We start from the raw sequence: 114,842 nt of genomic DNA, 5'->3' as shown, positions 1-114,842 counted from the left end.
GCGCGAATCGTGGCGCCACCGGTGCAATGAACATTCCAGCCATGATGGTGAACGCGCATTCAAGAAAGTTTCTCGGTGTTCCCTGCAACAGATCGAAGCGGCATTCGTTTTTATTCGGGGTAACAACGAATGGAGAAGAACCATGAGGAAACTCGGGTTGGCCGCTTTGGCGGCTGTCGCCATCGGTGCACCCACGGCCGCAAGCGCAGGCGGATTCGGCGTCTATGTAGGCGGCGATCGGGGCTATTACGGCGACCGTTACTACGGTGGTCCTCGCTTCGGGTTCTATGAGCATGATCGCGGCCTGCATCGCGGGTGGTATCACCGCAACTATTATGGCGACCGAGGCGTCGTCATCCGGCGTCATCACTGGGACGACTAGTGAAGATGCTGGCTAGTGAAAATGGCCCCTTCAAGGGGCCATTTTTTCGTCGATGCGGGCCGAGCGTCTACCCTAATTCGTGATCTTGTACCCTGTCTCTTTGGGGTCGAGCCGACCGGGATCAGTCCGATCGCGAGCAGCTTCTCCTTGACCTCGGGCTTGGCGAGCGCGGCGGCGGCCGCCTCGCTCAGCTTTTTCGCGAAATCGGATGGAGCGCCCGCCGGCAGCCACATGCCGTACCAGGCATCCGCCACCAGATCGACGCCGCTCTCCTTCAGCGTTGGGGCATCGGGCAGGAAGGGCGAACGCGTCTCGCTGCCGACCGCGAGAATCCGGACGTTGCCCGCGCGATGCTGCGGGATGGCATCGGTCAACGTGGAAATCGCAAACGGCATATGGCCGCCGACGAGATCGTTGATGATCGGCGCGCTGCCGCGATAGGCGACGCGCGTCAGCTTGATGCCGAGCGCCTGTTCGAGCCGCGATCCGCTGAAATGCGGAATGGTGCCGTTGCTGGGTACGCCGAACGTAGCCTTGTCCGGATTGGCTTTCAGCCAGGCGACGAATTGCTTGAAGTCCTTGACCTCTGCCGGGACAGCCGTGCCGACGAAGACACAGAACTCGAACCGCGCGAGCTGGCCGACCGGAACGAAATCCTTTGCCGCGTCAAAACTCGGCGTCGTCTCGACCATCGGCAGCAGATACATCGTCGGTCCCGTGGTGACGAGAATAGTGGTGCCGTCAGGATTGGCTCCCTTCACCGCCTTGATGCCGATCAGCCCGTCACCGCCGGTGCGGTTCTCGACGATGATGTTACGATCAAGCAATGGGCCGAGGTGCTGCGCCAGCAACCGGCACAGCGCGTCGCCGCCCCCACCGGCCGCGAACGGAAAGATGATTTTGGTCAGCGGGCCCGATTGCGCCAGCGCCTGGCCCGTCCATGCGGCCAGTGAACATGCGGCGCTTCCGGCCAGAAAATCTCGGCGTTTCATCCTGTTCCTCCGGACACTTTATAATTGTTGATCAACCCGCAGCGGTGAGACGCCCCCGCGTCAGGCCAGCACGGTTTCGACTACGGTCATAATTCCGATCGCGACGGTGGCAAGACCCACCGCGCCCTGCAGGGCGCGATTGGCCCAGGTGAGCGAGCGGGCGGAGACCGCAAGCGGCACGGCGATCACCATCGACAGCGCGCCCATGCCGATCATCGAGCCGATGCCGAACAGTGCAACATATCCTAATCCGACCGCGGGACTGGGCGCCTGCGTGACCGTCAGCACCAGAAGCGCGGCAGAGCCCGCCATGCCGTGCATCAGCCCGACCAGCAGGGTACGCCAGCGGAAGCCGTGGCCGTGCGCATGCGCCGCACGGGCATGCGGGCTGGTTTCGCCGGCATGGCTGTGGGCATGGAAATGCACCGTGCCGTCGCCATGGCCGTGCTGGTGAAAATGCACGCGGTCGCGCCACAGCCGCCACAGCACATGGGCACCGAGGCCGACCAGCATGACGCCGACGGCGGTCTCGATCGGCCGGGCAATGCTTTCGGGGATCGCGTGGCCGAGCAGGATGGCGGCGCCGGCAAAGACGAACAGTGTCAGCGTATGACCGAGCCCCCAGGTCAGCCCGTGCTTGACGATATCGGCCACATGGCTGCGGCGTGCGGCGATGCTGGATACGGCGGCGATATGATCGGCCTCGAGAGCATGCTGCATGCCCAGCAAAAACCCCAGCCCCAGAATTCCGAACATACGCCCCCTACCCACTTCGCTTGAAAACGCTATGAAATACCAGTTGGAAGCCTTTGTCAGGTCAAGACTTCATCGAACAGGCTCTTCATCGACGCCCAGGAGCGGCGGTCGGCCTGTTCGTTGTACAACGCGGTGCGCATCATCGAGCCGTCGGCGGCCGGGTTGGTGAAACCGTGCAGCGTGTTGCCGTAGGCGATGACCTGCCAATCCTTCACGCCGCCGGTACGCATCTCGTTTTCGAAATCGGCAACCTGTTCCGGCGACGCCAGCGGATCATCCACGCCGGTGCAGACCAGCACGCTGGCCTTCACTTGCCCCGGTTGCGCCGGCATCTTGGTCGCCAGCACGCCGTGGAAACTGACCACCGCCTTCAGGTCGGCGCCCTCGCGCGCCAGCTCCAGCACCACCGACCCGCCAAAACAGAACCCGATCGCCGCCAGCCTGCCGGCATCGACCTGCGGCAGCGCGGCGAGCGCAGCCAGCGCGGCACGGCCGCGGGCGCGGAGTTTTTCCGGCTCGGCGCGAAGCCCGCCGACCAGGGTAGCGACTTCCTGCAGATTGGTCGCCTGCCGCCGATCGCCGAACATGTCGGCGGCCAACGCGACATAGCCGAGACCGGCGAGCCGGCGCGCGCGCTCCATCGCGAATTCGCCAAGCCCAAGCCCTTCGTGAAACACCAGCACGCCGGGCCGCGGCTCGGCAGCATTTTCATCAATGGCCAGATAGCCGCGCAGATTGGCCTCGTCACAGCGGTAGTCGACGTCGCGCGCCTGAACCAAAATCAAATTGCGATCCCTCAAAATGATAAGGAGCCGGAACTTCACACCGGTTTGCGAGCCGCACAACCAAAATTGCAACGCTGCGCCTTCCCGCTGATCGGCATCACGCCGGTTTGACTCAGCCGGATTGCGAACACCGGAACGATGGGCTGAAGGGGCGCTTACCCCGCACCATCAGCAACGGAGTGCCCTATGACGAAATCCAAAATTCTCGCCGCCGCAGCGATCCTTGCGTCCGCGCTCGCCAGCCCGGCAATGGCGCAGCAGGTGATCTACAACCCAGGCGATTGCGCGCAGTTCTATCCAAACGCCAATTGCCAGAACCGCGGACCGGGAAGTCCCTACTATGGCGGCAGCTACCAGAGTGAGGCCTATCGCGATCAGGCCTATCAGGACCGCGCCTGGCGCGACAGCTACAACCGCCAGGACGATGATGACAGCTTCAGGCCCGGCGATGTCGCGGCCGGCGTTGTCGGCGGCGCGGTTGGCACGGCGGCTGCCATCGCCACCTCCCCGGTCGGCGGCGACGAATATGCCCGCCGCAACGGTTTTGTCTGCGTCCCCGGCACCTGGTTCCGCGGTGAGGACGGCCGGCAGCATCTCTGCCAGTAGGGCTGCGCGAATCGTGTTCGGAAAAGGCGGCTGGAAAGGCGGCCTTTTCCACGCGGGAGCGATGCAAGCGGTTCTTGAGGTTCTGGCCCTTTGCGACGAAGTCTGATATTCGAGCCGCCGAAGATCGCACCAAGTAGCGGGGTATTTCAGCCCTCGCCGATCGCTTCAATTCGCCGGTTTAGCTCAGCGGTAGAGCAGCGGTTTTGTAAACCGAAGGTCGGGAGTTCAATCCTCTCAACCGGCACCATTCTTATAACTGATTGAAAATATTGAACTATCACCCCCATCCGAACGCCCCGATACTCTCGAGCATCGTTTCAGGCGCGCATCGTCCGCCCCCTTTTGCGTCCAATGGATTTTTCCATTTTTCGGATCAACAGTGATTCCAATGCACCATGTCGCCTGGTCGCGCCGATCCTTGTTGTGGCGGTCGCGACCAGCGCTTCGACCTGCGAGCCATCGAGATTGGCGCGCAGGCCTCACGGTCGCCCCGGTGGGGTTTATCTTCGCCTTTCTCGAGATGGAGCTGCTTCGTTAGCTACCCACCGCACTTTGGCAGAAGATTGGACACAGCTCCAACCAGCTCAGGCATGACCTCCTCCGCCGTACGCTTGCCCGTCACCAGGCTCTCTATGTGATGCTTGATCACCTCGATAATTTTCAGCGAGTTATCACCCGGGAAGGACGCCCATTCCGTCAGCAACGGTAATTGCTGGATACTGGTCATGTGGTTGGGGCTCCTTGCATAGAAAGCGCCGAGCAGGTCCGGCGTTTTCACGGCGATCTCGTTGCCGGGCATATAGCCGGTGGAATTGACCATCGCGGTCTGGCCGACCGGGCCGGTGGCGAACTTTACATATTTCCAGGCAGCCTTCTGGCGTTCGGCGTCCTTTGCGAAGACCATGGCAACGTTTCCGCCTGCGGGAAGGCGCCCGTCGGCGACCGCGAGCGGAAAGGCGACGGTCTTGAACTGGAACCGATTGCCGATCTGCCGCTCGGCCGCGGCCACATAGGATGTGGAATCCGCTGATATCGCGATGTTGCCGGCGACGAATGATTGCCGAGCCTGACCGAGCCCGAGATTCGGCATGCCCGATTTGCCGAAAGCTTCGAGCGTCTTCAGCGCCCACATGCCGTTTGCGTCGTCGAAGGCGATGCTGCATCCGTCAGCTTTGAGAATACGGCCGCCTTTGCTCGTCACCAGCGACTGAAACAACCAGTTGCCGGTTTGCTCCCACTGATAATAGAAGCCGGTAACCGCGGTGCCCGCTTTCGCCTCGATGGTCTTGCCCAGCGCCAGAAGCTCTGGCCAGGTCTTTGGAAGCGCTGACACATCGGTGCCGGCCTTTGCGAGCAGATCGGCATTCACGTACAACACAGGCGTCGAGGTGGCGAACGGCAGGCCGTAGAGCTTGCCCTTGTATTTTCCGAGCTCCGCAAGCGTCGGGTAATAGCCAAGTTCGGCAAGCCCACCATCTGCCGTCGCGAATTCATCCAGCGGCGCGCCTAATCCCCGATCAACAAACAGGCTGATCTGATTGATCCCGTTGAAGGCCACGTCCGGCAGGCGACCGGTGATCTGGTCGCGCAGGATCTGCTGCGCGGCCTCCTCGTAGCTCGCTACGGGATTGCGGAATTTCACCTTGATGTCGGGGTGCGCTTCGGTGAAGCGCCTGGCCAATTCCTGTTGCAGCGCATTGAAGGTACCGGGTGTGGTGTAGAGCACGTCGAGCGTGACCTCGGCCCGCGTAGCAGTCGCGCCGACCGCTATGAAGGCAACGGCCCCGGCAAGCACTGGACCAAGCTTGTTTACGATTCGATCAATCATGGACGGTCTCCATTTGGATTTACTTTGTGGTCGTTACGGCGAGGCCGTCGATGAACCGGCGCTGCGCGATCAGGAATGCAACGAGGAGCGGGGCTACGATAATCACGGCGCCGGCCATCAGCGGGCCGAAGAACTGCCCGGCTTCATCGTCACGGAAGAGCAGAATGCCGAGCGCCGGCGTGGAAATTTCCTCGCGGCGCACCGCGATGAGCGGCCAGAACAAGTCGTTCCAATGGGCCACGACCGAGAAGATGCCAAAGGCAGCCAGCGCCGGCGCGGTCATCGGGATCATGATGCGCCAGATGATCTCGAACTCGCCGAGCCCGTCGAGGCGGGCTGCGTGAATGATCTCGTCCGGTATGGACCGAAAGAACTGCCGCAGCAGGAAAATGCCGAAAGTGGAGATCGCCCACGGCAGGATCAGCGCCGCATAGGTATCCAGCAGCCCAAACACGTTCAACAGGACGAAATGCGGAATGGCGAGAGCTTGAGGCGGCAACAGCAGGCCGACCAGCACCGCGGAGAACAAGGTATCCCTGCCGTGAAAACGCAGCTTTGCAAGGGCATAGGCACAGGGAATGCAGACAAGGAGCTGCAGCGCGAAGATCGCTGCGCACACCAGCAATCCGTTTAACAGGAAGCGGAACATCGGCGCCGCGGTCAGCGCGACGCGGTAATTCTCGACGCCATGAAAGGCCGCCGGCCAAAAGTGGAAATCGGCCTGAAAGATCTCTTCCGGCGGTTTGAGCGACAGGCTCACCATCCAGAAGAACGGCAGCAGCGCAAAAGCCGCAGTGAGAATCAGAATCGCGTGCCGGCCAACGAACCGTCGATCTGGAAAGCGGGCGATCACGAATAATGCACCCGCTGTTCGAGAAGCCGCGCCTGTGTCAGCGTGAGCAGCACGACGATGCCGAGATAGACCACGGTGAGCGCTGCGCCATATCCCATGTGCAGAAAATCGAAGCTCTCGGTGTAGAGCCGATGCAGCAGCACCTCGGACGCATAGTTCGGCCCGCCCTGGGTCAGTACGCGGACGCTGTCGAAGACCTCGAAGGACCGTTTCGCCGTCAGGATGACGACGAACATGGTGACCGGCCCCAGCATGGGCAACGTCACGATACGCAGCCGGTCCAGAACGCCGTCGGCGCCGTCAACGGCGGCTGCGTCGTAGAGGTGCTGCGGAACGGCCTTCAGGCCGGATACGAACAGCACCATGGCAAAGCCGAAGCCTTGCCATATGCCGATCACGGCGAGAGCGAGCAGCGCCGTACGCTCGTCCCTGAGCCAGTTCACCCCGGAAATCCCCATCGCCCCCAGCGCTCGGTTCACGAGGCCGATCGTAGGATGCAGCATGGTGCCCCACACGATCGCCATGGCCGACATTGTGGACATCACAGGAAGGAAATGGGCGGCCCGGTAGAAACCGCGCAGGCCGGGACTGGCCTCGATCAGCAGAGAGACGACGAGACCGAGCAGCACCGTGCCCGGCACGACGATGGCCACATAAACCACCGTATTGCTCAGTGCCTTCCAGAAGGTCGGGTCCGTGAACAGCGTCCTGAAATTTGCGGTCCCGATGAAATGAAAAGTAAATGATCCCAACTGCCAGTCCGTCAGGGAGAACAGCACCACTGCCGCGACCGGGCCGAACAGAAGGCCGATCAGAAGCAGCAGTGCCGGCGATACGGCGAGCCAGCCAAGCCCGTGCTCTCCCGATCTCTTCGCGGAGCTTGCTTTCGCACCGACCCCGCGGCGGCAGTCCTGATCAAGAGCTGTCACGCTGCGGCCTCGATTTGCTCGGCATGGCGCTGGCGCATGCCCGCGCCGTCAAATTGCAGCAAGCAAGCCGGGTCGATCTGAAGGCCGACCGGACGGCCCGGTTCGGAACGCGATGCGTCGGGATGCGTACGCACGATGACGGTGCCGCGCCCATCTCCAAGCGCCACGTTCAGGAAGATATCGGAGCCGAGATTCTCGACGCTTGCGACGACACCATTGAGTTTTCCATCCCCGGAGGCGGCTATGCCGACGGCCTCTGGACGAAACGCGAGGTGCCTCGTGTTGCCGTGAACGCCTGGAGGAAGCGAAGCACCCAGCGATATCCAATCTGCGCAAGAAACCACGTTGATCTTCGGGCTGCCGATCATCTCGGCGACCCGCAGGTCCTGCGGATCGCGATAGAGCCGCTCCGGTCGGCTGACCTGAAGCAATTCGCCGCCCATCATCACGGCGACGCGGTCGGACATGGTCATCGCTTCTGCCTGATCGTGGGTGACGTACACGAAGGTGACGCCCAGACGGCGATGCAGCGCGATGATCTCCGCGCGCATCTGCACCCGCAACTTGGCGTCGAGGTTGGACAGCGGCTCGTCCATCAGGAACACTGCGGGCTGCCGCACCATCGCGCGGCCCAGCGCGACGCGCTGGCGCTGGCCGCCGGAAAGCTGACCCGGCTTGCGCTGCAGCAGATGGGCGATATCGAGCATGCTCGCTGCCTGCTCGACCTCGGCGCGGATCGCCTTTTCAATGCCGCCGCGTCCCGGCAATGCACGGCCCACAAATGGCAGCCGCTGGGCGAAGCTCAGGCGCCGGGTCCGAAGTGGCAAGGCGACGTTGTCGAATACGCTAAGATGGGGATAGAGCGCGTAAGACTGGAACACCATGGCGACGTCGCGCTCCTTGGGGCGCTTGTCGTTCACGCAGCGGCCGCCCACCATGATCTCACCGCTATCCTCCGCCTCCAGCCCGGCGATGATCCGCAGCAAGGTCGATTTGCCGCATCCGGAGGGGCCCACCAGGGTAAGAAACTCCCCATCGCGAATGTCCAGCGACACACCCTTCACGACAGCGGTTTCGCCGTAGCTCTTCTTGATGTGGCGCAATTCGATCTCAGCCATTGCGGCCTCCTGGCGCGGCCTGCAGCGGACGCCCATCCATTCCGGAGGCGGGAAGCCCGAGATGTGCGAGAATGGTCGGCGCGATGTCGGTTATGCAGGAAGGCTCCTGCCGTGCCGCGCCGCGGCTGAAACCCGCACCGTCGATCATCAGGAAGGGCGATTGCTCGCCCGCTCCAAGGCCACCGTGCTGGCCACTGCCAAGAACGTCTGCCTTGTCACCGGCGCGCTCCGCCACGAGGCTGGTGCCGGCCACACCGTATTCATTGGGCTCATCGCTCGCGCGCATCGAAACCGCAAAAGCGAGGCCGTGATCCCCACCCTGCCCCACCGACGCCAGCGCGCTTCCGTGAAGGACGGTTTCCGCCCATTCCTGATTGGCGAGAAAGTCGCCGACGAGCGGCGTGCGGGCGACGAAATCGGGATGGACGTAGAGCAGCGCCGAAGTGCCGTTCGAGGCGACGACCACGTCGGTCGATTCAAGGCTTTCCTTCAATCCGGCGGTGACGAGCTCTTCATCGATGTCGATCGCGCCGCTCACAGTTTGATGACCGTGATCCGACCCTATCAGCAGGAGAACATCGTCCCTGTCCGCAAGCGTAGCCACTGCGTCCATGACGCGTCCGGCATTGCGGTCAGCCTCTGCCAACACCGCAAGATGACCTGGCGATCCCATGGGCAGCGCGTGCTGGGTGGCATCCGGCTCGCCCAGCCACAACACCGCAAGCGCGGGCGGATCGGATTCGGGCAACACCGCTTCGCGGATGAAGCGCTCGGTCATCGCCCGGTCGCCTTCGACGTCCTTCGTGACGCGAAGCTGCTCGTCTTCCGGCAGCGGAACGCGGGCGTGGCCGAACGAGCCGGCGCGATGATAGACGCGCCCAAATCCATCCGGATCGTGCGCATAGGCCGCTCCCGGCGAAACGTTGCTGAAAATGATGGCGCCGCCGCTGCCTGTCAGGCGTTCCGCCAGGGTCGGTACGGCCAGCGAGCGACCGGTGACCCGGCGCTTGTGCTGGAGAAAATCGGGCTGCCCCGCATCGTGCCTAACGAGGCGACCGCCTTCCATGAGTGCCATGGTGTTGCCCTGCAAGCCGTGGCGCGCCGGATGGCAACCGGTCGCCAGGCTCGCCGAGACCACCCGCGTGCAGGACGGAAACACCGTGCGATGGGCGGCGAACTGCTCGGAGCGCTCGGCGAAGGCGGCAAGACGGGGGGTAGTCTGCCGCGTCACGAGATCGCGGCGAAGACCATCGAGGATAACGAGAATGGCGCGAGGCATAAATCAGACTTCCATATCGTTGAGCAGGACCGAAAAGACATCGTAGTTGCGGAGCGGTTTCCCTGCCCTGCCCTCAACCCGTTCGGCCTTCAGCGGGTGAGAGAGAATGAACGGCACCACTTGCTCGGCGAGCCCGCCATGCGAACGCAGCCGCTCACCCGCGAGCTGCGAAATGTCGTGATCGCTTGCGTGGTCGCCGAGGGCTGCGCCCGACCTCGCCACCACAGCGATGTCACCTTCGCGATCCTCCGGCAGCTCGAAGCGCAGGCACGCTTCCTCACGCGAAGCCGCCATGCAGACGCCGGGAATCTGCCGAATGAAGTTCAACACCGTGGTGATGGAAGGCTCCGCCCGGTGCAGATGGACACGGACAAAACCGCCCAGAGCGCCATGGTGACGCACGAAGGGATCGGTGATCGGGCAGATGACGCGGGTCGTGCCCGCACCGAAGGCGGCATCCAGAAGGTCGCCAAGATAGACGACGTTGGGCTCGCCGCCCGGGTGGGCCATGTCGTTCATGCCATGGTCGGCGACGATCCCGACGCAGGCGCCGAGCGCGATCATCTTTGCGAACCGCTGGTCCACCGCGCGCATGAAGGCGATCGCTTCCGGAGCATCCGACGCATGCTTGTGCTGCACATAGTCGGAAAGCGACAGATAAGTCAGGTCTGGCCGGCGGGTTTCAAGCAGGCGAATTCCGGCATCGAGCACGAACAAGGAAAGATCGGCCGAATACTGGTCTGGCGCTCCCCGCCCGACCAGCGCACCGATCGCGGAGATGCCGTTCTCCACATCGCTCGCCTCGTCGGCTTTCTCGGCAGAGAAAGCGATGCCGTCGAGCCCATGACCGAGCGCCTTGCGCAGCTTGTCCTTGGCGGTAACGGCGGCAACCTTGGCCCCCGCTTGCGAGAACGCCGCCAGAATGGTCGGCGCGCGCACGGGGCTAGCATCTACCATCATGATTTCGGCGCCGGTATCGCGGTCGAGATAGAAATTGCCGGAGACACCGTGAACGGCGGGCGGCACACCACAGACGATGGACACGTTGTTGGGATTGGTGAATGTCGGCATTGCCGCGAGCGCGGAGGCGGCGAAGCCTTCGCGCCGCATCCGGTCGATGGCAGGGATGGCCCCGGCGGCGCTGGCAGACTCGATATAGGCCGGATCGCAGCCGTCGAAACAGATGACTACTGCCGGATGTTTCGGCCACGCATAGGCGCGCCCGTTCACCCTCACCAGAGGTCTCTCCGTGCGATAGGGCGCGACATCGGTCAAGATTCGTTCAGGCTTGTTCATGGGAAGACTCAACGTTGAGGGTTGCAGCGTCTGTGAGCCATGCGGCCACGCTGAGAAGATTGCGGTCGTCACCCTGACGGCCAACGAGCTGAACGCCGATCGGCATGCCATTCACTCCGCGCAGCAGTGGCAAGGACACGGTCGGTAGTCCGCACAGGCTCCAGGGCATGGACATGGCGCCGGAGCCCGGTCCCTCCTCGAGGCGCGTGGCCTCTCCTGGCGCGGAGAGCGTGATCAAGGCGTCATGATCATGGAACAATGAAGCGGCCAGCGCGGTGAGCCGGTCGGCCATGGCCTCGAGTTCGAGATAATGTGCGGCGCTCAACGCGCGCCCGGCAACAATGCCCTCCTGCAGTGGAGGGCAGAAACTGCGGAACGTTTCCTCCGGCAGGGCACCGAAGCGATGCGCCAGGTGAGCGTTCAGAAGACCCAGCACAACCTCCAGCGCCATATCGAATTCGCGCGGAAGATCGACATCCGCCACGGCTGCAGGCAGTCCGGCGACCAAACGATCGAGCGCCTGACGCGCGCCGGGACTTACCAAGTGCCAGCCCGGCCCGCGGACCAAACCGAGCCTGGGCGGATGCCGCAGTGCTTCGACTTCCGCGAGCCTGCGATCGAACGCTCCGGCAAACAGCGTGAGGTCGTCGACGGACCGGGCCAGCAGGCCGACATGCGCCATGCGGGGGACCAGCACGTTCGACCCCCGCATGCTCGTGAAACCGAAGGATGGTTTGAAGGCGAACGCGCCGCAAAACGAAGCGGGGAGCGTCGTGGATGCCGTGTGCTGGGTGCCGAGCGCCAGCGGAACCATGTGATCGACGACGGCCGCCGCGGACCCCGCCGACGACACGCCCGGTGAGCGCGACAGATCCAGGGGATTATGGGTCGGACTGGGATGATACATTCCGAATTCGGACGTGCTCGTCTTGCCGACGATGAGCGCCCCGGCTCCGTGCAGCATGCTGACGGCATCCGCGTCTTCGGTTGGCCTGCGCCCACGCAAACTTCCGCTGCCGTATTCGGACGGCATGTCGCTGGTATCGAACACATCCTTCACGCCGACCGGCAGACCATGCAGCCGGCCGAGCGGGTATCCAGCCGCCTGCCATTGATCTGCCAGCCGTGCGCGTTCTCGCGCCAGATCGGCGTCGAGGAAACTCCAGGCCTTCACCTGCGGATCGCGAACGGCAATCCGCTCCAGGCAGGCTTCCATCACGGATATCGCCGTTAGCCGGCGATCGCGGATCGCGCTGACGATTGTGCGGGCCGACAATTCGTTCAATCGCTTGCCATTCGAACCGAGCGTGAGCCGCTGGGTGCCCGATACGTCATTCATCGGAGAGCCTCCATCGCCTGCGGGACACCGGCGGCTTTCGACGCTGCATCTCGCCGGCGAAGATTTGCGACGAGGGCAAGGGCATGGGGCAATAACCCGTCGCGAAACAGCAGGACGCAAAGAACAAAGACGGCGCCCTGAATTGCCACGATCCAGGCACCGAACGGCGACAGGAAATGCTGCATCGTCACCAATACGGCCGCGCCGACGAGAGGCCCGCCGAATGTGCCGATGCCGCCGATCAACGCCATCAGCACGGTTTCGCCCGAGAGATGCCAATGCACGCCGGACAAGGTGGCCAGCTGGAAGACGATGGCACTCATGGCGCCGGCGATGCCGGCGCAGAAGGAAGCGATGCCGAATGCAGCGAGTTTGTATCCGTCGACATTGTGCCCCAGCGACAGGGCCCGCCGTTCATTGTCGCGAATGGCGATCAACATCATCCCGAACGGAGAGTTGATCAGGCGACGCAGGCCGAACAGCACGCCGAGCATGGCGGCAGCGCTGAGCCAGTAGACATTGGTGTCGTTGCGAAGATCGATCAACCCCAGCAACATGCCGCGGGGGACTGACTGGATGCCATCCTCGCCATGGGTGAAGCTGGCCTGCACATAGACGAAATAGACCATCTGCGCGATCGCCAGCGTGATCATCGCCTGATAGATGCCCCGGCGCCTGATCGCAAAGACGCCCATGACTATCCCGAGAACGAGCGCCGCCGCTATCCCGACGCCGATCGCGGCTTCCGGCGGCAGAGCCCACTCCCTTGCCGCATGCGCCGTGAGATATGCCGCCGTACCGAACAAGGCCGCCTGGCCAAAGGACATGATGCCGGCAAAGCCCAGCAGGAAATTGAATGAAGCCGCGAACACGGCGAAGCAGAAGATCTTCATCAGATAGACGGGATAAAGCAGCATCGGCAGTGCCAACAGCGCCGCGACGGCGGCGAGCGCCGGCACCAAGCCGGTCAGGCGTTTGGCGGCGGTTGCCTTATCCGCAGGCTCAATCCACGGCAGCCGGGCCGCCAGGAATTCGTGCGATCGAACCACCGAAATGCCGAACAGCCCCTGCGGCCGAAGCAGAAGCACAACGCACATGAAGGCGAAAACGATGAAGCTTGCCGCCTGCGGGACCAGCGCCTGCGTAAGGCTCTCGATCAGCGCGAGGGCATAACTCGAGACGATGGTTCCCCCGATCGAACCCATGCCGCCGATAACGATGATTGCAAAGACGACAAGCAGGATGTCCGAGCCCATCAGCGGGGAGACCTGGTAGATCGGTGCGGCCAGCGCGCCTGCCAGTCCCGCTAGCGCAGCGCCCAGGGCAAAAGTGGCAGCGAAGACACGAGGCACGCCGACGCCCAGCGCTTCGGCAGTCGCTGCATTTTCGGACGACGCGCGCAGAACCGAACCAAGACGCGTGCGCGCAATGGCGATCCAGACGATCACACAGACGACAAGCGCTACCGCAACGACCCAAAGCCGGTAGGCCGGGAAATACAGGAAGCCGAGGTCCAGCCCGCCGGCCAACCAATCCGGCGCGGCGTACGGAAGTCCGGTCGAACCGAAATAGGCCTGGAAGCCACCCTGAACGACCATCGCCGCGCCGAACGTCAGCATGAACCCGTACAGCGGATCGAGGCCGTAGGTTCGACGCAGCAACGAACGCTCGAGGATGATGCCGAAAGCAGCAACGCAGAGCGGCGCGAAAACCAGCCCGCCGAAATAGCCCAGTCCGAGATAGCGAGAACCGGCCCATGCAGCAAACGCGCCCATCATGTAGAGCACGCCATGCGTCATGTTGAGAATGTTGAGAAGGCCGAAGATAAGCGCCAGTCCGAGACTGAGCAGCGCATAGAACGAGCCGTTGACGAGGCCGATGGTGAGGTAGCCGAGGACGAGATCTGTCATGCGGGAATCACAGCGCAAGACGTTCGAGGAGCCGAGCCTTGACGTGCTCGCCGCCTCGGATTTCGAGGTCGTCCACAATCGCACCGCTTTCGATCGCCACCACCCGATCGGCGAGATGCAGGACGAAGTCGAGGTTTTGTTCCACCAGCAGGATCGTGTAGCCGCAGCGCTTGAGTTCGATCAGCGCATGCTCGATCTGCCGGACGATGACCGGCGCCAGCCCCTCGGTGGGTTCGTCCAGCAGAAGCGTCTGCGCGCCGGTGCGCAAAATCCGGGCGATCGCGAGCATTTGCTGCTCGCCGCCGCTAAGCTGGTCGCCGTAATGGCGTCCCCTTGTGCGAAGATTCGGGAACAGCGCGAAGATGTCAGCCTTGGCGATGCCCTCGGCGCAGACTGCTGGAGGAAGGGCAAGATTCTCCTCGACGGTGAGGCTGGAGAAGATCGCCCGCTCTTCGGGGCAATAGCCGATGCCGAACCGCGTACGCTCATATGGGCGCATTCCGCTTGCTTCGCGCCCGGACAAGACAATGCTGCCGGTTTGTCGCGACAGTAATCCCATGATGGCGCGAAGGACGGTTGTCTTGCCCGCGCCGTTGCGGCCGACCAGACAGGTCACCTCACCTGGCCGAACCGCGAACCCGACGCCGAACAGCGCCTGAGAATCGCCATACCATGCTTGCACATGCGAGAGGCGCATCGAAACCGCCTCAGGCATGACGCTCGGCTCCGATGTAGGCGTCGATCACGCGGGGGTCGCGCGCGACCTCGTCGTAGCTGCCCTCACAGAGGACCGAACCTTCCGCGAGCACCGTGACTTTCTCTGCCAGACTTTTCACGACCTGCAGATTGTGCTCGACCAGAAGGACGCCACAGGTAGCGGCGACCGTTTTGATCAGGTCCGCGACAGGCGCGATGTCTTCCCGAGCCAGACCCGCCGTCGGCTCGTCGAGCAGCAGACATTTCGGCGCCATCGCGATCGTCGTGACGATCTCAAGCAGTCGCCGGCGACCATAGGGCAGATCCGCGGCCCGGCGTTCGCTTTCGTCCGTCAGCCCTCCCTGATCGAGAAGATGCCCGACCCTTGCTTCATTTTCGTCCCGTCGCGAACGGCCGCGCAGGAGCTGCAGACCCCGCACGTTCAGCGCGAGTGCCGTGCGGATATTATCCGCGACGGAGAGATTTGGGAAAATCGAGCATATCTGAAACGATCGGGCGAGCCCGAGCCGCGCAAGACGGTTCGGTGAGATCGCCGTTACATCCGCACCGTCGAGACGAACCTGGCCGGCGGTTGGCTTCACAAAGCCGCTGATCGCGTTGAAAAGCGTGGTCTTGCCTGCCCCGTTGGGTCCGATCACCGCATGGATCGACCTTGTGTCGAGATCGATCGAGACACCGCGAACCGCCGCGAAATCGCCGAAGCGAACCGTCAGGTCGCGGACGGTCAGCAGCGATGCTGCAGCGCGCTTTCGAACGGCCGAAGCAATCGGCGCGGCCGCCGGCTGCGGATGATCAAGAAGGAGGGTCGTCATCGAACGCCCGGTGCGGCGCAACCCGCGGTATCGATCGAGCGGAAGGCTGTGTCGGCCGGGACGGTAGCGATGCGCTCATAATAGTCCCACGGAGCCTTGCTCTCGGCCGGGGTCTTCACGCGATAGACCCCGAGATCGTAGATGACACGGCCGTTTTCCTGGATGTGCACCTGCCGACCGAATTTATCGACGGGCAGCTTTCGCATTTCCGTGTTCACGATAGCGGCGTCGTCGGTCTTCGCCTGGCTGGCGGCCTTGATATAGTGCAGCACGCTCGTATAGACGCCGGCTTGTTCACGGGTCGGCATGCGTCCATGAGCTTTGAAAAAGCGTTCCGCGAAGGCGCGAGTCCCGTCGGTGTCATTCCAGTAAAAACCTGACGTGATGATCAGGCCCTGGGCCGCTTCGAGACCGACACTGTTGATGTCGGTGACGAACGCATGGAGAGCCGCGACGCGCTGGCCACCGCGCATGATGCCAAACTGGCCCGCCTGCTTGATGGCGTTGACGGTGTCGGCGCCGGCGCTCGCCAGAGCGACGACCTGCGCCTGCGAGGATTTCGCGCGTAGGAGAAGCGCGGAGAAATCGGCCGTGCTCAGCGGGTGACGAGCGCTTCCGGTCACCTTGCCTCCACGTTCCTCGACGACACGCGCGGCGTCCTTTTCGAGATCGTGGCCGAATGCATAATCCGCGGTGAGAAAATACCAGGACTTCAGGTCCTGCTGCATCAGCGCGGCGCCGGTCCCGCGCGCGAGCGAATAGGTGTCGTCAGTCCAGTGCGTGGCAAAGGGAGAGCAGCGCCCGCCGGTTATCTCGACGCTGGCAGCGCCCGATATCATCAGGGAACGTTTTTTTTCAGTGGCAATCGCCATCAAGCCGAAGACCACACCGGAATGCGGCAAGTCGGCGATGACGTCGACACCGCGCCGGTCGAACCATTCGCGGGCAATCGCAGACGCGACGTCGGGCTTGTTCTGATGGTCGGCGGTGATGATCTCGATCGGGACACCGCCAGCGGTTCCGCCCGAATCCTCGACCGCCATGCGCGCCGCCAGGATCGATCCGGGTCCGCCGACGTCAGCGACAACGCCGCTTTGATCACCCATCACACCGATGACGATCCTGTTGTCGGAAAATTGCGCGGGGGCGGACGTGGCCCAGCCGCACAACAATAGTGATCCGACGATCAGCCGACGCATGGACGATCTCCTGTTTCCCAAGCTCGGCGGACAGATAGAGCGCCCACGTAACACATTTGTGACGGATGAGGTACATTTGGGCACTTGTGGACAAGTATGAAGATTTGCCAATCCGACCCGGAAACAGGCAAAGAGCGGATTCCTGAAGCTGATCGGAGGATCGGGCGTGTTGATTCGAGGCCCGCAAGCGGCACCAAACGAAGGCGAAGCCAGCGATGGTCGAGCCGACGCCGCCTTGGTGGCCAAAATCTGCTGGTACTATTTCAGGGAAGGTCAAACCCAGGACGCGATCGCGCAGCGGCTGAAGATGACCCGCAAGCGCGTCAACCGGATCCTCGGCGACGCCCGGGAAAGCGGCTTCGTTCAAATCACGATCGCCGACCCGTCGGGCCAACGCACGGAGCTTGAAGAAGAACTCATCCGCAAATTCAGTCTGCGGCACGCGATCGTGGTCCCGGTCCCAATGGGCGGCACCGATGTGCGCTCCTTCGTTGGAGCCGCCGCCGCGCGATACGTCGCCGAGTGCCTTCCGCCGTCGGGTTCGCTCGGAATCACCTGGGGAGGCACCATCAATGCCGCAGCTCAAAACCTGCCGCAGCGATCCGGAGACGGCACGCGTGTGGTGCTGCTGTCCGGCGGGTTGGCCGAAAGCGCGCCGATCAATCCGTATGACAATGCAACCATGATTGCCCGGGCGCTCGGCGCACGATGCTATTATCTGACCGCGCCGATGTTCGCCGAGACGGCGGAGCTAAGGGACATCCTGGTCGCGAGTGAGCCCGTTCGCTCGGTGCTCGCCATGGTGCCGTCCCTCGACGTGGCGCTGTTGAGCGCGATCGACCTCTCCGAGCAATCAAAGGCGCTCGAATACGAGGTCATTTCTCGGGAAACCTGGGCTTCGTTGCTTGAAGCCGGTGCTGTCGGGGATATTTGCGGTCACTACCTCGATTCGTCAGGCAAGCCGCTTCGCCACCCCCTGGTGCAGCGGACGATCCATCCGCCGATCGACCACGTGCTTCAGATCAGGCATCGGATTCTCGCCGCGGGAGGCAAGCACAAGGTCCCCATTATTCGCGCCGGGCTGTTGGCTGGCTTTGGCCAGGTCCTGGTCACGGATGAAGCGGCCGCGTCCAAACTGCTGGATTAAAAGTTTGCCTAGCCGCATTAGCGCGTGAGGATATTCCTTCCCTTCTCCCCTTGTGGGAGAAGGTGCCGTAGCGAAGCGCAGGCGGATGAGGGGCCTGTCTCCGCGGAGAGAACCTTTCATCCGGCTCGCTGCCGCTTCGCGTCAGCGGTCCACCTTCTCCACAAGGGGAAAAGGTTAGCTTTTCATGCGATACTAATTCGCGAAGCCTCGTAACCGAAAGCAACCGATGGCGGAACGGCTGCCGTTTTCATGCTGAACGAAAACAACGTAGTCGATTGTCCCCCCGTACACGTTGGAAGAACTCGGCGGCAGTCACTCCAGCAATCGGCTGCACTGAACGTCACAGTGACAGAGCCAAGTCAAATGCCGGTGATCCCTCCCGCGCCTACCGTCCTGCCGGTGATTCCACCGCCTCCCGTCGGCAAGTGACCAGAGCGCGTTCGCGCATCACAAAATGCGCAATCATCCATCGCCACGTCCGGGCGGGCACCCATAAAGACGAGGATGTCGGCCTTTGAGGGCTAAGCTGAAATTTTCTGCTCAATCAGAGCACTGCCGATTTTTGACCCGACTCGGATATGGGGTCAGTGGTCTTGACCGAATTGTTTGTGCCGCCTCGGCCAATATGAGGTCTTTTGCACGGGCGTGGGATCGTGTACTCTTCTTGGAGTTGCAATTCGAGACGGGACGTGCCGACGTCTCCGTTTGAGGCGAATGGGCAGCTGGAAATGCCATCGGCGGGCATCGCACTCTCAATAAAACAAACCGACAGTCCTTTTGTGCCGGTCTCTCACTGAGCACCTCGCCGCGTGCGCACGGGTACACGGCGACAATGGCGAGTTCTTTGGCTGCAACGAGGCGGAGCCATGAAACCAAAATTGGGAACGTTGGTCACAGGGCTGTTGCATCGCCATCTCGCTTTTCATCTACTCGGGTTGCCTCTTATTTTCGTGCCCCTGGTTGCCGTCGCACAGCAGTGCCCGGCTTCACCCCCAGTTATGATTTCTTCTCAAATGCCGGCTGATGTGTGTATTCCAAGTAACTTCAGTGGCAATCCGATTGCCTTTTTTGACGACTTCTCGTGGCGCTCTTTCGTAGCCGCGGTTTGGCCGGTGCAGCACGGCGCGCGTGGGGTTCCCGACACGAGCAAGGTCATCGGCTCGCCCGGCCCACTAGTATTTGAAACATTCAAGGCCGAATGGGAAGTTTTCCAACCGAGTCCGGATGGAAGCAGTCCTCCATCGGCACCTTCAGCTTGGGAAAGCTATGATGGGCAGAATCCTTGCTCTACGTCGGATGTGTCTTTTGTCGGCTTTAGTCCTGATTTGATTTCGACGTCGAATGTGCCTGCTGTCAGCTTTGGTCCTGATTTGACTTACCCGATCTTTGGGTCACCCCCCGCTAGGTCGAATGTTTTGACTTACCCGATCTTTGGTGCAAGCTCCCTTAAGGTGGGTTTGGCGATATAGTGCTGGCCTCGTTTTCGAAATTCGGCAACCTCGGTCAAGCGGCCGGCTTCGGCAGCTTAGTTGGGCCGCTTCCAGCACAGAACAGCATCTACACGCGTTATTCCACCTACTTCAATAAGATCGAATACAATCAGATCGTGAGCCAAGGCCTCTATTTGAGGGCAAATTTCCCCTCCTCGGGAGAGACTACTTTCCAGAACGGCGCAATCGATATCAAAGCTGCATGGATGGACATGACAAACGTCCCGAATCCACAGCGATATTATACACGCACCGCGTGGGTGATGAACCCGTTTGCCGCGCCCACCCCCACTTGTAGCCGGACGACCGTAGGGCTCGTAGGCTTGCACATCGTACAGAAGACGCCATCGCGACCCCAATGGATCTGGTCCACCTTCGAACATGTTGACAATGTGCCTGGCGGCATCTCGGCTGCCCCGTTTGCATACAATAAGGGAGACGGGACACCCATGCCTCCGTCTAATCCGAATCCCTTCCCGCCTAATGCAAGTCCAATCGTGTTCAATGTGCAGCGGCTGACATCCACACCCATTCACGCATCCACCGCGAATACCAACACCAAGTACCGTGCGGCGCTACAGGGCATTGGCGGGCCATGGCAATTTTACCAGCTGGTCATGACGCAATGGCCGCTGCAACCGAGCAGCCCCAGCCTGCCTGGTACGCCGGCGAATACGTTTCCTGGATCCGGAGCGTCCTCGGCTTTCACCAATGTCACGTTGGAGACCTTCGACCAGAGTAACATCATCACGGGTTGCATGAACTGTCACAATGTTGCGAAACGCGAGACGGATTTCGTTTTTTCGCTGATGAACAATGCTTGGCCAAGCAGTATCGCGCCGCCATCAACATCGCATTTCATCCTGGCGGCGCGCCCTGCCACGGAGGCCACGCAAAAGCTGCCTCCGCACCTCGAGGCATTGAAGGAGCTCATGGAAAGCGCGCGAAAATAAGCATCTGGAAGGAGCTGAGCATGAAACCGCTACCTTTGATCATTGTGGGTGGACTATCACTGATTCCGTTTGCAGCGGCGCCAGCGCATGCAATACAATTCATTACTGGGCATGTGACGTTGCTAGAACCTACCTACATGCCGGGAAAATTCGTGCTTCAAATGGATGTCGGAAATACCACCTGTCCCGCGGGCACGTGGCTATCGTGGGAAAAACCAGCAGTTGAAAATGTGCAGGCGGCGTACGCAACAGCACTTGCCGCCTTGATGGGCGGAAAAGTGATCAATTTCGTAATAAACGATAACGATACCACCTGTAAGGGTCAGTTCCTTCATATCTCCCCGCGGCAGTAACGCGCCCGGTGTTGGCGCCCCTCGCGGGGACGCTCCAGCATCGTCTGCCCCTCGAAAATTGTGCGACGCTGGATGAGACGTCGAACATGATTTGTCGGGCCGCTGTTAACAACGCCCGTGCAGTGACGCGGAGCACAACACGTTTGATGCTGAGGCGTTCTTGAGCTCGTTCCACTGGAGTGGATGCCGCCCTCATTTGGCGCGTTTCTTGACATGAGCAGGATCCACTCACTCGAGAACGGTCTAGCCAGCTAGAGCAAGGCCCCCGCATCAGGCGCTCGTTGCATATCACGCGAGCGGCGCGCTGTTGATGGCATAGCGGACATCCACCGCGCCTGATCCCCTACTCTCATTTGTGGGTACATGTCCAAGACTACGACGACGCCGCGTATCAGCGCTCGCCACCACAAGGGAAGAAGGAAGAGCAGTCACGCCGCCTTCATCGAGCGAGCGTCGAAGTACTTCACCGCGGCGTCACCTCCTGCTTCAGGAGATGCAGCGATTGTACTAGGCTTCCAGGTCACCACGGCAGCGAGTAGGTTTTGATATTCGTAAAGCTCTTCATGGCCTCCAGCACGCCCTCCTTGTGGCCGAGGCCGGAATCCTTGATGCCGCCGAACGGCGTCAGCTCCGTCCGGTATCCCGGAACTTCCCACACGTTGACGCAGCCGACGTCGAGCGCATCGACAAAGCGGGTGATGGTGTCGAGCCTGTTGGTGCACAACCCCGCCGAAAGACCGAAGGCCGTTGAATTTGCGATGGCGATGATGTGTTCGACGTAGTCCGGGCAGCGAATGATCGGAAGGACGGGACCAAAGGTCTCTTCGCGAACCAGTTCGCAACCGGGCGGGACATCGTCCAGCAGTGTCGGCGGGTAAAGAGCGCCCTGGGGCGTATTGCCGAGCAGCAGGCGGGCGCCGTCCTGGATTGCGGCTTCGACGCGTCCGGCAATTGTCGACGCCGCCTTCGCGTTGATGACCGTCCCCACATCCGTGTTGGGGTCCATCGGATCTCCTGCCCTGAGGCGCTTCATCAAAGAGAGGGTCGCTTCGGCAAAGCGGTCGGCTATGCCCTCGACGACCAAAACCCGCTTGACGGCGGTACAGCGTTGCCCGGAATTTTTGGTCGCCCCCTGCACCGCCAATCGGGCTGCGCGGTCGAGATCGGCGTCACCCATGACGATCAGAGGATCATTGCCGCCGAGCTCTAGCACCAGCCTTCGGTATCCCACCCGTTCGGCAATTCTCTTTCCGGCGCTCACCGATCCGGTGAACGTCACCAGGTCGATATCCGGATCATTGATCATCGCGTCTCCCAGCGAACGCGGTTCGCCAGTGACCACCGACAACATTTCCGGCGGTAGCCCCGCCTCATAAAGCAGCTCGGCAAGGGCAAGCGCGGTCAAGGGGGTTGTCTCCGCCGGCTTTAGCACGACCCTGTTGTTGGTCGCGATCGCCGGGGCGAGCTTGTGGCTGACGAGATTCAAAGGATGGTTGAAGGGGGTAATCGCCGAGATGACGCCAAGAAGCGGCGTCCTGGTCGCGAATATGCGTCTGCTCTGCGCACTCCCTCCGATATCGCCCGCGTAAATCGCTCCATCGTCCTGGAGCACCGCCTGCGCTGCGAATGACCAGACATCCCTGGCCCGCGCGGTTTCATGTAGCGAGTCTTTCAAGCACAGGCCGCTTTCCGAGGTGATGAGATGCGCAAGCCGTTCCCGGTTTGCTTCGATCGCCTCCGCCGCGGCCAGGAGGATCCGCGCCCGCTCACGCCTTGTGAGCTGGGGACGAAATAGCCGGGCGATCGCGAAGGCGCGCCTGATGTGCTCGGGACGCGCCTGTGGCACCGCAGCTATTACCTGACCGGTAAAAGGGTTCCGCACGTCGATCGTCGAGTCCGCACGGACGTCCTCTCCTGCGATCTTCATCGGGTGATAGAGACGTGTCGAATCCAGCATCGCCGGGCTCCATGTGATGTTCCCTGCCAATCGCAGGTTTCAGGGCGCGTGAGACCGTCCTCACAGGGATCGGCGCGTTTGACCGCCAAATTGCGATGGTGACGCCGACGCTCATAAGGACACAGGCGACCGCGACGCACGCCGCAGAAGTCTCCCGTTGCAGAACGGCAGCGGCAATCAGCGCGACGACAGGGACGAGCACGAGGCTCTGAGATGCGATCTGCGAGGAAATGCGCCTGAGCGCGCGGTGCCAGGCGACGAATGCCAGTCCGGTCGCCACGATCAGGTTGAATGCGATAGGCCATGCAAGTATCGGCAATTCTGTCCAGTCAAGCCGACGTTCCAGCAGCAGCGACGCAACGATGACAACTCCCCCTGAGGTCGCCAGTTGAAAGACGGTACGGTTCCACACGTCGATGTCGCCGGGGGTGCGTTTATGGATCCATGTTCTCAGGGCCCAGCTGAACGCCGCCATCGAAAGCAACGCGAGGCCCAGGATGCCATGAGATGTCGCCACGGGAATCGTACCCGACGCCAGCATCCCGAGACCAAGCATGCCGCAGGTCAGTGCGATCACATCGAGAAGCGATTGCATTTGGCGATCGATCGTCCATTCGATCGTGACGAGCCACAAGGGCATCGTGTAGAAGATCAGGGCGCTGGTGCCGACATCGAGATACTGCAAGCCGACCAGACCCAGCCCGAGGCCTCCTACCGTTTGAAGGAGAGCCATCGCGACAAACCTGCCCTTCCCTTCACCACCGCGCTGGCGTGGATATCCGAGGCACAGGCGGAAAGCACCGATCGCGATGGCCCCGCCGAGCAAACAGATGCCGGTCAAAAACAGCGGCGGTGACGACTGCAAGACATTCTTGATCGCAAGCCAGTTCGTGCCCCAAATAATGACGACGAATGAGAGGCAGCGGAAGCTGGTCAGCCTGTTGACCGCCCGATGTTTCACCGCGCCACTCCTGCCGGCACGCTTTGCAGATAGAGAGCCGGCGGCTGGTCCAGCGCGATCTGGAACGCCAGCTTGTTCTCCTCCGGGGTGTGACGGGACGTAACCCGGGGTAGCGCCTGCGAATGTGATTGATTGACCTTGCACAACAGAAAGTGCGGCCCTTCGGTCGACAAGCTTCGCGCAACAGCGTCGTCCAATTCGGTCCTGGTTACGCACCGGCTGACCGCGCGGTACCCGCAGGCCGCAGCGACCGCTTCCAGCGAGGAAGTCACCGAGGTGGATTCCTGCTTGCCGGTTGAAACGTAGCCTTCATTGTCGAGCACAATGTGCAGGAAATTTCGCGGGGATGCGTGTCCGATCGTGGACAAGACTCCCATATGCATCAACACGGCGCCATCGCCATCCAGCGCGACCACGCGACGCGATGGATGCGCGAGAGCGACCCCCGCAGCCACCGCGCTGCAATGGCCTAACGATCCCTGCATGTAGAAATTCTCCGGACGATCGCTCAAGCGAAACAACTCCCGGGAAATGAACCCGGTTGTTGAGACAACGAGATCGGAGGGTTGCAGCGCTTCGCTGACGATTTCCAGAGCGCATCCGACGCTGAGCGGATAATCGCTCACTTGTTGCTCGCCGTTGCCAACGACGCCGAGGCCCGCCGACAGTTGACCTTTCCGGACCAGAACCGCAAACGAGACCGATCGCGCGAATGCTTCTTCGGCCTTCAGGAGCGTCGCCATGAACCCCTGCGGCGTCCCGTCGAACTCGCTCCATGGGATTGCCAATTGATCGAGCATTGCGTGGGTATTGGCACCCATGATGCGATGCTGCGGCTCGTCCTCGGGCTCGTCGGTATGTCCCCGCACGGAGATCAGAAGCAGCGTCGGAATGCAGTTGATCTGGACCAGCGATGTCAGCGGATTGATGATGTTTCCCAGTCCGGAATTCTGCAGGGCAACGACGCTTCGTTGTCCCGCCAGTGCCGCACCGACGGCAAATGCCAAGGCGCTGCCTTCGCTCGACGCCGGGACTGACGTAATATCCTTGTCCAAGGCTACCTGCTGGAACAGATCAGCGAAGTTTGAGCAAGGTACCCCGGAAAAAAAGTCATACTTCTGCTGCTTCAGAAGACCCAGGAGTGTCGTTGTCGAGAAAGTCATTTTAGATTCCTTCCCATAGGCGATTATGGCGAATTATTTTTCTCCGCGCCGGACAGCGCGCAGCGTTTGCGGCCGTCGGCATCGACGACAGCAGGATCAAGCAAAGCGCTTTCGGATCTCGTCCGGATAGAGCTCTGGTTCAGTTGGAGCTGCCGGCGATCTTTCGCGCCGTGATCAGACTTCGGTTGCAAATCGACTTGCGATAGTCGACGTGCTGAAAGCCGGCGCCTTCCATGAGGGAACGCATGTCCTCGAAACTGTAGCAGCAGCCCTCATAGCTGGTGGTCAGCAGCACCGAATATTCCGCCTCCTCGACCGGCGCAGGACGCCCGCCCCGGTCGTCCGGGTGACAGCTGAAGACGGCTACCCGGCCGCCAGGCAGCAGGCTCCGGTACGACTTGTCCAGCAACAGCCGCACTTTCTCCGGTCCCCAATTGTGGAGGACATGCGAATAGAGATGGAGCGAAGCGGTCTGCGGAAACGGATCGACAAACATATCTCCGGCGATCACGCGCGCTCTCGGCGCCGTCAGCTTGCGGTCGGCCAGACATCGCGTGGCGAGCTGGTCGACCGGGGGACGCTCAAGTATCATCGCCGACAGATTGGGATACCGATTGAGCAGGTGCGCGGAGTAGACCCCGGATCCACCTGCCACATCCAGGACGGCCGTGTCGTGCGTACAATCGAGCAGGCGCACGAGATCGGGAGCAAAAATCCGTCCACGCTCCTCCATTCCGCGCGTATTCAGATCGGCGAAATCGTCGGTTTGCATCAGCTCGTCAAAGTTGGTCGCGTCACCACGCTCGACATGCCACGTATCAGGCGTGTCCAGGCGTAATACGTCGTAAATCTCCCGGACAGACGATTTGTACTTCATGACGGCGATGTAGGAGGAAATGTTCTCGCTCGAGTTGCGGCTCAAGTAGCGCCGCGCCGATGCCGAAGCGAGAAGCTTGCCGTCGACGTTGTCGAGCAGTCCCCAGGACTCAAACAGCCTGATCATGGTTCGCGTCGGCCGTTCCTTGATCTTGAAATGCCCGCGCAGCTCCGCTTCGGTCGCCGGGGTCTGGTCGAGATAGGTGAAGAGATCGAGCCACGAAACCGCGGCGATATAGAGGTCGGCCGAATAGGAACTATCGCGCCACCGGATCACCTGGGCGATGTCAGGTTCAGGCAGCTGGTTTGGTATTGAGGCCGCTAATGTCGAATGAAGCATGGCACGTTCTCCGCGCTCGAAGGGTTTCTACGCTGTGGTATGAAGGATCGGAGAATCACGCTTTCGCGTGACCGTTTCCGTTTCCGTTGTGCTGCGGCAAGTATCGCTCCTCGGCGGCAGCGAGTTCGCCGTAACGCAGCAGACCAAAGACCTCGTCGAGCGTGGCGACTTCGCCTTCGATGCCAGCGATGCTTTCCTCGGCGACAATGCGGCCGCAAATGTCTCTCATCCCGGCGATTGCCGCTCGCATCGAGTGGTTGGCCCAGATCACCGTCGAGATGCCGGCTTCGCGATAGGCGGAGACGGGCGTCCGATAGTATTTGGTGGGAACGATCACAACGGGAAGCCGGTTCTGCCAGGCGCCGGCGAAACCAAGGATCTCGTCCGCCACGCTCTTGCGCGAATGAATGAGGATGGCGTCAGCTCCGGCGTCGGCGTAGGCATGGGCGCGCGCAAGCGCCTCGTCCATTCCGTGGCCAGCGATTAGCGCCTCGATCCGTGCGACGAGGACCAGGTCGTCGCCTATCGCATCCTTCACAGCCCGCAGCCGGCCCGAGAACTCGTCAGTATCGGCAAGCGGATGCCGGTCGCCGACGAACGAATTCATCTTGGGAAAGCCCTTGTCCTCCAGCGCGACGCCGGCAGCGCCACGCTGCAGCAGCTTGCGGGCGAGAAGGCGCGCATTGTTGAAATTGCCAAAGCCGCTGTCGCCGTCGACGAGCACAGGGAGGTCGGTCGAGTCGACCATGCGCTCGACGACATCAACGAGCTGGGTCCAGGAGGCTTCGTTGGCGTCGCGGCAGCCAAGCGAGCACGAAATTGACAGGCCGGACGCCCAGAGTCCCTTGAAACCTGCACGTTCGGCGATGGCACCCGACAGACCGTCGTGAGCTTCCATCAGGAAGGAGAGCTCGTGATTGCAGCAGATTTCATTACGAAGCTTGTTCCCCGCTCGCGATATGACGTCGTGGTGATGGCCATTCGCGGCGACGGATTGTTTTTGCGGTTGCATGCCGAACTCCTTGAGCATTCCCATCTGCACGTTGTTGACCACTGAAGGTTGTCACACGCCTGCACACGGCGTCAATATCTAATTCTAGTTGTCATGCAAAAAAACTAATTCTAGTTGCCAGCCATGAAACGCGTGTTGAAACGGACGCAGCCGGATGTCAGCGTCGCTTTCAACAAGTCATTGCAACCGAAAAGCGATTCGCTCGCTGATTTCGCGCATCCAGATTTGTGACAATGACGACGGCAAAACGGATCGCGGGAAGAAAGCTGTCACCAAAGCGTGAAGCCAATCATCCATCGAATTTTGATGTCTAGCGCAGCGAGTGTGGCTAAGATGACGCAACTTCGCCAAACAATAAGCGCTCGATGGACGACTTTGCTCCGGGTTGACGGGTGAGGGTCGCATGCAAACTATCATTCTCGACGACCACGGCCGCGCATGGGATGCGCGATCGGCGGCCTTACGAAGCTTCCTGCACTGCTCACTTCCTGACTTCGATTTTCTGACTTACCTCGTCGAAAATCTGGGATTTGTGGCCGTCACGAAAATCTCTCCCAATGCGGCGCGCATCCGATTTCGGCCCGAGACGGCGTCCCAGACGAGTATCGCCGCAGCGCTATACTGCCTCGCCGATATGGGGATCGAGCGCACCATCATTTCCCACCCGGGCCAATTCGTCGAGAAGCTGGTCCCGAGCCTCGCGCAGACAATCGCCTACTTTGCCGAGCAGACTACTACGAGCCATCAGAAATCTTCTCGCGCGTTCACGGGCAGAGAGCTGCCGCTCGAAATGCTTGCCAGCGCGGACAAGGCACTTGCATCACTTTTCGCGCATTGGATTGATTCCAAGCAGGTTTACGATTCAGCGAAGCTGGCCGACGTGTTGCCCGATTCGCTTCGTGGGCGCTTTATCCTCGTCGAGCCCGTGGGTGGCCGCCTGACCATTACCGATGTCGGACCTGGCTTTGAGATTTTTGGCGAGACCTGGCGGAAGAATGCGCGAGGCCTGCCTATGGAAGAACAACCGGATTACAATTACGGCCAGTGGGTGCAAGGCATTTACCGCCGCGTCCAGGAGACGCTGGTGCCGCGCCTGGACGAGGTGAACGCCACGATCAGACGGCCAGACAGGAACGACAGCATTCACTGCCATTATCAGCGTCTCATCTTGCCGTTCACCTGCAATGGGAACGGGGGAACATGCCTTCTCGGCGCAACGGTCGTTGACTTCTGGAAGCAGCAATCCGCCCTAGATCGCCGGGCTGTCGAAGAATGTCCGGCGTAGATCAATCCGCCCTTCCCTGATGCGGTAGACATCCGCAAAACGCGTGCTGAGATTGCGCCCATTCTTGGCAACGCCGGAAAAGCTGCCCCAGCACGCAATGTTTGCGCCGTCGCTCAGCACCCTCTCGACGCAGTGCTGGCCGAGAGAAATAATCCGTTTCGTCAGATAGAAGTCCAGGATAGCCGGCTTTCCGACGAACGGCTGATAACCCGGCCGTTCGTAGATCGCTTCTGCGTGGAGAAATTCGGAAAGCCCCGTCCAGTCGCGGCCGTCAATACAGCCGAACAGCGCTTTGACAAGCCCCTCTGGATCCCCGGGACGAAAGGTTTGGATATTCATGCCCGCCTCACCTTGCGACATCAGGGATTTGCCTCCTCGGCAATGCGCGCTCCAATGACGGGGACACTCGCCCGGTCCATGATTGCTGCGAGATCGGCAAGGAGTTCGTCAGACTGCATCCAGCCCAGCCCGCAACGCATCTCACCAAGCGGCGACGCCACAAGTTCAATGCAGCTATGCTCGATCTTCGTGTATCCGGCACGCTCTGCCAGGCCGCCGGCGATGACGGCATTGGCCATCATGCCGATCGTGAAATCGCTATTCCAACGTGTGAAGGCATATGCCCGCGAAATGCGCGACTGGATGGTTGCTAGGTCCTTGCCTCTGAAATCACGCCGATACCAGACGGCACCGGAAAAGACGACGCGCCCGCTGATTTTCTCGGCAATCGGCGTGGTGATCTTGCAGTGATCTCCACGCGCGAATGCTGTATCGGGATCGGCAAAGAACATTCGCAGCGAAGCTGCTTCGTCCTTGAGAGACGTTCCCGGCCAATCATAGATGCGCGCCGCTTGGGTTGTGACGACCTCCCCATGCTTGTTCCGCCCGATCAGGACAAAGGCTGTCTCCGGCGTAACGCCGCCCAAAGCCTCGTCAAAAACCGGCACAAGCGGGCGCCAACTATCGGAGTTGCCCCTGTTGGCCTCAGCGAGATCCTGCAGGCTGCCAAAAGACAGCGTTACTCCGCGATCCCGTGCGGCGGTGTCGGCCCAGAGGAAGAACCGCCCGAGCAGGCCCACCGGTCCGTGTTTGATCTTGAGATGGGTGGGTAGGCGCCCCGATATCGGAAGAAGCTCTTGCATGGATTTCGTCCTGCCATTCTCACATCGTGTGGTTGAGGCCTAATAATCCGTGCATTTGTAGTCCGCATGACATAATTCTAGTTGATAGTGCCGCCCAGGAGTTGATATGCCGTCTTCACCAGTCCAGTTGATTGTGCCAGGAAAGAATTCAACCGCGGTGCGAGATGCCTTCTGAAACTTCCGAGAAGAAATCGAAATCCCGCGCGCCGAGCAGGCGCGGCGGCAAAATGAGGGTCTCGTCGAAGAAGCCGACCCATGTCGACGAACATGTGGGGAAGCGGCTACGCCTGAGGCGCAACCTGCTTGGGTTGAGTCAGGACGAAATAGCAAGGCGTCTTGGCCTGACGTCTCAGCTCATCCAAAAATATGAGGCCGGAGAAACCAGGATCAGCGCGTCAAGGCTCTACAGCATTGCCGTCCAACTCGCGGTCCCGATCACGTGGTTCTTCGACGAGTTGGAAGTCAAGAAACGACCGTCCGTCGAATCGAAGCAAACCTCCGAAGCGCAGGATTGGAGTGAACTCGTTACGAAGCGAGAGTCGCGTCAGCTCCTCGAACTCTACTTCGGCATTACTGATGAGCGCCTGCGCCGAAAATTGATGGAAGTCGCGCAACTCCTGAAGACAACCGACCCTGAATAGCAGCTCGCGTATCAAGGACTTCTGCGCGGCAGGGAAAACCAGGTTTCATTGCGTCTCGCCGGCGTGAAAGTTGAGCGAGGTCATCGAACACGGGCAACGGAAGGCGCTGCAGCCGGAGGCGCGCTATCACTCACCTTCCCATGCACTTTTCCCAAGTCCGCCGTTGCGCCCTCGTCGTTTGACCGGCCTCCCATTGTGCCTGGGTGAACCCAGCAACCCGCTGGCACGCGGCACCACTGTGCGCCCTTCCAACAGAAACTCCGTCGCGCTTGGCCTGGCAGACCGGGTCGCCATGGCAGCGGTACTGTGCGTGTGCCGGAACAGAAAATAGAGCCAAGAAAATAATAGCCGAAGCCGTCTTCATGAAATCCCCCGAGGTTTGCCAAATAGCTCCTGAACTCTAACAGCCAATCCTTTTGCGACAACGTAACTGGGAGCCCTTCTTGCTGTTCTCAACGCTACAGGGCTTGTTGAGGATGTAATCGCGCAAACATGCGCATTGGTCTCACAGCGCCGCGCGTCGTGCGCCAAGCCCCATCCCACAGAAAACAATTGTTCCGAAAACGAAAAACCCCCGGCAGGGCATTGCCGGAGGTTTCGGAGGTTTATCATAAGGTAGTGTTGCGTCTCCTGCGAGACTATGCGTGCCGCCGATAAGTCCGACGTCAACATGAGAAAAATTAACATATAAAATTATATGAGTAAATAACATTCTTGGTTTTTGGAGCTCGTGACTTGGCTTGGCGAGCTGAAATCCCGTTCTCCTGCAACCTCTCGCGCGATCGATTCCGGAGGACGCGCGCGACAAAGAAAAACCCCCGGCAGCTGCCTGCCGGGGGTTCTCCTTAGTGTTTCAAGTCGTTCGGGATCAGAAGTTACGCCGAGCCTGGAGGTTCAGGTAAACGGTGCTCTGGTCCTTGAACTCGTACACGGTGGTCGGCTTGGGAGCCGCAGCCGCCAGGTTGTTGACAGCGCCCGTGAACTTCTGGTCGAGGAAGAACGCACCGACTTCAGCCGAGAACGTCAGGTTCTTGACGGGAGTCCAGCGGGTGGTCAGACCAACCTGGGCAACGTTGTAGTCCGGGTTACAGGTATAGTCTGCGGACACGGCCTTGCCGGCAGTGTAGTTGGCGCAGAACTGGCCCTTGGCCGAGGTGACGTCCAGAGCGTTACCGTTGTAGCGCACCTGAGCGTAGCTGCCGAACAGGCTGGACGACCAGTAGGGATCCCAGTTGTGGTTGAACGCACCACGGACACCCCATGAATCCACCAGCTTGAGCTCGCCGCCCGGCACGTAGACCGCATCAGCAGTCTGACCGAAGCCGACGCTCTGGTAAGCACCCGGACGATCCGTACCGCCGAACATGGCGAAGCTCGGCGAAGGACCGCTCGTGGAGATCACCTGCTTGGTGACGCCCTTGGAGTAGGAGACGTCGATCTTGAAGTCGTCGCCTGGACCGGTCGGGAGGTTCTTGATCTGCAACGCAGCCATCACCGCGCCGCCCCACTTGTCTTCGGGGTGACCGGAGATTTCCGACAGAGCAGTCGGAACGCCGCCGGCGCCGAGGATGTTGTAGGAAGCGTTCACGAGATGCGCCATACCTGAAATCTGGAACAGACCCCAAGCCTGGTCGACGCGGATGTTACCGACGATGTCGGGAGCATGCGTGCCGCCGAGGGCGTTCGTACCAGCCGCGAGCGCACCCGAAGCAACGCCGAGGTTGAGCACAGCGGTACGGCTGTACACAGTCGGATCATCGAGACCGATGGTGGCCGACACGCCGTTGCCGAACTGCGCGGTGTACTGGATGTTGTTCACACCCGTGACGTAGTCAGCGCCGCCCATCAAGAACGAGCTGTTGTTGCCCGGATAACCGAACCAAGGCGTCGCGTAGGCCGAGGCCGACTTACCGAAGGTGAAGCCAGCGAACTGGATGAACAGCAGGTCAACGCTGACGTAGCCGCCGCCCGGCCCGAACAGACCGGCCGCGCTCGAGGTCGGGAAGGTCGAAAGGGCGGTCGGGTTGTTAGTGCCTTGGTTCTGGAAGTTGAAGTTCGCCAAGCCGAAGGTACGGACGACGCCGTATTCGGTTGCCGTGCGGGTATCAACGTTCAGCTGCATACGGGAACGGGTGCTGAAGTAATCGCGGTAGCGATTGCCCTGGCCGAGATCGCCGCTCCAGGCCGGTCCGCCGTAGTTGTTACCATTGAAGGTAATGTCAGCGCGCAGATAACCAGCCAGCTTGATGCAGGTGTCGGTGCCCGGGATATAGTAGAAACCCGCGCCGTACAGAGAGCAGATCTTCACGTATTCGACCGCTTTGGCCTTGACGGGAAGATCGGCAGCCTGGGCTCCGCTCAGGGCGACGAGACCCGCCGCTGAGCCGAGAACAAGGCTCTTGATCATATTCATGTTAAACCTCCAAGTTGCGCTGCCAAGACGAGGGGCGGACCTAAAACTGTTCCCCCAGAAAAGGTCCGCCCTCGTCCTTGTGAAACCGCTCAGTCGTTTCGCGTCTTCGGACACACCCGCATCAACGCGAGGGACTTAAGCGAACCACCAAAACGGAACGACCAAGGACCCCCCAGATCGTCTTCAGAACTATGCATGTGCAACTTAGCTAATCAAAATACTTTATGAACTCAGCTATCTCTATCCCAAGCGACTGTGTCGCCGCGGCAACACCGCTGAACACGCAAGATTGTGTTCGTGGAACCACCTTTCCGGTGCGCAATTGGATGATTTTGTTATTAAATCAGCTAAGCTTGCTTCGTGTAGACTCGGGGCCAGACAAAGCCATGGCACAGGACCCCCGCAGGGGATCGGACTCGCCGAGCCGCGCCAAACGCGGCGTGTCGAATGGGTTCGGCGGGAAGAATCACGACATCGCCCGGCAATTCGCCTGGGAGATCGCCGCCATCAACGTGCATCTCCAGGAGATTCGTTATTTCTGGGCAAAAGCGCTCGGCGTCAGCGGCCCGCAATGGATGATCCTGATGGCTCTGGCCGATCTGGATCAGGGTGAAGGCGTTCCCGTGAAGGTGGTCTCGAAGATGCTCCACGTTGACCCCTCCTTCGTCACGACCCAGTCGAAGATGCTCGAGAAGAAGGGCTTCATGCGCCGAAAGACGTCAGCGGAAGACGCCCGGGTCGTGCAGATGTCCTTGACGGACAAGACTTACAAGCACATCGCGGGCTTGGCTTCTCAGCAGGAGGAGCTCAACAGCTTCATCTTTGCCGAATTCAGTGATCGCGAGCTCAGCGAGTTCACCAATAAGCTTGCGGCATTGAAGGCCCGCCTCGAGAAGGCCAGCCAGAAGATCGCGATGGGGATCTGACTTTTTGCGGTGGTGTCAGGCCGAAATCGATTCGAGGCGATCGGCAACCCAGTCAAAGATGAACTCGTTGGCCAGCGTGGGGTTGTCGCAATGCCCCTGCGCAGCAGCCGTTTCCGAGCTTTCGAAAATCTTCAGTGAAATATCGGGATGATGCGACTTAAGCCGTTCGAACAGATCGGTGACAACATCGCTTTCCAGCCAGGCCTCTCCGCCCACCGTGATCAGGACCGGGCAGTGGAATCTCCGACCGAGCCAGCTTCGTTCAAACCCCCCGCTTCCGATGCCATCCGGCGAGAGACGATTCATCAAGAAGGCGCGCTCGTGCATATCCCAGATTCCGCCGTCGCAAACCACAGCAGCGAAGCGATTGTCGAGAGCGACGCCACGCGCCACAAAGGACGACCCCGCGCCGTCGCCGAGAACGGCTATCCGACGTTCGTCAATATCGTCCCGCGTCGTCAGGTAATCCATCACGCAGCCTACCGACAATTCAAGATCGGGACGGCCGATCACCTCATCGAATTTGGCGCCGGCGCCGGAACCGAAGAGATCCACGGCCAGCAACGACATTCCCCGCGCGCGCGCGTAACGCGCCACCTTGAAGAGATATTCTTCTTTCCGATGTCCGGGGTCGCCCATGCACACGACGACGGGCGTTCGATGAGAAGCGGCGGGGGCCGGCAAAAAATAGCCCTCCAACGCATGGCCTTCCAGCCAGGGAATCTCGACGACCTCGCCGGCGGGGGTCAAATGCGCGATGTAGCGGCGGGCGCAGCCTCGCATGTTTCGCAGCGCATGCTCCCGATCCTTGTCGGGGACGTCGCAACCGAACGCTGAGGCTTGATAGTAGTTGATGGCGCGAAGCCAGTTACTTTGTGCGGTCAGCATATGACCGCTCGTGAAGGCAGCATTGGCGCGCTCATTGCTGAGGTCGGCCATTCTCATCCATTCGCGATACCAGGAAGCGCCGCCATCCTTTGGGTCTATCCGGCTTGCGGCAAGAAAGCATTCGGAGATCATCGAACCGCCTTCCTGCGCTGCGCCGAGCAGCCTCATGAATTCGATCGAGAACTCTTCATTATCAGGCCATTGGACCCAGCCCCCTGGGCCAAAACGAACTTTCATATCGGATACGATCCGGTCCCACTTAATTGAGTAAATTAGTTATAGTTATAGGTAACTCCATGCAAGACCTGGACCAACCAAGGTTGAGAGATGCTATAATTGCAATCATAGGTGGGGTCCTATCAACGAGGAGGCCGGCATGTGCCAACTTTGAAATGGCATGACATTTCATCCGCGATTGGGCGAAAAAAAGCTCGTCAGCCTGTACTCGTGGCCGCACCCCGGCCTATTCGTGCAACTTGGCCATTTAGGCGGCAATTATCCGTAGGTTTATTTTTCGATATAAAACTATCAAATTGATCTGCCGCACCGGTCCGAGGGTTCGCTATTCAGCGGTGGCCTCGCGTGTCCTGTTCAACCGGCCAACCCCGCCGCCGCGCCTCTCTCCCGGCAGGAACTACACCTCCTCTTGCGGGTTTTCCTCGCATGAGAATTCGCGAAGAAAACTGCAACGTGGTGCTGCTTGCTGTCGTCACGTTGTTCGCCGTAGCGGTCGCGGGTGGTGCCACGCTGGTCGGGCCAACCGATAGTAAAGTGGCGCCGCTCGCCGATCGAACAATCGCTTCCGCGCAACCGGCGCCCGCTGACAAGCGAATCATCTCCGTCGGCGACCAGCCGCCGGTTCGCGTGGTCGGCGCGCCGTTCGTGCCCAACACCAACCCGCGCGAGCGCTAGATCGGCTTCGCTCGGAGCGCGCGCCGGACTCGGTCGTCGCACGACGTGTCATGTGCACGTTGCCGGTCACGAACTGTCACCGTTTTGTCACCTCGCGCGCAAAAGCGTGGCAGTTATCCCCTGCTGTCTCCCCATCCGCTTGATTCCACAAAAGCCGTTTGATGGAGTGACTTGGGCCGAGGTGTTTCATGAAATGGATGAGGGAACGCGATCTCCTGATCGCGCAGACGATGGCGTTCGTTCAATCGGTGACCGGCAAGACGCCGGAGGCCGAGAAGACGGTCGCTGAGAAGACGGTCACGACGCCGGTTGCCCTGCTCTCCGTCGAGACATCCGAAGCCATCCGATCCGAAACCATCCGCGCGGCCACTCCCCTTCCCGCTATTGAGTCTCTGCTGGCGGAGACGCGGCCCGCTGCCCCGGCGCCAAGCGAGCCATCAAGAAACGAGCTATCAAGAAACGTATCAAGAGAAGAGACGCCCCGGGAGATATCGAGGCCGGCTCCTCCTCCGCGTCCTGACCTGCGGGAGGATTTCCAGTCCGAGATCAGGGCGCGGGTCGCCAATTTCCGCGCCCATCAGGAGCGGTTCAACCGCGAGCGCGAGGCCTATTGCAGCGCGACCATGGCGAAGGTCCACGCTGCTCTCCGGGAAGGCGAGCCGCCGACGCGGCCCGGGAAGTAGACCCAGCACGCAAAACGGCACTCCCCCGGCATCGGCACGACCTTCAGCGCCAAATTCAGAGCCAGGCATAGACCAGCGCCACGTTGGCCGCGCAGGCGACCAGCAGGCAGACGGTCAGCGTGAGTTGAACACGCTCACAGGAGGTCTGGAGGCTCGTTCTCATGACCGGAAACATCCGGCGATTCTGGCGGTCGAGTCTCGGGGATTATTTTTCCCGGGATTTACGACTCGTTAAAGACTCAGAGTCTCCACAAAAATGGGCCGAAACGAGCCAATTTGCTCCCGAAACAGCCGGTGGAATGACGTCATGGCAGCCAAGCCTGAAACCCGGGCCCCGCTTCCGCGTTGACTGTTTTTGCTGGAGCCGACCATGCCCTACGCGCTGTTCTCAAACGATGCCAAGCTTAGCAAGGCCTATCCCACCGCGGCCGATGTCTGGAAAATCGCCCAGAAGAGCGGCCTCGTGGTCGATGTCGTCTCCGAGGACGACCAACAGGCCCCGCATCCCGTGCTGGATCATGACTACGAAATCAAGCCGTGCCAGCTCGAGCCGCACGAAGACCCCGCCCGAAACAAGGCCGACGCCGAGCGCGAAGACCAGACGGAATTGCAGTTGGCGTCATAAGGGCGAAGTCCCAAGGGCAAGACGGCCGGGCCGACAACCGACGGCCCTCGGCATATGGGTCCCGTTTACCGGAGACGACATTCCGAGGGTGGTAAATCGGTTTTACGGCGTCGCCGTGGCCAGCGATGCCTGCTCCGCAGTCAGAGTGACACAGGCCTTGCGCCGCTGCAGTCCCCTGATCGCGCCCGTTACCTTGAGCACCTTGCCTGTCCCGCACGCGGGATCCTGCACGAAGGCGACTTCATAGGGAGCAAGCATAAGCGGTTCGGATTTCAGGACAGTTTGAGCAAGGCACGGAAACGCCGCTGCGGAAAAGATCAGCCCTAACGCAAAAGCACGCATTTTTTGATGTCCAACCCAGCCGGCTGAAATCAATAATAGCGCATCATGACGAAAAGTTGCGTGCAGCGCGAAATATTTTTTGACGCACTCAAAATGCACGCAGCAAGCACGCGAGGCGTAGGCTGCTCCAGCATCCGAACAAAAAAAGGCCGGCGTGACGCCGGCCTTTTTGGTGTCGATACGACGCGCCGTATCAATATCTGGAGGCAGCAGGCCCACCCCAACCAAACCGGTAGTTCACGCCGACCTTGGCGGTGTGTTCGTCGTTGCGGAAACTGCGGCCGGCGACATCGGCGGGGCCTGTCGCGAAGGTGGTGTTGCCGAAATTGTAATACTGGTACTCGGCCTTGGCCGACCAGTTCGGGGCGAACATGTATTCGAGGCCGCCGCCGACGGTGTAGCCGTCCTTGTGACTGCCGTTGGTGGTGAAGCCCACCGGCACGCCGGCCACCGACACGCCGAGATTGTTGCCGTCGCGCCAGGCATAACCACCCTTGGCGTAGAGCAGCGCCGGACCCCAGGTGTAGCCGAGCCGGCCGGTCACCGACCCGAGCTGGTCGGTATTGGAGGTCACGAGGGTGCCACCCGGAAACAGCACGCCATTATTATTGGAGCTGGGCAGCCAGCTAAACTGGGCTTCGGCGCCCATGACCCAGTTCGGCGCGAACTGATAGTCGAAGCCGCCCTGGACGCCGCCAAGGAAGCGGGCATCGCTGCCCTGCAGGGAATTGTTGCCCGCAAAGGCGCCGCCGACATGGCCGCCGACATAGAATCCGGTCCAGTTATAGACGACCTGGGGCGCGGTGTAGGCTGGCGCCTTGGTGTAGGGCCGCGGTTGCATGTCGGCCGCAAAGGCTGGGGCCGCCATGGCGGCCAGCGCGGCAGCGCCGAGCACGAACTTCTTCATTTGACTATCCCCGTTACGAACGTTGCAGATACCAATCCAAACAACGTGACTTCATTTAGGTTGCTCTGCGGCAAGTGCCCGCGGCCTGATGGCGCGCCACTGTGACGACACAGCAACAAAGTGCTTTAGTTCCCTCGCACATAAGGTTTTTTCCTCCGTTAAGGAGGTGGTCTCCCGCTTAGTTGATGTCCGGGATGACTAAAGCAAGGTTCAACCCTCGCCGAAAAGTGATCCAAATTCGTTCACGGTTCCGTCCCGGGGACACCGCAATGCGGCCCGCCGGCAGGCCGCCGGCGGGGCCAAACCCGCTTCAGGCGCGAGCCACTTCGATGACGGCGTCGGCAAAGGCCTGCGGCGCCTCTTGCGGCAGGTTATGTCCAATGCCCCCGGTGACCAGGCGGTGGGCATATTTGCCGGAAAACTTCCCGGCGTAGACTTTGGGGTCCGGATGCGGCGCGCCGTTGGCGTCGCCCTCGAGCGTGATGGTGGGCACGGCAATGGCGGGGAATTCGGCCAGCCGCTTTTCCAGCTCGTCGTATTTCGCCTCGCCCGGGGCGAGACCGAGCCGCCAGCGATAGTTGTGGATCGCGATGGCGACATGATCCGGGTTGTCGAAGGACGCCGCGCTGCGTTCAAACGTGGCGTCATCGAAATTCCACTTCGGCGAGGCGAGCTGCCAGATCAGCTTTGAGAACTCACGCCGGTATTTTTCGTAACCCAGCCGGCCGCGTTCGGTCGCGAAGTAATACTGGTACCACCATTGCAGCTCGGCCGATGGTGGCAACGGCTTCTTGTTGGCCTCCTGGCTGCCGATCAGGTAGCCGCTGACCGAGACCAGCGCCTTCACGCGCTCCGGCCAGATCGCCGCGGCGATATCGGCGGTCCGGGCGCCCCAGTCGAAGCCCGCGACCACCGCTTTGTCGATCTTCAGCGCATCCATCAGGGCGATGACGTCGGTGGCGAGCGCAGCCTGCTGGCCATTGCGCGGCGTGTCGCCAGCGAGGAAGCGCGTCGTGCCGTAGCCGCGCAGCCAAGGCGCGATCACCCGGAAGCCTGCCTGCGCCAGCACCGGGACGACATCGACGAAGGCATAGATGTCGTAGGGCCAGCCGTGCAGGAGGATGACGACGGGACCATCGGCGGGCCCGGCTTCGGCATAACCGACATCGAGGACGCCGGCCTCGATCTGTTTCAGCGCCGCAAACGAAGTGTGGGCGCCCGGCCTGACCGCGCCCGCGCCGGGTTTGGCGTCGCCGGACTGTGCAAAGAGAGAACCGCTCATGGCGAAGGGTGCCGCCGCAAGCGCCACGGCGGCGGCGCCAAGGAAACGGCGGCGGTCTGGGGTGGTGGGCTGGGACATGGTCTCACTCCGGCTACGATCTGATACGATTAGATCGTGTGCGATCTAAATAACGCACGACCTTATGTCAAACCCTTCGGGCCGGCGCGGCATCACACTCTTGTGTGAAGGCCTGGATGAAATTCGATAAGGCAGATCCGATCGCCCAAGCCATGCTGGGCCACTACAAGCTCTGTGCGCTTTCAACTCGCGTGAACCTAGCGCGTCATCTTCTCCAGCTCCGCGAACGGCCCATACGCCACCCCCACACAGGGCTCGACGGCGTTTTCGATGATGCGGTCGAGACGGCCGTCGACGAACAGGATGGCGCGTTCACGCGGCTCGCGGTAGCCGCCGTCGGGCTCGCGTGCGCTGAACCGGAGGCAGGCGAGATAGCGCAGCCGTCCGCCGACGACGCGCTCGACCGGCTCGGCCATGACGGCGTCGCGCACGCCAACGGGATTGTTGAGATAGGTCCTCAGAAACGCCAGCACTTCGGCGCGGTAATTCTTCGGAAATGGCTGGCTGGAGACGCCGCGATCGTCGGTAAAGGTGATCGGCTTGCTGTCATCGCTGGCAGCACAGGCCGATAGCAAGATCGGCAGCAACACTACCGCCGCGATTTTGGCCGAACGTCTCAAGCGAACTCTTCCCGTGCCCTGCGCCGTCTCTTAAACCGCCCGGCGGCGGAATGGAATTCGCAAGTCGGTTATCAACTCACTTTCGCTCTCGAAAAGTTGAGCGCGCGCCAGCCCACGGCCATTTGCAAAGCAAATGGCGCGTGGGCTGGTCTGTCATCGCAGGCGCGCCGGGCAATGGGGGCGAAACGCGCGCCGGCGAATCAGGTTCAGCTGCGTTTTGCGGCCGGCGTCACGTGCTTGACCGCGATGTGCTTCGCATGCGTCTTGTGCAAGCCGATGTGCTTGTGGTGGCGATGATGCCGATAATGCTTGTGATGGCCGCCCATCCTTGCATTGGCGTTCAGCGCCTTCGATTTTCCCTCGGCCTTGATGACGGGTGCCGGCGTGGTCTTGTTCACCGGAGCTTGGACGGTCTTGTTCGCTGGAGCCTGCGCGGTCTTGCCGGGAGCGCCTGCAAGCGCCGGTGCGGCGAGAACGGAAACGGCAACGAGCGCTGCGGAAATTGTCTTGAGCATGGTTGTCTCCTCTTCCATGGATCGGCGGGCATCTCCGGTCGAATGGCCGGGCTCGCGATCATGCAGGCGACGTTAGTGGCCCCGCGCTGAACCCCTCCTGAAGCAAACTCGCGGACTCCGTTCATCTGAATGAGTGTTCGTTCATCTGATTGACATCTTCGTCATGTCCGGTGACGACCGGCCGCCGATGAAAATTGGCGGAATCGAGATGACGGCGCGGGAATGTTCTTAGGCGCCGGGGGTTCAAATCAGCGGGCTTCGGTGTAGGATTGCCGAACCGGCCATCAGGAGAGATGTATGAATAAACTTGGGATCAGGCTTTTGACTCTTGCAATGTTGTCGCTGACGCTCGCGGCAGCCCCCGTCGTTAGCGTCGTCTACGCAGCGCCCGACAACGATCCGCCGCCGCCGGACAAGAAGAAAAAGAAATCCAGCGAAGCCCGCCCGGGCATTGAACAGACCGCATTCGCCGACGGCTATCGCGCCGCCTATGCCGCGATCTACGACCGCCACGACTACACCTCGGCGATCACGCAGCTCAAGGCGCTCGGCCGTGACGACTCGGCCGCCGTCGCCAACCTGATCGGCTACTCCTATCGCAAGCTCGGTGACTACAAGGTCTCGCAAATCTGGTACGAGCGCGCGCTCAAGGCCGATCCGAGCCACGTCAAGACCTGGCAGTATTACGGCCTGTGGCAGGTCGAACAGGGCAACCGCGAACAGGCGCAGTATCACCTGAACCGGATCGCGCAACTCACTGGCACGACAAGCGAGGAATATCGCTCGCTCGCCGCCGCGCTGGAAAAGCCGCCGGGCACCGGGTTGGTTTACTGAGGCACTGACGTTTCCGCGTCATTGCGAGCGAAGCGAAGCAATCCATCTGTCCGTTCTGCCGCGATATGGATTGCTTCGTCGCTTCGCTCCTCGCAATGACGGCCCCATAGCAGCCGGCGCAGTTCAAAGGACTGCGCCGGTTTTGTTTTGACCTTTTCTCACTTCATCAACTTCTCTACCTCCGCGCGGAACGCCTGGCGCGCGCCCTCGCGCGAATAGAACATGTGGCCGCCGGGATAGACGACGAGTTTCACCCGGTCCGATCGCGCATAGGCCGGCAACTGGTCGAGAATCACCTTCGAGCCGAAATAGGGCGTGGCGAGATCGAACAGCCCGTGGCCAACCAGCAGTTTCATTTTCGGGTCGAGCGCCAGAATCTGGCGAAGCTGTGAAACCGACTCGGCCGGCCCACGGCCGAAATCCCAGGCTTTGTTCACGGCCTCGTTGAGCAGGTGATACGAGCCATCGGGGCGCCAATTGAGTTTGCGCGTCGTGAGGTCGACGGCCGCGCTCGTCAACGGCGCCGTCAGGGAATCACCGGAGGGATCGCCGAAAATCCAGTAGCTCGAATCCGGATAGGGATCGAAGCCGGAGACCGAGGCGTCGTAGCGTCCCGTCACGCGGCCATTGCGGCGGTCGAACTCCCGGCGGAATTCGCCGACCTCGAAACGCCCGGCCAACCTGCGGCTCACCGCCTGATCGATGCCGGTCAGCGCGGCTACCTTGTCGGCAAGGCGGGTCGTCGCCTCTTTGTCGGCCTGTCCCTTGACGAGGTCGGTGAGATACTCGCCTTGCGCATAGCGTTCGACGTCGGCGAGATCGGCGCGCGTCACCGGCCCCTTGGCTTCGCGCGCCACCGCCGCCATGCTCGGCAGCGTGTACATGTATTGCAACAGGCTCGAGCCGGAAAAGTCGCGATAATCGAACAGGGGTGAAACCATGATCACCCCGCGCACGCCGACGCCCTGCTGGGTCTGCAGATTGCGCACGATCTTCGGACCGCGGATGCCGCCATAGCTCTCGCCGGCGACGAATTTCGGCGACAGCAGTCGGTCGTATTTTTCCAGCCAGCGCCGGATCACGAGCGCGACAGCGCTGACGTCGCCGTCGACGGAGTAGAACCGCTTGCGCACATCCTCGCCGGACGCAACGAAACGGCTGTAGCCGGTGCCGACGGGATCGATGAAGACGAGATCAGTAAAGTCGAGCCAGGTCTCGGCGTTCGGCAAGAGATCAGGCGTCGCGGACGACACGGCGCCCTCACCTGTGATGGACACGCGCCAGGGGCCGGCGTCGCCGAACTGCAACCAGGCCGAGGACGCGCCCGGGCCGCCGTTGAACAGAAACGTCACCGGCCGGCTTGCGCTATCGGCGCCGTCGAGCTGGTAGGAGTTATAGGCGATATCGGCCTGCGGCTCGCCCTTGTCGTCGAACAGCCGGATCGAGCCTGCGGTGGCGGTGAAGTTGAGCGTCCGGCCCGGCAGCGCCAGCGTCTGCCTGGTGGTGGAATCCGGCGGCAGGCGATGCGCTTCGGCCGCGGGCGGTTGAGCTGCGGCGCCGCCACGCCCCGCACCGCCTTTCTGGCCGGAGGGAGACGGCGACGGTGTCGCCACGGGTTGCTCTGACGCCGGTGGGCTCGTGTCCTCGGCGCGCGCACCGCTGACGCAGCCCACGATCAGAAGCGTGGCGGCAAGACGCACGAGAAGCGCCGCCGTGAAACGAAAAGCCATGCCGTTTGCTCCCTGCGCGCCCCGCAATCCAGTAGCCTCTCGGCTTCTGCCCGAGAGTGCGACAATGAGGCGGTGGTACACAACAAGGAGAAATCTTGCCGAAAATCACAATCCCGACAGCATCCCGTGAGAAAACAGCCGCTACGCCCGGCGGTTGTCCCCGCCGACCGTTAGGTGCTAACGGTCGGTTCTGCTGGCCTGCCGGCCGGGTATTTTTGATCCATCCATGAAACCATTTTGGCTCTGGCGCGACTAACGAACCGGCGCTTTTCAATGGGGTCCTAAAGATGAAACCTACGATTGCTCTCTGTCTCGGCCTGCTGGCGCTGGCTTCTCCCGCAGCCGCAGATTCGCCGGTCGCAGTGGTCGAGGACGTTCAGGGCAAGGTCACCGGCGCGGAATTCATGGACTATGTGACGCCCAAAGCGGTCATCAAGATCGGCGACGGCGGCTCCGTCATTCTCAGCTACCTGAAGTCATGCCGGCGCGAGACGATCAGCGGTGCCGGCACCATCATCGTTGGCACCGAGGAGAGCGCGGTTCATCTCGCTGAGGTCAAGGCCGAGAAGACGAATTGCGATCCCAACCAGGCGAATGCGACGACGCGCGAAACCAGCGGTGTCGCCGCCACCGTGCTGCGCAGCGTCGAAGCCGCTTCCTTGCCGCAGCCGCAGCTCATCCTTTACGGCGCATCGCCGCTGGTGGAGGCGAAAGGCCGTGGCAAGCTCGTCATCCGGCGCCTCGACGTGCCGGGCGAGCGTCAGGAGATCAATCTGGGCGGCACCCAGCTCAAGGGACGCTTTCTCGATTTCGCCAGCGAGAATGTAGCGCTGGTTCCCGGCGGCCTCTACGCCGCTGCGTTCAAGTCGTCGCAGATCGTGTTCCGGGTGGATGCGCAGGCCAAGCCCGGCGCGACGCCGATCGTCGGCCGGTTGCTGCGGATGGAATAGGCGTGACGGGCCATCCCGCTTGAGAATCAGGCGCAGCACGCGAACCAGGATGATGGTTGCCGCCATCGCGCTGGTCTGCGCGGCCGCGTCAGTTTCTCCGGTGGCCAGACCGATCCGCGGGCTCTCCCTCGATATCCTCACCGCACTGCGCTGGGAGGTGTTCGGCCGCAGTCATGATCCGGCCGCTTCGCCGGCGGTCATCGTTGCGATCGACGAGGAAAGCCGGCGCACCGCCCCGTTGGAGGGCGCGCCGATGCTGACCTGGACCGGGGAGATCGGCCGCGTGCTGTCAGCGACACTCGAAGGCGGCGCCAAAGTGGCCGGCTTCGACATCGTGATCCAGACCTCGATCGAGCAGTCGGAAATTCCGTTCGGCGAGGGCAGGCTCGGTGAGAAAGTCCGCGGATTCGACCGCGACTTCCTTCGTGCGCTCGCCGGAGCGGCCGCGAACGGCAAGGTGGTGCTGGGAGAAACCCTGGGCGCAACCCAGTCGGTCAGGCCATCGCCGGGGCAGCGCGTCGCCGTGCGCCAGCAACAGAACATCCGCCCGCTCAACGTTCACGTCGACAGCGACGATATCGTGCGGCGCCTGCCGCTGAGCTTCCCTGTCGACGGGGCAAAGGTGCCCTCGATGGCGGTCGAGCTGGCCTCGCGCGCCCTAGGCGCTGCCCCCGAGTTCGACGAACGCGGCCGGCTGACGCTTGCCGGCTACCGCGTGCCCGGCCGGGTTCCGAACACGATGACGCTGAACTTCGAGGGCGGCGCCGACGACATTCCGACTTTCTCATTTGCCGACCTGCGCGCGTGCGCCGTCAAGAACGACAAGGATTACTTTCGGCGCTGGTTCGCCGGAAAGGTTGTCATTTTCGGCAGCGTTCTCGATATCGAGGACCGCCGCCAGACCTCCAAGCGCTTTGCAACCGGCATCGAAGGCGCGCGCGCGCCGCGTTGCGCGGGCGAGAGCACGCCGGTCACCGCGGGCTTTCGGATCAGCACGATCGCGGGCGTCTATATTCATGCAACGGCGGTCAACAACCTGATCTCGCGCAACGCGGTGGTCGAACCGGGCCCGCTGGTGCGCTTCCTGATCTCCGCCCTGTTTGCGGCGCTGGCGGCCGTCGCCGCGTGGCGGTTTCGGCCGCTCAGCGCAGCACTGGCCTGGATAGCCGTGATCGCGGCCAGCATCGCCGGCGCCACGATCGCCTTCAACCACGCGCTGGCGCTGCCGATCGCCGAGCCGTTCCTGGCGAGCCTGTTCGCGCTCGCCGCCACGATCGGCTTCCGCTTCGTCGTCGCCGACAAGGACCGCCGCCTGCTGCAGAAGAGCTTTGCGCTCTACCTTGCGCCGCATGTCATCAACCGCATGCTATCGTCGAACAAACTGCCGGAACTCGGCGGCGAAACCCGCAACGTGACGGTGTTCTTCTCCGACATCGAAGGATTTTCGCTGATCGCGGAAAAGATGTCGCCCGACAGCCTGATGGAGCTGATGAACGAATATCTGTCCGCGATGACCGACGTCATCGAGCGTCACGGCGGATATGTCGACAAATATATCGGCGACTCCATCGTGGCGGTGTTCGGCGCGCCCGCCGACGATCCCGATCATGCCGCCAATGCGGCGCGCGCCGCGCTGGATTGCTGTACCCAACTGGCGGAACTCAACGCCTCCTCTGCCGCCTTCCACGAACACAAGCTGGCGCAGCGTATCGGCATCAATTCCGGCGAGGCGCTGGTCGGCAATTTCGGATCGCGGCGGCGCTTCAACTACTCGGTGATGAGCGACGCGGTGAACCTGGCATCGCGGCTGGAGGGCGCCAACAAGTTCTACGGCACCACCGTCATCGCTTCCGAGACCACCGTAGCCCTCACCGGCGAGGCCTTCGCCTGGCGCGAACTCGACGCTATCAGGGTCAAGGGGCGAACCCAGGCGCTGAAAATCTACGAATTGCTGGCGCTGTCGGCCGGGCTGACCTCCTCCCAGGCGACATCGATCGCCAACTACGCCGACGGGCTTGCGCAGTGGCGGGCCCGCGAATTCGAGCGCGCCGCGCAATATTTCAACCGTTCGGCCGACATCGACCGGCCGGCATCGCTGTTTGCCGCACGGGCCCGGGAATTGGCCCAAAACCCGCCAGGCGAGGATTGGGACCCGATCCGGACGTTGCAGGAAAAATGACGTTACGATGACCGCCGGTTTACGTTACCGGCGCGAAAGAGCCGCCACGCCATCTCGACAAGCCCGGGTATGGTGTATAGACGAGCGCGGCGCAATCCGGCGCCACCCAATCCTGGCGCTACCCAAGAGTTCGTCGTCCGATGGCCACCCCCAAGCGATACGACCGGATTGCCTTTGTCGCGAGCGCAAGCACCGAGGCGCAGGCCGCGCTGGCGCAGTTGACCAAGCTCTACGGCAATCACGATGCCGATGATGCCGACGTCGTGGTGGCGCTCGGCGGCGACGGATTGATGCTGCAGACGCTGCACCGGCATATGCGCTCGGACAAGCCGATCTACGGCATGCATCGCGGCACCGTCGGTTTCCTGATGAACGAGTTCACCACGCACGATTTGCATACGCGGCTGGCGGCGGCGCGGGAATCCCTGATCAATCCGCTCCTGATGCGCGCCACCGACGTGCATGGCGCGGTGCATCTGCATCACGCCATCAACGAGGTCGCGCTGTTTCGCCAGACCAACCAGGCCGCACATCTGCGCATCCTGATCGACGAGCACGAGCGGATGGCGGAATTGATCGCCGACGGCATTCTGGTGGCAACGCCGGCCGGCTCGACCGCCTATAATCTCTCGGCACAGGGGCCGATCCTGCCGATCAACGCGGCGCTTCTAGCGCTGACCCCGATCAGCGCATTCCGCCCGCGCCGCTGGCGCGGCGCCCTGCTCCCCAACTCCGCTTTCGTTGTCATCGAGGTGCTCGAGGGCGAGAAACGCCCGGTCGCGGCCGCCGCCGACCATGACGACGTGCGCGATGTCCAGCGCGTCGAGGTGCTGTCCGACAAGACGATCTCGATGCGGATGCTGTTCGACCCCGGTCACAGCCTCGAGGAACGCATCCTGCGCGAGCAGTTCGGGTCCTGACGCCCGCCCGGTGACCGCCCGGTGGCCTCGAACCGGGTTCCTGGCCGGAAAAAAGTGACGCCATAGCTATCGGCGTGAGCCCGCCGGGCCGGCTTCGCAACCATTCCTTAACGAGCGCTGCGATATGGTTAACACCAGTATACCGTTTTGCTTGGCCGGGCCGGACCATGTATCGCATCGACTTCAACAAGCTGCGATTTCTGATTTGCGACGACAATCCGCACATGCGCCGCATCCTGCGGACGCTGCTGCATTCGTTCGGCGCGCGCGAGGCCTATGAGGCCGAGGACGGCGCCACGGCGCTGGAAATGTACAGCCACTACGTGCCCGATATCGTCATCACCGACTGGTCGATGCCGATCTTCGACGGCCTCGAACTGGCGCAGATGATCCGGCAGCCGGAATCGAAGGGTAACCCTTACGCGCCGATCATCATGCTGACCGGGCATTCGGAGAAGCGCCGCGTGACCGTCGCACGCGATGCCGGCGTCACCGAATTCTTGGCGAAGCCGATCTCGGCCAAGGGACTCTACCAGCGCATTCTCAACGTCGTCGCCAACCCGCGCCCCTTCATCAAGACCAAGACCTATTTCGGCCCCGACCGCCGCCGCAATACCAACAACGCCTATATCGGTCCCGAGCGCCGCGTTGGCGGCGAGGTGGAAGTCATGCAACAGCCGTCGCTGCTCGACAAGGCGCGGTCGGCCGTCTAGCGCCGGCCTGGAGACCATCATGACGAAGCAAAAGCCCGGGACCATACAGGTCAAGTCGTTTGGCGATCACCACGTGATCACGCAGCCCAATCCGCTCCGCAAGGTGTTGCTGCGCGTTCCCGAATCCGACCTCGACGATCCGGTCGGGCGCGCGGAAAAGGCGCTCGCGGGCCTATCCGGCGAATTCAAGAACTGGATGACGATCGAGGCCGACCGGCTCTCGGCGGCGCATGCGGTCGTTCTCCGCGACGGCTTCACCACCGACAACCGCGATGAGCTGTTTCGCGCCGCCCATGACATCAAGGGCGACGCTGCCACGTTCGGCTTCCCGTCCGCAGGCGCTGCCGCGGAAAGCCTGTGCCGCATCATCGAACACGCGCCCGACCTCGATCTGGTCCCGGCGGAGCTGATCACCCACCACATCAACGCCATTCAGGCGATCGTGCGCGAACGCACCAAGCTCGACACCGCCACGATGGCGAGCAAGCTGAGCAAACAGCTCCGCGGGGTCGCGGACGAATTCCTGGTCAAGGTCAACCGCGACCGCCCCGAACATCTCGAAGCGATCCTGGCGCCGAGCATCGTTCCGGCGGAGTAGCCTCCCCCGTCATTGCGAGCGAAGCGAAGCAATCCATCTTGCGCGCTCGTGAAGACGTGGATTGCTTCGCTTCGCTCGCAATGACGAGGATGGGGCGTCGTAGGGTGGGCAAAGGCGCACTTGCGCCGTGCCCACCATTGATGTTTCCGATTATGCGTTGAAGATGGTGGGCACGCTTCGCTTTGCCCACCCTACGCAGTTTTGGATTTCACGCTGCGATCAGATCGCGCTCGGGCGGCACGAACGCTTCGTCGGCGACCAGTTCCTCGCAGAACATGCGGGCTTCTTCGCGCGCGGACTCGGTCGCGAAGCGTCGCAGCAGGATCAAGAGCGGCTCGGCGGCCTTGCGGTCGGTCTCGCAATGGGTCAGCACGCGCTCGACCATGCGGCGGCGCAGCCGCGCCGCTCCGCCGAGAGTATCGACATAGCCGGTTTCATGGCTGACCTCGAGCGCCACACGAAACGCCGCGAAGGTCGATTCGGGAAGGCCGGCGCGGATCAGGAGTGCCTGCAGGCTGGCGCCGCCGCGGTCGTGCAGCAGCGCCGTCACGCGGGCCAGCGGCAGATCGGCCAGTTCGGCCAGCGCCGAATCGAACAGTTCGAGATTGCCCGACAACAGCGCGCGCAGGATCAGGCCGGCGTTCAATTGACCGGTGGCGCGCAGGTGCCGCACCAGGCCTTCCATGTCATCGCCGCGCGAACGCGCCGCGATGTTCACGGTCGAGCGCTCGCGCGCTTCATTGGCAAGCCGCCCTGCCCGGTCGGCGCTCAGCCAGTTACGCGCGACGACGAATTGCGCCAGCGTATCGGTGAGTTTGGCAACCAGCGCGACGCGGGTGGCGGCCGGCAGGCCTTCGAGCACCAGCATCGATTCGCGGATCGCGGCGAGATGGCCGTGGCGTTCGATGATGCGGTCCCAGGAAAACGGCGCCAGTTCGGCGTAGGCGTTTTCGATCAGTTCGAGCGCTGCGGCCGCCGAGCCGACTTCGGCAATCGCGGCGGAAACCGAGGGCGGCAGGTTGATGCGGCGGGCAATGGCGCATTGCATGTCGCTGTTGCCGGTCGCGACGATGTCGACGAGGTCGGCATCGATCAGAAGCGGTGAATGTTCGAGCACCGGCAGCGCGATCGAGGGCTGATCGAGCGAGAGCGCCTGCACGATCGCGGCCGGCGCGTCCGGGCTGCGTGAAAATACTTCCGCCATGGCCTGGCGGACCAGCGGCGACGGATCGTCGAGCAGCATCAGCAGCGCGCCTTCGGCGGCGATGCGATCGTCCTCGGTGAGATCTGAAATCAACCAGGCCCGCGCCAAAGCCCGCGTCGCCTCTGCCCGCTCGCCTGCCGGAGCGGTACGAATCCAACTTATGAACTGCCGAACGATCATGGTCCTGGCTTACGCAACCTGTGACGACACCGTGACGCGGTGCCACTATTAGAAAAAATAAACCATGACACTTAACAAAGTGGTTCACCATAAACGGCTGGTATTATTGACGTTTTGTTAAGGGTGGGAGGGCCGGCGGGAAAATCCGGCAAAACCGCCGGTATATGGCACCCCATCAGGAGGCCGCCGTCGAAACTGCGCAGGGGTGGGCAAAGGCGCATAGCGCTGTGCCCACCATCCATCGACCGGGATGTTAGGGGGTGGGCACGCTACGCTTTGCCCCACCCTACGAACTGAACGTGCCGCTGCGGTCGCTGAAGAGATCGAGCCGGCCGGGTGCGCGAACCTCGGGCTTATGTCCCGACAATATGGTGCTCGCCGAGGTCAGCGACGAATTGCTGCCCCACAATTCCTGCACCGCCGGCGAAATCGGCTGCGTGCGTTCGCCGGCCTGGAACAGCGAGCGGAAGATCGGCTCAGATGACGCCGCGGCAGTCTGCGATGTTGCCGCAACCGGCGTCACGCTGCGCTGATCCGGGAAGCTCGACAGATAGGCCGCATTGTCGATCGCCGTCGTTGCCGGCGCGGCGTTGCTCGCGACCGTAACGCGCCTCGGCAGATCGCCGCCGGCAGCCGCCATGGCGGTGCGCGTCACCGGCGAGTTGGCGGCGGCCGCGTAGCGCGTGTTCAGCACCGAATAGACCTGCGAGACGCTGCGCGTCTGCCCCGAGCGATCATAGAAGATCGACTGGTTTGCGGCCGCCGCGTTCGGAAACATCTGCGCGGCGGACGCATTCGGATTGTCCTCGGCGTTCTGGATCAGCTTGCCGGCGCCGCCGACGCCCATGAAATGCGCCATATAGAGTTCAGCGTCGGTCGGGCGGCGGCCGATCTTGCCGGTCAATTTGAAACTGTTGGACTGGGTCAGCACCGCCGCCATCGACGAGGCAGCCTCCGGATCGTCGCGCAGTTTCATGATCGCCGCGCGTGCGTCAGGGTCGCTGACCGAATAGCTGCCGGAAGGATCCTTGGTGATGGCGTCGGCATATTTGCCGTAGCCGAGATGGGCGCCCGCTTCCTTCACGGTGCCGAGCCAGGTCTGGTCGATGAATTGAAACAGGCCGCGTGCCGACGAGGTGGTGGCGGCGGCCTTCGGGTTGAAGTTGGATTCCATCTTCGCGGTGGCGAGCAGATATTCGAAGCTGGCGCCGGTGGTCGAGGCGGCCTGCTTGATCGAGCCCGCGATCCTCGCGCGCGCGGGATCGACACCTGCCGCAGCCGTGGCGCTTGTTGTGTCGACCGCCATGTCTCTGGTGCCTGCTCCTCGCGAAACCTCGCGCGGGCCCTCAAGGCCCTGGCAATCAGCGCCTATACGCGGTCGAGACTGCCGCAATTATAGTTAATGGGGGGTTAAGAAATCGCCCCTCGCCCGCTTGTCACGGCTGGGCTTCGTAATAGCGGGCGACCTGGTCGATCTCCTCCGCGGTCATCTGGCGAGCGATATTGCGCATCTGCTGGCTGATGTCGTTGCGGCGGGTGCCGGCCGCAAACGCCTGCAGTTGCGCCTTGATGTAGACCGCCGACTGGCCGCCAAGCCAGGGGCTGCCGGCCTTGTTGTCGACGTCGCCATGACAGGAACCGCAGGGCGCGATGTTGCGCATCGGCGCACCGATCGTGACGATCGGCGGTGGGACCATCGCTGGATCGAGCTTGTCCGACGGCACGCGCGGCAGAAAGGCATAATAGGCCGCGATATCCAGCATGTCCTGATTGCTCAGATTGGCCGCGAACGGACTCATGACCACGTTGACCCGCGCACCAGTCTTGAAATCGTTCAATTCCTTCCAGGTGACGGAGGCGAACTGCCCGGCCAGATTCGGCGAATTGGCATCGCTGACGCCCTGCGGCCCATGGCAGATCGCGCAGCGCTGCGCCAGCGTCGCGCCGCGGCCGATCGAGACCTGATCGTGCCGCGTCAGCATCTCCGACGTCATCACCACATTCGAAGTCTTGAAATCGGGCTGGATGGCGGCGCCCTGCGGTGACGCGCGCGGCACGCCGGCCGCACTGCAGATCGCATCCCAGATGCCGCTCAGCTTCAGGTCCGGCTGCGCCAGCGGCAGCCAGATCAGGCCGGCGAGCGCGGCAAGCACCGCGATGGCTGCCGTCACCCCGACGCTCGCGCTAAACCACGGATTGCGCCACGAGAACAGCGGCTGCTCGTTCATCGGCTCGCTCCGACATAGACCGCGGGCACGTTGGTTTCCTTCAGCACCATCAATTGCGCGATCGGATAGCCGTAATTGACCACCGTGAGGCCGATCATCAAGGCTAGCCACAGCCCAAAGCTGTTCAGCGCGGCCGGAAGTCGCGCCGGCATGTGCAGCGGCACCGCAAACCGATAGGCCCCCGCCTCGCTGCTCGCGGCCCGCTGGCCGCGGATCAGAACGATGAGAAACAGGATGCCCGAGACGAGCAGAATGAAGCCGCCAATCGCCGACATCGACACTGAAAACGCCTGCGGCGAGATTGCCGGATTGGCGTAGTCGTAGAACGCCATGCGGCGCGGCATGCCGAGAATGCCGACATAGTGCCACGGGAACGTGGTGACGATCATGCCGATGAACCACAGCCAGAGCTGGGCTCGCATCAGGCCGAAACTTTCAAGCGCGCGGCCGGTGAGATGCGGCCAAAGATCATAGGCGATCGCGAAATACATGATCACGATGGCGCCGCCGAAGATCAGGTGGAAGTGGCCTGTGATCCATTGCGTGTTGTGGACGGAGGCATCGAGCTGATAGCTCATGTTGATCAACCCGCCGGCGCCGCCGAAGCCGAGCATGACCAGCGACAGCGCCGTCGCCAGCATGATCGGATTTTGCCAGGGCAGCGCGCTCACCCATCCGAACGCGCCGCGCCCGCCGCGGAGCCGGCTGGCGATCTCTGCGGATGCGCAGATCGTGAACACCGTCAGCAGCGTCGGCAGCGCGACCAGCCCGGTGAACACCGAATGCATGAACTTGAATCCGGCGCCGACCTGCGGGTCGGCAAACAGATGATGCACGCCGATCGGCATCGCCACCACGACGAACAGGATAAAGGCAATCCGGCCCATCGGGTCGCTGTAGAGCCGGCCGCCGATCGCGCGCGGGAAGATCGTATAATAGGCGATATAGGTCGGGATCAGCCAGAAATAGACGATCGCATGCAATGTCCAGGAGAAGAACACCCGCGCCAGCCCGGCGTCGATGGTCGACCTCAGGCCGAGCGCCACTGGCAGTATCAGGAAAATGATCTCGAGTGCGGCGCCGACCGCCGTCCAGCCCCAGAGATACGCGCCCGCAACATTGGCGAACATCGCCAGTGGCACCGGTCTGTCGGGATTTTCCCGCTTCCAGATCGCCAGATTGATCGGCATCAGCGCGACCCATATCCATGAGCCGACCACCACCATCACGACGCCGATGTAATAGAAGGGATTGCCGACCATCGGCGGATAAAAAGTGTACAGCACCGAGGCGAGCCCCAGCGAAACCGGGATCATCGCCACCACGGCACCGACCGCGACCAGGAAAAAGCCTGCCCATGCCCAGCGGCGGCCGACCAGCGGCCTTTCCAGCGCCGATTCCGTGATCGCATAGCCGAACCCCATCGCGATCAGGGTGGGGAATACATAACCCATCGCCGAGCCGTGCGCCGTCACCGAGCGATAATAGAATTCCGGATTGAAGTGCCAGGCATTGAGCGGGCTGCGGACGAACATCTGCCAGGCGCCGAGCACCAGCGCCGCGCCGAACACGATGAAGGCAAGCCAGAAATGGGAGAGGATGAGGCGCTTGTTAATCAACACAGGTCAGCCTCCGTCGCGAAGCGGCGAGCTTGGCAAAGGCCGCCTTATCCACCACCTTCACCTTGCCCCACATGCCCTGATGGCCGATGCCGCAGAACTCCTGGCACGGCATCACATGCTCGCCCGGCGCCTTGAAGCGGATCGGCAGCTCAGCGACGTAGCCCGGCACCAGCATGGTGTTGATGTTGGTGCCCTCGATCAGAAGGCCATGGACCACGTCCGCGCTGGTGGTGCGCAGGGTGATCGGCGTATCCGCGGGCACCACGATGCATTGCGGCGTGAATGAATATTGCTGCCCGATGGCGCGCACGGTGACCGAGCCGTCGGCCTCGAGCGTGCTGCCGAGGTTGCTTTCGACGAATTCGCCGGAAAGATGCAGTGTCTTGGGGTCCGAGGTTTCGACCCGGCCTTGCGGCATGGTCGCCTGATGGATGCCGATGAAGGTCGCCATGCCGACCAGCAAGCCGACGATCACGATCGACAGGATAGCCCATCGCCGTTCGATGCGGGCCGCAACCGCTTCGCCGACGCCGTGATCCGTCTCGCTCGTCATGTTCAGGCGCTCACCATATTCAAGCACTCGCCATGTTCAGGCGCTCCTGGGCAGGAATACCAGGAGGTAGAACGCAAACCACAGTGCGATCACGATCGCGGTCGCAATGCCGGCGACGGCCACCGCACCGCCCGGGCCGGAACGGACGATGGCGTCGACGCGTTCCTCTTCGGAGCCCAATGTCGGCGATTGCGGCGGGGATGAATTGATCATGACGCCCCTCAGTTCAGTGTTGCCGCACGAAGTTCATTGGCCTGTCGCGCCGAGACGGCTGCGCCGCGATTGCCCCAGGATGTGCGGATATAGGTCACGACGGCGGCGACCTCGTCGTCGGACATCCGGTGCGCAAACGGCGGCATGCCGTAGGGCATCGGATTTCCCGCGGTGCCCGGCGGATAGCCGCCATTGAGCACCATCCGGATCGCGTTGACGGCCGAGGCCATCTGAATCGATTGGTTACCGGCGAGCGGCGGATAATGCGGCGGCATGCCGAGCCCCTCCGCGCCGTGGCAGCTCGCGCATTCGCGGTCGTAGATCTGCTTGCCCAACGACAGCAGCAGGCTGCTTTCCGCCGAAGGCAGCGGCGTGGCCGGCTTCTCCGGCGACGTGCCCTGCGCGAGGCTCTTCAGATAGATCGCCATCGCGCGGGTATCGTCGTCGTTGAGATATTGCAGGCTGTTGTAGACGACTTCCGCCATCGGCCCATACACCGCGCCCTTGGCCGATACGCCCTTGCGCAGATAATCGGTGATTTCCTCGATGGTCCAGTCGCCGAGCCCGGCTTCCTTGTTCGAGGTCAGTGAAGGCGCGTACCAGTTCTGCATCGGAATCAGGCCGCCCTCGAAAGCCTGCGATTCCGAACTGCCGCCCAGCGCATTGATCGCGGTGTGGCACATCCCGCAATGGCCGAGCCCTTCGACCAGATAGGCGCCCCGATTCCAGTCCGCCGATTTGGTCGGATCGGGCTTGTACACGCCCTCATTGAAGAACAGCGTGCGCCATCCGAGGATCAGCGAGCGATTGTTGAAGGGAAACTTCAGATCGTGCGGACGGTTGATCTGCTTCACCGGCGGGATCGAGCGCAGATAGGCGTAGATCGCGTCGCTGTCCTCGCGCGTCACCTTGGTGTAGGAGGCAAACGGCATCGCCGGATAGACCAGCCCGCCATCGGGAAAACGTCCGTTATGCATCATCTGGAAGAACTGGTCCGACGTCCACATCCCGATGCCGGTCTGCGGATCGGGCGTGATGTTGGAGGTGTAGAGCGTGCCGAACGGCGTCTTCATCGGCAGGCCGCCGGCAAAAGTCTTGCCCTCGCGCGCGGTATGACAGGCGATGCAGTCGCCGGCGCGGGCGAGATATTCGCCCTTGGCAATCAGGGCCGCATCCTGCGCCATCGCCGTCGACACGCCGACCAACAGCAACGATACGAGGAAAGCCGGGAGCAGAGCTTTCAAGGTTCTCGGCATGTGCACGATCTCCCCTTCAGTTCGGCTGGCTGCCACAGGCAAGCGGCATCGGCAGGCTGCCGCGCTTGGCAAAGGACGGGTCCGTCGGCGCGGGACGCGACGACAGAAAGGCCGCAACGGCCTTGACGTCGTCTTCGGTCAGAAGGCCTGCAATGATCTGCATGCAGTCCGGCGCAGCGGCGGTCCGCGTGCCGTAGCGCCAGCCGCCGAGCTGCGCGCTGATGTAACTGGCGCGCAGGCCAAGCAGACCGGGTATCGCCGGCTCCATGCCGCCAAACGTCGCGCCGTGGCAACTGGCGCAGGCCGGAACGCCGCGCTGCGGGTCGCCGTTGACGGCAATCGCTTCGCCGCGCGCGAGGATGTCGTTGCTGACGGTGGGGACCGCGGGCGCCGGGAACGGCGGCCGCAACGAGGCAAAATGTTCGGCCATCTGCTTCAGATAGGGGTCGGGCAGAAAGTCCAGCAGATAGTTCATCGGCGGATATTTGCGGCGCCCGTCCCTGAACGCCACCAGCTGATTGTAGAGATAGCCCGCGGGCTTGCCCGCCAGCCGCGGAAAATACACGTCGCTGGTGCCCTCACCCTCCGCGCCGTGACAGGAGGCGCAGGCGAGCACGCGTGCAGCCATGGTATCGGGCGGTTGTGGGGTGGTCTGCGCTCGCGCAATGCCAAGCGAAAGCACCAACAAAGCAAGAAGAGAGAGTGCCGAAGAGATTTGACGCGCCACCGTGATGCCCCATCTCGACCGCGAGATGGAACCTTCGCACATCGCACCAAGGGAGGCAACGCAGCTCTCGTGCCGAGAGCTGCGGCGTAGGCGCATGGATCAATTGAATTTATTTGCGATAAACGGTGGCCGGATCGAATTGCCTGTCCGCATCGACGAATGCCAACCGCGTGTCACCGTCGGCCGCCTCGATCTTGCGATAGAAGCAGGAGTGCCGCCCGGTATGACACGCTGCACCCTGCTGCTCGACGCGGATCCAGACCGCGTCCTGATCGCAATCCATGCGCATCTCGACCACGCGCTGGGTATGACCTGACGTCTCACCTTTTCGCCACAACGCATTGCGCGAACGGCTGAAGTACCAGGCCTCGCCGCTCGCGATCGTCTTTCGCAGCGCCTCGTCGTTCATATGCGCGACCATCAGCACGTCACCGGTCGCAGCGTCGGTTGCGACGCAGGTCACGAGACCGGACGCGTCGAATTTGGGCTGGAAGGCCAGCCCCTCTTCTCGCTCATTGGCAGTTGCGGATGTGGACACGATGATCCTCGCGGAAAGTTCAGCGAGGTTACCGGCTCGGTCCTCGCACCAGGGACAGGAAACGCTGCTGCTCCGCCGGATTGTCGCGGAACATGCCGGTGAACCGGCTGGTGAACGTCATCGCGCCATGCTTGGCGACGCCGCGCACCGACATGCAGGTATGCTCCGCCTCGATCAGCACGGCAACGCCGCGGGGTTTCAGGACCTCGTCGATCGCGGCCGCGATCTGGGCGGTCAGGTGCTCCTGGGTCTGCAGGCGGCGGGCAAAGATATCGGTGAGCCGCGCCAGCTTGGACAATCCCACCACCCGCTCGACCGGCGTATAGGCGATATGGGCCCTGCCGTAGAACGGCATCATGTGGTGCTCGCATTGCGAGGTGAATTCGATGTCGCGAACCAGGACAAAATCGTCGTAGCCGGCGGTTTCGCCAAAGGTGCGGTCCAGTACCTCGGCCGGGCACTGGTGGTAACCCTGATAGAGCTCGTCGAAGGCTTCGACCACCCGGCGCGGCGTATCCAGCAGGCCTTCGCGGCCAGGATTCTCGCCGATATAGCTGAGCAGCGTCAGCACGGCCCGTTCAGCCTCCCCGCGCGACGGGCGCGGCAGGTCGGCGCGGACGGCAGCGGCCAGGAACTCGGCCGGATCGAGCTCGGCCGGGCGGGCTTCCGGGGCCACATCGGGCGATTTGACTTCGGAAGGCTTCAAGTCGGGCGCCTTGCCGGGGCGGAGGGATTTGATCAATGCGTCCATGTCTTCTCCGTTCGACCGGTCCGAAAGACCGGAGTGTCACCGGGCAGACGGGGCGGCATGGCCGCCGGGCGCCTGAGTCCCATCCAAAAAACGCTGGCGGCCAAACCGGTTTCGATGTCGGGCCGCCTCGGCAAACGGCCGGGCTGTTTTTCCGCCGTTCCTGTCCATATATAGGACGATGAAACCCAGCCGCCAAGGGCGCTCGGACCGCCGCCCGGGACACCTAATCTCATGCTGAACGACATCTACAACAAGCGGATCATCGAACTGGCGGGCAATATCCCCCGCCTCGGCCGCCTCCCCGACCCCCACGCCAGCGCCACCGCCCACTCCAAGCTGTGCGGCTCGACCGTCAAGATCGACCTCAAGATGGAGGGGCCGGTGGTCACCGACTTCGCCCATGACGTGAAGGCCTGTGCACTGGGACAAGCCTCCTCCTCGATCATGGCAAGCCACGTGGTCGGCTCGACGGCTGGCGAGTTACGTGAATTGCGAGAAACCGTGCGCAAGATGCTGAAGGAAAACGGCAGTCCCCCTCAGGGCAAATGGGCCGACATCGGCCTGCTCGAACCGGTGCGCGACTACAAGGCGCGTCATGCCTCGACCATGCTGACCTTCGACGCCGTGGTCGATGCCATCGGCCAGATCGAAGCCCGGTCGAAGCAGACGGCGCAGGCGTAAGGGTAAGTCCCCGCCCCACACGCCGTCGTCATGCCCGCGAAGGCGGGCATCCGGTACGCCGGGAATTCTCGATCATTCACAGACGCCTCGGCGTACTGGATCATCCGCCCCAGTGCGCAATTGCGCACAAGGCGGATGATGACACCGTGGGTTGGGGCAGAACCTACTTCTGCTGCGGCTGAGCCGCGGTCGCGGCGCCGCCGGTCGGAACCGCGGCTTCGGCGGTCTTGGTGGACTTGGCCGGCTGCGGTTGCGCGTCGCCCCCGACGGCGGAACTGACGAATCGATCCTGCGGCTTGGAAGGCTTCGCCTCGGCCATCGGCACCAAAGAATTGTCCTGCGGGAACACGTCGGCGACCGCATCGGTCGTGACGAGATTGGCCAGGCGCAATTCACCGCGCGACATCTCGTGCAGATCTTCCCACGGCGGCACGCTGAGCGCGAGCGACAGCAGATCGCCGGTGCCGCCCATGTCGAAGGTGTATTTCGCGAGCCGGCCGATGTCGCGCTCCACGATCATCAGATCCTGCGCGGTGTAGCTTGCGGCCTTGGCGTCGTCGGCGCGATCGCCCATCCAGATCTGGTGCACGCGGACATGCGCGACGGGCGGCACGTAACGCGTCTTGCCCGACAGCAGCAGGAACACGCACATCGACTCGCAATAGGCTTCCGGCGCCACGCTCGTGCGTTCGCCGTGCGAGGTCTGCGTGCGCACGGTGGCGCCGACCGTGGTCAGCGCGCCGAGACTGCGGAATTTGCGGCCGAGCGCGATGGAATCGTTGACCGAGCCGCCGCTGGAATCCAGCACGATGGTCGCACCGGCGAGCTGGCGATCTTTGGCGAACTCGTCGAACTCCCTCGGACTATCCGATGTGACGATGCCCACCGCCGACACCCAGCCCCTGCAATCGGGCTGACAAGCATTCCACTTGAAATGCATCGGCTGCTTGCGCTCTTCGAGGGTGCCGCCGGCGTACGCCGAATTGCCCAGCGTCGTGATCGCGCCAGGCAATGCGAGACAAAAGGCGGTGGCGCCGAGGAGCGCCCAGCCGCGAAGTTTCAGCGACCTCACAAACCTCAATTTGGTTCCTTCCCCCAAATCCCAACAGGGATGCGATGCAACGGCCCCACTTCAACGCAACATGATTCTGTCATCGATGCGCTGCTGAAACGGTAACTGTACTGACATGTGCCGTCCATAATACCTTGGCGTGCCCCGGTGTTTTGCGGTGCGATAATTGCGAACTGTGGCGTAAATATCTGCGCGACTTGAGTTCCTAGCTTGGGAACACCCGCAAAATTACGTACATAGTTCAGCATGGCGCCCGCTGATCATTCATCGTCACCTCCGAAACACTGCACGGATTGTGCCAACACCGTCCATCGTCTGCCGCGCAATGCGGGGCGCGCACTGATCTGGATCTACCGGCACACGCTGTCGCCGCTGGTCGGCTACAACTGCCGGCATCTGCCGACCTGCTCGGTGTATGGCGACGAAGCGATCGAGCGCTTCGGCCTGTGGGGCGGCGGATGGATGACGCTGGCGCGGATCCTGCGCTGCCAGCCCTTCGGCACGTCCGGCATCGACAACGTGCCGCTGACGAGACCTGCGGGTGCGCGATGGTATCTGCCGTGGCGCTACGGACGCTGGCGCGGCGTCAACGACGCATGAATGCGCATTGCTGATGCGCTGGAACTCCGGTTCAGCCGTCCGCATTGATTTGGCACTCCCTCAGGGAGGAAACAAACGATGCGCTGGAAAATCAGTGACCATGGTTACGATGTCAGGCTGAACGACCTGCTGGCGATCTTCGCTCTGCTCATCCTCATTGTCGCAGCGTGGCAATATTTCGGCACGCGTTCCGAACCGTCCAGCAAAGCGGCCTTCATCGTACCGAGTCAAAGCGTACGCTGGTGAAGTCCGGGGCGTTCTATCGCCAGAAGAAGAAGCCGCCCCGCTGCTGCGGCCAGAAATTCCCTGGCGGACGCGGCCCTATATCCGCCGGCGGCCGCAGCCTGCGCGGACGCGGCGGTGACGGCGGTGCCTCCGTCGACGCCGTGGCGTCGATAGCGGGCGATCCATCGTCGGGCAATCTCACCGAGAGCAGCACATTCGATTCAGGCGTGCGCCAGCGGTAGCCGATGCCGAAATCGATCGGCTGCGCGCGGCGGAAGAGTGCAGCATATGATTCCTGGTAGCGCCCCGGGAATTCGTCGATCGGCCCGAGATAGCGGCCAAACGGGAACAAGCGCCATTTCTTCGTGCTGTAATAGGCCAGCGGAATTCCGGAATCGTCCTGGATGACGGTGGCGCTGTTGTTGAGCAGGAAGTTGCGCACGGTGGTGAAGTTGCCGGAATGCAGCAGGTAGGACGCGCTCTTGATCAGGCTGCTGGCGGGCGCGAGCGTCTCGCAGAATTTCAGGAAGCCGCTCGTCTTCACGCCGGAATTGGAAAGATCGGTCGAGAAGTAATACAGCGTCTTTTCCTGACCATCGCTGCCGGCGAACATGATGCGCACGCCGCGCACGGCATTCGGTCCGGCATTTTCGCCCGCGAAATGCGCCGCACCCTGGTCGTCCAGCGAGATCGGACTGACGCTCTTCACGGTCATGCCGGAGCGCGCCAGGAACACGTAGAGGATCGGCAGGGTGCCGCTGATCTGACCCGCCTGCAGATCGGTCTTCATGTCCTTGGTGATGAAGAAGCTGAAGCTCAGGATCGAACCGAGCGAACGCTCGACATTGTAGAGCGCTGACGCAATGCCGCCGCGCGGCAATCGCGAGAGGTCAGGCACCGAACCGACCGGCTCGAGCGCACTCAGCACATATGTCGACGCCTTGGAATAGAACGCGTTCGCATAGAGAAAGTCCGGACCTGAGAACATGTAGAACATGGTCGGCTTCGGCGCCGCCAGATTGGTATCCGCCCAGGCGCGGATCCGCGACACCTGGCGCTGCTCGAGTTTTTCGAACGCGGTGTCGAAGAATCTGGCGTGGCGCTGCCAGGCCGCCTCCCTGGTCAGCGGTGTGAGCGGCGAATCCGCCGACGGCATCATGCCGGCCAGAAATTTCGCGGTGTCGTCAGCGGATGCAGTTTGGGCACGAACAGGAAGCGCCGCCCCAAACAGCATCACGGCAGCAAGCGTCGCCATTCGAACGGAATGCAGCATGTTCATTCACGACCCGAGGATACGGCCACGGGGCCTTGATCTGCCCGCTTGCGGAAAACGGCGTAAATCAACAGGCCTGAAAACATGATCAGAAGACTCAGCAGCGACTGCCGCGTCCGCTCGGTCAAGAGATAGTACATCATGAAGCCCGTCACGATCAGGAAAATCACAGGCGTTACCGGGTACCCCCAGGCACGGTAGGGTCGCGGCAGACCGGGATGCGTGATGCGCAGCTTGATCACGCCAAGCACGGTGAAGAACGAACAGAACAACAGCGCGAACTGGATGAAATCGAGCACGTCCTCGAAGCTGCGCGTAAACAGCATCAGGCTCGCGACCGAAAGCTGAAACAGGATGGCGTAAGCCGGCGCGCCGCCAGTCGACCTTCGCGCGAACGGCCGCAGCACCGGAATGTCCTCACCCATCGTCATCATGACGCGCGGCCCGATCCACATCATCGCGCTGATGGAAGAGATCAGCCCGAAGCAGATCATCGCGCCGACGATGCGGCCGCCGAATTCGCCGAAGATGTAGCTGCCGGAAATCCGCGCGACGTCGAGCTGGCCCGCGAGCTTGTCGATCGGCGCGGTGTGCAGGAACACCGCGTTGAGCGCCACATACAAAGCCAGCACGATCAGCGTTCCGATCAGCATCGCCCGCGGCACGTTGCGCTCGGGCAACCTCACCTCGCCGATGATGTAGGTCGCCGCGTTCCACCCCGAGAACGAATACATCACGAACACGAGGCTGATCGCGAACGGCGCGCTGACGATATGGGTGAAATCGGAGGCGGATGGCGCAAACGATACCGGCTGCGCCGTGCCGATCACAAAGCCGCAGACCAGGAAGGCCACGATCAGCGCGACCTTCAGGATGGTGGAGACCAGTTGAAAGGTCGAGGAGTGCCTGACCCCGGTGAGTTGCACCAGCGACACCAGCCAGACCACGCCGATCGCCAGCGCCAGCGGCGGCGCATTGGGCAGGACCGACTTGCCGTATTCGCCGAATGCCATGGCGGCCAGCGCGACCGGTGCGGCGAAGCCGACCGTTGCCGACACCCAGCCCGCCACGAAGCCGAAGGCCGGGTGATAGGCCCGGCCGAGGAAGTTGTACTCGCCGCTCGAACGCGGAAACATCGCGCCGAGTTCACCGTAGGAAAACACCCCGCACAACGCGACGATGCCGCCTACGATCCACAGCAACAGGATCGAAAAGCCGGACGGGATGTCCTTGACCTGAAAGCCGAGGCTGGTGAAGACGCCGACACCGACCATGTCGGCAACGACGATGGCAACCGCCACCAGAATCGAAACGGTGGAGCCGCTGCCGGAGAGCGAGCCGGGCCACGCCGGGCTTCCCGTTTGTGATGCCGCCATGTCGGACCCATACGTTCAGCGCCCACAGCCTGGAGCCGCATCGTGCAGGCTGACGCGGTTCAATTCAAGCAATGTTAACAAGGGTTTAAATTGAGAGACAAAATAGGTTCTATAATACCCCGAGGCCACCCGTGCCGCCACCGGATTGCGAAAACATCGTGACGGTCCCACAATCGCGACACGATTGCATGGTCTCCTCGGGGCTTCCGGACGTGGGGAGTTTTTCCGGACGCTTAACGCCGCCTGAGCGCGTGCGAGTTTACGCCGGTTGACGGTGGATCTTGGGACATTGGGGTGGATGGTCGGATCGATTCCGAAATTCCTGATAGCTGATCGCGCCGGCCGGGCGACGTCCCCGGTCATGCCGCGCCGCGCCTTGCCGTTCCCCTTGCCTCTGCGATGGCATTGGCTGGCGATGGCTGCGCTGTGCGTGCCGCTGTCCTTTGTCCTGGTTCAATGCGGCAAGGCGCCGAGCGCCGACATGCTGGCGGCGAACACGGAAGGCGCAAAATCCCGGGCCGCCAAGTCCAAAACTTCCGCCGACCGGACTTCCATCGATACGTTCGACGACCGTTTCCCACAGCCGCAATTCTCCGACCGTTTCCCGACCGCCAATGAAAGCCTGCCGCAGTTCCAGCGCCAGGTCGCGCTGGCGCCGCAACCGCCGCGCACGGTGCGCACCGAGCCCGTGAGGGTCGCGTCGCTCACGCCGACGCTGACGCTACCCCGAACCGAGCGCGAAGAATTGACCACACTGGTCAGCATGAAGTCCTCGGCGTTCCCCTATTCCGGAACCAATCCGCGCTCCGAAGAGCCGTTCCTCAACATCGCCAAGGGCGACCGCAAGGGCCACCGCAGCTATGGCGGCCGGGTCTATTGGCAGGACGAGACCTACAACGACAGCCGCGTGCTGGTGCACGTCCCCGAGACGTTCGATGTCAGGAAGCCGGGCGTGATCGTGGTGTTCTTCCACGGCAACGGCGCGACGCTGGAGCGCGACGTCCGCGATCGGCAACTGGTGCCGCAGCAGATCTCGGATTCCGGCGTCAACGCCGTGCTGCTCGCGCCGCAACTCGCGGTGAACGCCGCCGATTCCTCGGCCGGCAAGTTCTGGCAACCGGGCGGCTTCAAGCGCTTCATCGATGAGTCAGCCAGCCACCTCGCCCGCCTCTACGGCGATCCGACGTCGGCGCAGGCGTTCGCGAACCTGCCGATCGTGATCGTCGGCTACAGCGGCGGCTTCCTGCCGACCGCCTGGAGCCTCGAGGTCGGCGGCGTCCCCAACCGGGTGCGCGGCGTGTTCCTGCTCGACGCCGTCTATGGCGAACTCGATAAGTTCGCGTCATGGATCGAGAAGAACCGGACCGGCTTCTTCGTCTCTTCATATACCCGCTACACCAAGCGGCACGACCAGGAACTGATGCAGACGCTCCGCGACAGGGGCATCACGGTCACCGAGAGCATGGACGGGCCGCTGCGGCCCGGCAGCGTCGTGTTCGTGCAGACGCCCGATGGCGTTACCCATCGCAATTACGTCACGCAGGCCTGGACCGAGCATCCGGTCAAGGACGTGCTGGTCAAGATGGCCGCTACGCCCGCTTTGACCCGGGTCGCCAGCGCACCGGCAGCGAGCCGGTAAAACGGTCAGGCGTCTTGCCTGACCTGCAGCACAATCCGCCCCATCGCGCGCCTGTTCGCCACCAGACCCATCGCTTCACCGGCACGCTGGAGCGGAAGCACCCGATCGACCTGCGGGCGGAGCTTGCACTCGCCGACCCATGCCATGACCCGCTCCGCCGCGCGGGCAGCTTCATCCGGGTAACGCTCCATCCAGGCGCCGACGAACACGCCGACGACCGAATAGTTCTTGAGCAAAGGCAGATTCATGGCGAGCGATGGAATCTCGCCGCTGGTGAAGCCGATCGGAAGCAGCCGACCGTTCCAGCCCATAGACCTCGCGAGCGTCGCGAAGCGTGCGCCGCCGACATTGTCAACGCAGATGTCGAGACCCTTCCCTGCAAGGGCCTTCACACGTTCACGCACGTCTTCGCACGAATGGTCGACGACCTCGGCGGCGCCATGCGTGCGGACCAGCGCTGCCTTCGCAGCCCCGCCGACAACGGCAATGACCCGCGCGCCCATCAAATGCGCGATCTCGACACAGGCGAGGCCAACGCCGCCGGCGGCCCCCGTCACGAGCACCGTCTCACCGGCCTGCAGCCGCGCCCGCTCAATCAGTGCATACCAGGCCGTGAGATAGGTGTGCATCACCGTCGACCCCACGGTGAAATCAACGTTGGCCGGCAGCATGGCGACGCTGCTCTCTTTGGCGACCATGCGCTCCGCAAATGCACCGAACCAGTTGCCGCAACTGACCCGGTCTCCGGGTCGGAAGCGCGTAACCCGGTCGCCGCAGGCCAGCACGATTCCGGCAGCATCCGTTCCCGGCACATAGGGAAGCGCCGGCCGCATCTGATAGCCGCCGCAGCTCATCAAGTAGTCCATGTAGCTGACGGACGCGGCATGGACATCAACGAGAACCTCGTTGGCTGCCGGGCGTGGCTCCTCGACCTCGGTGAACCCAAGGGCTTCGATGCCTTTAAAGGCGTTGCAAAGAATGGCACGCATCTCAACCTCCGCGACGCGTTTCTGACGCGACGGAGTCGCCGCCGAAGAGACGCGGCAAGAGCATCGGAACGCGCCGGCGATACTGCTCGTAGCTCGCGCCGAACGCGGCAACGAGGTCTCGCTCCTCCAACCTGACGCCGACAAGGATGTAGGCGGTGCTCATAACGGCGAACAACAGATGTCCCGCCGTCATATGCGGGGCCGCCCAGAACGCGAGCAGCATGCCCAGCATCAGCGGGTGACGCACCAGCCGGTACAGCAGCGGCGTCCTGAACGCCTGCATGCGACCGGCGGCTCCACGCAGCGCGTCGACGACCTGGCGCAAGCCGAACAGCTCAAAATGATCGATCTGAAATGTCGAAAGCAGCGCGATCAGCCAGCCCATCCAGAAGATCGCCGTGAGCATCGCTGCCGACCAGCCCTCAACGCGCCAGACGGTCGCGGCGATCGGGCGCCACTGCCAGAATGTAAGGATCAACAGAGCGCTCGAGATCAGCACATAGGTGCTGCGCTCGCAGGACGCCGGGATGATGCGCGTCCACCAGCGCTTGAAGGCCGGGCGCGCCATGACGCTGTGCTGGATCGCAAACAGGCCAAGCAGAATCGCGTCGATCACGACCGCGTGCGCGGGAGCGCTGTCCGGTCCGACGTCGATCGTCTTCGGGACGAGGAAATTGCCGAGGAAGGCCGGCGTGTAGGCAAATGAAAGCGAGAAGATGAGATAGCTCGCGAGGCCATAAACGAGGGCGACGGCGCGTCCAATCATGACGTTTCTCCAAAGGGTGACGGTGTATTCCGCCCGGTGCTATCATCGCAGCGTCCCCTCAGCGTCCCCGGGGCGCATGGCGTCCCCGCAACGCCACCGCGTTCCTGGACGCCAGCACTGAAGATCGCACCGCCATGGCTTCGTTCAGCGTCCGGACGCTCGGGTTCCCGGAGATCCGTTGTGATGACCGCCTGTGCCCGTTGGCGTTGCGCAAGGGCCTCGCGCTGCTGGTCTATCTGGCCGAAGCCAAGGGCCCGGTCGGGCGCGATGTGATCGCAACCATGCTGTGGCCGGAAAGTCCGGCGGACGTGGTAAGGGCACGGCTGCGCCGGCTGCTGCATCGCCTCCAGCTCGCGCTCGGCGATGTGCTCGCCTCCGACAGATCCACGGTCCGGCTGTCGGCGGCACTCGATCTGAAAATCGATTCACGCCTGTTCGAAGAGGCTTGCGACCGCGGCGCGTTCGAGCGTGCCAGCACTCTTTATCAAGCCGACTTTCTCGACGGCTTCTCGCCCGGCGACTGCCCGCAATTCGACGAGTGGGCATTCTTCCGCAGGGAAGCCCTGCGCGGCCGCGCGATCCAGGCGCTGGAGCGCGTGGTGCAGGAGAAGCAGTCAACGGGCGACTACGCCTCCGCCGCCGCGCATGCCGGCCGCCTGGTGGCGCTCGATCCGCTCAGCGAAATCTATGCACGCCACCTCATTCGCAATTTGATGCTGGGCGGCGATCGCGCCGCGGCCGAACGGCAGTTCAAGGCGCTGACGCAACGCTTGCGCGACGAACTCGACGTCGCGCCCGAAGCCGAGACGACCACACTGCTCGAAGCCGCTGCCGAGGCGCCGCCGGCGACCCAATATGTCAGCGGCGGCAGCGTCCATCTCGCCTTCCAGACCTACGGCAAGGGGCGCATCGACATCCTGGTGCTGGCCGGTTTCGTGTCCCATGTCGAGCGCGTCTGGGAGGATGTAGGATGTCGGGCGTTTCTCTCCTCGCTGGCCGAGATGGGCCGTCTCATTCTGTTCGACCGCCGCGGCGTCGGCCTTTCCGACCGGGTCGGGTACAGGCCGAGCGCTGAGGCGACCGCACAGGACATCGGCACCGTGCTCGATGCCGCGGGCTCGCGCCGGGTCGTGCTGTTCGGCGCATCCGAAGGCGGGCCGGCCTGCATCAGTTTTGCGGCCGAGCATCCTGACCGCGTTGCCGGGCTGATCCTGTTCGACTCGCTCGCGAAGGGAAGCTTTGCGCCTGACTATCCGCATGCGCTGCACGCCGATCAATTTGATGCGTGGCTGCAGCAGATCGTGTCAGCCTGGGGCGGGCCGGCGGGAATCGAGGCGTTCGCGCCTACTCTGGCCGGCGACGCGAAAGCGCGAGCCTGGTGGGCCGGCCTGCTTCGCGCGGCCTCCAGCCCGGGCGCCATCAAGGGCGTGCTCGAGGCTCTGCGCGATACGGATGTGCGGCATCTTCTCAAGCGGGTTGCCGTTCCGACGCTGGTGCTGCACCGCCGCGGCGACCGCGCCGTCCGCATCGGCGCCGGAAGACATCTTGCCGACCACATCCCGCAGGCGCGTTTCATCGAGCTCGACGGCGCCGATCACTGGGCCTTCGCCGGTGACCAGCAAGCGGTGCTCGACCACATCAGGCCGTTCGTCGGCGATCTCGCGAAGTGATCGGCCGACATTCGCGGCTTGCATCGCATGCCTTGGGCTTTCGCCAGCACCGAACAGCCGTATCGATAGCGCATCTTGCGCTCACTTCGCCGGAGTCGCGGGAACAGCGGAAACCGGTGGAATTGCGGGAGATGGGTTGAGACTGGAAGACGTGGCCGCAGGCCGGGTGGTGTTTGCCGGGCACGATGTCAACAGCTGCGTCCATGACGTCCCAAGGCCAAGCGTATCGATGTCGAACGTCGCGAGCTTGGTCTTGCCTTCCGGGTCGAGCGTACCCTCGCCCATGTGAAGGCTGGAAGCTGCCAGCATCGCCTGCATGGCATCGGGGGCGACGATATCGCTCCACACCTCGTACTTGCCGACGCGCGCGGGATACTTTCCAAAGGCCACGGACTTGTCCGGTCCCGCCGTCAGCATCATCGTCCTGAGGCCACCACCGCTTGGGTCGGATTCCCGCACGAACATCAGCCGGGCGCGATCCTTGTTCTCGCAGAACAGCCGCCACTCCATCGTTCGGAACGACGCGTCGTCGCCCTGTTTTGCCGCGGCGATCTTGCGGACGTACGGGCGCGACGCGGCTTCGAGTGTCCACGCCGTTTCCGGCAAGGGGCGTGTATCGATGCCGAAGCGATAGAGCTCGGCCCGCGTGAGGACATGCAAGCTCTCGAATTTTACCGTCTTGATGAGATCATCCAGCTCACGGCGAACGCCCATGGAAACGACGAAGGCGGCGCGCTCTCGGTCAGCCCTCTCGATGCCGCGTTGCTTGAAATCGGCAATCTGCTGCGCCGAGAATGGCCCGCGAACGAGCAGCGTGAGCCTGGAGTTATGTACGGCGATCGCGGCATCGGGCGCGACCTCGCGGGTCGTGGCGCCGAGAAACAGATAGCCGCAGGCAGAATTGCACATGGCGTTGCGGGTCGTGAGCTCGGCCTCGACCTCCCCGCCTGCCGTCTTGACCTTGAGGCAGGCCGCGTCGACCTGGGTTACTCCGGCGCAGGCGGTTGCGATGGTGCGTCCGATCCGGGCTGTGGCCTTCCTGCTGCGCAGCAGGCGGGCGATGGCGTAGGATGGCCTGACCGAGCCGCCCGGCGAATGAAGGTAGATCGGCCGCCTGGTGTCCTTGACGTCGCGCAGGAAGCGGCTGACGCGCACGGCCGCGCCCTCGTCGACCTGGCCCTCGATCGCAATCCAGCGATCGCAGCCCGGACCGCACGAATTGGCAGGGCCCCTGGCATTGTAAATGATCAGCCTGGGTGCAAATCCAGCCTTTTCGGCCGGCGATTCGGCACGCACCTCGCCGTGAACCAGCAGCAGGGCTGCGAGAAGGAGAAGGCGAAGCATCATGACCGGCGTAATCAGCGGGATAACGGAAGCAACGGCCAAAGCTAGAGAATGCCTGCCGCCACCGCAACCCTTGATCGCGCCGCCTCTCGCGGTGCTCGAGCGATCGGACTTAAGGCCATTGATTGTAGGCAGGATTTGACCTGAATTTCTCGATATTGCCCGATTGCAGGAGCCGAATCCCCTGCTATACCGCTGCTTCCCGCTTACCTGCGCTCGTTCGCAGGAGTGAGCTTTAGGAGAATGACATGTCTGACCAGAACCCGCCCGCATCCGGATTCCAGTTCGGCCTTGCTAATTTGAAACCGGCCGAGCCCTTGGAAAAGATCACCCTCACCTTCCCGGACGGCGCGAAGCGCGAATATCCCAGGGACATCACTGGACTCGACCTCGCCAAGGGCATCTCGCCGTCGCTGGCCAAGCGCACGGTGGCAATGGCGCTGGATGGCGTGGTCACCGACCTCAACGATCCGATCTCGGGCGATGCGAAGATCGAGCTCATCAACCGCGACGACGCGCGCGCGCTGGAACTGATCCGGCATGACTGCGCGCATGTGCTGGCGGAAGCGGTGCAGTCGCTGTGGCCGGGCACGCAGGTCACCATCGGCCCGGTGATCGAGAACGGCTTCTATTACGACTTCTTCCGCAACGAGCCGTTCACGCCGGAAGATTTTTCGGCGATCGAAAAACGGATGCGCGAGATCATCGCGCGCGACAAGCCCTTCACCAAGCAAGTGTGGGACCGCGAAAAGACAAAGCAGGTGTTTCGCGACAAGGGCGAGGCCTTCAAGGTCGAACTGGTCGACGCCATTCCCGGCGACGAACCGATCAAGATCTATTTCCAGGGCGACTGGTTCGACCTTTGCCGCGGCCCGCATATGAGTTCGACCGGCAAGGTCGGCAATGCCTTCAAGCTGATGAAGGTGGCGGGCGCCTATTGGCGCGGCGACTCGAACAACCCGATGCTGACGCGCATCTACGGCACGGCGTTCGCCAAGCAGGAAGAGCTCGACGCTTACCTCAAGCAGATCGAGGAAGCCGAGAAGCGCGACCACCGCAAGCTCGGCCGCGAGCTCGACCTGTTCCACTTCCAGGAAGAAGGCCCCGGCGTGGTGTTCTGGCACCCGAAGGGCTGGACCATCTTCCAGGCGCTGATCGCCTATATGCGCCGCCGCCTGACCGGCGACTACAGCGAGGTCAATGCGCCGCAGATCCTCGACAAGGTGTTGTGGGAAACGTCCGGTCACTGGGACTGGTACCGCGAGAACATGTTCGCGGCGCAGTCGGCCGGCGACGAGGCCGAGGACAAGCGCTGGTTTGCGCTGAAGCCGATGAACTGCCCGGGCCATGTGCAGATCTTCAAGCATGGCTTGAAGAGCTACCGCGACCTGCCCTTGCGCCTTGCAGAATTCGGCGTGGTGCATCGCTACGAGCCGTCGGGCGCCATGCACGGCCTGATGCGCGTGCGCGGGTTTACGCAAGATGACGCGCACGTGTTCTGCACGGAAGCCCAGCTTGCCGACGAGTGCCTCAAGATCAACGAGCTGATCCTGTCGACCTATGCCGATTTCGGCTTCGACGGCGAACTGACGGTCAAACTCTCGACCCGGCCGGATAAGCGCGTCGGCACCGACGAGATGTGGGATCATGCCGAGCGCGTGATGGCGACCGTGCTGGCGGAAATCCAGGCCAGCGGCAGCAACCGCATCAAGACCGCGATCAACCCCGGCGAAGGCGCGTTCTACGGGCCGAAGTTCGAGTATGTGCTGCGCGACGCCATCGGCCGCGACTGGCAATGCGGCACCACGCAGGTCGACTTCAACCTGCCGGAACGGTTTGGCGCGTTCTACATCGACGCCGACGGCTCGAAGAAGGCGCCGGTCATGGTACACCGCGCGATCTGCGGCTCGATGGAACGCTTCATCGGCATTTTGATCGAGCACTTCGCCGGTAACTTCCCGCTCTGGCTGGCGCCGGTGCAAGCCGTGGTGACGACGATCACGTCCGAGGGCGACGAATACGCCAAGGTGGTCGCGGCCGCCGCGCGGCGTGCCGGATTGCGCGTCGAGATCGATTTGCGCAACGAGAAGATCAACTACAAGGTCCGCGAGCACTCGCTGGCAAAAATCCCTGCCCTGCTCGTCGTCGGCAAGAAGGAAGCCGAGACCCATTCGGTCTCGATCCGCCGGCTCGGCAGCGAGGGGCAGAAGGTGATGCCGACCGACGAGGCGCTGGCCGCGCTCGTCGAGGAAGCGACGCCGCCTGATGTGAAGCGGGAGCGGGCCGCGGGCTGATCATAATCGGTCTAAATCGGCTTCCGCTGGACCGGCTGTGCCCCTATCTGTGGCACAGCCATTTCCGACGAAAGAGACCCTTAGTGCCTGACGCCCTTGAACTCCTGAAGATCCGCCGCTCGGTAAAGCCCCGCGAGATGAGCGGCCCCGGCCCGACGGCCGGCGAACTCGACACCATCCTGACCATCGGCGCGCGGGTGCCCGATCACGGCAAGCTGACGCCGTGGCGCTTCATCGTGTTCGAGGGCGACGCCCGGGCGCGGGCCGGCGATGTCATCGCGCAAGTGTTCGCGAAGAAGAATCCGGCTGCACCCACCGCCGATATCGAGGTGGAGAAACGCCGGCTGATGGACGCGCCGCTGGTGATTGCGGTGGTGAGCTTTACAAAGCCGCATCCGAAGGTGCCGGCGTGGGAGCAGGAATTGTCCGCGGGCGCCAGCGCGATGAACATCGTCACCGCCGCCACCGCGCTCGGCTATGGCGCCAACTGGCTCACCGGCTGGTTCGCATTCGACCGCGACGTGCTCGACGGGCTTGGCTTGAAGGCGGATGAAAAACTCGCCGGCTTCATCCATATCGGCACGCCGGCAAAGCCTGCCGAGGACCGCCCGCGCCCGGCGCTGTCAGATATCGTGACGCGGTTTTAGACATGGTTTTAGACTCCGGCTCGTCACATTCGCTGTTTGCGACTTAGGCCGTCCTCTTAATCGTCAATCAACGACAATGCCCGGCGCAGAACTCTCGTTCTGCGCCGGACATTGTCGCGTCGTCACGACATGACGACCATCGCGCGCACGATCAACCCCACATATGATGGTCGAAATGCTGGTGCGCTACATTGATCAGTTCTGCGAGCGGCGCGCTGTGCAAATCAGCGCCCGATGCGGCGGCTGCATCGCCGCGGTCACCCTGGAATGAATGCAGCAGAGATGCGAGATCTGCGAATCGGCCGCCAAGATCACCGCCGAAGCCATGGTGCGCGCCGCCATCACCTAGGCCGGCATCTGCACCGGTGCCGCCATCGCCCGCAGCCGTCTGGGTTCCGCCACAGCCGCCAGTCCCGTCATCGGGAGTGGCGGTGTCCGGCGGCGTGGTCCCCGTGCCCGCATCCGCCATGTCGGTGGTGTTGGCGCCATAAAGCGCCACAACGCCGTCGATATCGGATTGCGCCAAACCGGTGAGCGAGAAATTGGCGGTCGAGTTCATCACCGCGGGATCGTCGTTGAAGTGACCCAGTCCAATCGCATGCCCGATCTCGTGGGTCGCGACGAGGGTCAAGTCCGAGCCGCTCAGATGGTCGCCACTATCGAACGTGACGTCCGCATGCTGAAGCTGGCCCCCTGAAAAACTGAAGCCCGTGACTCCCAGGACGTTGCTGGCACCATCGATCGCACTGTTTGCAAAATCGATGTCAGCATCGGCAGTGGACGCGACTTCCTGGAATTGAATATTGGCGACCTTGGACCACTCAGCGAATGCAGCATTGATGGATTGCAGGTCTGTCTGGGAGATACTGTCATCGACGGCCCAAGTGACCGTCCCGCCCGCAGTGCCCAGTTCGGATGAGCCCCATTTTGCGCCCTCGAGGCTGAAATCGTACGCCATGCCATCTCCTTCGCTGCTGGTGTAGATCAAGATCGCAGTGTCGGAGAGGTAAGCTGTCTGGTTGACGAGACTGAGGCTCTCGTCGGCGAGAGTGAGGCGATACAACGCTCATTAAATGATGAGCAATACTGCGACGAGCATGGACGCGCCGCTGGTGATCGCCGTGGTGAGCTTTACAAAGCCGCATCCGAAGGTTCCGGCGTGGGAGCAGGAATTGTCCGCGCGCCAGCGCGATGAACATCCGCCGCCACCGCGCTCGGCTATGGCGCCAACTGGCTCACCGGCTGGTTCGCATTCGACCGCGACGTGCTCGACGGGCTTGGCTTGAAGGCGGACGAAAAACTCGCCGGCTTAATCCATATTGGCACACCGGCAAAACCTGCCGAAGACCGCCCGCGCCCAATTCTTTCCGATATCGTGACGCGGTTCTAGAGTCCGCAAGAGAGGATGGATGCCCTGGAGTGGGATTAGGTTGAGCCGTGACGACGGTGCGAGGCGAGCCCAATTCTACTTTGCATGGGGTTGTTTTCGCGATTTTGTGCCTGGCTAGCGCGCCATGACCTCGACCTCGGCGTCGACGCCGTTGACGACGTTGAAGGGCCGCTCGAACACCTTGCCTTCGTTCTTGGCAATCGCGCGGTATTCGCCCTCGGACAGCACGACGCGCGGAAACGCGCCGATCGATTCCTTGATGACGTCGCCGCCCGGGGTGATGACGGACCACGCGGTGTTAGCGAGCGCCTCGCCGCCCCGGTCACTGACGAGCTTCAGCGTAATCACCGCCGCGCGGTGGCTGACGGTCACGTCCGTCAGCTTGCCGGCCTGGACGCGGATGTCGGAGCGCACGACCGAGTTGGCGTCGCCATAGTTGGAGATGATGTAATAGGTCCCCTCCGGCAGCAGCGCGACATCGCCTGCGGGGACGTTGGGCACCAGCGACTGGCGCTCGGCGCCAGCGCCCCCTTCGAACTGGCTGCCCTTGTAGAGCGCGAACGAAATCTGGTTCGGCGGAATCTTGCTCGAGCCGACGCGGCCCTCGATGCGCAGTCCGCCGGCCGGAAGCACGAAGGCCACGCGATCGGTCTCCGCCTTCAGGCTCACCGCCCGCACCGCGCTGACCAGGCCAAGCGCCACGTGGACGACGTAACTGCCGGGCGGCAGCACGATGTTCGGGGTCGCGCCGCGCTCCTCGCGGATCAGCTTGAACGTGCCGGTGTCGTCGGGCTTGTCGGCGAACACCCGCCACACCAGCCCGCCATTGATGACCGGCAGATCCTTGCCGTAGCGCGCCGTCAGCGACAGCACCCCCTGAGTTGGAACTGCGGCCGCTGGCGGCGCAACCGGCGGGACCGTTGCGATCGACGGTGGCACAATGGTCGGCTGGTTCAGTGGCGGCGGGATTGCTCCCGTCCCCGACGGCGGCGCCAGATTCATGGCTGGCGGGGTCTGGACATCCGGAACCGCGGCCGGCGGCACCGGCGGCGGGCGGTCCTGGAACATCTGGGCCGAGACTGAGGCCGGAATTAACGCGACCAGTGACAAGGCAAGCGCCAGTGCCGGGAAAGGCCATCCGCCCCGCCCGAATCCAACGATACCGTTACCGCCCGAGATCATGGCCATGCTTTTCACCGAAAACGCGGCAAATTCAAGCCTCTGTAGCGGAAGTTCGGCCGGCGGCGGTAGCGGAACCCGCACCGGCACCCAATGTTAGTCCTGCGGTCGTGGTCCAGTCACATTCCCGGCCGCTTTCGCCGGGCATAAACCATGCAGGCGGATCGGAATGGACTCGTCTGGCGCGGCCGCGCCGCGGCGAATATCGTTGGTGCCGCAGGAGAGTTTGCGTGTTGGATAGCTGGATGGGCCGCGGCCAAAAAGGCTCTGATGATCACGACAAGGTAGGGCTCGGCAGCATCCGCCGGCCGGTAATCGGGCTGGCGCTGGGCGGCGGCGCCGCTCGCGGCTTTGCCCATATCGGCATCATCAGGACGCTGGTAGCCCACGGAATCATTCCCAACGTCGTAGTGGGAACGTCGATCGGCGCCGTGGTCGGCGGCGCCTATGCCTCCGGACATCTCGATGCGGTGGAAGAATGGGCACGCAGCCTGCAGCCGCGAAGCGTCTTCTCCTATCTCGACATCCGCCTGAACGGCTCGGGCCTGATCGGCGGCGCCAAGCTTGCGGCCGAAATCGAGGCTGCAATGGGCCACAACCTGATCGAAGACCTGCCGGTGAAATTTGCCACGGTTGCGACCGAAGTCCGCACTGGCCACGAGATCTGGCTGACCCATGGCCCGATGGTGGACGCGATGCGCGCCTCCTACGCATTGCCCGGAATATTTTCGCCCGTGCTGGTCGGCGACCGCTGGCTGGTCGACGGCGCCCTGGTAAATCCGGTGCCGGTGTCGGCGGCTCGCGCGCTCGGCGCGGAGATCGTCATCGCCGCCAATCTTTCCAGCGATGTCTTCACGCACTCCACGACGATCTACTCCCACGGCCCGACGCCCGGCGTTTCGGTATCGGTGATGCCGGAAGCGCAGCCCGAACCCGAGCCACGGAAACGCGGTATCGGAAAATTCTTCTCCGCCGAACGCACCATGAAGCGTGAGTTCTTTGGCGGCGGCGGACGGCCGGGCATCTCGTCGGTCATGGTCGATGCGTTCAACATCATGCAGGACCGCATCACCCGCGCGCGGTTGGCTGGCGATCCGCCCGACCTCCTGATCTCGCCCCGCGTCGGCAAGATCGGCTGGTTCGATTTTCATCGCGCCGACGACCTGATCGCGCACGGCGTAAAGGCGGCCGAACGCGCCATCGAGTCAATCCAGGAGGCGATCCACATTCTGGCGCCGCCGCCGGCGGGCGAAGCCGAGCCGGCGGTCGAAAAGGCCGAGAAGGAATAACGTAGCGTTTTTAAGCGAAGTGGATACCGGTTCGCGCCAAGAAAACGCGTCAAAACAAGCTCACGCCGTCTTGATGTAGTCGCGCAGCGCTTCCTGCTCGGCTTCGTATTCCTGGACGCGGCGCTTGACGATGTCGCCGATCGAAATCAGGCCCACCACCTTGCCGTCCTCGACCACGGGCAAGTGGCGGAACTTGCCGATCGTCATCATTTCCATGATGCCGGAGACGGTGTCGGACTCGCGGCAGCTCACGACCTTGCGCGTCATCACGGCGCTGACGGGCTCCTCGAGCACCCTGGCGCCGCGCTCGCCCAGCACCCGGACAATGTCGCGCTCCGACAAAATACCTTCAAGACGTCCCTGGTTCATCACCAGCACGGCGCCGATCTTGCGCTCGCCAAGGATCTTGACCGCCGCCGAAAGCTTGGCGTCCGGCTCGAGGCTCAGGATCTGATGGCCCTTGGTGTCTAGAATTGAACGTACCGTCATTGTCGCCTCCCTGAATCCGTTGGTGCCCCCGAGAGCCCGACTTGTTCGCGAGTCTTCAATCAACAGTTCCGCGCCGGTGTCGTTTCGAGCGCGGTTTACACGCGGCTGTCCTGCACGGCAGCGGCGTTGGCGTTGGCTTGCGTTGCAACTTTATGTGGATGATGAATGAAATCGTCCCTCGCCGCAAGCGGCGATCAGACGCGGCCGGGCTCGTCCGGCGAGGAGGCATCGGCGGCTTGTGGCGCCGCACGCGGCACCGGGTCAAACAGCGAAAACAACATCAGGCCGGCGAGAAATCCGCCGATATGCGCCTGCCAGGCGACGCTGGCGCCGTCAGTGCCGATCGAAATCGACCCGAGGCCGAAGATGATGTTGACGCCGAACCACACCGCCAGAAATGCGAGCACGCGCGGGTTGCGCAATGCCCGGACAAGCGACAGCGCTGGAACCTTCGCCGCGGCATCCGCATCGCCCCGGTTGAACGAAAGAAAACTTCCCTGCACGAAGGCGAAGCGGATGGCGGCGGCCATGGCGCCGGATACCGAGGCTGAGGCGCCGATCATCGGCGCGATCGCGTGCTCATGGGTTACGAGATGCGCCAGTGCGCCCGCCACGGCCGTCATCGCCATGAATCCGAAGAACCTGATGGCACCGAACCGGCGCGCCAGCGCGCTGCCGAACGGCAACAGCCACAGCACGTTGAAGCCGATATGGCTGAGATTTGCATGCAACAGGGAATAGGTGACGAAGGTCCAGACCTTGGCGCCGGCCCCGCCGGGAAAAGTGATGTTGAGCAGCGTGGAATCGTAGCGCTTCGGAATGAAACCGAACACGTCGATGGTCCAGTTCTCCAGTTCCACCGGCAGCAGCACCCGCAAATGGATCGCTGCGATCAGCGCGACATAGGCCGTCAGCGCGCCCGGCAGCGTCAGGATCGGCTCGTGCGGGGCGTCCGGCGGCTCGGCCAGGGATGAGTAAGGCTGGGATTCCAAAGGCCAGGACCTTGCAAGGCGGCTTCGAGGTGTATTGGCCCAGATAGGCGGCTTTGCCCGCCCTGTGCAAGTGCACAATCACAGCTATTCCATATCGGGTACATAGCGGAGCGTCATTCGGCTCTGCCGCGTCCGGAACAGGAGATGTGCACAATCGGCAAAGAAAAAGGGAGGACGCTGAGAACGTCCTCCCTTGTCTTGCTGATCTTCTCGCGCCCCAGGAGCTAAGGATTACATCCCCACCCCTCCCCGCGCGATGACCAAACTGTTTGACCGCCACCTGTGTACCAACTGCGCCGCGAATTGGAGATAAGCCGGCGCCGTCCGATGCGTTCCACACTACGCAGGCCGCCCCGCCTTCGCCAACCTCGTAGTTAATTTAACGTTAACAACGCAAAGCCGTGGCTCGCGCGGCCAAATCGCGTTCCCGGCATGGACGCTGCAAAGCCTGTCCTGCACAACAGCCAAGGGAAGGCGTGTTGCGCAAAAGCGGGACAGAAGTGTCTCGCTCAAGGCAACCCGGGGCGAGGATTAGTTATGAAACACCCATCGAGCCGCGAGTTCTTCGCCTATTGGGATGCGAAGCGCGGCGATGCGCGGGCGCCGGACCGCAGCGAGATCGAGCCCGGCGCGGTGCGCGAACTGCTCGGCGACATCTTCGTGCTGTCCTACGACAACGATGCCGGCTACCCGTTTCGCGTCGCCGGAACGCGGGTCAGCGCCCTGCTCGGCCGTGACCTGAAGGATACGAGCTTCTCCGCGCTGTTCACGGCGGACAACCGCCGCGAGATCGAGGAGATCATCACTTGCGTCGCCGAAGAAATGCTGGCGGCGATTGCCGGCATCACCGCAACGTCGGAAGACGGCACGACGACGCATCTGGAGTTGCTGCTGCTGCCGTTCAACAACCGCGCGCATGCGCCGATCAGCCTGACCGGAGTGCTTGCGCCGTTCGAAGCCGACCTCGGCACGATCAGGGACTTCAAGGTGACGTCGTGGCGCTATTTGCACCGGCCGCAAAAGTTCGTTCCGCGCGCCTTGCGCAAGCTCGCCATCGCGCGCGGCTTCATGGTGTATGAAGGCCTGCGGTAATCACGAACCGACGGGTTCAACGAACGCCGCAGCACAACGCATGGTCGCGTGACTGTGCTCGAAAACGACCCACAAAAAGCCGCCAAAAAGAGCACCGCCCAGCATTGCCTAAACGCGAGGCGTCGGGCAGGGTCGAACCGCGACGTGGAGCCGGGCCACATCAGCCGAATGATACCCACCGAGAGCAATCTCGGAGGCGGTGAATCGGCGTAACCTCGGAGACGATAGAATGCCTTTCAAGAAACTGTTGCTTGCCGCCGCAATTGCCACTGCAGCGGTGGCGACGCAGGCCCATGCCGACGCCCTCGATTCCATCATGAAGTCGAAGGTGATCAAGATCGCGGTGCCGCAGGATTTTGCGCCGTTCGGCTCCGCCGGCCTCGATCTCAAGCCGCAGGGCTACGACATCGACATGGCCAATCTGATCGGCAAGGAACTCGGGGTGAAGACCGAGATCATCCCGGTGACCAGCGCCAACCGCATTCCCTATTTGCAGACCAACAAGGCCGACCTCGTGATCTCAAGCCTCGGCAAGAACGAAGAGCGCGAAAAGGTCATCGACTTCTCGATCGCCTATGCGCCGTTCTTCTCAGGTGTGTTCGGCACCAAGGCGATTGCGGTTGCCAGCGCGGCCGATCTCAAGGGCAAGACCATCGGCGCCACCCGCGGCGCCATCGAGGAGCAGGCGCTGACCGCCTCGGCCCCGCCGGACGCGACCGTCAAGCGTTTCGAGGACAACAACGCGACCATCGCCGCCTTCGTGTCCGGTCAGGTCGACCTGATCGCTACCGGCAACACGGTCGCGGCAGCGATCGCCGAAAAGGTCCCTGCCCGTGCGCCGGCGCTGAAATTCGTGATCAAGGACAGCCCTTGTTATGTCGGGCTCAACAAGAACGAGCCGGCGCTGCTGGCCAAGGTCAACGAGATCATCACCAAGGCGAAGGCATCAGGCGATATCGCCAAATTATCGGAGAAGTGGCTGAAGGCCCCCTTGCCGCCCGGCTTCTGAACGGAACGCCGGAGCGCCCGCAGTGTCCTACAAACTGCAATTCGCCGAACTGCTGCCCTACTGGAACGTGCTCCTGCAGGGGCTGATCTTCACGATCGTCCTCACGGTTGTCTCGACGGTGGCCGGCATCGCGGTCGGCACCGCCGGCGCCTCGGCGCGCACGTTCGGCCCCGTTTGGCTCGGCCGCGTGGTGGCAGTCTATGTCGAACTGATCCGCAACACGCCGTTCATCGTGCAGTTGTTCTTCATCTTCTTCGGCCTGCCGGCGCTCGGGCTGAAACTCAGCGAAACCACCGCCGCCTTCCTCGCCATGGTGATCAATCTCGGCGCCTACTCGACCGAGATCATCCGTGCCGGCATCGAGGCCGTGCCCAAAGGCCATATCGAGGCCGGCCTCAGCCTCGCCATGACCAAATGGGAGGTGCTGCGCCGTATCGTTCTCAACCAGGCGTTCCGAAAAATCTACCCGGCGCTGTCGTCGCAGATCATCATCGTCATGCTGGGTTCGGCGGTGGTGTCGCAGATTTCGGCGGAAGACCTCACCTACGCCGCGAATTTCGTGGCGTCGCGAAACTTCCGCAACTTCGAGGTCTATCTGCTCGCCGCGCTGGCCTACCTCCTGCTGGCGATGCTGACGCGCTCGCTGTTGCGCGCGCTCGGCCGCGTCATCTTCAAGGCGAGGTGAACCATGCTGCAGTTCAGCTTCTGGGACATCCTGTCGAACCTTCTAATCGCCACGCAATGGACGATCGTGCTGTCGCTGATCGCGTTTGCCTGCGGCGGCATCGTCGGGCTGGTGCTGTTGTTCATGCGCACGTCGCGGATCCCGGCGCTGGAATGGTTCACCAAGGTCTATATCGAGTTCTTCCAGGGCACGCCGCTGCTGATGCAGCTGTTTCTTTTTTTCTTCGGCATCGCGCTGTTCGGCATCGAGGTCTCGCCATGGACCGCAGCCACGCTGGCGCTGACGTTCTGGACCAGTGCGTTCCTGACCGAGATCTGGCGCGGCTGCGTCGAGTCGATACCGAAGGGCCAATGGGAGGCTTCCTCCAGCCTCGCGCTCAGCTACATCGAGCAGATGCGCTACGTCATCCTGCCGCAGGCGTCGCGCATCGCGATCGCACCCACCGTGGGCTTCTCCGTGCAGGTCATCAAGGGCACGGCGCTCGCCTCGATCATCGGCTTCGTCGAACTGACCAAGGCCGGCACCATGCTCAACAATGCGACCTTCCGGCCGTTCCTGGTCTACTCGCTGGTCGCGCTGATCTATTTCTGCCTGTGCTTCCCGCTGTCCTGGTGGGCGAAGAAAATCGAAGGCCGCCTCAATGTCGCTCGTTAGCATTCGTGACGTCAGGAAGAGTTTTGGTGCGAACGAGGTGCTGAAAGGCGTCTCGCTCGACATCGCCAAGGGCGACGTGGTCGCCATCATCGGCCGCTCCGGCTCGGGCAAAAGCACACTGCTCCGCTGTATCAACGGGCTGGAGACCTATCAGTCCGGCACCATCACCGCCGACGGCATCGAAGTCGGCGGCCTGGCCACCAACCTGCGTGAACTCCGCCGCCATGTCGGCATGGTGTTTCAACAGTTCAACCTGTTTCCGCATCTGACCGCCGCCGAGAACGTCATGCTGGCACCGACCGTCGTCAACAAGGTGTCGAAGGCGGAAGCGCGCACGACCGCCGCCGAAGTGCTGGCCAAGGTGGGATTGTCGGAAAAGATGGACGCCTATCCGAGCGAACTCTCCGGCGGCCAGCAGCAGCGCGTCGCCATCGCCCGTTCGCTGGCGATGCGGCCGAAGGTGCTGCTATGCGACGAAATCACCTCGGCGCTCGATCCCGAGCTGGTCAACGAGGTGCTGCGCGTGGTCGAACAATTGGCACGCGAGGGCATGACGCTGATTCTGGTCACGCATGAAATGCGCTTCGCCCGCGACGTCGGCACCAAGCTCGTCTTCATGCATCACGGCAAGGTGCATGAGGAAGGCGTTCCGAAGGAAGTGTTCGCCGCGCCGCGAACGCCGGAACTGCAGCAGTTCGTGGGCCAGGTCGGCTGAACCAGGCCGTGTTTCCCTAAGTCTACCGAGCGGACGGCTTGTCAGATCCGCTATGCAAAGATAGTGGACGAAATTCCACGTCGCGCCGAAACGACGCTATGTGCCAACAGCGGACTCGTGCACCGCAAATAACACCATTATTCGCTTAGTCCGTTGGCGTGTCGATCCGCGTTACGGATCGATGAGCACTCCCGGGTTGAGCATGCCTTGTGGATCGAGCTCTTTTTTTGCTGCCCGAAGCGCGGCCGCGAAAAGACCTGGGCGCTGGCGATCGTACCAAGGCCGATGATCACGGCCAACAGCATGATGATGCGTGATCGTACCACCCGCCTCAATCAGCGCGTCGCTGGCCGCATCCTTGATCGCCTGCCACTGCTCCAGAAGCGCACCGTGGCGACCGAGTGCGTGGAAAGAAAAATACGGCGCGGGCCCGTCTGGATAGACATGGGTGAAGCGGCATGTGACCTCGCCTTTCAGGCCAGTCGCTTCGAGGATCGCCCGTTCCGTGGCCGCCTTCACTTTGTCGTGGAAACTTTCGAACCGATCCCAGGTGATGGCGGTCTCAAACGTGTCGTTGATGAGACCGGCCGGTGTCAAAAACTCGCGCGCATAGGGCATGCGAATAAATGCGTTCCGCCAGATTCCTGCTGCGCCTTCGAGATGTGCATCGCCGGCTTTTGCGGCCTCCGGCGTCCCGCCATGGTCGGCGCAGCATTCGAGCGCACGTGCCATCCAGGCATCCGGCGAATGGTCGCCGGATTCAAAGCCGAGCACCATGATCGCGGCACTGCCGTCGGCCGCACCGGTGTTGAACGCCTCTTGCGCGTCAAGGATGCGGCAGTTCGAAGGATAGAGACCGGCCTGTGCGATGGCGCGCAATGCGCGTGCCGCACCGAAGAACGAATCGAAACGAACCGATGCGCCGGCACGGAATTTCGGGCGTGGCTGCAATCGCATCCAGGCGCGCGAAATCACGCCGAGCGTGCCTTCCGAGCCTATGAACATGCGGTCGGGGCTCGGTCCAGCACCCGATCCCGGCAATCGACGCGTTTCCAGTATGCCGCGCGGCGTCACGACGCGCAGGCTTTCGACGAAATCGTCTATATGCGTGTAGAGACTGGCAAAATGACCACCCGATCGCGTCGCGATCCAGCCGCCAAGGGTTGAATATTCAAAACTCTGCGGAAAATGCCGCAACGTTACGCCATGCGGCTTAAGCTGGTTCTCCAACGATGGACCATAGGCACCGCCTTCGATCAGCGCGGCGCGCGATATCTGATCTACCTCGACAACCGTACCGAGATTGCGCAGGTCAAGTGTGACGGCCGCCTTGTAGCGAAGCCCATCTATTCGCGGCTCGACGCCGCCGCAGACGCTCGATCCACCCCCGAACGGCGTCAGCGAGGCGCTGACGCCACCGGCCCAGTCCATCACAGCGGAAATCTCTGCTTCGTTGCGCGGATATGCGACCACGTCGGGCGCGCTGTCGTAGTCGCCGAGCATGGCTCGCACGTAGTCTGGATAGGATTTGCCGTAGGTGTGCGCGACCCGGTCGTAGCGTTCGCTCGTGCAGAAAGCGGCAATTGAGGCGGGCGGCGTCACTCGCGGCGCCCGCAGTGTTAAATCCTCAAGACGCGGCACGGCTTTTGTCTCAAACGCATCGCACGCGAATTTCGCGTGGTAACGGCCGAGCACGAAAGCCTTCTCCTCAGCTGTCATGCCTTCGTCTTCGCGGCCCCAGCCGTAATGCTTTAGCCTTGCACCGCTCATGGCATCCTCCCTGCTTTTTTGTCGGTGATGGCCGCATAATCCAGCACGCTGCTGCAGTTCTCAGCGTTACCTCAACGCGCGCTGAACGTGAGGCCGGCGCGCTCCTGCAGACGCTTGCGCAACCCCGGCCCCATCAACGAGCCCGGCGTCCAGATGCCGCCCTCGCCATGTACGTCGCGAACGAGGCAAAGAGCGCTCTCGGCGATCATCTTGCTGGTCGAGCCGTAGCCCGGATCGCGGTCGCCCGTGACTACCGCCTCGACCCGTCCGCCATCCGGCAACTCGCCGAGGAAGAGGATGTCGTAGAAGCCCTGCTCGCGCTTTTCCCGAGAAGGGCCTGCGCCGGGCTTGAGACCGCCGGTCCCGAGCAAGGAAACCATCGTCGCGAACGCCTCCGTCGCCACGCCAGCGATTTCCCCCAATCCCGGCGCGACCATCATCTCGTCGTAAACGAAGTCCGGGCCGTAGGGATGACCCAATAGGAAATTCGTGCGGTGTACGTTCTTGGTGTTGATCGGCGCCATTGGGAACGGCACGAGCAGCGCGTTCAGGCCCGGGTCGTATTCGGGGATGAGGCCGGACGGCTGAGACGGCCCGGTGAACCCCGGCGTCAACGCGAAGGGATCGGTCAGCAGCCGGATCAGGACCGGGTCGCGCGCGGCGGCAGCCAATGTCGCCTGGGCGCTCGCCGCGGTGCCGCCAGACATCCCGCCTTTCATCTTACGCAGGCGGGCCTTGACCCGTCGCGCCGGGCGTCCGAATTTTTCGCGCGCCTTCTCCTGCAACGTGAGCACGCCGAGATCGAACGGGATGGAATCGAAGCCGCAGGAGAAGACAATGCGCGCACCGCTCCGTTTCGCCTCTTCGTGATGGGAGTCGATCATGCGCCGCATCCAGGCCGGCTCGCCGCACAGATCGACATAACCAGTGCCCGTGGCCGCGCAGGCCGCCACAAGCTCGGGACCGTGGAGCTGATAAGGCCCGACCGTCGTGATGACCACGGCCGCACACTCGCACATCGAACGCAGGCTGGCCGGTTCGGCGGCATCCGCCTTCACCAAAGGCAAATCGTCTGGTGCGCCGATGTCGGCACGCACCTTCTGGAGCTTGTCGGTCGAGCGTCCCGCGATCGCCCAGGACGGAGCATCGTCACCGCGATAGGACGTTGCCAGATATTCGGCGATGAGACGGCCGGTGTAACCCGTCGCACCATAGACGATAAGGTCGAAGTCCCGCTTCACGACGTTGGCCCTCCTCGATACCCGGGAGCGATCTTCAGATCCGAGGCAATCGCAGGACACGGGGACGCTCAGCACGAGCAGCAAAGGCCATTTGGGGTCCGCCGCTTCGTTGAACCGTCCATCGCGTTTGACGGAGGATACCACAGTTCCTGCCTTCGGCGCGCAACTCCGCTTTGGGTCATTCGCGCCGGTTTGGCCGGATACCGGCGACTTCCGGTCTACCCCGGTGAACGGACATTCTTAGGATAGGCGGGCATGTCTCAACGGTGCCACACTCGGACATCGGCAGCTACTGGTCCGGCTTCTGGTAGGCTCTAAGGCCGCCCGCCCGAGGCAGGCGTTTGGTCAATTTGATGCACCACGCGGAACGTCGCATTGGCGCGCGCTATGACGACATCGTCGGCTTTGACAAGACATTGTGCAAAGCAGATCGTGTTGCCGGTCTTGATCACGTCCGGCTCGACGGCGAGCCATTGCCCGACCTGCGCGCTGCCGATGTAATCCACCGTGAGCCCGATTGTCACCACATACCTCCCGCCCAATTGATGCCCGCAGCTATAACCCATCGCGTTGTCGGCGAGCGCCGCAATCAGCCCGCCGTGAATTAGCCCGTGGGCATTGGTATGCGGCCTGGCCAACCGCAACCCGACGATCACGGCGCTGTCCGTCCGCTTTGAATACAATGGCTCCCAGGGATCGGTGAGCGGGCTCTGCCGGAAGTGGCGCTCGAAACCATCGGGGATCACAGTGGTGTTCATGCGCGGGCCCTCACATTGGCTGCGTGGTCGGAGCGCCATCGCATCATAGCCTATCTTGCTTTGTCGTATGGGCGCTAATGTCGAAGTTGGGTCAATCGCGTCATCTTAGTCGTCGACCGACATTACGCATCAGATTCCATTTTCACCAAAACTTCCCCGGCGATGATTTCTGGGTCTCCAAGATCAAGGTCATGCAGGCTTGCTTGAACAAACTCCCGTACTTTATCGTTCGCCGCATTGGCGCTTTCGCGGTCCTCGAATATCATCACAGCGACACCAATGCCTTCGCCCCCATCCAGTACGTAATAAGATCTGAATCCGTGCGATTCCCTTAGGATCTGACCAATGCCGCTTTTGGCGCGGCGGGCAGCATCCGCAACCGAACGAACCTTGGTGTACTTTCGAATGAACATGTACATGAGGCCACCCATGCGTCTCAGCTCCAGCCCCAAGGCATCAAACCATATCGGGCCGTTGTTGGACTAGGGCCGACTTCCGTTTTGGGTCAGTCGCGACCGGGGCCAACCAGTGGCAAGTCCGGCCATGTCCGCTGTTCCGCCGAAAGCGGAAGTAGATTCACACTAGCCTGGGGGCGTGGACTCATTACGCACGCAGCAGGGCGGCCCTGGTTTGGTTAGACCAGTGCGAAAACTCAAGACAGCGTCACGTTATCGAGGAATGGCTGCCAGGAGAGGGCTTCCCTGTTGGCCTTGTCAAATTGTCCATCCTCCAAAAGCTTACCGACGCATCTGAAGTATTCACAAAGGAATGACGCGTCCGGCAATTGGTACACGTGCTCATCCGGGACCCACAGGTGAAATTTCCTGGCGGAGCCAAATGCAGACGCGATGGCAGGCTTGAGATCACCCGCATTGTCCGGCCATCCTGATGACGGGGTCCGAATTTTGAGGCTGTCTGAAAGACTTCGAAACTTTGCGCCAAGACTCCGGAGCTCGGAAGCTCTTTTCTCGTCCGACTTCCGGTTCAACCATTCCAGTGAGACGCCAAGTACGATCCCTGTCCAAAAGACCAACACAAATTTAAACCAGCGTTGCTGGCCCAGCGCGACAAGGTTTTCAAAAACGGGCGTAGCCACAGCGTTGCGAAAAACCGTCGTAGCCGTACCGCTGGGATCGGAGAAGACGTTTTCCTCCAACCACTTTTCGAAGATAGACGCGATCAGCGGGATCAGCAGAAGACCCCAAATTCCAAACAGAAACTGTTTAAGCCATTTGGACATGGAGCCTTACTGTTTAGCCCAGTTGAACAACCCTCCAGCCGATTAAAGGTTGCACCGAGTACGCGACCTAGCGCGACAGCAAATTGGTCTTCGCCACATCGATCACCTCATCGCCGCGCCCGCTCATCACAGCGCGGAGCACCCAGAGGCTGAAGCCCTTGATCTGCTCTGCCGTGATCGTCGGCGGCATCGACAATTCCTGGGTCGCGGTGACGACGTCGAGGACCGCTGGACCGTCATGGGCCAGCACTTCGCGGATCGCGTTTGAGAGCTCGCCCGGATCCTCAACACGCACCGCATGAATGCCCATCGCGCGCGCCATCGCGGCGAAATCGGGATTTTTGAGATCAACGCCGGTCTCGATAAAGCCGGAGGCTTTCATCTCCATCGCGACGAAACCGAGAACGCCGTTGTTGAAGACCACGACTTTCACCGGCAGTTTCATCTGCGTCAGCGTGATCAGGTCTCCCATCAGCATGGCAAACCCGCCATCGCCCGACATCGAGATCACCTGCCGCCCCTTCTGCGCGGCCTGCGCACCGATGGCGTGCGCCATGGCGTTGGCCATCGAGCCGTGAACCCAGGAACCGATCAGGCGCCGGCGGCCGTTCATGGCGAGATAGCGCGCCGCCCAGATCGTCGGCGTGCCGACATCGGCCGTGAACACCGCATCCTCAGACGCCTGCTCGCTCAACAGGCGCGCCAGATATTGCGGATGGATCGGCTTTTGCCCCGGCGTGCCCTGCGCGAGTTCGTCGAGCCCGGCGCGCGCCTTCTTGTAATGAGCCAGACTGTCGTCGAGATGTTTGCGATCGGTCTTTGCCTTCAGTTTCGGCAACAGCGCATCGATCGTGGCGCCGACGTCGCCGACAAGGCCAAGGTCGAGCTTGCAGCGGCGGCCGAGATTCTCCGGCCGGATATCGACTTGCGCGATCTTCGCGTCCGTCGGCAGGAACTGCTTGTAGGGAAAATCGGTCCCGAGCATCAGCAGCACGTCGCACGCATGCATCGCGGCATAGCCGGACGAGAAACCGATAAAGCCGGTCATGCCGACGTCGTAGGGGTTGTCGAACTCGACGTGCTCCTTGCCGCCGAGCGCATGCACAATCGGGCTCTTCAGCGTCTCGGCAAGCCGCATCAGGCCATCATGGGCGCCGGCACAGCCGCGGCCGCAGAACAGCGTGATGCGCTTGGCGCCATCGAGGAGTTTGGCCAGCGCCTCCAGTTCGCCTTCGGCCGGCCGGACGATGGGTGCAGCCGGCAGCAGCCCGGCATTCGGCGAGATGCCGCGCTTCGGCGCTGGACGCAACGCAATGTCGCCGGGGATGACGATGACGGCAACGCCGCGCCGCCCCACGGCCGCGCGAATGGCGTTTTCCAGGACGTAAGGCAATTGCGCCGGATCGGAAACCAGTTCGCAATAGTGGCTGCATTCCCGGAACAGATCCTGCGGATGCGTCTCTTGAAAATAGCCGCCGCCGATTTCGGCCGACGGAATCTGCGCGGCGATGGCGAGCACCGGCGTGCGGCTGCGGTGCGCATCGAACAGGCCGTTGATGAGATGCAGATTACCGGGGCCGCACGAGCCTGCGCAGACGGCAAGCTCGCCCGTGATCTGCGCTTCAGCGGCGGCGGCAAAGGCTGCGACCTCTTCATGCCGGACGTGGATCCAGTCGATCGCCTTTCGCTTGCGCAGCGCGTCGGTGAGGCCATTCAGGCTGTCGCCGACCACGCCGAAAATGCGCTTGACGCCAGCCTGGGCCAGGGTCTCTGCGATAAGGTCGGCAACATTCTCGCTTCCCATGATGGCCTGGTCCTTTCTCAGCGTCCGGTGAACACCGCCGCACGTTTCTCGAGGAAGGCGTTGCGCCCTTCCACAGCATCGGCGCTGAGGCGGATCTGCGCCTGCGTTTCGATCTCGCGGCGGAACTGATCGGCATAGCTTGAGTGTTCGCTTTCGTCGATCAGGCGGCGCGTCGCGACCAGGGCGCGCGTCGCGCCTTCAGCGAGTTTGCGCGCCAGGGTGAGCGCGCCGTCGCGAAGTGCGGCATCGTCAAAGACTTCGCGGACCAGTCCCCACTCCTTGGCCTGATCGGCCGTAAGCGGCTCGTTGGTCATCATCAGTTCGAGCGCGCGCTGCCGGCCGACAAGGCGTGGCAGCAGCCAGGTCGAACCGAGATCGGGGACCAGCGCGATGCGGCTGAACACCTGGATGAAGCGCGCCGAACGCGCCGCGACGATCATGTCGCCTGCCATCGCAAGGCTGAACCCGCCGCCCGCCGCCACGCCGTTGACGGCGACCACGACCGGCACGCGGCACTCGCGCAACGCCTTGAACGTCGGCCAGTAATACTTCATCACGCCGGCGGCGATGTCGTCGCCCAGGATTTGCGCGGCCTTGAGGTTCTGGCCCGAGCAGAAGCCGCGGCCGGCGCCGGTCAGCACCAGCGCTCTCACCTGCGGATCGTCGTTTACTTCGCCGATGGCTGTCGCGAGATCGCCCAGCAGATCGGGCGTCATCGCGTTCAGGGTCTCGGGCTCATCCAAGGTCAGCACGCCGACGCTGCCATCACGTTCCCGCTTCACACCCGGCATTTCAACCTCCGTTCGCAGGCATTTCAGGCCGGCCCGGCCGGGCGCGAGAGTAACCCGAATGCCACCGCGCGCAACAATCGCCTCTCGCAGACTTGACCGAAATCGCCGTTCCCAGAGATACTTGGCCGATTGGACGTGAGTTATGTTTGAGATCGTTATTTTCTGCGTAATTTTTCTCGCGGTGGCCTATTGGGCCGTGCTCTGGCTGATGGGACGTCGCGAAGACGTGCTGCATGGCGAGTTCGTCAAAAGCGAGCCGCCAGCTGAAGAACCGCTGCGCCCTGTATTCCCGAAGCGCCCGGCGCGATCTGCGCCGCCGGAACGCCCCGTTGAGGCCGCGTCTGCGCAACCGGCGTTCCGGCAGGAACGACTGGAGTCGCTGTTGAACACGATCGAGCAGGATCTCAATCAACTCGTGCCGAAGTAATCGCCCGGCGTAGCGCGGCAGAACTGCGCGGGGTAATGCGTCCGTTCGTTCGACCGAATGCGACCACGCTCATCGAAGGGGCGGCCAGAGCTGGATCATCGATGGCGTGGCTGCCCAACGCTACAATGCCAGGCTCGCCGGACTGATCAGCATGGGCGAAAGCTGGCACACATTCGAAACAATCGGCCTATCGTGAGTTCCACCGCGACTGCAGGCCGCGTGGCAGCCAGCACTTCGTGCAATCGCCGATAACACATCGTTAACCCTGTCGGCCTTAGGGTCTTCCTGACGCCGAAGGACCGGCTGTCTGGTGGCGAAGATGTCGTTTGCGCAAAAGAAAACAACCGTTGTACCGTCTGCCCAGGAGCGACGGCGCTTCCAACGCGTCAAGGTGCACCTGCTCGGCCGCTATATGCTGCCTGACCGCCGCGAATTTCCTTGCCAGATTATTAACATGTCGCCGGGCGGGCTGGCCCTGCTGGCACCCGGCATCGGCAATGTCGGCGACCGCGTGATCGCCTATCTCGACCATATCGGTCGGGTCGAGGGCAAAATCACCCGCATCATCGACAATGGCTTTGCCATGACGGTCGGCGCCACCGCGCGCAAGCGCGACAAGCTCGCCGCCCAGCTCACCTGGCTCGCCAACCGCGATATCCTCAATCTGCCGGAAGACCGCCGCCACGACCGTATCGTGCCGCGCAACCCGATTGCGCTGCTCACGCTCGAGGACGGCAGCAAGATGACCTGCCGCATCATCGACCTCTCGCTGTCAGGCGCTGCGATTGCCGCGGAAAACCGCCCGCCGCTGAAATCTCTGGTCATGCTGGGCAAGGTGCAGTCCCGCGTGGTGCGAAACCTCGAGGAAGGCTTCGCGCTCGAGTTCGTCCACGAGCAAGTCGGCGAGGCGCTCGAAGAAGCGGTTACCGCGCGGTAAAGCGCCAGCCGCCGAAAATCCCTGTTTTCCATCCTTAACAGGCGGTATCCGCACCCACGGATACCGCCTTTGCCATATCCGGGGCCCGCAAAACGCGGTTAACGCGGCGGGCTTTCGCACCCTCATTTGCCGCTGGCGCAGTGGCGTGCGCGTTAATGTGTAAAATTTGAATCAAGTGCAGTTGTTTCAAATTTTAGTCGAATTCGATTCAAGTATAGATCGAATTAGCCGCGGCTTTTACTAGTATTCGCGTCAAATGTACTTGCCTGACTTAGCGGCGGCGCAAATCCTTTGTGCGAAACATGGTCCCAACAAGAAACGGGGGCCACAATGTTGTTCAGGGGACAGGGGAAGGGACTGGCGGTCATCGTCGTCCTGTTGGGGTTAAACGCTTCAATGGGCGTCTCGGCGAAAGCCGGCGAGGCTCTCTATGCCAGCCTGGGCGAGACCGCGCGTTCGCCGATCGGCTGGGTCGAATTTTGCGCCGAGAATCCCGGCGATTGCCGCGGCGGCGCATCACAGCCGCGCGACATCGTGATGTCGCAGACGGCATGGCGGGATTTGGTGCGGGTCAACAAGTGGGTCAACGAGACCATCAAGCCGATCACCGACATGGATCATTGGGGTGTGATCGAGAAATGGTCGTTGCCGACGGACGGTTACGGTGACTGCGAGGACTATGTGCTTCTGAAGCGCAAGATGCTGATCGACGCCGGATGGCCGCGCGAAGCGCTGCTGATCACGGTGGTGCGCGACAAGAAGGGCGAAGGCCACGCGGTGCTGACCGTGAAGACCGACAAGGGCGAGTTCGTTCTCGACAACCAGAATGAGAGCGTCCTGGCCTGGACCGAGACCGGCTACCGCTTCGTCAAGCGTCAGTCGCAGAGCGATCCCAACGTGTGGGTCTCGCTCGGTGACAGCCGCCCTGCGGTCGCTACCGCCTCGTCACGCGATCGATAACACAGAAGGATTTTACGAACCCGCGACCCGGTCACATCCCCACCCCTCCCCGTCCCAGACCGGTTCGCGCGCGGCCAGCCTTCCCCCAAAGGCTGGCCGCAACTTTTTTGGCGCTTGCGATGCGCGCTCGACGAGCGCGGTACGACACAAAAAAAAGGCGCCCTGTGGGGCGCCTTTTTGCTTCGGATCAACTGTTCAATAGAGCCGCGAGCCGTCCCCCCTGCGAACGACAACGTCATAACCCTTGGCAGTCATGCACTGCTTGTAGATCGCCCCTGATTGGAAGCTTGCGCGACGCTGCGAAAACTCCCTTTCGTTGGTGCCGGCTTGAGCCAAGCAAGCCGCACGGGCGCTTGCGTAGCCCTGCTTACCCGCGGCGTGGACGGCCGGAACAGAGAGGGCGAGTACCAAAAAAGACAGCGCGAATGTGCTTTTCTTCATGGCGATCAAGTCCCCATGCAGGTGCGCATACGGTCGGCCTTGGGACCGGCCGGGACGGTGTGCGCGGCCCACGCGCTCGCGCTGATGCCGGCACTACGCGCGCACTTGTTAAGCAGGCTCTGCCGTTGCTTTGCCTCTTCTACAGAGCGACCATCACGTTTCGCCTGACAGACCGGATCGCCGTAGCATTTATACGCGTTCTGCGCGTGCGCAGACCACATGCCGGAAGACCAGGCGATAAGACTGAGGACCGCCACGACGGCAGCAACCAAGTTCTTCATCTTTCCCCCCTTGGAAAATTATCTAAACAATCGTGCACCGGGATGACGCCCCGGTTGCACCGCCTATCCTTATCAGCCTGAGTCGAGTGAAGGCAATCATGCCCGTGTTGAATCGACTTGGGCAGGATTGGCCCGGCGGACTTGCGAGGACCGAGGCGCAAATGCGAAGGTTGCCCGGATGCCCCATGCCTTGCCCGCCTTGCAGCGGAACGCAGACATCGCCATGCCCTCGTCGATGCCGACAGATTTACGAGGACACTCCGAGGCATGATAATGCCTGAGCCCAATCCTCGAAGGGACACTGCACCGATGGACATGCTGGTCAAGCTGTACGCGCTGCCTTCCTCCCGCGACGTATTTGAGCACCTGGGCAAGGCGGCCATCACGACACGACGCGCGCTCGTTCCGGAAAAGCACAAGGTCGTCGCCTGGGTCCGGCAGAATTTCAGCGAGGCCTGGGCCAGCGAAGTCGATGTAGCGTTTTCCCGGCAACCGGTCTCCTGCTTCATCGCCGTCAGGCAAAAGAGCATTCTGGGGTTTGCCTGCCATGACGCGACGTGCCCTAACTTCTTTGGGCCCACGGGCGTGGACCAGAACGAAAGAAAGCACGGGATCGGCAAGGCGCTGCTTTTCAATTGCCTCGAAGCCATGAAGCAGCAGGGATATGGCTACGCCATTATCGGTGGCGTGGGCCCTGCGGAGTTCTATGCAAAGACGGTCGGCGCGATACCGATCGAGGGCTCCGAGCCCGGCGTTTATCGCGGGCTGTTGTAGCGCGGACAATCGGGAGCACGACATGGCCGAACGCGAGATCGACGCCATCCGCACATTGCTGGGCTCGAAGCCGCGGCCGGTCGGCTGGTCGGAGCGAAGGCAACGCCTCGACGAGGTCGGATCGACCTGGCCGGTGGCGCCGGACGTGAAATGCGAGCCGGTCGATTGCGATGGCGTCGCCGGTGAGTGGTCGATCGTTTCCGGCAGCGAGCCTTCGCACGTGCTGCTGTATTTTCACGGCGGCGGATATTGCTCCGGCTCGATTGTAAGCCACCGCCGCCTGGTGACGGAGGCCGGGCGCGCGGCGCACACACGCACGCTTGCGATTGACTATCGGCTTGCCCCTGAACATCCCTATCCCGCCGCCCATGGAGACGCGCTCACGGCATGGCGCTTTCTGCGCCGGCACGGCATTGCAGCGACTGACATCGCCGTTGGCGGCGACAGCGCCGGGGGCAATCTGACGCTCGGCCTGATCAGCCATTTGCGCGCGGCAGGGGAGCCGCTGCCCGCCTGCGCGTGGCTGATTTCGCCGTGGACGGACCTCACCATGTCCGGCGGCACGCTCGCGACCAAGGACGCCATCGATCCGCTGATTCACAAAGCCTATCTCGCTGAACTCGCGGATGCCTATGCGCCGCCCTCCATCGATCGCCGCGATCCGTTGATCTCACCGCTGTTTGCCGATCTGGTGGGCTTTCCGCCCATGCTGATTCAGGTCGGATCGGCCGAGACTTTGCTCGCGGACGCGACGCGGCTTGCCGAGGCCGCAGGCGCGGCCGACGTCGATTTGACGCTGCAAATCTGGCCGCACATGATCCATGCATGGCCGGTCTGGAATGCAAGTCTCCAGGACGGCCGGCGCGCCCTGGCGTACGCCGGCCAGTTCATCCGGGCGCATATCGGCTAGCCCCAGGCGCCATTGCTGCACCCTGATCTTGCGGGATTTTGCCCGAAATCCCCGGCCTCGAGGCAAATCCCGGGTTTTAGCGCTGTCCGGCCTATGCTATTTTGGAACTTTCGAATCACATCCGGACTTGGAGTCGTATGATCGAACTCGTCCCCCGGAGTGCCAGCCCCATCGCGCGTTTCGGCGGACAGCCGATTGCGATCGCCGCAGCGGCCCTCGTCATTGTTGTGCTTGGCGTAAGCTCCATCGCCCTCTGGCGCGCCTATACCGGCAGCGCGCCTGAGACCGAACGCGTGGTCGCGACCCGCCAGTTGCAGGCGCGCGCCACGCAGGCGTCCGAACAACTCGTCGAGAAGACCAAAGGTCTGGAAGCGACGCAGCAGGAATCGATCGATCAGTTGCAGATGGTGCAGGATCAGTTGCTGACCGTGCGCCGCCTGCTCGCGGGGCAGCAGGCCGACTCCAAAAAACTTTCCGAACAGGTCGGAACGCTGACGGAAGCGATCGAGGGCTTGCGGCAATCCTTTGCCAGCGTGCAAGCCGCCGAACCGTCCGCGCCGCGCCAGCGGTCTGCCAAGGCAAAGCCCCGCGCGAACAGGACGGCGAACCGCAGCCGCGCCAAGGCACGCGGCTGATCGGCCTGGACGACGCCTGGCGATGAAGTCCCACTCAGCGGGCTAACGCGCGGCCGGCCGAAATTGCGCGTTGATCAGCACGTTGCTGGTCCAGCCGCCTCACAACGACCGTCATTGCAGGTACCTTGGGAGGCGCCCGATCGGGCCATGGCACCATGCGGCCGGGCCACGCGATATTTTCCACCGCTACGGCACGCCTTACCGCAACTTTTTTCCACCTTTGTGAACTGGTTCACACATCCCCGCAAGAATCCCGGGCATGGTGAAATTCACCGGATGGCGTGAGCCGATTTTAATATCCGGGGCTGGCAAGGTCGTTGACGGTATATTGCGTCGACGGCCTTGTTTTTTATGCCCGATTTCTGGGCCGTTGCGCTGCGCGCCCCCAACCGACTGTCATCTCGCAAGCAGGTGATTTGCGTTCGCGCTGGTTTGCAAGCTGAATGCGCCTCCCCAAAAAGGAGGGCCGCCATGAGCGCCGAATCCCTGCCGACCTCTGACGTCATCGGGCTGACCAAGGTCGCGCCATTCTCACGACGCGGCTTCATGACCGCGTCGGCCGCCGTCACGGCGGGCTACACGCTCGCCGCCGGGCCGGTGCGCGCCGACGTGATCAAGACCGACACCAGCGGCCTCGTCACCGGTGACGCCAGGATCAAGGTCGCCGACGGCGAGATGCCCGGCTATTTCGCGCGGCCGGCCGGCGTCAGCAACCCGCCGGTGGTGCTGGTGGCGATGGAGATTTTCGGCCTGCACGAATACATCAAGGACGTGACGCGGCGCCTCGCCAAGCTCGGCGCGTTCGCGGTGGCGCCGGATTACTATTTCCGCAAGGGCGTCGACCTGACCACGATTACCGAAATCCCGCAGCTAATGCCGATCGTGAATTCGAAGGCGGACGCCGAACTATTGTCCGATCTCGACGGCACCGTTGCCTGGACCAGGTCGCAAGGCGGCGATACCTCGCGGCTCGGCATCATCGGGTTCTGCCGCGGCGGGCGGACGGTCTGGGAATATGCTGCCCATAGCGGTGCACTCAAGGCGGGCGCCGCGTTCTACGGCTCGCTGCTCGATCCGCCCAATCCGGCGTGGCCGAAGAGCCCGACACAGCTCGCGGGCGAAATGAAGGCGCCCGTGATCGGCCTCTACGGCGAGGCCGACACCGGCATTCCCGTCGCGGCGGTGGAAGCCTTCAAGGCGGCTCTGGCGGCAGACAAGAAAACTGCCGAGTTCAAGATCTATCCCGGCGCCCCGCACGGCTTCCACGCCGACTATCGTCCGAGCTACCGCAAGGACGCGGCCGAGGACGCCTGGAGCCAGATGCAGACCTGGTTCAGGAAATACGGAGTGTTGAGTTAGCCGGGAACTGTGAGGTGAGACAGAAGCCTCAATAGCTTACCGACGCCTGCAGCGAGACGCGCCAGGATCCGGCTGGGGTATGCAGCCCGTCGGTCATTGCTCTGGCCGCCAGCAGTTTGGAATTGAAGTTCGCCCCGGCCGCAAAGTCTAGCCCGGCCCCGACCGACGACAACGTGGAGTCGCGCCGGGAAAACAGATCCCGCCCCCACCCGACGTCGGCCAGCAGGAACGGCGCCAGCGTGCCCGGCATCCAGGAAGGCATGCTGGGCATCGAGGCGTAGAGCGAGTTGCGCAGGATCACGGCCTGGTCGAAGGCACCGTCTTCGGTCACGTAACCGCGCACGGCGTTGATGCCGCCGAGCCCGATGCGTTCGGTGTCCGGAACCGGCTTGGACGATGCCAGCACGGACACTTCCGATTTCAGCGACAGGCTCTTCGGCAGTGGCGTCACGCGGCCAAACTCGAGGGCGACGAGATTGGTGCGCGCATCGGTGACGCGTCCGTTGGTGAAGGCGCTCCAGGCCAGCGAATTGTTGCCGGTGAGGATGCCGCCGGGATTGGACTTGAAACGGACGTCGAGGGTGTTGGTGCCCAAATTGTCCGACCAGCGCCCGTTCCATCCGACCACCAATTGGGCGACGTCGGCGCTGCCCTCCGCCACGGGCGTACCATCAAAGATGGTGGTGCGCAGCTGGTGCTTGAGTTCGACGCCGCCGAGGAGATCGCCGACCGCCGAAGGCAGCAGACCGGACAGCGCGGTCCGAACGATTGCCGATGCCTGGCTGGTTTGGGTCTTGATCCGGAACAGATTGTTGGGCCGCTCATTGGTCAGCACATGATCGCCCACGACTTCGAGACTCGTGCGCAGTCCGAGCGGCGTGAGCACCCGCCCCGCCTGACTGACATACTTGGCATCGTCGGGCCGGTTGAACAGCCCATCGTCGACCCAGAAATTTCCGCTACCGGTGAGCTGATAGGACGCGAAGACATCGGCGGACGGGGCGCCGCTGGCGCCGACATAATAACGATTGCGGTCGGTCAGGAGCGTGCCGCTGTTGGCATACCCGGCGTACACCTGCCACGGCTTGCGGTCCGTCACCTTGATGTTGACGTCGGTCATGCCGAGATCCTTGCCGGGACCGAACACCGCTTCGACCTGCCGAAACGGATTGCGATTGGCCCAGTCGAGATCGGTCTCGAGTTTGCGGGCATCGATTTCCTGTCCGCGGACGAGGCGGATGCGACTTGGCGGGTAGCTCTCAGGCGCGGCCCCCGTCACCTTGATGCCGGCGACCCTTGAAGACGATCACGCGGAGCTGCAGCACGCCGGACGATACTTCCTGCGGCGGCAGCGTGACCGATACGAACGGCCGCCCGGCCTCGCGATACGCGGCGGCTATCGCCGCCTGCACTTCGGCAATCAGCTTGCGGCTGAGCGGCCGATCGACGAATGGCGTGAGTTGCTCGCGAAGCGCGGCGGCGTCGACGCCGCTGACCTCGCTCACATCGACACCCTTCACGCCGCCAGGCGGCTTCGTGCCGGCGTTTGCTCCAATCAGAACGATGGCTTGAACATTCACGCCGAGCGGCGTTGCATCATCGCTCTTGAGCAGATCGTTGGTATCGATCTTGATCGCCGACGCGCGACGCGGCGGCTCCGGCGGCAGATTGCGCTCCACCACTTGCGCCTGCGCGATGCCGTCAGGCGCGATCACGACGACGCAGGCCATGATCAGCGCACAACAGATGCCGATTCCGCTGCCATGACGCGCGAATGTTCGCACCCGTTGCGTCACGCGCGATCCGAAATATCCTGAGAGCGACTGCATCATGCCCCCCACCGGAGCCTGCCAGGGCTTGGGGATATCGACGGATGAGTCTGCATGAGTTGGCACGTCCCGACGTTCTGTCGCACACGGCGAACAATGAATCGGGTCAACCAATATGGTTTATGGATTAAGAACGGTTTAAGTTGAGTTCCACGTGTGACATAACCGCAGCGTGCACGGTTGAAACGACTCCGCTCGCACCAACCTATGCGTGCATCGACACATCCGAACGTGCGTTGCCGCTTGCCGTCGCCTCACGCCATCAACATCAATTGTCGATAAAGGCTGGCAGCCGATTTGGATTGATCATCGTGTCGACGAATCTCGCGCGTTCGCCAATCCGCCGATTGTGCGGATGAGGAAGCTCAAGGCATTGCCTGGAATTGCAGACGATTGCGGGAGACGGTTGCTCGATGCTCACGGGCTCGCGCATCTGCTCGGGCAGCTGCGGCGCGGGCAAAGCCATTCGCGACTTCACGTAACCTGCGAGTTCTGCGGTCGGTACGCGAGGGGCCGCCGCTGGCGTAACCGTGAGGTTCGCTCCGACAAAGGCGAAGGCGTAGTTCGATGAGGCCGCCAGCGTCCCCTGCGTGATGCCGTAGACGCCGGCATCGCTGGCAGTCGTCGCCGACGTCGCCAGCGCACCCGACAGCGTGTCGCCATTGACCAGGCCCGAACCACCGACCTGATAGGTCAGCGCCGGGTTTGTGTCGCCATAGCCGCGACTTTTCGCATCGGCCGTCACCGTGATCGCGCGCCGCGTGACCGTGAGATTGGCGCTCGCATAGTTCAGCGCGTAGTTGGTCGAGGCTACGAGGCTTCCTTGCGTAATGCCGTAGACACCGACATTGCTGGCTGCTGTCGCCGACGTCGCCAGCGCACCCGACAGCGTGTCGCCGTTGGCGAGGCCGGAGCCACCGACCTGATAGGTCAGTGTCGGGTTTGTGTCGCCATAGCCGCGGCTCTTGGCATCGGCCGTCACCGTGATGGCGCGCTGGGTGACGGTCAGGTTGGCGCTCGCATAGTTGAGTGCATAGTTGGTCGAGGCTGCGAGGCTTCCTTGCGTAATGCCGTAGACGCCGACGTTGCTCGCTGCTGTCGCCGACGTCGCCAGTGCGCCCGACAGCGTGTCGCCGTTGGCGAGGCCGGAGCCGCCAACCTGATAGGTCAACGCCGGGTTGGCATCGCCATAGGCGCGGCTCTTGGCGTCGGCCGTCACCGTGATCGCGCGCTGGGTGACGGTCAGGTTGGCGCTCGCATAGTTCAGCGCGTAATTGCCCGAGGCCGCGAGGGTACCCTGCCCGATACCGTAGGTGCCGACGTTGCTGGCTGTCGTCGCCGACGTCGCCAACGCGCCCGACAATGTATCGCCGTTGACCAGTCCCGAACCGCTAACCTGATAGGTCAGCGCTGGATTGACATCGCCATAGACGCGGCTCTTCGCATCGGCCGTCACCGTGATCGCCCGCTGGGTGACGGTCAGATCAGCGCTCGCATAGTTCAGCGCGTAGTTGCCCGAGGCTGCCAGCGTTCCCTGATTGATTCCGTAGGTACCAACGTTGCTGGCTGCGGTCGCCGAGGTCGCCAGCGCGCCCGATAAGGTGTCGCCGTTGGCGAGGCCTGAGCCACCGACTTGATAGGTCAGCGCCGGGTTTGTGTCGCCATAGGCGCGGCTCTTCGCATCAGCCGTCACCGTGATCGCGCGCTGGGTGACGGTCAGATCAGCGCTCGTATAGTTCAGCGCGTAGTTGCCCGAGGCTGCCAGCGTGCCCTGATTGATGCCGTAGATGCCGACATTGCTGGCTGCGGTCGCCGACGTAGCCAGCGCACCCGACAGGGTATCGCCGTTGGCGAGGCCGGAGCCACCGACCTGATAGGTCAGCGCCGGATTGGCATCGCCATAGGCACGGCTCTTCGCATCGGCCGTGATGGTGAGCGCGCGCTGGGTGACGGTCAGATCAGCGCTCGTATAGTTCAGCGCGTAGTTGCCCGAGGCCGCCAGTGTCCCCTGATTGATTCCGTAGGTGCCGACATTGCTGGCTGTTGTCGCTGATGTCGCCAGCGCGCCCGACAGCGTGTCGCCGTTGGCGAGGCCTGAGCCACCGACCTGATAGGTCAGCGCTGGATTGGCATCGCCATAGGCTCGACTCTTGGCATCGGCCGTGATGGTGAGCGCGCGCTGGGTGACGGTCAAATCAGCGCTCGTATAGTTCAGCGCGTAATTGCCTGAGGCCGCCAGTGTCCCCTGATTGATTCCGTAGGTGCCGACATTGCTGGCTGTCGTCGCTGATGTCGCCAGCGCGCCCGACAGCGTGTCGCCGTTGGCGAGGCCTGAGCCACCGACCTGATAGGTCAATGCGGGGTTGGCATCGCCATAGGCGCGGCTCTTGGCATCGGCCGTCACCGTGAGCGCGCGCTGGGTGACGGTCAAATCAGCACTCGTATAGTTCAGCGCGTAATTGCCCGAGGCCGCCAGTGTTCCTTGGTTGATGCCGTAGGTGCCGACATTGCTGGCTGTCGTCGCTGATGTCGCCAGCGCGCCCGACAGCGTGTCGCCGTTGACGAGGCCCGAGCCACCGACCTGATAGGTCAGCGCTGGATTGGCATCGCCATAGGCTCGACTCTTGGCATCGGCCGTGATGGTGAGCGCGCGCTGGGTGACGGTCAAATCAGCGCTCGTATAGTTCAGCGCGTAATTGCCTGAGGCCGCCAGTGTCCCCTGATTGATTCCGTAGGTGCCGACATTGCTGGCTGTTGTCGCTGATGTCGCCAGCGCGCCCGACAGCGTGTCGCCGTTGGCGAGGCCTGAGCCACCGACCTGATAGGTCAATGCGGGGTTGGCATCGCCATAGGCGCGGCTCTTGGCATCGGCCGTCACCGTGATCGCGCGCTGGGTGACGGTCAAATCAGCACTCGTATAGTTCAGCGCGTAATTGCCCGAGGCCGCCAGTGTTCCTTGGTTGATGCCGTAGGTGCCGACATTGCTGGCTGTCGTCGCTGATGTCGCCAGCGCGCCCGACAGCGTGTCGCCGTTGGCGAGGCCTGAGCCACCGACCTGATAGGTCAATGCGGGGTTGGCATCGCCATAGGCGCGGCTCTTGGCGTCGGCCGTCACCGTGATCGCCCGCTGGGTGACGGTCAAATCGGCACTCGTATAGTTCAGCGCGTAATTGCCCGAGGCCGCCAGTGTTCCTTGGTTGATGCCGTAGGTGCCGATATTGCTGGCTGTCGTCGCTGAGGTCGCGAGCGCACCCGACAAGGTGTCGCCGTTGACCAGGCCCGAGCCGCCGACCTGATAGGTCAGCGCCGGGTTGGCATCGCCATAGGCGCGGCTCTTGGCATCGGCCGTCACCGTGATCGCGCGCAGGCCCACGGTCAGGTTGTTGTCCGTATAGTTCAGCGCGTAGTTGCCCGAGGCCGCCAGCGTTCCCTGCGTGATGCCATAGGTGCCAACGTTGCTCGCTGTTGTCGCTGATGTCGCCAGCGCGCCCGACAGCGTGTCGCCGTTGACGAGGCCCGAGCCACCGACCTGATAGGTCAGCGCCGGGTTGGCATCGCCATAGGCGCGGCTCTTGGCATCGGCCGTCACCGTGAGCGCCCGCAGGCCCACGGTCAGGTTGTTGCCCGTGTAGTTCAGCGCGTAATTGCCCGAGGCCGCCAGCGTGCCCTGATTGATTCCGTAGGTGCCAACGTTGCTGGCTGTCGTCGCTGAGGTCGCCAGCGCACCCGACAGCGTATCCCCGTTGACGAGGCCCGAACCGCCGACCTGATAGGTCAGCGCCGGATTGGCATCGCCATAGGCGCGGCTCTTGGCATCGGCCGTGACCGTGAGCGCGCGCAGGCCCACGGTCAGGTCGTTGCCCGTGTAGTTCAGCGTGTAGTTGCCCGAGGCCGCCAGTGTTCCCTGCGTGATGCCATAGGTGCCAACGTTGCTGGCTGTCGTCGCTGAGGTCGCCAGCGCACCCGACAGCGTATCCCCGTTGACGAGGCCCGAACCGCCGACCTGATAGGTCAGCGCCGGATTGGCATCGCCATAGGCGCGGCTCTTGGCATCGGCCGTGACCGTGAGCGCGCGCAGGCCCACGGTCAGGTCGTTGCCCGTGTAGTTCAGCGCGTAGTTGCCCGAGGCCGCCAGTGTTCCCTGCGTGATGCCATAGGTGCCAACGTTGCTCGCTGTTGTCGCTGAGGTCGCCAGCGCACCGGACAGCGTATCCCCGTTGACCAGGCCCGAACCGCCGACCTGATAGCTCAGCGCCGGGTTGGCATCGCCATAGGCGCGGCTCTTGGCATCGGCCGTCACCGTGAGCGCCCGCAGGCCTACGGTCAGGTCGTTGCCCGTATAGTTCAACGCGTAATTGCCCGAGGCCGCCAGCGTGCCCTGATTGATTCCGTAGGTGCCGACATTGCTGGTCGCCGTCGCCGACGTAGCCAGCGCACCCGACAAGGTATCGCCGTTGACCAGGCCCGAGCCACCGACCTGATAGGTCAGCGCCGGGTTGGCATCGCCATAGGCGCGGCTCTTGGCATCGGCCGTCACCGTGATCGCCCGCAGGCCCACGGTCAGGTTGTTGCCCGTATAGTTCAGCGCGTAATTGCCCGAGGCCGCCAATGTTCCCTGCCCGATCCCGTAGGTGCCGACGTTGCTCGCTGTCGTCGCCGAGGTCGCCAGCGCACCGGACAGCGTATCCCCGTTGACGAGGCCCGAACCGCCGACCTGATAGGTCAGCGCCGGGTTGGCATCGCCATAGGCCCGGCTCTTGGCGTCGGCCGTCACGGTGATGGCACGCTGGCCGATCGTCAGATTGGCGCTGTTGTAGGTCAGCGCATAGTTGGACGAGGCTGCCAGCGTGCCCTGGTCGATGGCGTAGGCGCCGACATTGCTCGTCGTCGTGGCCGACGTCGCCAACGCGCCCGAAAGTCTGTCGCCGTTGACCAGGCCGAAGCCGCCGAGCAGCCAGGTGAGCGCCGGATTGGCGTCGCCATAGGCGCGGCTCTTGGCGACCGCCGTCACGGTGATGGCACGCTGGCCAATCGTCAGGTTGGCTCCCGTAAACGACGACAGTATGTAGTTGCTCGAGGCGCCCAGTGTGCCCTGCGTGATGCCGTAGGTGCCGACATTGCTGGCTGTCGTCGCCGACGTTGCCAGCGCACCCGACAACGTATCTCCATTGACCAGCCCGGAGCCGCCGATCTGATAGGTCAGCGCCGGATTTGCATCGCCATAGGCCCGGCTCTTCGCATCGGCCGTTACCGTGATCGCCCGCAGGCCGACGGTGAGATCGGCGCCTGTAAATGAAGACAGTGTGTAGTTGCTCGAGGCGGCCAGCGTGCCCTGCGTGATGCCGTAGGTGCCGAAATTGCTGGCTGTCGTCGCCGACGTTGCCAGCGCACCCGACAGCGTATCGCCATTGACCAGCCCGGAGCCGCCGACCTGATAGGTCAGCGCCGGGTTGGCATCGCCATAAATGCGGCTTTTGGCATCGGCCGTCACTGTGATCGATCGCGGCGTGACCGTCAGCGCGGCAGGCGTTTGGATCAGGCGATAGGCCTGCCCGGCGGTGCTGACGACGCTGCCGCCCGCCGTGATCGCGTAGCTGCCGGCATTGGACGTCGTCGTCGCCGCCGTCGACAGCGAGAGGCCGGCGAGAACGGCTGATGTGTCGCCCGTATGCAGGCCGTAATACGTATAAGTAAGCGCCGGGTTGGCATCGCCGTAGGTCCGCAACGCATTGGCGGGATCGACGCGCAGGACATAGTTGACGCCGTAGAGCTGCGGATAATAGCCGGCGCTCGGCGCCGACCACACGTTGGAGAAGTCCCAGCCGGCGTACGTGGTCGCGTAGTTGGCAGGATTCTGCATCTGGCTGGTCGTCAGGCCGATCCCGCCGTTGACGGCTCCGTTTCCGATGGCGTTAATCTGGCCTGTCGTCACCGTGTCAAAATAGGATTGGCTGATCGTGCCACCGTTATTGCTGACCAGCCCGCCGGTGGTAGTGCCGCTCACCGCCCCGGCGGCGTAGGCCTGGGTGATGGTGCCGCTATTGTTACCGGCAAGACCTCCGGCGTTCTTGCCGCTGACCGCGCCGACGGCGTAGGCCTGCGCGATCGCGCCTTCATTGTAGCCGACAAGCCCGCCGACATAAAAGTTGGGGGTGCCGACCGTCACGCTGGCATAGGATTGCGTGACGTTGCTGCCCGCACCAACGTTGTACCCGACCAGCCCGCCGATATATCCGCCTGTGCCGTTCACCACGCCAGTCGCATAGGACCGCGTGATGGTGCCGGCATTGTTGCCTGCGAGCGCGCCGACATTGTTCCTGCCAGTCACTGCCGCGCCGAGCAGACCGACGTCCTGCACCGTTACGCCCGCGCCAACATACCCAAACAGTCCGACATCGTCGGTGGTTGGCCGATTGATGGTCAGGTTCGCAATGGTGTAGCCTTGGCCGTTGAACCCTCCGATGAATTTGGTGGCGGTGCTGCCGATCGGGACGAAGCCCGCCGACGACCACATGCCGGGATATTTGCCGCCGACCGCCGCCAGGCTGGAGCCGAGGTCGATATTGCCCGCCAGCGTGTAGCTCGCGCCGAGATTCATCGCCATCAACTGCAGCTGGTGCGCGTTGGTGATGGTGGTCTGGTATTCCCAGCGGCCGAACGGCCGGGTCTGGCCGTCGACCATGAACCAGCCGGTCGTGCCCGTTCCGGGAAAGCTGAAGCTGCTATAGGCGCTCTGCTTGTAGGCGTAATTGGCGGCTGCGGATTGCGCCGGGTCGCTGGTGACAGCCGTCACGCCGGCCGAACCGCCGGAGCCGACGCCGGACACCTGCCCCGTCGTGTAACTATCCCAGTAGGATTGCGTGATGGTGTTGCCGTTGTAGCCGACCAGGCCGCCGACAGCGCTCGGGCTGGCGCCCGTGCCGGTCACGGCGCCCGTCGCATAGACCTGAGACATCGAGCCGGCGGTGGGGCCGGCAGCGATATTGTTCAGCCCGACGGCGCCGCCAACATAGAGCGGTCCGCTCACGCTGCTGTTCGAATAGCCATTCGTCAGGACCTGAAAGTTGTAGCCGACGAGACCGCCGGCGCCGGCACTGATGGCGGTGACCGATCCGCTCGAGTAGACATTGCTGACCGTCCCGTAGTTGGCGCCGACGAGCGCGCCGACAGTCGTCCCGCCGGTGACGGTCGCACCGATGACGCCGACGTTGCTTACCGTGGCGCCGGCGGCGAGATAGCTGACCAACCCGATGTTTTGGTCCGACGGACGATTGATGAAGAGGCCCGAGATCGTGTGGCCCCGGCCGTCGAAGTTTCCGGTGAAGGAATTGCCGGCCCCGATCGGCTGGAACCCGGCCCCGCTATTCCAGGCGGACGTGATTCCGGCGTCGATATCGCGTCCGAGCGCATAGGTGCCGGCCTTGTTGTTGTTCATATTCTGCAGGTCATAGACCGTGTTGACCAGCATGTTCGTCTTGAGCGTAGCGCCGCCGGTGACGTTGCCGCTGAAAGTCGTCTGCGTCCACGCCGTGTATTTGGCGGCGTTGACGGTCGAGCTGCTGCCGGTCGGATTGTAGAAGATCGAGACCGTTCCCGCGGTCGAGACCTGGCCGCCGCCGAACGTCACGGTGCCGGTGCCGGTGCCCGCATTGTCGGCGCCCAGCACGACACCGCCACCGCCGCTGCTGGCGATGTTGGCGTTGACCGCGATGTTGCGATAGGCGCTGAGCGTCAGCGTCGCGCTGGTCGACCAGCTGATGCCGCTGGCCACCGTGATGTCGCCATTGCCGCCGGTGCCGGTCGCACTCGTCTGCTGGGTGACATTGCTGCCCCCGTTCAGCGCGGTCGCGATGGTGCCGGCGAGCGTCGCGTCGATCGTCAGATCCACCGGATCGAGCAGCCATGCTCCGCCGTGGCCGGCATTGACGCTGCCGCCGGCGAAGTCGAACACATGCCCCGAGGTCTCGATGAAACCGCCGCGCAGCCCCTGGGTGCTGATCGCGCCGCCAAACGACGTCGTGCCGTCAGACCACACCACCACATTGCCGCCGGCGCCGGACGTGCCGTCGGCCGTGATCGTCGCACCGGCCTCGATCGTCGTGTTCTGCGCATTGGCGATGGTTTGCGGCAGAAATTTTAGCGCTGCGTCCGATCCGCCGGCGCGATCGCCGCCGATCAGCACGGTGCCGCCCGACGTCCCGCTGGCATCGATCGCAGCGCCCGACGTCAGGGTGACGTCCGTGCCCGTCACCACGACAGTGCCGCCGGCGCCGCCGTCACCCTTCGCCTCGATCGTGCCGCCGACCACGACCTTGTCGCCGCTGACGACGACGTCGCCGCCGGTGAACGCGCGCCGCCCGGCGACGCCTGCACGCATCGGCGCGGGCGCAGCGTCCCCCTGAATGCGCCGCGCCACGACTTTCTGTGTCACGTTGACCGAACCGCCCTCGGCCGTGAGGAAAATTCGGCCGCCCTTGCTGGCGACGCCAGTTGCGGTGATGGCCCGCCCGGTGTTGCCGGCAAGCGCATAAATGTTGCCGCCATTGGCGCGCAATTCCACTTCGGCAGCGCGGATCGCACCGCTGTTGCGGATCTCGCCATCCTGCGCCGGACGCCGCACCGAGACCTTGCCGTTGCCGAGCGAGCCGTCGCTCAGCACCACCTCGCTGCCGGAGGCCATCGCGGCGGTGCCGTTGCGCGCGGTCAGCGAGCCGTCGTTACGAACCTGGCGGGCGATCAGCACGACATCGCCCTTCGAGGAACCAATTTTGCCGAGATTCACAACCGAGGCGTTGCTGTTGCCGCTGAAGGTCAGCGATCCTCCGGCGCGGAACTCCGCATCCTTGACGTCCAGTGTCGAGGCGACAAAACTGCCGCCGGTCTTGATCTCCCCGCTCGGCCCGACGACCACGCCCGACGGATTGACGAGGTAGACCGAGCCGGTCGCCGACAGGACGCCGTTGATCGACGACGGCACGTTGCCGGTCACGCGGTTGAGTGTCGCGCCGCTACCGTTATTGAACTGGACCTGGTTGCCTTGCCCGATCGAAAAGCTCGACCAGTTGACGATGCCGGTGCGGCTCGATTGGCTGATCGTGAGGCTGGTCGGCGACGTCGAACTGATCGAAACGTTTCCGCTCGCCACCGTTCCGCCGGTCGGCAGCGATTGCGCAATCACTGGTTGTATGTGGCCCAAACTCCACAAAAGCGCAATCACGCTGACGGAGGCCCGAAGCTCCCTCGCCGATAAAAGACCCGACGTGGATGAAACTATCAATCGAACCACCATCCGCTGCAGATCGCGGCACCACGAACTTCCCGCCTCCACAAATTCTTTGTCAGATTTGCAACGGTTCGATGCGCGCGCGACAAAGTTCCACGAGACCATCTAAGGATGTGCCAACCAATCGTCGCAAGTTTTCGTAAAATTGCGGAATGATGGCCTTCGACGGCAGACGCCGGCATCGCGCGCAATACCTGACGGCGCAAAGGCGAACGATGATCGAAGCAGATGAAGCTGCGCAGCCGCTTGCGCCGAAAGAGACGGCAGACGTCGCCGGCAAGCGAAAACAAGGTCGAGGACGACGCCGCCGTTTTCGCGCGAACGGCCGCGCACGACGCGCCGTGGCTCACGCGATCAAGATCAATTGTCGAGAGAGGCCGGCAGCCGATTGCGATCGGTCATCGTGTCGACGAATCTGGCCCGGGTGCCAATTCGCCGGTTGTCGGGATGAGGAAGCTTGAGGCATCGCTCGGATTTGCAGATCGTTGCCGCAGGGGATTGCTCGATGCTTTCGGACTCGAACTTCCGCGCGGACGGCTGGGGCACGGGCGCCGGCACTGGCGGCCTCGCGTAGGATCCAGGCCTTGCGGTCGGCACTTGAGGGGCCGCTGGCGTGATCGAGAGGTTCGCGCCAACAAAGCTGAAGGCGTAATTCGATGAGGCCGCCAGCGAGCCCTGCGTGATGCCGTAGATGCCGGCATTGCTGGCAGATGTCGCGGACGTCGACAACGCACCTGACAGCGTGTCGCCATTGACCAGGCCGGAGCCACCGACCTGATAGGTCAGAACAGGATTGGCATTGCCATAGGCGCGGCTCTTCGCGTCCGCCGTCACCGTGAGTGCGCGCGGCGTGATCGTCAGGTTCGCGCCGGTAAGGGAGGATATCGTATAGTTCGGCGAACCCAGCGTACCTTGCGTGATGCCGTAGACACCGACATTGCTGGTTGCCACAGCCGATGTCGCCAGCGCGCCCGACAGCGTGTCGCCGTTGACGAGGCCGGAGCCGAAGACGTGGTAAGTCAGCGCCGGATTTGCATCGCCGTAGACGCGGCTCTGTGCATCGGCCGTGACCGTGATTGCGCGCGGCGTCACCGTCAGGTTGGCGCTTGCATAGTTGAGCGCGTAGTTGCTCGAAGCCGCGAGGCTCCCTTGCGTGATCCCGTCGACGCCAACATTGCTGGCTGTGGTCGCCGAGGTCGCCAGCGCTCCCGACAACGTGTCGCCATTCACGAGCCCAGAGGCGCCGACCTGGTAGGTCAGTGCTGGATTGACGTCGCCATAAACTCTGCTCTTCGCGTCGGCCGTCACGGTGATCGCGCGCGGCGTGACCGTGAGATTGGCGCCCGTAAATGAAGACAGCGTGTAGTTGGCCGAAGCCAGGAGCGTGCCTTGCGTGATGCCGTACGTGCCGACATTGCTGGCTGTCATCGCCGACGTTGCCAGCGCGCCCGACAGCGCGTCACCGTTGGCGAGACCCGCCCCGCCGACCTGATAGGTGAGAACAGGATTGGCATCGCCATAGGCGCGGCTCTTCGCATCGGCCGTCACCGTAATCGCACGCGGCGTGACCGTGAGATTGGCACCGGTGAAAGAGGATATCGTATAGTTCGACGAGCCCAGCGTGCCCTGCGCAATGCCGTAGACGCCGACATTGCTGGCCGCCGTCGCCGATGTCGCCAGCGCGCCCGACAGCGTATCGCCGTTGACGAGGCCGGAGCCGCCGACCTGATAGGTGAATACGGGATTGGCGTTGCCGTAGACGCGACTCTGGTTGTCGGCCGTCACGGTGATCGAACGCGGCGTGACGGTCAACGTGCCGGGTGCATTGATGAAGCGATAGGCTTGTCCGGAGACGCTGACGGCACTGCCGCTTGCGGCGATCGCGTAGGTGCCGACATTCGACGTCGCCGCCGCCACCGTCGACACCGACAGGCCGGTCACGATCCCGGCTGTATCGCCGCCATGCAGCCCGTAGATCGAATAGGTGAACACCGGATTGGCTTCGCCATAGACCCGCGAAGCGTTGGCCGGATCGACCCGCAGCACGTAATTGACGCCGTAGAGCTGCGGGTAATAGCCAATGCTCGGCGCCGACCAGACGGTCGAAAAATCCCAGCCCGCGTAAGTCGACGCGTAGTTGGTCGGATTTTGCATCTGGCTGGTGGTGAGGCCGGTGATGCCGGAACTGACGCCGCTGCCGACGGCATTCGTCTTTCCAGACGTGTCGGTGTCCCAGTAGGACGACGTGACGGCGCCAGTGCCGGTGGCCGATCCGATCAAACCGCCGGCGGTCGTGGTGCCGGAAGTGGACGCGGCGCTCACCGCACCGACGGCGTAAGTCTGCGTAACCGTACCCGTGCCGCCTTGATTGCCGATCAGTCCGCCCGCCACGGCCTGCCCGGCCGTGGACGTAGCGCTGGCGGCACCGGTCGCGTAGGATTGGGCGGTGGCGCCGGAAGCCGTATTCCTGCCCATCAGGCCGCCCGCCATGGCCGACCCGGTAGCCGCGATGGCGGTGGCTGCACCGGTCGCATAGGACTGCGAGACCGTAGCGGTGCTACCGTTGCCGCCGATCAGCCCGCCCGCAAACGTGGTCACGGCCGATGCATACGTGGACGTGACGCCGACGGCCCCGGTGGCGTAGGACCTGGTGACGGCGCCGGAGTTACTGCCGACCAGTCCACCGCCGTACAAATTGGCGGTGGTCGACGATACCACGCTGACGGTTCCGGACGCGTAGGAGTTGTCGATGGAACCTCCCACCGAGTTGACGCCGACCAGTCCGCCGCCGAAACCCGTGGCGCTCACCGCTCCGGTTGCATAGGAATCCACGATGGTTTTGCCACCGCTGTTGTAGCCGACCAGGCCGCCGACGCCCTGGCTTCCCCCGCTGACGGCTCCGGTGGCATAGCTCCTGAGAATGCTGCCGTTGTTCTGACCGGTAAGGCCGCCGGCGCGCGTACCGCCGGTTCCGGCCGTCACATTGCCGGTCGCGTAGCTGTCCTGGATGCTGCCGCCCGCGTTGCTCCATCCGACGAGACCGCCCATGGAGGAACTCGTAGTGGTCGTTCCGACGACCAAGACGGCCGCCCAGCTATTGGCAACACTGCCCAAAGATTCGCCTGCCAGCCCGCCGCCGAAGCCTCTCGCCGTGACGGTGCCGGTCGCCGAAGCATTGCTGATGCTTCCCTGTGTCAGGCCGACCAACACGCCGACGCGATCCTGTCCGGTCACACTAGCGCCCTGCAAGCTGACATTCCCCAGCGTGGTTGCGGCTGCTGCATAACCGAACAGGCCGACATAATTGGTCGATGGCAGACTTATGGCCAGGTTCGAGATCGTATGGTTCTGACCGTCGAAACTCCCGGTGAATTGCGTGGCAAGAGTGCCGATCGGCGAGAAGCCGTCCGGCGACCACATGCCGGGATACTTGCCTCCCGCAGCAAGACCGCTCGAGAAATCGATGTTGGATGTGAGCCGGTAGCTCGCACCGAGGTCCATCGCCATCAACTGAAGCTGATGCGCGTTTGAGATATTGGTCGAGTATTCCCACTGGCCGAACGGACGGGTCTGGCCATCGACCATGAACCAGCCGGAAGCGCTATTGCCGGCGGTGAAGTCGAAGCCGAAATAGGCGCTCTGCTTGAACGCATAGTTTGCCGCAGCTGATAGCGCCGGGTCGCTGGTCACGGCGCTCAGACCGGTCGAGGCGTCGCCCCCACCGATCCCAGCCGCCTGACCGGTGGTGTAGCTGTCCCAATAGGACTGCACGATGCCGTTACCGTGGGTGTAATACTCGGAGTTGTTGCCGACCAGCCCCCCAACATTGGTCGTGCCGCGCACCGCGCCGGTGGCGTAGGATTGCGTGACGGTGCCCTCGTTGTAGCCGACCAGACCGCCAACTGTGTCGGTGCCGTTCACCGCTCCGGTCGCGTAGGATTGCGTGACAGAGCCATAGTTGTAGCCGACCAACCCGCCTGCCCAATTCGGGCCGGTGACGGCTCCAGTGGCATAGGACTGTGTGATGGAGCCGCTGTTAGTCCCGACCAGCCCGCCGACATCGTAGGCGGCGCCAGTTACAGCTCCCGTTGCGTAGGACTGAGCGATCGAGCCATAATAATTGTATCCGACCAGGCCGCCCACGTGGCCGTCAGCGGCAGTGACCGCACCGGTCGCGTAGGATTGCATGACCGCACCAGCGTTGACGCCGGCGAGCGCTCCCACTAAGCCGCGACCGGTGACGGAGCCGCCCAGCAGCCCGACATTGCGTACCATCGAGCCGCTATCGAGGTAGCTGAACAATCCGACAAAGTCGCTCGAAGGCCGATTGATGAAGAGGCCCGCGATCGTGTGACCCTGGCCGTCCAAGTTTCCGGTGAAGCTGTTGTTGGCCCCGATCGGCTGGAATCCGGCCCCGCTGTTCCAGGTGGACGTGATGCCGGCATCGATGTCGCGGCCGAGCGCATAGGTACCGGTCAGATTGTTCTGCATGTTCTGCAGGTCGTAGACGGTGTTGACCAGCATGTAGGTATTGAGCGTGGCGCCGCCGGTGACGTTGCCAGCGAAGTTGGTCTGCGTCGGCGCCGTGTATTTGGTGGCGTTGACGATCGAGCTGCTGCCCGTCGGATTGTAGAAGATCGACACCGTTCCCGCGGTCGACACCTGGCCGCCGCCGAACGTTACGGTGCCGGTGCCCGTGCCGGCGTTGTCCGCACGCAGCACGACGCCGCCGCCACCGGTGCTCGTGATATTGGCGTTGACCGCGATGTTGCGATAGGCGCTCAGCGTCAGCGTCGCATCGCTCGCCCAGCTGATCCCGCTTGCCACCGTGATATCGCCATTGCCGCCGGTGCCGGTCGCCGTCGTCTGCTGGGTGACGTTACTGCCCCCGTTGAGCGCGGTCGCGATGGTGCCGGCGAGCGTCGCATCGATCGTCAGATCCACCGGATCGAGCAGCCATGCGCCGCCCCTGCCGGCATTGACGCTGCCGCCGGCGAAGTTGAACGTATGCCCCGAGGTCTCGATGAAGCCGCCGCGCAGCCCCTGGGTGCTGATCGCGCCGCCAAATGACGTCGTGCCATCCGACCACACCACCACATTGCCGCCGGTGCCGGACTTGCCGTCGGCCGTGATCGTCGCACCGGCTTCGATCGTCGTGGCCTGCGCATTGGCGATGGCCTGCGGCAGAAACTTCAAAGCAGCATCGGCCCCGCCGGCGCGATCGCCGCCAATCAGCACGGTGCCGCCCGACGTCCCGCTGGCGTCGATCCTTGCACCCGACGTCAGGGTGACGTCCTTGCCCGTCACCACGACGGTGCCGCCTGCGCCCTTATCGCCCTTGGCCACGATCGCGCCGCCGACCACGACCTTGTCGCCACTGACGACGATGTCTCCGCCGGTGAACGACCCGCGTCGTCCGGCGATCCCCGCGACCATCGGCTTAGCGTCTGCCTGAATGCGCCGCGCCGCGACCTTCTGCGTCACCTTCACCGAACCGCCCTCGGCGGTCAGAAAAATCCGGCCGCCCTTGCTGGCGACGCCGGTTGCGCTAATGGTCCGTCCGGTATTTCCGGCGAGCGCATAAATGTTGCCGCCATTGGCGCGCAATTCCACTTCCGCGGCACGGATCGCGCCGCTGTTGCGGATCTCGCCATCCTGCGTCGGGCGCCGCACCGAGACCTTGCCGTTGCCGAGCGAGCCGTCGCTCAGCACCACTTCGCTGCCGGACGCCATCGCGGCCGTGCCGTTGCGCGCGGCGAGCGAACCATCATTACGGACCTGGCGCGCGATCAGGACGACGTCGCCGGTTGACGAGCCGATCTTGCCAAGGTTCACCACCGAGGCATTGCTATTGCCGCTGAAGGTCAGCGAGCCGCCGGCCCGGAAATCCGCGTCCTTCACATCCAACGTCGAGGCGACGAAACTGCCACCGGTCTTGACCACCCCGCTCGGTCCCACCACGATTCCGGACGGATTGACGAGGTAGACCGAGCCGGTCGCCGAAACCACGCCGTTGATCGACGACGGCACGTTGCCGGTCACGCGGTTGAGCGTGGCGCCGCTGCCGTTATTGAACTGAACCTGGTAGCCCTGCCCGACCGAAAAGCTCGACCAGTTGACGATGCCGGTGGCGCTCGATTGGGTGACCGTGAGACTGGTCGGCGACGTCGAGCCGATTGCAACTTTTCCGCTCGCTACCGTTCCCCCGGTCGGCAGCGATTGCGCTATCGACGGCTGCGCGCAGCCCAAGCCCCACAACAGCGCGATCAAGCTGACGGAAGCTCGAAATTCCCTCGTGCACGATTTGATGGCCGGCGAGAGACACGACGCGGAAGAGACGATCAATCGAACCACCATGCACTGAAAGGTGGCCGTGCCGCTCCGTCTCAACAAATTCCTCGCCGGGCTTGCACGGTTCCATCCACACGCCGCTACCGTCGCAGGTTCCCATCTAAGGATGCATCAAAAAACAAGCGCAACTTATTGGAAAATTGTAAATGACGAACCGGCACCCGGCGTTGCGCGGGACATGACGGCGCGCGACCCCGGCCCAACTATCCGATGTGATTGCCCTTGCGATGCTGCCTCGACATCCGGCGTTGCCTGGACACCATCTGTTCAATCTCCCAGAACATCCAGACGAACGCAGAACCGAGACCAATCACGACAATCAAAAACATCAATGTCAATTCGGGCTGTGTGAGCATGTTCAACATCCCCCGATGCGGACGACGTATCAGCGAACGATCTCAATAGCGGCCACGGTGCAATAACACCGGGGCCGCGCTATTCATCCCGCTTGCACCGGCTCAGCCGCAGACCTGCACGGGCCGGATGCGCCAGCCGTACGGCGTAAGCACACTCCGCCGAATGATGTAGCAGCCGCCATCGCCGTAATAATAGGGATCGTCGTAATAGCCGTAATCATAGTAGTCGTTGTAGTAGCCGTAGCCCAAGCCTAGTCCGACCGCCGTCACAGCAAACGGAAATCTCCGGTGATGCCTGAATCCGGGGCGGAAGCCACTGTTGAAGCGGTTGACGGCAAAGGTGCCGCCGCGAAATCCGGCAGCCGGCAACGCGACCGCGGCCGTACGGAAACCACCGCCGCCAATCGCGGCCGTACGGAAACCGCCGCCGATCGGGGCCGCACGGAAGCCGCCACCGCCGATCGCGGCAGCCCGGAAGCCACCGCCTCCCATTCCAATTGCGCCGCCGCGGAAGCCGCCTCCGCCCATTCCCATCCCGCCACCGCGGAAGCCACCGCCGCCCATTCCCATTCCACCACCGCCACCGCGGAAGCCGCCGCCACCACCACCACCGCCAAAGCCACCACGGGCAAAAGCTGCGTCCGGCGCCAGCATGGCGACCGCTGCGCATGCGAACAAGGCGATCATCATTTTGCGTAACATCACCCATCCTCCATGATCTTGCGTTCGAACGCTCGACGCACTTTCGGCGTCGGATCTGACACATCCCTCGGTAACTCTAGGACGAGTTCTCGAGGTTGGTTCGGTAATCTTGCTCACTTCTGCGCGACTGCATTTGGCAGATCAGCAGCCGCGGCAAATGCTCTTGATCTTGCGATCGACCTCCTTGTTCTCTGCATTGATCTCGACGTCGCCGCTCGTCTGAGGGCCCGTTACGGTCGTCCCCGACCCTGGCGATTTCGCCGAACCGGTCGTTACACCGCTGCCCGTGTTAACGCCGGAGCCTGACGACTGTGCGGTGCCGGCGGTGTTGGTCCCCGGCGCAGGTGGCCTGGACGCGTTCGCCGCGCCGCTTGGATCTTCGCCGGCATTGTTAAGTCCTCCGGGAGCGGCGGGC

General features: G+C 62.8%; 104 protein-coding genes, 1 tRNA gene and 3 pseudogenes (2 of these 108 running past the window's edge). 41 read left to right on the top strand and 67 right to left on the bottom strand.

What is annotated here, in order from left to right; translation table 11 throughout:
- Positions 1–30 carry the final stretch of a hypothetical protein gene (locus ACVWVY_RS22830; protein ID WP_456628496.1) on the top strand. 354 nt of this gene lie to the left of the window's left edge, so only the last 30 of its 384 coding nucleotides appear in the window; its start codon lies beyond the left edge, outside the window; the stop codon is at positions 28–30.
- Between the two features lie 112 nt (positions 31–142).
- Positions 143–382 (top strand): hypothetical protein, encoded by a 240-nt coding sequence (locus ACVWVY_RS22825; protein ID WP_456628495.1) that lies wholly within the window; start codon positions 143–145, stop codon positions 380–382.
- On the opposite strand, the gene ACVWVY_RS22820 is transcribed toward ACVWVY_RS22825, so the two are convergent.
- The 3 genes from ACVWVY_RS22820 to ACVWVY_RS22810 are packed head-to-tail and all read right to left on the bottom strand — an operon-like array spanning position 379 to position 2,915.
- The gene (locus ACVWVY_RS22820) at positions 379–1,374 is read right to left on the bottom strand and encodes a tripartite tricarboxylate transporter substrate-binding protein (protein WP_456628494.1); all 996 of its coding nucleotides are present in this window, start codon (positions 1,372–1,374) and stop codon (positions 379–381) included. The two genes, ACVWVY_RS22825 and ACVWVY_RS22820, sit on opposite strands and share 4 nt — an antisense overlap.
- Before the next feature lie 60 nt (positions 1,375–1,434).
- Complete coding sequence (locus ACVWVY_RS22815; RefSeq protein ID WP_456628493.1) at positions 1,435–2,130, bottom strand: urease accessory protein; 696 nt, start codon at positions 2,128–2,130, stop codon at positions 1,435–1,437.
- A gap of 56 nt (positions 2,131–2,186) precedes the next feature.
- Positions 2,187–2,915 (bottom strand): dienelactone hydrolase family protein, encoded by a 729-nt coding sequence (locus tag ACVWVY_RS22810; RefSeq protein ID WP_456628492.1) that lies wholly within the window; start codon positions 2,913–2,915, stop codon positions 2,187–2,189.
- Positions 2,916–3,101: 186 nt separating this feature from the next.
- On the opposite strand from ACVWVY_RS22810, the gene ACVWVY_RS22805 reads away from it, so the two are divergent.
- Positions 3,102–3,521 carry a hypothetical protein gene (locus ACVWVY_RS22805; protein ID WP_456628491.1) on the top strand — a complete coding sequence of 140 codons (420 nt, stop codon included), beginning with the start codon at positions 3,102–3,104 and terminating at the stop codon, positions 3,519–3,521.
- Between the two features lie 172 nt (positions 3,522–3,693).
- Positions 3,694–3,768: transfer RNA gene (locus ACVWVY_RS22800), tRNA-Thr, on the top strand.
- Positions 3,769–4,059: 291 nt separating this feature from the next.
- Here ACVWVY_RS22800 and ACVWVY_RS22795 read toward each other — a convergent pair.
- The 12 genes and pseudogenes from ACVWVY_RS22795 to ACVWVY_RS22740 all read right to left on the bottom strand — a co-directional run bounded on the left by ACVWVY_RS22795 (position 4,060) and on the right by ACVWVY_RS22740 (position 16,801).
- Positions 4,060–5,349: an ABC transporter substrate-binding protein gene (locus tag ACVWVY_RS22795; RefSeq protein WP_456628490.1), complete on the bottom strand. Its 1,290-nt coding sequence runs from the start codon at positions 5,347–5,349 to the stop codon at positions 4,060–4,062.
- A 19-nt stretch (positions 5,350–5,368) separates the two neighbouring features.
- Complete coding sequence (locus ACVWVY_RS22790) at positions 5,369–6,202, bottom strand: carbohydrate ABC transporter permease (RefSeq protein ID WP_456628489.1); 834 nt, start codon at positions 6,200–6,202, stop codon at positions 5,369–5,371.
- Positions 6,199–7,131 carry a carbohydrate ABC transporter permease gene (locus ACVWVY_RS22785; protein ID WP_456628488.1) on the bottom strand — a complete coding sequence of 311 codons (933 nt, stop codon included), beginning with the start codon at positions 7,129–7,131 and terminating at the stop codon, positions 6,199–6,201. Before ACVWVY_RS22785 ends, ACVWVY_RS22790 begins: the two co-directional genes overlap by 4 nt.
- Positions 7,128–8,249: an ABC transporter ATP-binding protein gene (locus ACVWVY_RS22780; protein ID WP_456628487.1), complete on the bottom strand. Its 1,122-nt coding sequence runs from the start codon at positions 8,247–8,249 to the stop codon at positions 7,128–7,130. The genes ACVWVY_RS22785 and ACVWVY_RS22780 overlap by 4 nt, the downstream gene beginning before the upstream one ends.
- Positions 8,242–9,528, bottom strand: coding sequence for an alkaline phosphatase family protein (locus tag ACVWVY_RS22775; protein ID WP_456628486.1), 1,287 nt, complete (start codon positions 9,526–9,528; stop codon positions 8,242–8,244). Before ACVWVY_RS22775 ends, ACVWVY_RS22780 begins: the two co-directional genes overlap by 8 nt.
- 3 nt (positions 9,529–9,531) lie before the next feature.
- On the bottom strand, positions 9,532–10,824 hold the full coding sequence (gene phnA / locus ACVWVY_RS22770) for a phosphonoacetate hydrolase (protein ID WP_456628485.1): 1,293 nt from the start codon (positions 10,822–10,824) through the stop codon (positions 9,532–9,534).
- Positions 10,811–12,163, bottom strand: a complete 1,353-nt coding sequence (locus ACVWVY_RS22765) for an amidase (RefSeq protein ID WP_456628484.1) — start codon at positions 12,161–12,163, stop codon at positions 10,811–10,813. The genes phnA and ACVWVY_RS22765 overlap by 14 nt, the downstream gene beginning before the upstream one ends.
- Positions 12,160–13,056, bottom strand: coding sequence for a branched-chain amino acid ABC transporter permease (locus tag ACVWVY_RS22760; RefSeq protein ID WP_456632287.1), 897 nt, complete (start codon positions 13,054–13,056; stop codon positions 12,160–12,162). Before ACVWVY_RS22760 ends, ACVWVY_RS22765 begins: the two co-directional genes overlap by 4 nt.
- A 162-nt stretch (positions 13,057–13,218) precedes the next feature.
- Positions 13,219–14,073: pseudogene (locus tag ACVWVY_RS22755) on the bottom strand (branched-chain amino acid ABC transporter permease); the annotation flags it as partial.
- 7 nt (positions 14,074–14,080) lie between these two features.
- Entirely contained in the window at positions 14,081–14,788 is a 708-nt protein-coding gene (locus ACVWVY_RS22750) for an ABC transporter ATP-binding protein (RefSeq protein WP_456628483.1), read from the bottom strand.
- Complete coding sequence (locus ACVWVY_RS22745) at positions 14,781–15,602, bottom strand: ABC transporter ATP-binding protein (RefSeq protein ID WP_456628482.1); 822 nt, start codon at positions 15,600–15,602, stop codon at positions 14,781–14,783. The genes ACVWVY_RS22750 and ACVWVY_RS22745 overlap by 8 nt, the downstream gene beginning before the upstream one ends.
- Complete coding sequence (locus ACVWVY_RS22740) at positions 15,599–16,801, bottom strand: ABC transporter substrate-binding protein (protein WP_456628481.1); 1,203 nt, start codon at positions 16,799–16,801, stop codon at positions 15,599–15,601. The genes ACVWVY_RS22745 and ACVWVY_RS22740 overlap by 4 nt, the downstream gene beginning before the upstream one ends.
- Positions 16,802–16,967: 166 nt before the next feature.
- Here ACVWVY_RS22740 and ACVWVY_RS22735 point away from each other — a divergent pair, with 166 nt between their 5' ends.
- From ACVWVY_RS22735 to ACVWVY_RS22720, 4 genes are all read left to right on the top strand, one after another.
- Positions 16,968–17,948, top strand: coding sequence for a sugar-binding transcriptional regulator (locus ACVWVY_RS22735; protein WP_456628480.1), 981 nt, complete (start codon positions 16,968–16,970; stop codon positions 17,946–17,948).
- 866 nt (positions 17,949–18,814) lie between these two features.
- A complete protein-coding gene (locus ACVWVY_RS22730) occupies positions 18,815–19,417 on the top strand; it encodes a hypothetical protein (RefSeq protein ID WP_456628479.1) in 603 nt (200 codons plus the stop codon).
- Positions 19,417–20,391 carry a hypothetical protein gene (locus tag ACVWVY_RS22725; protein ID WP_456628478.1) on the top strand — a complete coding sequence of 325 codons (975 nt, stop codon included), beginning with the start codon at positions 19,417–19,419 and terminating at the stop codon, positions 20,389–20,391. Before ACVWVY_RS22730 ends, ACVWVY_RS22725 begins: the two co-directional genes overlap by 1 nt.
- 20 nt (positions 20,392–20,411) lie before the next feature.
- The gene (locus ACVWVY_RS22720) at positions 20,412–20,744 is read left to right on the top strand and encodes a hypothetical protein (protein ID WP_456628477.1); all 333 of its coding nucleotides are present in this window, start codon (positions 20,412–20,414) and stop codon (positions 20,742–20,744) included.
- A 520-nt stretch (positions 20,745–21,264) separates the two neighbouring features.
- On the opposite strand, the gene phnY is transcribed toward ACVWVY_RS22720, so the two are convergent.
- The 5 genes and pseudogenes from phnY to aepX all read right to left on the bottom strand — a co-directional run bounded on the left by phnY (position 21,265) and on the right by aepX (position 27,053).
- Positions 21,265–22,701, bottom strand: coding sequence for a phosphonoacetaldehyde dehydrogenase (gene phnY / locus ACVWVY_RS22715; RefSeq protein WP_456628476.1), 1,437 nt, complete (start codon positions 22,699–22,701; stop codon positions 21,265–21,267).
- Positions 22,702–22,804: 103 nt separating this feature from the next.
- Positions 22,805–23,662, bottom strand: a pseudogene (locus tag ACVWVY_RS22710) (DMT family transporter); the annotation flags it as partial.
- A complete protein-coding gene (gene aepY, locus ACVWVY_RS22705) occupies positions 23,659–24,825 on the bottom strand; it encodes a phosphonopyruvate decarboxylase (protein WP_456628475.1) in 1,167 nt (388 codons plus the stop codon). The pseudogene ACVWVY_RS22710 and the gene aepY, both read right to left, overlap by 4 nt.
- A gap of 139 nt (positions 24,826–24,964) precedes the next feature.
- Complete coding sequence (locus ACVWVY_RS22700) at positions 24,965–26,041, bottom strand: methyltransferase (protein WP_456628474.1); 1,077 nt, start codon at positions 26,039–26,041, stop codon at positions 24,965–24,967.
- 55 nt (positions 26,042–26,096) lie between these two features.
- Complete coding sequence (gene aepX / locus ACVWVY_RS22695; RefSeq protein ID WP_456628473.1) at positions 26,097–27,053, bottom strand: phosphoenolpyruvate mutase; 957 nt, start codon at positions 27,051–27,053, stop codon at positions 26,097–26,099.
- 403 nt (positions 27,054–27,456) lie between these two features.
- Between aepX and ACVWVY_RS22690 the strand changes: the two genes are divergently transcribed.
- Positions 27,457–28,338 (top strand): hypothetical protein, encoded by an 882-nt coding sequence (locus ACVWVY_RS22690; protein WP_456628472.1) that lies wholly within the window; start codon positions 27,457–27,459, stop codon positions 28,336–28,338.
- Here the strand turns inward: ACVWVY_RS22690 and ACVWVY_RS22685 are convergent.
- Together ACVWVY_RS22685 and ACVWVY_RS22680 are read right to left on the bottom strand one after the other, a co-directional pair.
- Positions 28,303–28,698: a nuclear transport factor 2 family protein gene (locus tag ACVWVY_RS22685; protein ID WP_456628471.1), complete on the bottom strand. Its 396-nt coding sequence runs from the start codon at positions 28,696–28,698 to the stop codon at positions 28,303–28,305. The genes ACVWVY_RS22690 and ACVWVY_RS22685 overlap by 36 nt on opposite strands.
- On the bottom strand, positions 28,698–29,480 hold the full coding sequence (locus ACVWVY_RS22680) for a hypothetical protein (RefSeq protein ID WP_456628470.1): 783 nt from the start codon (positions 29,478–29,480) through the stop codon (positions 28,698–28,700). Before ACVWVY_RS22680 ends, ACVWVY_RS22685 begins: the two co-directional genes overlap by 1 nt.
- Positions 29,481–29,644: 164 nt before the next feature.
- Between ACVWVY_RS22680 and ACVWVY_RS22675 the strand changes: the two genes are divergently transcribed.
- A complete protein-coding gene (locus ACVWVY_RS22675) occupies positions 29,645–30,121 on the top strand; it encodes a helix-turn-helix domain-containing protein (protein ID WP_456628469.1) in 477 nt (158 codons plus the stop codon).
- 868 nt (positions 30,122–30,989) lie between these two features.
- Here the strand turns inward: ACVWVY_RS22675 and ACVWVY_RS22670 are convergent.
- On the bottom strand, positions 30,990–32,534 hold the full coding sequence (locus ACVWVY_RS22670; protein ID WP_456628468.1) for a porin: 1,545 nt from the start codon (positions 32,532–32,534) through the stop codon (positions 30,990–30,992).
- A 224-nt stretch (positions 32,535–32,758) separates the two neighbouring features.
- Between ACVWVY_RS22670 and ACVWVY_RS22665 the strand changes: the two genes are divergently transcribed.
- Positions 32,759–33,460, top strand: coding sequence for a MarR family winged helix-turn-helix transcriptional regulator (locus ACVWVY_RS22665; protein ID WP_456628467.1), 702 nt, complete (start codon positions 32,759–32,761; stop codon positions 33,458–33,460).
- A 15-nt stretch (positions 33,461–33,475) separates the two neighbouring features.
- Here the strand turns inward: ACVWVY_RS22665 and ACVWVY_RS22660 are convergent, their stop codons facing one another.
- Positions 33,476–34,585, bottom strand: coding sequence for an alpha/beta hydrolase family protein (locus ACVWVY_RS22660; RefSeq protein ID WP_456628466.1), 1,110 nt, complete (start codon positions 34,583–34,585; stop codon positions 33,476–33,478).
- A gap of 426 nt (positions 34,586–35,011) precedes the next feature.
- Between ACVWVY_RS22660 and ACVWVY_RS22655 the strand changes: the two genes are divergently transcribed.
- Positions 35,012–35,260: a hypothetical protein gene (locus ACVWVY_RS22655; protein WP_456628465.1), complete on the top strand. Its 249-nt coding sequence runs from the start codon at positions 35,012–35,014 to the stop codon at positions 35,258–35,260.
- A gap of 188 nt (positions 35,261–35,448) precedes the next feature.
- The gene (locus ACVWVY_RS22650; RefSeq protein ID WP_456628464.1) at positions 35,449–35,943 is read left to right on the top strand and encodes a hypothetical protein; all 495 of its coding nucleotides are present in this window, start codon (positions 35,449–35,451) and stop codon (positions 35,941–35,943) included.
- 55 nt (positions 35,944–35,998) lie between these two features.
- Here the strand turns inward: ACVWVY_RS22650 and ACVWVY_RS22645 are convergent, their stop codons facing one another.
- Entirely contained in the window at positions 35,999–36,106 is a 108-nt protein-coding gene (locus tag ACVWVY_RS22645) for a glucose transporter (protein ID WP_190241878.1), read from the bottom strand.
- Between the two features lie 207 nt (positions 36,107–36,313).
- On the opposite strand from ACVWVY_RS22645, the gene ACVWVY_RS22640 reads away from it, so the two are divergent.
- Entirely contained in the window at positions 36,314–36,568 is a 255-nt protein-coding gene (locus ACVWVY_RS22640) for a hypothetical protein (RefSeq protein ID WP_456628463.1), read from the top strand.
- A 102-nt stretch (positions 36,569–36,670) separates the two neighbouring features.
- Here the strand turns inward: ACVWVY_RS22640 and ACVWVY_RS22635 are convergent, their stop codons facing one another.
- The 5 genes from ACVWVY_RS22635 to ACVWVY_RS22615 all read right to left on the bottom strand — a co-directional run bounded on the left by ACVWVY_RS22635 (position 36,671) and on the right by ACVWVY_RS22615 (position 40,312).
- On the bottom strand, positions 36,671–36,910 hold the full coding sequence (locus ACVWVY_RS22635; protein ID WP_456632286.1) for a hypothetical protein: 240 nt from the start codon (positions 36,908–36,910) through the stop codon (positions 36,671–36,673).
- A 193-nt stretch (positions 36,911–37,103) separates the two neighbouring features.
- Complete coding sequence (locus ACVWVY_RS22630; RefSeq protein ID WP_456628462.1) at positions 37,104–37,817, bottom strand: outer membrane protein; 714 nt, start codon at positions 37,815–37,817, stop codon at positions 37,104–37,106.
- A gap of 310 nt (positions 37,818–38,127) precedes the next feature.
- Positions 38,128–39,177 (bottom strand): alpha/beta fold hydrolase, encoded by a 1,050-nt coding sequence (locus ACVWVY_RS22625; protein ID WP_456628461.1) that lies wholly within the window; start codon positions 39,175–39,177, stop codon positions 38,128–38,130.
- Between the two features lie 197 nt (positions 39,178–39,374).
- On the bottom strand, positions 39,375–39,797 hold the full coding sequence (locus ACVWVY_RS22620; RefSeq protein ID WP_456628460.1) for a hypothetical protein: 423 nt from the start codon (positions 39,795–39,797) through the stop codon (positions 39,375–39,377).
- Between the two features lie 206 nt (positions 39,798–40,003).
- Entirely contained in the window at positions 40,004–40,312 is a 309-nt protein-coding gene (locus ACVWVY_RS22615) for a His-rich protein BRANT (RefSeq protein ID WP_456628459.1), read from the bottom strand.
- A 297-nt stretch (positions 40,313–40,609) separates the two neighbouring features.
- Here ACVWVY_RS22615 and ACVWVY_RS22610 point away from each other — a divergent pair, with 297 nt between their 5' ends.
- A complete protein-coding gene (locus ACVWVY_RS22610; RefSeq protein WP_456628458.1) occupies positions 40,610–41,146 on the top strand; it encodes a tetratricopeptide repeat protein in 537 nt (178 codons plus the stop codon).
- 158 nt (positions 41,147–41,304) lie between these two features.
- On the opposite strand, the gene ACVWVY_RS22605 is transcribed toward ACVWVY_RS22610, so the two are convergent.
- On the bottom strand, positions 41,305–42,876 hold the full coding sequence (locus tag ACVWVY_RS22605) for a S10 family peptidase (RefSeq protein ID WP_456628457.1): 1,572 nt from the start codon (positions 42,874–42,876) through the stop codon (positions 41,305–41,307).
- Between the two features lie 287 nt (positions 42,877–43,163).
- Between ACVWVY_RS22605 and ACVWVY_RS22600 the strand changes: the two genes are divergently transcribed.
- From ACVWVY_RS22600 to ACVWVY_RS22580, 5 genes are all read left to right on the top strand, one after another.
- Positions 43,164–43,826, top strand: coding sequence for a hypothetical protein (locus ACVWVY_RS22600; RefSeq protein ID WP_456628456.1), 663 nt, complete (start codon positions 43,164–43,166; stop codon positions 43,824–43,826).
- Between the two features lie 49 nt (positions 43,827–43,875).
- Positions 43,876–46,005 (top strand): adenylate/guanylate cyclase domain-containing protein, encoded by a 2,130-nt coding sequence (locus ACVWVY_RS22595; RefSeq protein WP_456628455.1) that lies wholly within the window; start codon positions 43,876–43,878, stop codon positions 46,003–46,005.
- 140 nt (positions 46,006–46,145) lie between these two features.
- Complete coding sequence (locus ACVWVY_RS22590; RefSeq protein ID WP_456628454.1) at positions 46,146–46,925, top strand: NAD kinase; 780 nt, start codon at positions 46,146–46,148, stop codon at positions 46,923–46,925.
- A 167-nt stretch (positions 46,926–47,092) separates the two neighbouring features.
- Positions 47,093–47,638 carry a response regulator gene (locus tag ACVWVY_RS22585; protein ID WP_025590237.1) on the top strand — a complete coding sequence of 182 codons (546 nt, stop codon included), beginning with the start codon at positions 47,093–47,095 and terminating at the stop codon, positions 47,636–47,638.
- A 19-nt stretch (positions 47,639–47,657) separates the two neighbouring features.
- On the top strand, positions 47,658–48,236 hold the full coding sequence (locus tag ACVWVY_RS22580; RefSeq protein WP_456628453.1) for an Hpt domain-containing protein: 579 nt from the start codon (positions 47,658–47,660) through the stop codon (positions 48,234–48,236).
- A 208-nt stretch (positions 48,237–48,444) separates the two neighbouring features.
- On the opposite strand, the gene ACVWVY_RS22575 is transcribed toward ACVWVY_RS22580, so the two are convergent.
- The 10 genes from ACVWVY_RS22575 to folE all read right to left on the bottom strand — a co-directional run bounded on the left by ACVWVY_RS22575 (position 48,445) and on the right by folE (position 57,508).
- The gene (locus ACVWVY_RS22575; RefSeq protein ID WP_456628452.1) at positions 48,445–49,620 is read right to left on the bottom strand and encodes a DUF2336 domain-containing protein; all 1,176 of its coding nucleotides are present in this window, start codon (positions 49,618–49,620) and stop codon (positions 48,445–48,447) included.
- 286 nt (positions 49,621–49,906) lie between these two features.
- Entirely contained in the window at positions 49,907–50,926 is a 1,020-nt protein-coding gene (locus ACVWVY_RS22570; protein ID WP_456628451.1) for a transglycosylase SLT domain-containing protein, read from the bottom strand.
- A 130-nt stretch (positions 50,927–51,056) separates the two neighbouring features.
- Positions 51,057–51,848 (bottom strand): c-type cytochrome, encoded by a 792-nt coding sequence (locus ACVWVY_RS22565; protein ID WP_456628450.1) that lies wholly within the window; start codon positions 51,846–51,848, stop codon positions 51,057–51,059.
- On the bottom strand, positions 51,845–53,470 hold the full coding sequence (locus tag ACVWVY_RS22560) for a b(o/a)3-type cytochrome-c oxidase subunit 1 (RefSeq protein ID WP_456628449.1): 1,626 nt from the start codon (positions 53,468–53,470) through the stop codon (positions 51,845–51,847). The genes ACVWVY_RS22565 and ACVWVY_RS22560 overlap by 4 nt, the downstream gene beginning before the upstream one ends.
- Positions 53,460–54,023 carry a cytochrome C oxidase subunit II gene (locus ACVWVY_RS22555; RefSeq protein ID WP_456628448.1) on the bottom strand — a complete coding sequence of 188 codons (564 nt, stop codon included), beginning with the start codon at positions 54,021–54,023 and terminating at the stop codon, positions 53,460–53,462. The genes ACVWVY_RS22560 and ACVWVY_RS22555 overlap by 11 nt, the downstream gene beginning before the upstream one ends.
- Positions 54,024–54,059: 36 nt before the next feature.
- A complete protein-coding gene (locus tag ACVWVY_RS22550; protein ID WP_456628447.1) occupies positions 54,060–54,236 on the bottom strand; it encodes a hypothetical protein in 177 nt (58 codons plus the stop codon).
- Positions 54,237–54,244: 8 nt separating this feature from the next.
- Positions 54,245–55,492, bottom strand: a complete 1,248-nt coding sequence (locus tag ACVWVY_RS22545) for a c-type cytochrome (protein WP_456628446.1) — start codon at positions 55,490–55,492, stop codon at positions 54,245–54,247.
- Positions 55,493–55,508: 16 nt separating this feature from the next.
- Complete coding sequence (locus ACVWVY_RS22540; protein WP_456628445.1) at positions 55,509–56,120, bottom strand: c-type cytochrome; 612 nt, start codon at positions 56,118–56,120, stop codon at positions 55,509–55,511.
- Between the two features lie 208 nt (positions 56,121–56,328).
- On the bottom strand, positions 56,329–56,757 hold the full coding sequence (hisI, locus tag ACVWVY_RS22535) for a phosphoribosyl-AMP cyclohydrolase (protein ID WP_456628444.1): 429 nt from the start codon (positions 56,755–56,757) through the stop codon (positions 56,329–56,331).
- A 28-nt stretch (positions 56,758–56,785) separates the two neighbouring features.
- A complete protein-coding gene (gene folE, locus ACVWVY_RS22530) occupies positions 56,786–57,508 on the bottom strand; it encodes a GTP cyclohydrolase I FolE (protein ID WP_456628443.1) in 723 nt (240 codons plus the stop codon).
- A gap of 231 nt (positions 57,509–57,739) precedes the next feature.
- Here folE and ACVWVY_RS22525 point away from each other — a divergent pair, with 231 nt between their 5' ends.
- Positions 57,740–58,189: an iron-sulfur cluster assembly scaffold protein gene (locus ACVWVY_RS22525; RefSeq protein ID WP_456628442.1), complete on the top strand. Its 450-nt coding sequence runs from the start codon at positions 57,740–57,742 to the stop codon at positions 58,187–58,189.
- Positions 58,190–58,352: 163 nt separating this feature from the next.
- Here ACVWVY_RS22525 and ACVWVY_RS22520 read toward each other — a convergent pair whose 3' ends face one another.
- A complete protein-coding gene (locus ACVWVY_RS22520; protein WP_456628441.1) occupies positions 58,353–59,270 on the bottom strand; it encodes a hypothetical protein in 918 nt (305 codons plus the stop codon).
- Positions 59,271–59,507: 237 nt separating this feature from the next.
- On the opposite strand from ACVWVY_RS22520, the gene yidD reads away from it, so the two are divergent.
- Both yidD and ACVWVY_RS22510 read left to right on the top strand, forming a co-directional pair.
- On the top strand, positions 59,508–59,861 hold the full coding sequence (yidD, locus tag ACVWVY_RS22515; RefSeq protein ID WP_456628440.1) for a membrane protein insertion efficiency factor YidD: 354 nt from the start codon (positions 59,508–59,510) through the stop codon (positions 59,859–59,861).
- Positions 59,862–59,939: 78 nt separating this feature from the next.
- A complete protein-coding gene (locus ACVWVY_RS22510; RefSeq protein WP_456628439.1) occupies positions 59,940–60,107 on the top strand; it encodes a hypothetical protein in 168 nt (55 codons plus the stop codon).
- A 13-nt stretch (positions 60,108–60,120) separates the two neighbouring features.
- Here ACVWVY_RS22510 and ACVWVY_RS22505 read toward each other — a convergent pair whose 3' ends face one another.
- A complete protein-coding gene (locus ACVWVY_RS22505; RefSeq protein WP_456628438.1) occupies positions 60,121–61,359 on the bottom strand; it encodes a hypothetical protein in 1,239 nt (412 codons plus the stop codon).
- A gap of 2 nt (positions 61,360–61,361) precedes the next feature.
- Positions 61,362–62,735: an APC family permease gene (locus tag ACVWVY_RS22500; protein ID WP_456628437.1), complete on the bottom strand. Its 1,374-nt coding sequence runs from the start codon at positions 62,733–62,735 to the stop codon at positions 61,362–61,364.
- A 298-nt stretch (positions 62,736–63,033) separates the two neighbouring features.
- Here ACVWVY_RS22500 and ACVWVY_RS22495 point away from each other — a divergent pair, with 298 nt between their 5' ends.
- Positions 63,034–64,374, top strand: coding sequence for an alpha/beta hydrolase (locus ACVWVY_RS22495; protein ID WP_456628436.1), 1,341 nt, complete (start codon positions 63,034–63,036; stop codon positions 64,372–64,374).
- A gap of 5 nt (positions 64,375–64,379) precedes the next feature.
- On the opposite strand, the gene ACVWVY_RS22490 is transcribed toward ACVWVY_RS22495, so the two are convergent.
- Together ACVWVY_RS22490 and mddA are read right to left on the bottom strand one after the other, a co-directional pair.
- Positions 64,380–65,363, bottom strand: coding sequence for an NADPH:quinone oxidoreductase family protein (locus ACVWVY_RS22490; protein WP_456628435.1), 984 nt, complete (start codon positions 65,361–65,363; stop codon positions 64,380–64,382).
- Position 65,364: 1 nt separating this feature from the next.
- Complete coding sequence (gene mddA / locus ACVWVY_RS22485; RefSeq protein WP_456628434.1) at positions 65,365–66,129, bottom strand: methanethiol S-methyltransferase; 765 nt, start codon at positions 66,127–66,129, stop codon at positions 65,365–65,367.
- A 134-nt stretch (positions 66,130–66,263) separates the two neighbouring features.
- On the opposite strand from mddA, the gene ACVWVY_RS22480 reads away from it, so the two are divergent.
- Positions 66,264–67,799, top strand: a complete 1,536-nt coding sequence (locus tag ACVWVY_RS22480) for an alpha/beta fold hydrolase (protein ID WP_456628433.1) — start codon at positions 66,264–66,266, stop codon at positions 67,797–67,799.
- A gap of 81 nt (positions 67,800–67,880) precedes the next feature.
- Here the strand turns inward: ACVWVY_RS22480 and ACVWVY_RS22475 are convergent, their stop codons facing one another.
- Positions 67,881–69,146 carry a hypothetical protein gene (locus ACVWVY_RS22475; protein ID WP_456628432.1) on the bottom strand — a complete coding sequence of 422 codons (1,266 nt, stop codon included), beginning with the start codon at positions 69,144–69,146 and terminating at the stop codon, positions 67,881–67,883.
- Positions 69,147–69,391: 245 nt separating this feature from the next.
- On the opposite strand from ACVWVY_RS22475, the gene thrS reads away from it, so the two are divergent.
- Entirely contained in the window at positions 69,392–71,437 is a 2,046-nt protein-coding gene (thrS, locus tag ACVWVY_RS22470) for a threonine--tRNA ligase (protein WP_456628431.1), read from the top strand.
- An 83-nt stretch (positions 71,438–71,520) separates the two neighbouring features.
- Positions 71,521–72,084, top strand: a complete 564-nt coding sequence (locus tag ACVWVY_RS22465) for a nitroreductase family protein (protein WP_456628430.1) — start codon at positions 71,521–71,523, stop codon at positions 72,082–72,084.
- 151 nt (positions 72,085–72,235) lie between these two features.
- Here ACVWVY_RS22465 and ACVWVY_RS22460 read toward each other — a convergent pair whose 3' ends face one another.
- Positions 72,236–73,042, bottom strand: coding sequence for a matrixin family metalloprotease (locus ACVWVY_RS22460; protein ID WP_456628429.1), 807 nt, complete (start codon positions 73,040–73,042; stop codon positions 72,236–72,238).
- Between the two features lie 142 nt (positions 73,043–73,184).
- Here ACVWVY_RS22460 and ACVWVY_RS22455 point away from each other — a divergent pair.
- Positions 73,185–73,474, top strand: a pseudogene (locus ACVWVY_RS22455) (nitroreductase family protein); the annotation flags it as partial.
- Positions 73,475–73,588: 114 nt separating this feature from the next.
- Here ACVWVY_RS22455 and ACVWVY_RS22450 read toward each other — a convergent pair.
- The gene (locus ACVWVY_RS22450; protein ID WP_456632285.1) at positions 73,589–74,656 is read right to left on the bottom strand and encodes a hypothetical protein; all 1,068 of its coding nucleotides are present in this window, start codon (positions 74,654–74,656) and stop codon (positions 73,589–73,591) included.
- Between the two features lie 227 nt (positions 74,657–74,883).
- Here ACVWVY_RS22450 and ACVWVY_RS22445 point away from each other — a divergent pair, with 227 nt between their 5' ends.
- Positions 74,884–75,942: a patatin-like phospholipase family protein gene (locus tag ACVWVY_RS22445; protein ID WP_456628428.1), complete on the top strand. Its 1,059-nt coding sequence runs from the start codon at positions 74,884–74,886 to the stop codon at positions 75,940–75,942.
- A gap of 60 nt (positions 75,943–76,002) precedes the next feature.
- On the opposite strand, the gene ACVWVY_RS22440 is transcribed toward ACVWVY_RS22445, so the two are convergent.
- A complete protein-coding gene (locus tag ACVWVY_RS22440) occupies positions 76,003–76,431 on the bottom strand; it encodes a CBS domain-containing protein (protein WP_456628427.1) in 429 nt (142 codons plus the stop codon).
- A 194-nt stretch (positions 76,432–76,625) separates the two neighbouring features.
- Positions 76,626–77,423 (bottom strand): rhomboid family intramembrane serine protease, encoded by a 798-nt coding sequence (locus ACVWVY_RS22435; RefSeq protein ID WP_456628426.1) that lies wholly within the window; start codon positions 77,421–77,423, stop codon positions 76,626–76,628.
- A 537-nt stretch (positions 77,424–77,960) separates the two neighbouring features.
- On the opposite strand from ACVWVY_RS22435, the gene ACVWVY_RS22430 reads away from it, so the two are divergent.
- The 5 genes from ACVWVY_RS22430 (at position 77,961) to ACVWVY_RS22410 (ending at position 81,578) form a co-directional block, all read left to right on the top strand.
- Positions 77,961–78,515: a PAS domain-containing protein gene (locus ACVWVY_RS22430; RefSeq protein WP_456628425.1), complete on the top strand. Its 555-nt coding sequence runs from the start codon at positions 77,961–77,963 to the stop codon at positions 78,513–78,515.
- 229 nt (positions 78,516–78,744) lie between these two features.
- Positions 78,745–79,524: a transporter substrate-binding domain-containing protein gene (locus ACVWVY_RS22425; protein WP_212422054.1), complete on the top strand. Its 780-nt coding sequence runs from the start codon at positions 78,745–78,747 to the stop codon at positions 79,522–79,524.
- 22 nt (positions 79,525–79,546) lie between these two features.
- Positions 79,547–80,209, top strand: a complete 663-nt coding sequence (locus tag ACVWVY_RS22420; protein ID WP_456628424.1) for an amino acid ABC transporter permease — start codon at positions 79,547–79,549, stop codon at positions 80,207–80,209.
- 3 nt (positions 80,210–80,212) lie between these two features.
- Positions 80,213–80,863, top strand: coding sequence for an amino acid ABC transporter permease (locus ACVWVY_RS22415; RefSeq protein WP_456628423.1), 651 nt, complete (start codon positions 80,213–80,215; stop codon positions 80,861–80,863).
- Positions 80,850–81,578, top strand: coding sequence for an amino acid ABC transporter ATP-binding protein (locus ACVWVY_RS22410; RefSeq protein WP_456628422.1), 729 nt, complete (start codon positions 80,850–80,852; stop codon positions 81,576–81,578). Before ACVWVY_RS22415 ends, ACVWVY_RS22410 begins: the two co-directional genes overlap by 14 nt.
- A 171-nt stretch (positions 81,579–81,749) precedes the next feature.
- Here the strand turns inward: ACVWVY_RS22410 and ACVWVY_RS22405 are convergent, their stop codons facing one another.
- The 7 genes from ACVWVY_RS22405 to ACVWVY_RS22375 all read right to left on the bottom strand — a co-directional run bounded on the left by ACVWVY_RS22405 (position 81,750) and on the right by ACVWVY_RS22375 (position 89,182).
- Entirely contained in the window at positions 81,750–83,348 is a 1,599-nt protein-coding gene (locus ACVWVY_RS22405; protein ID WP_456628421.1) for an FAD-binding oxidoreductase, read from the bottom strand.
- A gap of 71 nt (positions 83,349–83,419) precedes the next feature.
- The gene (locus ACVWVY_RS22400) at positions 83,420–84,589 is read right to left on the bottom strand and encodes a saccharopine dehydrogenase family protein (protein ID WP_456628420.1); all 1,170 of its coding nucleotides are present in this window, start codon (positions 84,587–84,589) and stop codon (positions 83,420–83,422) included.
- Between the two features lie 314 nt (positions 84,590–84,903).
- Complete coding sequence (locus tag ACVWVY_RS22395; RefSeq protein WP_456628419.1) at positions 84,904–85,347, bottom strand: PaaI family thioesterase; 444 nt, start codon at positions 85,345–85,347, stop codon at positions 84,904–84,906.
- 122 nt (positions 85,348–85,469) lie between these two features.
- On the bottom strand, positions 85,470–85,766 hold the full coding sequence (locus ACVWVY_RS22390; RefSeq protein WP_456632284.1) for a hypothetical protein: 297 nt from the start codon (positions 85,764–85,766) through the stop codon (positions 85,470–85,472).
- Positions 85,767–85,999: 233 nt separating this feature from the next.
- Positions 86,000–86,587 (bottom strand): hypothetical protein, encoded by a 588-nt coding sequence (locus ACVWVY_RS22385; RefSeq protein ID WP_456628418.1) that lies wholly within the window; start codon positions 86,585–86,587, stop codon positions 86,000–86,002.
- 67 nt (positions 86,588–86,654) lie between these two features.
- Entirely contained in the window at positions 86,655–88,391 is a 1,737-nt protein-coding gene (poxB, locus tag ACVWVY_RS22380; RefSeq protein ID WP_456628417.1) for a ubiquinone-dependent pyruvate dehydrogenase, read from the bottom strand.
- A 17-nt stretch (positions 88,392–88,408) separates the two neighbouring features.
- Positions 88,409–89,182 carry an enoyl-CoA hydratase-related protein gene (locus tag ACVWVY_RS22375; protein ID WP_456628416.1) on the bottom strand — a complete coding sequence of 258 codons (774 nt, stop codon included), beginning with the start codon at positions 89,180–89,182 and terminating at the stop codon, positions 88,409–88,411.
- 142 nt (positions 89,183–89,324) lie between these two features.
- Here ACVWVY_RS22375 and ACVWVY_RS22370 point away from each other — a divergent pair, with 142 nt between their 5' ends.
- The 3 genes from ACVWVY_RS22370 (at position 89,325) to ACVWVY_RS22360 (ending at position 91,506) form a co-directional block, all read left to right on the top strand.
- On the top strand, positions 89,325–89,609 hold the full coding sequence (locus tag ACVWVY_RS22370) for a hypothetical protein (RefSeq protein ID WP_456628415.1): 285 nt from the start codon (positions 89,325–89,327) through the stop codon (positions 89,607–89,609).
- 319 nt (positions 89,610–89,928) lie between these two features.
- On the top strand, positions 89,929–90,546 hold the full coding sequence (locus tag ACVWVY_RS22365; protein WP_456628414.1) for a PilZ domain-containing protein: 618 nt from the start codon (positions 89,929–89,931) through the stop codon (positions 90,544–90,546).
- 330 nt (positions 90,547–90,876) lie between these two features.
- Entirely contained in the window at positions 90,877–91,506 is a 630-nt protein-coding gene (locus ACVWVY_RS22360; RefSeq protein ID WP_456628413.1) for a transglutaminase-like cysteine peptidase, read from the top strand.
- 195 nt (positions 91,507–91,701) lie between these two features.
- On the opposite strand, the gene ACVWVY_RS22355 is transcribed toward ACVWVY_RS22360, so the two are convergent.
- Together ACVWVY_RS22355 and ACVWVY_RS22350 are read right to left on the bottom strand one after the other, a co-directional pair.
- A complete protein-coding gene (locus ACVWVY_RS22355; RefSeq protein WP_456628412.1) occupies positions 91,702–91,947 on the bottom strand; it encodes a hypothetical protein in 246 nt (81 codons plus the stop codon).
- A gap of 5 nt (positions 91,948–91,952) precedes the next feature.
- Positions 91,953–92,228, bottom strand: a complete 276-nt coding sequence (locus ACVWVY_RS22350) for a hypothetical protein (protein WP_456628411.1) — start codon at positions 92,226–92,228, stop codon at positions 91,953–91,955.
- A gap of 309 nt (positions 92,229–92,537) precedes the next feature.
- Here ACVWVY_RS22350 and ACVWVY_RS22345 point away from each other — a divergent pair, with 309 nt between their 5' ends.
- The 4 genes from ACVWVY_RS22345 (at position 92,538) to ACVWVY_RS22330 (ending at position 95,906) form a co-directional block, all read left to right on the top strand.
- On the top strand, positions 92,538–93,002 hold the full coding sequence (locus ACVWVY_RS22345; protein ID WP_456628410.1) for a GNAT family N-acetyltransferase: 465 nt from the start codon (positions 92,538–92,540) through the stop codon (positions 93,000–93,002).
- A gap of 22 nt (positions 93,003–93,024) precedes the next feature.
- Positions 93,025–93,912: an alpha/beta hydrolase gene (locus ACVWVY_RS22340; protein ID WP_456628409.1), complete on the top strand. Its 888-nt coding sequence runs from the start codon at positions 93,025–93,027 to the stop codon at positions 93,910–93,912.
- A gap of 137 nt (positions 93,913–94,049) precedes the next feature.
- Positions 94,050–94,547, top strand: a complete 498-nt coding sequence (locus ACVWVY_RS22335; protein WP_456628408.1) for a hypothetical protein — start codon at positions 94,050–94,052, stop codon at positions 94,545–94,547.
- Positions 94,548–95,018: 471 nt separating this feature from the next.
- A complete protein-coding gene (locus ACVWVY_RS22330; protein WP_456628407.1) occupies positions 95,019–95,906 on the top strand; it encodes a dienelactone hydrolase family protein in 888 nt (295 codons plus the stop codon).
- Positions 95,907–95,934: 28 nt separating this feature from the next.
- Here ACVWVY_RS22330 and ACVWVY_RS22325 read toward each other — a convergent pair whose 3' ends face one another.
- From ACVWVY_RS22325 to ACVWVY_RS22295, 7 genes are all read right to left on the bottom strand, one after another.
- Entirely contained in the window at positions 95,935–97,185 is a 1,251-nt protein-coding gene (locus ACVWVY_RS22325; RefSeq protein WP_456628406.1) for a ShlB/FhaC/HecB family hemolysin secretion/activation protein, read from the bottom strand.
- Positions 97,166–97,735, bottom strand: coding sequence for a POTRA domain-containing protein (locus ACVWVY_RS22320; protein ID WP_456628405.1), 570 nt, complete (start codon positions 97,733–97,735; stop codon positions 97,166–97,168). The genes ACVWVY_RS22325 and ACVWVY_RS22320 overlap by 20 nt, the downstream gene beginning before the upstream one ends.
- 268 nt (positions 97,736–98,003) lie before the next feature.
- Positions 98,004–106,913 (bottom strand): MBG domain-containing protein, encoded by an 8,910-nt coding sequence (locus ACVWVY_RS22315; RefSeq protein WP_456628404.1) that lies wholly within the window; start codon positions 106,911–106,913, stop codon positions 98,004–98,006.
- Positions 106,914–107,378: 465 nt separating this feature from the next.
- Entirely contained in the window at positions 107,379–113,288 is a 5,910-nt protein-coding gene (locus ACVWVY_RS22310; protein WP_456628403.1) for an MBG domain-containing protein, read from the bottom strand.
- Positions 113,289–113,572: 284 nt separating this feature from the next.
- Entirely contained in the window at positions 113,573–113,725 is a 153-nt protein-coding gene (locus ACVWVY_RS22305; protein WP_456628402.1) for a hypothetical protein, read from the bottom strand.
- A 102-nt stretch (positions 113,726–113,827) separates the two neighbouring features.
- Positions 113,828–114,427 (bottom strand): hypothetical protein, encoded by a 600-nt coding sequence (locus ACVWVY_RS22300; RefSeq protein WP_456628401.1) that lies wholly within the window; start codon positions 114,425–114,427, stop codon positions 113,828–113,830.
- 141 nt (positions 114,428–114,568) lie between these two features.
- On the bottom strand, positions 114,569–114,842 hold the 3' portion of the coding sequence (locus tag ACVWVY_RS22295) for a hypothetical protein (RefSeq protein WP_456628400.1). 194 nt of this gene lie beyond the right edge of the window; only the last 274 of its 468 coding nucleotides appear in the window; its start codon lies beyond the right edge, outside the window; it ends in the stop codon at positions 114,569–114,571.

The organism is Bradyrhizobium sp. URHC0002, assembly GCF_054059515.1.
The sequence above is the reverse complement of the archived record's forward strand: the minus strand, read 5'-3'. Positions and strand labels throughout refer to the sequence as shown.

Coding starts and splice junctions, on each gene's coding strand:
- ACVWVY_RS22355 (WP_456628412.1), bottom strand. CDS start 91,947: ATGAAGAAAAGCACATTCGCGCTGTCTTTTTTGGTACTCGCCCTCTCT.
- ACVWVY_RS22545 (WP_456628446.1), bottom strand. CDS start 55,492: ATGCCGAGAACCTTGAAAGCTCTGCTCCCGGCTTTCCTCGTATCGTTG.
- ACVWVY_RS22410 (WP_456628422.1), top strand. CDS start 80,850: ATGTCGCTCGTTAGCATTCGTGACGTCAGGAAGAGTTTTGGTGCGAAC.
- ACVWVY_RS22750 (WP_456628483.1), bottom strand. CDS start 14,788: ATGCCTGAGGCGGTTTCGATGCGCCTCTCGCATGTGCAAGCATGGTAT.
- ACVWVY_RS22595 (WP_456628455.1), top strand. CDS start 43,876: ATGATGGTTGCCGCCATCGCGCTGGTCTGCGCGGCCGCGTCAGTTTCT.
- ACVWVY_RS22345 (WP_456628410.1), top strand. CDS start 92,538: ATGGACATGCTGGTCAAGCTGTACGCGCTGCCTTCCTCCCGCGACGTA.
- ACVWVY_RS22490 (WP_456628435.1), bottom strand. CDS start 65,363: ATGCGTGCCATTCTTTGCAACGCCTTTAAAGGCATCGAAGCCCTTGGG.
- ACVWVY_RS22330 (WP_456628407.1), top strand. CDS start 95,019: ATGAGCGCCGAATCCCTGCCGACCTCTGACGTCATCGGGCTGACCAAG.
- ACVWVY_RS22370 (WP_456628415.1), top strand. CDS start 89,325: ATGTTTGAGATCGTTATTTTCTGCGTAATTTTTCTCGCGGTGGCCTAT.
- ACVWVY_RS22505 (WP_456628438.1), bottom strand. CDS start 61,359: ATGCTGCATTCCGTTCGAATGGCGACGCTTGCTGCCGTGATGCTGTTT.
- ACVWVY_RS22555 (WP_456628448.1), bottom strand. CDS start 54,023: ATGACGAGCGAGACGGATCACGGCGTCGGCGAAGCGGTTGCGGCCCGC.
- ACVWVY_RS22575 (WP_456628452.1), bottom strand. CDS start 49,620: ATGATCGTTCGGCAGTTCATAAGTTGGATTCGTACCGCTCCGGCAGGC.
- ACVWVY_RS22820 (WP_456628494.1), bottom strand. CDS start 1,374: ATGAAACGCCGAGATTTTCTGGCCGGAAGCGCCGCATGTTCACTGGCC.
- ACVWVY_RS22525 (WP_456628442.1), top strand. CDS start 57,740: ATGCTGAACGACATCTACAACAAGCGGATCATCGAACTGGCGGGCAAT.
- ACVWVY_RS22795 (WP_456628490.1), bottom strand. CDS start 5,349: ATGATTGATCGAATCGTAAACAAGCTTGGTCCAGTGCTTGCCGGGGCC.
- folE (WP_456628443.1), bottom strand. CDS start 57,508: ATGGACGCATTGATCAAATCCCTCCGCCCCGGCAAGGCGCCCGACTTG.
- ACVWVY_RS22320 (WP_456628405.1), bottom strand. CDS start 97,735: ATGCAGTCGCTCTCAGGATATTTCGGATCGCGCGTGACGCAACGGGTG.
- ACVWVY_RS22635 (WP_456632286.1), bottom strand. CDS start 36,910: ATGCGTGCTTTTGCGTTAGGGCTGATCTTTTCCGCAGCGGCGTTTCCG.
- ACVWVY_RS22615 (WP_456628459.1), bottom strand. CDS start 40,312: ATGCTCAAGACAATTTCCGCAGCGCTCGTTGCCGTTTCCGTTCTCGCC.
- ACVWVY_RS22350 (WP_456628411.1), bottom strand. CDS start 92,228: ATGAAGAACTTGGTTGCTGCCGTCGTGGCGGTCCTCAGTCTTATCGCC.
- ACVWVY_RS22760 (WP_456632287.1), bottom strand. CDS start 13,056: ATGAAGATCTTCTGCTTCGCCGTGTTCGCGGCTTCATTCAATTTCCTG.
- ACVWVY_RS22685 (WP_456628471.1), bottom strand. CDS start 28,698: ATGTCGCAAGGTGAGGCGGGCATGAATATCCAAACCTTTCGTCCCGGG.
- ACVWVY_RS22300 (WP_456628401.1), bottom strand. CDS start 114,427: ATGTTACGCAAAATGATGATCGCCTTGTTCGCATGCGCAGCGGTCGCC.
- ACVWVY_RS22565 (WP_456628450.1), bottom strand. CDS start 51,848: ATGAACGAGCAGCCGCTGTTCTCGTGGCGCAATCCGTGGTTTAGCGCG.
- ACVWVY_RS22440 (WP_456628427.1), bottom strand. CDS start 76,431: ATGACGGTACGTTCAATTCTAGACACCAAGGGCCATCAGATCCTGAGC.
- ACVWVY_RS22385 (WP_456628418.1), bottom strand. CDS start 86,587: ATGTCCAAATGGCTTAAACAGTTTCTGTTTGGAATTTGGGGTCTTCTG.
- ACVWVY_RS22670 (WP_456628468.1), bottom strand. CDS start 32,534: ATGAATATGATCAAGAGCCTTGTTCTCGGCTCAGCGGCGGGTCTCGTC.
- ACVWVY_RS22765 (WP_456628484.1), bottom strand. CDS start 12,163: ATGAATGACGTATCGGGCACCCAGCGGCTCACGCTCGGTTCGAATGGC.
- aepY (WP_456628475.1), bottom strand. CDS start 24,825: ATGACTTTCTCGACAACGACACTCCTGGGTCTTCTGAAGCAGCAGAAG.
- mddA (WP_456628434.1), bottom strand. CDS start 66,129: ATGATTGGACGCGCCGTCGCCCTCGTTTATGGCCTCGCGAGCTATCTC.
- phnY (WP_456628476.1), bottom strand. CDS start 22,701: ATGCTGGATTCGACACGTCTCTATCACCCGATGAAGATCGCAGGAGAG.
- ACVWVY_RS22665 (WP_456628467.1), top strand. CDS start 32,759: ATGAACTCAGCTATCTCTATCCCAAGCGACTGTGTCGCCGCGGCAACA.
- ACVWVY_RS22375 (WP_456628416.1), bottom strand. CDS start 89,182: ATGCCGGGTGTGAAGCGGGAACGTGATGGCAGCGTCGGCGTGCTGACC.
- ACVWVY_RS22335 (WP_456628408.1), top strand. CDS start 94,050: ATGATCGAACTCGTCCCCCGGAGTGCCAGCCCCATCGCGCGTTTCGGC.
- aepX (WP_456628473.1), bottom strand. CDS start 27,053: ATGCAACCGCAAAAACAATCCGTCGCCGCGAATGGCCATCACCACGAC.
- yidD (WP_456628440.1), top strand. CDS start 59,508: ATGGCGCCCGCTGATCATTCATCGTCACCTCCGAAACACTGCACGGAT.
- ACVWVY_RS22405 (WP_456628421.1), bottom strand. CDS start 83,348: ATGAGCGGTGCAAGGCTAAAGCATTACGGCTGGGGCCGCGAAGACGAA.
- ACVWVY_RS22610 (WP_456628458.1), top strand. CDS start 40,610: ATGAATAAACTTGGGATCAGGCTTTTGACTCTTGCAATGTTGTCGCTG.
- ACVWVY_RS22680 (WP_456628470.1), bottom strand. CDS start 29,480: ATGCAAGAGCTTCTTCCGATATCGGGGCGCCTACCCACCCATCTCAAG.
- ACVWVY_RS22360 (WP_456628413.1), top strand. CDS start 90,877: ATGTTGTTCAGGGGACAGGGGAAGGGACTGGCGGTCATCGTCGTCCTG.
- ACVWVY_RS22645 (WP_190241878.1), bottom strand. CDS start 36,106: ATGAGAACGAGCCTCCAGACCTCCTGTGAGCGTGTTCAACTCACGCTG.
- ACVWVY_RS22655 (WP_456628465.1), top strand. CDS start 35,012: ATGAGAATTCGCGAAGAAAACTGCAACGTGGTGCTGCTTGCTGTCGTC.
- ACVWVY_RS22730 (WP_456628479.1), top strand. CDS start 18,815: ATGAAACCAAAATTGGGAACGTTGGTCACAGGGCTGTTGCATCGCCAT.
- ACVWVY_RS22640 (WP_456628463.1), top strand. CDS start 36,314: ATGCCCTACGCGCTGTTCTCAAACGATGCCAAGCTTAGCAAGGCCTAT.
- ACVWVY_RS22460 (WP_456628429.1), bottom strand. CDS start 73,042: ATGGCGTACGATTTCAGCCTCGAGGGCGCAAAATGGGGCTCATCCGAA.
- ACVWVY_RS22630 (WP_456628462.1), bottom strand. CDS start 37,817: ATGAAGAAGTTCGTGCTCGGCGCTGCCGCGCTGGCCGCCATGGCGGCC.
- ACVWVY_RS22815 (WP_456628493.1), bottom strand. CDS start 2,130: ATGTTCGGAATTCTGGGGCTGGGGTTTTTGCTGGGCATGCAGCATGCT.
- ACVWVY_RS22430 (WP_456628425.1), top strand. CDS start 77,961: ATGAAACACCCATCGAGCCGCGAGTTCTTCGCCTATTGGGATGCGAAG.
- thrS (WP_456628431.1), top strand. CDS start 69,392: ATGTCTGACCAGAACCCGCCCGCATCCGGATTCCAGTTCGGCCTTGCT.
- ACVWVY_RS22305 (WP_456628402.1), bottom strand. CDS start 113,725: ATGCTCACACAGCCCGAATTGACATTGATGTTTTTGATTGTCGTGATT.
- ACVWVY_RS22600 (WP_456628456.1), top strand. CDS start 43,164: ATGAAACCTACGATTGCTCTCTGTCTCGGCCTGCTGGCGCTGGCTTCT.
- ACVWVY_RS22540 (WP_456628445.1), bottom strand. CDS start 56,120: ATGGCTGCACGCGTGCTCGCCTGCGCCTCCTGTCACGGCGCGGAGGGT.
- ACVWVY_RS22605 (WP_456628457.1), bottom strand. CDS start 42,876: ATGGCTTTTCGTTTCACGGCGGCGCTTCTCGTGCGTCTTGCCGCCACG.
- ACVWVY_RS22475 (WP_456628432.1), bottom strand. CDS start 69,146: ATGATGCTTCGCCTTCTCCTTCTCGCAGCCCTGCTGCTGGTTCACGGC.
- ACVWVY_RS22390 (WP_456632284.1), bottom strand. CDS start 85,766: ATGTACATGTTCATTCGAAAGTACACCAAGGTTCGTTCGGTTGCGGAT.
- ACVWVY_RS22720 (WP_456628477.1), top strand. CDS start 20,412: ATGAAACCGCTACCTTTGATCATTGTGGGTGGACTATCACTGATTCCG.
- ACVWVY_RS22675 (WP_456628469.1), top strand. CDS start 29,645: ATGCCTTCTGAAACTTCCGAGAAGAAATCGAAATCCCGCGCGCCGAGC.
- ACVWVY_RS22775 (WP_456628486.1), bottom strand. CDS start 9,528: ATGCCTCGCGCCATTCTCGTTATCCTCGATGGTCTTCGCCGCGATCTC.
- ACVWVY_RS22745 (WP_456628482.1), bottom strand. CDS start 15,602: ATGACGACCCTCCTTCTTGATCATCCGCAGCCGGCGGCCGCGCCGATT.
- poxB (WP_456628417.1), bottom strand. CDS start 88,391: ATGGGAAGCGAGAATGTTGCCGACCTTATCGCAGAGACCCTGGCCCAG.
- ACVWVY_RS22550 (WP_456628447.1), bottom strand. CDS start 54,236: ATGATCAATTCATCCCCGCCGCAATCGCCGACATTGGGCTCCGAAGAG.
- ACVWVY_RS22425 (WP_212422054.1), top strand. CDS start 78,745: ATGCCTTTCAAGAAACTGTTGCTTGCCGCCGCAATTGCCACTGCAGCG.
- ACVWVY_RS22590 (WP_456628454.1), top strand. CDS start 46,146: ATGGCCACCCCCAAGCGATACGACCGGATTGCCTTTGTCGCGAGCGCA.
- ACVWVY_RS22340 (WP_456628409.1), top strand. CDS start 93,025: ATGGCCGAACGCGAGATCGACGCCATCCGCACATTGCTGGGCTCGAAG.
- ACVWVY_RS22700 (WP_456628474.1), bottom strand. CDS start 26,041: ATGCTTCATTCGACATTAGCGGCCTCAATACCAAACCAGCTGCCTGAA.
- ACVWVY_RS22780 (WP_456628487.1), bottom strand. CDS start 8,249: ATGGCTGAGATCGAATTGCGCCACATCAAGAAGAGCTACGGCGAAACC.
- ACVWVY_RS22825 (WP_456628495.1), top strand. CDS start 143: ATGAGGAAACTCGGGTTGGCCGCTTTGGCGGCTGTCGCCATCGGTGCA.
- ACVWVY_RS22660 (WP_456628466.1), bottom strand. CDS start 34,585: ATGAAAGTTCGTTTTGGCCCAGGGGGCTGGGTCCAATGGCCTGATAAT.
- ACVWVY_RS22395 (WP_456628419.1), bottom strand. CDS start 85,347: ATGAACACCACTGTGATCCCCGATGGTTTCGAGCGCCACTTCCGGCAG.
- ACVWVY_RS22365 (WP_456628414.1), top strand. CDS start 89,929: ATGTCGTTTGCGCAAAAGAAAACAACCGTTGTACCGTCTGCCCAGGAG.
- ACVWVY_RS22480 (WP_456628433.1), top strand. CDS start 66,264: ATGGCTTCGTTCAGCGTCCGGACGCTCGGGTTCCCGGAGATCCGTTGT.
- ACVWVY_RS22585 (WP_025590237.1), top strand. CDS start 47,093: ATGTATCGCATCGACTTCAACAAGCTGCGATTTCTGATTTGCGACGAC.
- ACVWVY_RS22495 (WP_456628436.1), top strand. CDS start 63,034: ATGGTCGGATCGATTCCGAAATTCCTGATAGCTGATCGCGCCGGCCGG.
- ACVWVY_RS22580 (WP_456628453.1), top strand. CDS start 47,658: ATGACGAAGCAAAAGCCCGGGACCATACAGGTCAAGTCGTTTGGCGAT.
- ACVWVY_RS22570 (WP_456628451.1), bottom strand. CDS start 50,926: ATGGCGGTCGACACAACAAGCGCCACGGCTGCGGCAGGTGTCGATCCC.
- phnA (WP_456628485.1), bottom strand. CDS start 10,824: ATGAACAAGCCTGAACGAATCTTGACCGATGTCGCGCCCTATCGCACG.
- ACVWVY_RS22500 (WP_456628437.1), bottom strand. CDS start 62,735: ATGGCGGCATCACAAACGGGAAGCCCGGCGTGGCCCGGCTCGCTCTCC.
- ACVWVY_RS22415 (WP_456628423.1), top strand. CDS start 80,213: ATGCTGCAGTTCAGCTTCTGGGACATCCTGTCGAACCTTCTAATCGCC.
- ACVWVY_RS22510 (WP_456628439.1), top strand. CDS start 59,940: ATGCGCTGGAAAATCAGTGACCATGGTTACGATGTCAGGCTGAACGAC.
- ACVWVY_RS22805 (WP_456628491.1), top strand. CDS start 3,102: ATGACGAAATCCAAAATTCTCGCCGCCGCAGCGATCCTTGCGTCCGCG.
- ACVWVY_RS22690 (WP_456628472.1), top strand. CDS start 27,457: ATGCAAACTATCATTCTCGACGACCACGGCCGCGCATGGGATGCGCGA.
- ACVWVY_RS22450 (WP_456632285.1), bottom strand. CDS start 74,656: ATGATCTCGGGCGGTAACGGTATCGTTGGATTCGGGCGGGGCGGATGG.
- ACVWVY_RS22740 (WP_456628481.1), bottom strand. CDS start 16,801: ATGCGTCGGCTGATCGTCGGATCACTATTGTTGTGCGGCTGGGCCACG.
- ACVWVY_RS22625 (WP_456628461.1), bottom strand. CDS start 39,177: ATGTCCCAGCCCACCACCCCAGACCGCCGCCGTTTCCTTGGCGCCGCC.
- ACVWVY_RS22650 (WP_456628464.1), top strand. CDS start 35,449: ATGAAATGGATGAGGGAACGCGATCTCCTGATCGCGCAGACGATGGCG.